The sequence below is a fragment of the Pseudomonas sp. Q2-TVG4-2 genome (genome assembly GCF_013620795.1).
In the GTDB taxonomy this organism is placed as follows: Bacteria; Pseudomonadota; Gammaproteobacteria; order Pseudomonadales; family Pseudomonadaceae; genus Stutzerimonas.
The window spans coordinates 402,213-487,849 of record NZ_LGLW01000006.1; the positions used below are offsets into that span (position 1 = coordinate 402,213).

An 85,637-nucleotide genomic window follows, 5' to 3' on the forward strand; every position below is an offset into this window, starting at 1 on the left:
CGGCCGGTCGGTCCGTTTTCTCGTACCCGACGCCGTACTGGCTTATATCAACGCGCACGGACTCTACCGGGCGTCGAACTGAGGTTGTTTCAAGTTATGCAAAATGATTCTTTGGTCCAGCTGGCCGTTAGCGCCCTGGAAGATCTGAAAGGCGCCGACATCACCACCATCGATGTCCGCGGCAAGACCAGCGTCACCGATTTCATGGTGATCGCCAGCGGCACCTCCAGCCGCCACGTGAAGTCACTGGCCGACAACGTGCTTGAGAAGGTCAAGGAGCAGGGCGTGCGCCCGCTTGGCAGCGAAGGCCTGGACGGCGGCGAGTGGGCGTTGCTCGACCTGGGGGATGTGGTGGTGCATGTCATGCAGGTGCCGACTCGCCAGTTCTATGACCTCGAACGTCTCTGGCAAGGCGCCGAGCAGAGCCGCGCGCAGCACGCAGGCGAGCAGGAATAATCGATCCATGCGGATCAAGCTGATCGCGGTGGGCTCGAAGATGCCGCGTTGGGTCGAAGATGGTTGGCATGAATATGCCAAGCGCCTGCCGTCCGAGCTGCCGCTGGAGTTGCATGAAATATCGCTTAACACGCGCGGCAAGAATGCCGACGTGACGCGGTTGATTCGCCAGGAAGGCGAGGCCATGCTGGCGAAGGTGCAGCCCGGCGAGCGGATCGTCACCCTGGAAGTGACGGGTCGCCCGTGGAGCACCGAGCAATTGGCGACCGAACTGGAGCGCTGGCGGCTGGATGCGCGCAACGTCAACCTGATGGTTGGCGGGCCGGAGGGGTTGGCGCCCGAGGTCTGTGCGCGTAGTGAACAACGCTGGTCACTGTCGCCGCTGACCCTGCCACATCCGCTGGTGCGCATTCTCATCGGCGAGCAGATCTATCGCGCCTGGACGTTGCTGTCGGGTCACCCTTACCACAAGTAGTACAGCCAAGCCCAAGATGTCCCAGCCGATTCCCCTCAAGGACCATGAAAAGGACGCCCGTCTGGTGCGTCAGCGCGTGCTTGTGGGCGGTGCAATGGTGTTGCTGCTGATCGGCGTGTTGATTGCGCGCCTGTATTACCTGCAGGTCGTGCAGTACCAGCACCATTCCACCCTTTCTGAAAACAACCGCGTCCATGTCCAGCCGATTCCGCCCAATCGGGGGCTGATCTTTGATCGGACCGGCAAGATCATCGCGGATAACCGCCCTAGCTTCAGCCTGACGGTGACTCGTGAGCGCGCCGAAGATTGGCGCAAGACATTGGATACCGTGGTCGAGGTGCTGGAGCTATCCAACGAGGAGCGTGAGCTGTTCGAGAAGCGCGTGCTGCAGGGGCGGCGGCCGTTCGAGCCGGTGCCGATCATGTACGAACTGTCCGAGGAGCAGATTGCTCGCATCGCCGTGGATCAGTTCCGTCTGCCAGGCGTCGAGGTTGCCGCGCAGCTGGTCCGGCATTACCCGCAGGGCGAGCACTTCGCGCATTCGGTCGGCTACGTCGGCCGGATCAACGAGGCGGAAGTCAAGCAGCTCGACCCGGTCAACTACAGCGGCACCCACCACATCGGCAAGACCGGCATCGAGCGGTTCTATGAGGACGCCTTGCATGGCCAGGTCGGTTACGAGGAAGTCGAAACCAACGCTCGCGGCCGGGTGTTGCGAGTGCTCAAACGCACCGATCCGATTCCAGGCAAGGACATCACTCTGACGCTCGATCTGGAGTTGCAGGAGGCGGCCGAGGCCGCGTTGGCGGGACGCCGGGGAGCGATAGTGGCATTGCAGCCTGCTACTGGCGAGGTGCTGGCGATGGTCAGTCAGCCGAGCTTCGATCCCAATCTGTTCGTCACCGGAATCAGCTTCAAGGCATATGGTGAGCTGCGCGACTCGATCGATCAGCCGCTATTCAACCGCGTGCTGCGCGGTTTGTACCCGCCTGGGTCGACCATCAAACCGATGATGGCGGTGGCCGGCCTCGACACGGGTGTCGTAACCGAAGACAGTAAGGTATTTGATCCCGGTTTCTTCCAGCTTCCGAATGTGAAGCACAAGTACCGAAACTGGAACCGCGGTGGCGATGGGTGGGTGGACCTGGAAACGGCGATTCTACGTTCCAACGACACCTACTTTTACGATCTGGCCCACAAGATGGGCATCGACCGGATGCACGAGTACATGACCCGTTTCGGCATCGGTCAACGTGTGGCGCTGGACATGTTCGAAGAGACCGCCGGCCTGATGCCGTCGCGGGAGTGGAAGCGGGCACGTTACCGGCAGCCCTGGTATCCGGGCGAAACCGTCATTCTAGGGATCGGGCAGGGTTACATGCAGACCACGCCGCTGCAGCTGGCGCAGGCGACCGCACTGATGGCGACGCACGGCGAATGGATTCGGCCGCATCTGGCGAAGAGCATAGAAGGCGTGTCGCCAGTCGATCCCGAGCCGGTGCCGGACATCCAGCTGCGCGACCCTGACTATTGGGATGCCGCAATCGATGGCATGGAAGCGGTACTGCATAGTGCGCGCGGTACGGCCAAGAAGGTCGGTGATACGTCTCTCTATCGCATTGCCGGCAAGAGCGGCACCGCCCAGGTGGTGGCCATCAAGCAGGGCGAACGATACGACAGTGAAAAGCTCGCCGAACGGCATCGTGACCACGCTCTGTTCGTAGCCTTTGCACCCGTGCATGACCCGCAGATCGCGGTCGCGGTCATGGTGGAGAACGGAGAGTCCGGCTCCGGTGTGGCGGCCCCGGTGGCCAAACAGGTCATGGACGCCTGGTTGCTCAACGAGGCGGGCGAGCTGAAGGCCGAGTATGCGCCGCAGCTGACGGCCGAGGGACCCAAGCCATGAGCGGGACATTCGACCGCACGCTCTCGACTACCGATGTGATGCGCCGTCGGGCGACGCTGCTGCAGCGCATGCATATTGATGGGGTCTTGCTGCTGCTTCTGCTGCTATTGGCGGCCGGTAGCCTGTTCGTTCTTTATTCGGCAGGAGGCAAAAACTGGACGCTGCTGATCAAGCAGGCCACCTCCTACGGTATCGGCCTGGGTGCGATGCTCGTTATTGCGCAGCTGGAGCCTAGATTCATGGCGCGTTGGGTCCCGCTCGGCTATCTCGCGGTCGTCGCGCTGTTGCTAGCGGTGGAATTCGTCGGCTACACGGCAATGGGAGCGACCCGCTGGATCAACATTCCCGGGGTGATTCGCTTCCAGCCGTCCGAGTTCATGAAGATCATCATGCCGATGACGATCGCCTGGTATCTGTCTGCACGGGCCCTGCCGCCCAATATCAAGCACACGGCAATCAGCCTGGGGCTGATCGTGGTGCCCTTCGTATTGATCCTTAAACAACCGGATCTGGGTACTTCGCTGCTGGTGTTGGTTTCCGGTGCGTTCGTGTTGTTCATCGCCGGGCTGCGCTGGCGCTGGATCCTGACCGCTATCGCGGCCCTGGTGCCCATTGCTGTGGCCATGTGGTATTTCGTCCTGCACAACTATCAGAAACAGCGCGTGCTGACCTTCCTCGACCCGGAAAGCGACCCGCTAGGGACCGGCTGGAACATCATTCAATCAAAGGCGGCGATCGGCTCGGGCGGTGTATTCGGCAAGGGGTGGCTGCTAGGCACCCAGTCGCACCTGGATTTTTTGCCGGAAAGCCATACGGACTTTATCATTGCGGTCCTGGCCGAAGAGTTCGGCCTGGTCGGCGTCTGCCTGCTGCTGCTGGTCTATCTGCTGTTGATCGCGCGGGGGCTGGTGATTACGGTTCAGGCGCAGACCTTGTTCGGCAAACTGCTTGCCGGCGCGCTTACGATGACGTTCTTCGTATATGTGTTCATCAATATCGGTATGGTCAGCGGGCTGCTGCCGGTCGTAGGGGTGCCGCTGCCCTTTATCAGTTTTGGTGGCACTTCATTGGTGACCCTGCTATCAGGGTTCGGGGTTTTAATGTCGATCCACACCCATCGCAAGTGGATCGCACAGGTTTGACTAGAGTGAATCTTTTGAATCCATTACGGCGTGGCTGGTTGATGCGAGCGCTCTGCGGGGCGGGTCTTTTCGGTGCGTTCGGCATTGCTCCGGCGGCTTTGGCGGCGGATTACCAGGGCGAAAAGGTCGCCGAGTTCGTTCGCGAAATGACCCAGGACTATGGGTTCGCCAGCGAGCAGCTGGTTGAAATGCTGGCGCAGGCGGAGCGCAAACAGGCGATTCTCGACGCCATTTCGCGGCCGGCTGAACGCGTCAAGCCATGGAAGGAATACCGTCCGATCTTCATCACCGATTCGCGCGTGGCCCAGGGGGTCGATTTCTGGCGGGAAAACCAGGCCGCGCTTGCACGCGCCGAGCAGGAGTATGGCGTGCCGGCCGAGGTGATCGTTGCGATCATCGGCGTCGAAACCTTTTATGGTCGTAACACCGGGAGCTATCGCGTCATTGATGCGTTGTCAACGTTGGGCTTTGACTATCCGCCGCGCCAGCCGTTCTTCCGCCAGCAGCTCAAGGAGTTCCTGTTACTGGCCCGCGAAGAGCAGGTCGATCCGCTGACACTGACCGGTTCCTATGCCGGTGCAATGGGCCTGCCGCAGTTCATGCCGAGCAGCTTTCGCGCCTATGCCGTGGATTTCGATGCCGATGGTCGTATCGATATCTGGAAGAACCCGGTCGATGCCATCGGCAGCGCCGCCAATTATTTCAAGCAGCACGGCTGGACGGCTGATGAGCCAGTCGTAGCGCGGGCGACGGTCAAGGGTGAACGGCACAGCGATGGTCTGACCGAGGGCCTCGAGCCGGTCAAGAATGCCGCCGAGCTGCGCCAACTGGGCTGGCAATGGCAGAGTGATAAGAACATGGCGGACGACACCGCCGTGACTGCCTTCCGTCTGGACGGCGCCGACGGTGACGAATACTGGGTAGGCTTGCCGAACTTCTATGTCATTACACGCTACAACCGGAGCGTCATGTATGCCATGGCGGTGCATCAGCTTGCCGAGCAACTAGCCCAGGCGCGGGGGACCCCATGACGGTTCGTTTGCTGGCGACGACAGTCGCCGTTGTCCTTGTGACCGCTTGTTCTTCATCACCGACGCCACCGTCGCCAGCGCCTACTCCGAGCGCGGGCATCAGTGGCCCCGATGAGTATTCCCGCCCGCACAAGGACGGCGCGCCCTGGTGGGACGTTGATGTGTCCAGTATTCCCGATGCGACCCCCACGCCACATAACGGGGCGTTCAAGGCCAATCCCTACACGGTATTAGGCAAGACGTACTATCCGATCGGTGATGGGCGCAACTATCGGGCCACCGGTACTGCGTCCTGGTACGGCACCAAATTTCATGGTCAGCCGACCGCCAACGGCGAGAAATACGATCTGTACGGCATGAGTGCGGCACACAAAACCTTGCCCCTGCCCAGTTACGTTCGGGTGACCAACATCGATAACGGCAAGACGGTAGTGCTGCGGGTCAACGACCGCGGCCCGTTCTATTCGGATCGGATCATCGATCTGTCTTTCGCGGCGGCGAAAAAGCTGGGTTACGCAGAAACCGGGACGGCGCGGGTGAAGGTCGAAGGTATCGACCCCGAGCAATGGTGGGCCGAGCGTGGTCAACCCGCACCGATGCTGCTGGCCCAGCCAAAGAAGGCTGCCAGTAAACCTGCCGGTAACTCGCTAGCGCAGCCGGTCGAGCAATACACGCCGCCGCCAGCGCAGCACGCAGGCGCAACCGTGCCGGTCCAAGTCGGCGATAGCGGCAAGGCGGCCACTGCCAAGCCTGGGGTATTCCTGCAAGTCGGTGCGTTCGCCAATCCAGACGCTGCCCAGCTGTTGCGAGACAAGCTCAGCAGCATGACCGCCGCGCCGGTATTCGTCAGTTCGGTGGTTCATCAGGATCAGATCCTGCATCGGGTGCGCCTCGGGCCGATCGACTCGCTGGATGAAGCCACGCAGCTCGAGCAGAGTGTCCGCCTCGCCAATCTGGGAAATCCACGGCGAGTACGGGGCGATTAAGGCCATGCCCGGGCCATCTATGGAAAACGACGCTGATCCAACAACTGTTTTTGCCAACACCACTTTCTGAGAGAGCAATGACTATCACCACCTTCGTGCACCGCCTGTTCCTCGTCACCGTGCTGGCCGTAGCGCCAGCCGCCTGGGCCGAGCCGATCATTCCGTCGCCACCGCAGCTGGCGGCGAAATCCTATGTTCTGATGGACGCGGCCAGCGGCAAGGTGCTGGTCGAGAATGCGGGCGATGAACGCCTGCCGCCGGCCAGTCTGACCAAGCTGATGACTGCTTACATCGCCACCCTGGAAATCCAGAAGGGCCAGATATCCGAAAGCGACATGGTCACCGTCAGCGAAAAGGCCTGGCGTACCGGCGGTTCGCGGATGTTCATCCAGGTCAACACGCAGGTTTCGGTCGACGATCTGCTGCATGGCATCATCATCCAGTCCGGCAATGACGCCAGCGTGGCCATGGCCGAGCATATTGCCGGCAGCGAAGAAGCTTTCGCTGACTTGATGAACAGTACGGCCCAGCGGTTGGGCATGACCAACACGCATTTCATGAACTCCACCGGCCTCCCGCATCCGGAGCATTATTCCTCCGCAGCCGACATGGCCAAGCTGGCTCGCGCCATCATCTATGAAGATCCGGCGCATTACGGCATTTACGCGCAGAAGGAATTCTTCTGGAACAACATCAAGCAGCCCAACCGCAACCTGCTGCTGTGGCGTGACAAGACCGTCGATGGGCTGAAAACAGGGCATACCGAAGAAGCTGGCTACTGCCTGGTGGCCTCGGCAGTGCGCGACGGCATGCGCCTGATCAGCGTAGTGTTCGGCACTGACAGCGAGCAGGCGCGCGCCGCCGAAACGCAGAAATTGCTGACCTACGGCTTCCGCTTCTTCGAGACCAAGACCTTCTACCAGAAGGGTGTCGAGCTAGCACAGTCGCGGGTCTGGAAAGGCCAGCAGGACAAAGTCAGCGCAGGGCTGGCGAACGACCTGACTCTGACCCTCCCACGCGGGCAACTGGACAAGCTGCAGGCCGGCCTGACCTTCAATCCCGAGCTGACGGCGCCCATCCAGCAAGGCGATGTGATCGGTAAGGTGGAAGTCACTCTCGACGGGCAAGTGCTGCAGAGCACAGACCTGATCGCCCTGCACGCCGTGGAAGAGGGTGGGTTGTTCCGCCGTTTCTGGGATAGCATTCAGCTGTTCTTCTTCAATCTCTTCAACTGATATCTCTTGAGCGCGCCCTGATTATTCGCCGGGCGCGCTTGCGGATCACGAGTCCGTCGCCATGACTGAAAGCAAAAGCGAAACACAGCCACCAAAAATCGAATTCCCTTGCGAACGCTATCCGATCAAGGTGATCGGTGATGCTGGCGAGGGCTTCAGCGAGGCGGTGGTAGAGGTGATCCGGCGACATGCGCCGAATTTTGACGAAACCACACTGGTGACTCGGGACAGTCGCAACGGGCGCTTCCTCTCCGTGCAGGTGCTAATTACTGCTACGAGTGTCGAGCAGCTGCAGGCGATCCATGTCGATCTGCGCGCTACCGGGCGCGTGCACATGGTGCTCTGATGAGTCATCGGTCAGCGGCCGCGGTTTTTGCATCCAATTTCCCTGCTTCGGGTATTCAACAATGAGTGCCGCTATCCTCGGCATTCGAGAGCTCGGACTGGTCGAATATCAGACGGTTTGGCAGGCCATGCAGCGCTTTACCAACGAGCGCACGCCTGAAACCGATGATGAGATTTGGTTGCTGCAGCATCCTCCGGTATTCACCCAGGGGCAGGCAGGCAAGGCCGAGCATTTGTTGTTGCCCGGCGATATTCCGGTGGTCCAGGCCGATCGGGGAGGGCAGGTGACCTACCATGGCCCTGGGCAGCTGGTGTGTTATCTGATGCTGGACGTCAGGCGGCTGGGCATCGGCGTACGCGAATTGGTCAGTCGAATCGAGCAAAGCCTGGTCGATATGCTGGCCAGCTACGATGTGCAGGCCTTGGCCAAGCCCGACGCGCCAGGCGTCTATGTCGATGGCGCAAAGATTGCTTCACTCGGGCTGCGTATCCGCAACGGGCGCTCGTTCCATGGCCTGGCGCTCAACGTGGACATGGACCTGGAACCCTTCGGGCGGATCAACCCCTGCGGCTACGCCGGTATGGCCATGACTCAGTTGGCTGATCTGATCGCTGGGCCGATAGCGTTTTCCGAGGTCAGTGCCCGCCTGTGTGAACAGCTGGTCAAGCACCTCGGCTACGCGCAGCAGCAGGCGCTGACGGGCGCAATAGACGGCTAAGCCGGGTGCTTGCTTATCCAGTGTGAGCGGGGCATGGCGGCTATAAAGACGCCTGCCCCCAGCAGGAGTCTAGGGTCAGGCGTTGTTCAACCCGATCAGTTCAGATTGAGGGTCGGAATCAGGCTGCTGTCGAAGGGCTGGCCCGGCACCGGCACCGGGGCGGCCAGGCCCAGGTTGTTCTTCTCGAACACCCGGTCGGCTCGGTAGCTGGAGCGCACCAGCGGGCCAGCGGCGACTTCCATAAAGCCCTTTTCTAGACCGATATCGCGGAAACGGTTGAATTCTTCCGGGCTGACCCAGCGCTTGACCGGTAGGTGGTTGCGGGTCGGCTGCAGGTACTGGCCGAGGGTGAGGATGTCCACGCCGATGGCGCGCAGGTCATCCATGGTCTGCAGCACTTCCTCGTCGCTTTCGCCCAACCCCAGCATCAGGCTGGTCTTGGTCAGCATCTCCGGACGATGGCGCTTGGCGTGCTCCAGCACGCGTAGGGTTTTCTCGTAGCCGGCGCGGGGGTCACGCACTTCACGGGTCAGGCGCTTGACCGTCTCGACGTTCTGCGCGAAGACTTCCAGGCCAGAGTCCGCTACGCGTTCGATGGCTTGCAGGTCGCCGTCGAAGTCCGGGGTCAGGGCCTCCACTACCACCTGCGGGGTGCGCTCCTTGATGGCGCGCACACAGGCGGCGTAGTGTGCGGCACCGCCATCGTCCAGATCGTCGCGGTCCACCGAGGTCAGCACGATATAGCGCAGCGCCATCAGCTCCACCGACTTGGCGGTGTTCTGTGGCTCCTCCTGATCCAGCCAGCCGTTGGGATTGCCGGTATCCACCGCGCAGAAGCGGCACGCGCGGGTGCATACCGAGCCCATCAGCATGATGGTGGCAGTACCGTTGGACCAGCATTCGCCCATGTTCGGGCAGTGGGATTCCTGGCATACGGTGCTCAGACGGTGCTCGCCGACATTGCGCTTGACCGCTTCGAAGCGGCTGCCGCTGGGTGCCTTGACCCGCAGCCACTTGGGCTTGGGTTCGAACACCTGGGGTTCGCTTGAGGCGCGGCGCTTCTGCCCGTCCTTGATCGCGGTGATGCCCTGAGTAGTGCGGAATTTATCGCCGCTGGCAACAGTTTTGGGCTGGGAGATATCGGACATCGGCAATCTGGGCTCCGCTAGAGGCTCCGTGGACGAGGCGGCTTGTGGCCGCCGTGAAGTTTATCACAGGCACTGACCGTTCAGTCCGTCTAGTACCGTGCGGTCCAGGCCGGCGGCCAGCCGCCGAGCGCGGGTTCAATCTTCCAATTGGCTGGCGAACTGCTCCAGGGCCAGCGCTACACTGAGCGCGGCGCACCCTACGAGGTGTTGTCGTGAACATGCTGCGCCAACGGGGCTTGGTCGATGTGTATGCCGTGCATTGTGCAGCTGGCCTACCAGCCGGCTGCTTCACGTGCATTATCAGGAGGCGGTACGGCCAATCAGGGATTGGCTACCGAGGCTGCGCGACCTGTCTGCGGATATGGGCGGCTCGGGGCCAGAGCATGGCCGGAATAGTTCGGCCATGCTCGCTAAGGCTCTGCCCGCAGGCGTCCCAGCAGTTCCTGCGTCGGATGGCCGTCGGCCGGCCAACCGAGCTGTTGCTGGAAGCTGCGGATGGCGTTGCGGGTATTGGCGCCGATGATGCCGTCTGCAGCACCTGGGTCGAAGCCCTGGTTCGACAGGCGCTCCTGCAGCTCGAGGCGCTCGGAGCGGCTCAGCGGCTGCTCGCCCTGTGGCCAGCTTGCCCGAACCTTGCCGGCGCCGTCGAAGCGTTCGGATAACAGACCGATCGCCAGCGCGTAGGAAGATGAATTGTTGTAGCGCAAAATCGCTCGGAAGTTATCCAGGACCAAAAACGCGGGACCGCGATAACCGGCAGGAAGCAGCAGGCTCGCCGATGCTTCATCCATGCCCGCCGGCAGCCCGTTCAGGCTGAGCTGGCGCCACTCAGCCAATGGCTTGCGGATGCTGCTATCGGCCATTGCGTAGTCGAACCCTTCCGGCAGGCTGACTTCGAAGCCCCATGGCTGCCCGGCTTTCCAGCCAGAGGCCTGCAGGTAATGGGCAGCGGAAGCCAGGGCATCGGCCGAACTGCTCCAAATATCCCGGCGGCCGTCGCCGTCGAAATCCACCGCATGAGTGTTATAGGTGGTCGGAATGAATTGGGTCTGACCCATGGCGCCAGCCCAGGAGCCACGCAGCTGGCCGGCGGCGACGTCGCCGTGCTCGAGAATTTCCAGCGCTGCCAGCAACTGACTCTTGGCGAAGCCCGGACGCCGGCCTTCATGTGCCAATGTGGCGAGCGAGCGAATCACGTCCTTGTCACCCATGATCTGCCCGAAGCTGCTTTCGAGGCCCCAGATCGCTACCAAGGTATTGCGGTCGACACCATAACGCGCTTCGATGCCATCCAGCGTCGCGCGGTGTTGACTCAGCAAACGCTTGCCGCCATCGACCCGCTGTTGCGAAAGGGCACCGTCCAGGTACTGCCAGACCGGGCGTGTGAACTCCGGCTGGCTGCGATCGGCAGTGATGATGCTTGGATCAGGGGTGATCCCTGCGAAGGCACGGTCGAACACCAGCGCCGAGATTCCAGCTTGAAGGGCTTCGTTGCGGAACGCCGCGCGCCACTCGGCGAAGCTTTGCTGCTCCGGCTCGGCTTCGGCCGGCTTGTCCGGTTTGACCTCGGTAATGGTTGTCGTCGGCTGACTGGGTGTGGCCTGTGTAATTGGTGTGATGGGCTCGGCGGCGCAGGCGACCACGATGCTCAGGGCTGACCCGGCAATCAGGGTACGCAGCAGCAGTACGGGAACGAAGGTGTAAAGCATGCACCACTCTCGGCAAGTCATCGGCAGGTGACATTATCACGCTTTGGATAGCTTGGCTTTTCAAGCCGCCAGAAGGACCGAAGCCTCCCAGCTGGTGGACTGGGAGGCTTCACGGCGGTAGCTGCCTTTGCCTTTTTTCGGCTGTTCCTGGCGGCTGCGAAACAGGGGTTGCGCCACCAGGGTCTTGGCCTTGTTCGGCCGCTTTCGTTGCTTGCTCATTACGTACCCTCTTGGTTGCCTCTAACAAGGCGAGGGCATCATAGAGACTGTACAAAAAATGTCCAGAGCGATAGTTCGACAGTGAGCTTCAAGTAAGCGAGTAAAAGCTGGGCGGTATCGACGCGGCACCTACGGCATCGATTCGCTTCCCGTTTCCCGTTTCCCGTTTCTCGCTTCCCGCTACAGCCGGACTCTACGCCCACTCAACTGAAGGCAGACATCCGTCAGCCCGACCCAAGGATCACCCTCGGCCTGCCCTTTGATCTGTTCATCGATGCGCTGCGCATCCATCAACAGGCGCTGCCAGCCTGCGGCATCGTGGCGCTGCAGCGCCCTGCTGACCAGCGGTTTGCGTTTGTCCCAGACTGGCGGGCGCGCCTGGCTGAAGGCGCGGTCGAGCGGCACGCCCTGACTGTATTGCTGAGCAATATTGGCCAGTTGGCGAACCTCGCGAGCCACGGCCCAGAGGATGACGGGCGCTTCGACGCCTTCGCCGCGCAGGCCGGTCAGCATCTGCAGGATGTGCTCCGGCTGACCCAGCAGCGCAGCGTCGATCAGGCCGAAGACATCATAGCGGGCGCTGTCGGCGACGGCGGCCTGCACGGTTTCGGCAGTCACCTGGCCACCTTCGGCAAGGAGTTTGAGCTTTTCGATTTCCTGAGCGGCGGCGAGCAGGTTGCCCTCGACACGTGCCGCGATCAGCTCCACGGCGTCCTGGTCAGCCGCCAGTCCGGCCTGGGACAGGCGTTGACGGATCCATTGCGGCAGCTGCTGAGCATCCACCGGCCAAATTTGCAGGAATTGCACCTGCTTGCCATCGATGAGTGCCTTGGCCCATTTGGTCTTTTGCGTATTGCCGTCGAGCTTGGGCAGGCTGACCAGCAGGACGGTGTCCTCGGCCGGACGCGCCAGGTAATCGATCAGCGCCGTGGCCCCCTTGTCGCCGGGCTTGCCGTTGGGCATGCGCAGCTCCAGCAGGCGCTTTTCGGCGAATAGCGAGAGGCTGGCCCCGGCTTGGATGAGTTGCCCCCAGTCGAAACCGGTCTCGACGTTGAGCACCTGGCGCTCGCTGAAGTCCTGCTGACGGCAGGCGTCGCGGATAGCATCACAGGCTTCCTGACAGAGCAGGTGCTCGTCGCCGCTGACGACATAAACCGGCGCGAGCGGGCCTTGCAGATGCTTGTCGAGTTGGGCAGGGGAAAGTTTCATGAGGTCCAGAGAACGGCAGCCACTGTGGTGGCTGCGCCTTCATCACTGAATGGGTAGTTCGATGGGGGATTGCAGCGGACGTTGGCTCTGCTCACGCATCTGCGCCTCGATGGCTTCGGCTTCAGCGCGCCGCCTGGCCTCGGCGGTCTGCTGCAGTTGGTCGAGCTGTGCCGGGGTGATGCCGCGGATGCGCATGCTCAGCTGCTGCAGAAGCTCGCGGCGCATTTCCTGACGCAGCTGATCGGCTTCCTGGTCGGACCCGATGAGGTTGCTGCTGTCATGTACGTAGACTTTCTGCACCTCGACGCTGTCTTCCAATAGCACGGTGTTTTGCGGGCCCCGGAATTCATAATCGAGCACACTGGTCAGTTCGTATTCGGCACTGCGCGCCGAGGTTGTATAGCTGGCGGTGCGCTGGCGGGTCTGTTCGCGGACCAGATCAAGGGCGTAGCGCGCCCCCGGGAAGACACGGACGCCGTTGTCCTTGAGCAATTCCTCGAGCTGCTTGGCGGTCTCGCCATAGCTGTTGCGCGCCTGCAGGTTGATTTCCTCGAGGGCGAAGCTGGTTTCGCCAGTGCCGCGTAGCTGAAAACCACAGGCGCTCAGCAGCAGGGCCAGGCCGGCCACCACGAGATTGCGTTTGATCATCTTGTTATCCCCTTGCCAGCCTTGGCGCGCGGCGCCGAGGCGAATCAGTTAGCGACGATATTGACCAGTTTGCCGGGCACCACGATGACCTTGCGAATCGTCAGTCCTTCGGTGAAGCGCACCACATTCTCGTTGGCGCGTGCACTGGCTTCGACTTCTTCGCGCGAGGCGCTGGCCGATACTTCAATCTGCCCTCGCAGCTTGCCGTTGACCTGTATTACCAGGGTCAGGTTGTCCTGAACCAGTGCCGTCTCATCCACGGTGGGCCAACGAGCATCAATGATCGCGCCGTCGTGGCCCAGGTTGGTCCAGACTTCGTGACAGATATGCGGAGTGATCGGTGCCAGCAGCAGGGCTACGGTTTCCAGGCCCTCTTGGAGCAGGGCGCGGTCTTGTTCGCTGATCGTTGCGGCCTTCTCCAGTACGTTCATCAGCGTCATGACCTGGGCGATGGCGGTGTTGAATTTGTGGTGCTGCCCGACGTCCTGGCTGGCCTGCTTGATGGCGAGGTGTATCGCGCGGCGTACGGCTTTCTGCTGATCATCGAGGCTGGCAAGATCCAGCTTGCCGGCCGCGCCAGCGCTGACATGGGCATGAGCCAGGCGCCAGACGCGTCTCAGGAAGCGGCTCGCACCCTCGACGCCGGAATCGGACCATTCCAGGCTCATGTCCGGCGGTGAGGCGAACATCATGAACAGGCGGCAGGTGTCAGCACCGTATGCATCGATCATCGCTTGCGGGTCGACGCCGTTATTCTTCGACTTGGACATCTTCTCGGTGCCGCCGATTTCCACCGGCAGGCCATCGCTGGCGAGCTTGGCGCCAATCACCTTGGCCTTGGCATCACGCTCGACGATGACGTCCGCTGGGTTGAACCAGTCTTTGCCACCGTTTTCCAGGGTGCGGTAGTAGGTGTCGGCGATGACCATGCCCTGGGTCAGCAGGTTCTTGAATGGTTCGTTGGAGCTGACCAGCCCTTCGTCACGCATCAGCTTGTGAAAGAAGCGGGCGTAGAGCAGGTGCAAGATGGCGTGCTCGATGCCACCAATGTACTGGTCCACCGGTAGCCAGTGATTGGCAGCCGCTGGGTCGACCATGCCCTGGTCGTAATGCGGCGAGGCGTACCGGGCGAAGTACCAGGACGACTCGACGAAGGTATCCATGGTGTCGGTTTCGCGCCGAGCGGCGGCGCCGCACTTGGGGCAGCTGCAATCGTAGAATTCAGGCATGCGTGCCAGCGGTGAGCCGGCGCCGTCCGGGACCACATCTTCGGGCAGCACCACCGGCAGCTGATCTTCCGGCACCGGCACGTCGCCACAGGCATCGCAGTGAATGATCGGGATCGGGCAACCCCAGTAGCGCTGACGGCTGATGCCCCAGTCGCGCAGGCGGAACTGGGTACGCGCCTGGCCGAGCCCCTTGTTTTGCAAGGCAACTTCCATGGCGTCGAATGCGCCGTCGAAATCCAGGCCGTCAAATTCAGCGGAGTTGATCAGTTCGCCGTGCTCGCCATAGGCATCGTTCCATGGCGCAGGTGTCCCGTCGCCGGCGCTGGTGCGCACCACCGGCTTGATCGGCAGGTCGTACTTGGTGGCGAAAGCGAAATCCCGTTCATCATGGGCAGGCACTGCCATCACAGCGCCTTCGCCGTAATTCATCAGCACGTAGTTGGCGACCCATACCGGCAGCAACTCGCCGGTCAGTGGGTGCTGGACGCGCAGGGATGTGGGCAGGCCTTTCTTCTCCTGGGTGGCGATGTCGGCTTCGGCCACGCCGCCACGTTTGCACTCGTCGATGAAGGCCTGTAGGTCGGGATCGTTCTGGGCCGCCAGGGTGGCCAGTGGATGCTCGGCCGCCACCGCAACATAGGTGGCGCCCATGAGCGTATCGGGACGGGTGGTGAACACCTTCATCACGCCTTCGCTGCCGATGCTCGCGACATCGTAGGGGAAGCTGATCTCCATGCCGCGTGACTTGCCGATCCAGTTGCGCTGCATGGTCTTGACCTGCTCGGGCCAGCCATCCAGTTCGTCCAGGCTCTCCAGCAGCTCATCCGCGTAAGCGGTGATCTTGAAGTAGTACATGGGGATTTCGCGCTTCTCGATCAGCGCGCCGGAACGCCAGCCGCGGCCATCAATGACCTGCTCGTTGGCCAGTACGGTCTGGTCGACAGGGTCCCAGTTGACGGTGCCGTTCTTGCGGTAGATCACGCCTTTTTCATACAGGCGAGTAAACAGCCACTGCTCCCAACGATAGTAGTCGGGTTTGCAGGTGGTGACTTCACGCGTCCAGTCGACCGCCAGGCCCAGGCTTTTCAGCTGAGTGCGCATGTAGTCGATGTTTTCGTAGGTCCATTTGGCCGGCGCAACCTTGTTCTTCATCGCGGCGTTCTCGGCCGGCATGCCGAACGCGTCCCAACCCATGGGCTGCAGGACATTCTTGCCTTGCATACGCTGATAGCGGGCAATCACGTCGCCGATGGTGTAGTTGCGCACGTGGCCCATGTGCAGCTTGCCGCTGGGGTAAGGGAACATCGACAGGCAATAGAAGGTGTCCTTGCCTGGCTGTTCACTCACTTCAAAGGATTTCTGCGTGTCCCAGTGGGACTGCGCGGCGGCTTCGATTTCGCGGGGCTGATACTGTTCGTACATGGCTACTGGCGTTGAATAGAGGCTGGCTGTTCGCGAAGCGGCGAAGGCTGCGGAAATGCCGGGCTGAGGCCTGGCGAAGACGGCGGCGCTACGGGCGAATGCGAACGCATGGAAGCGCCGTAGCATACATGACCCCCAGCGACCGAGGGAAACCCGATTTACCGGCGCGGCGCGGCTCCGTTGGTCGCGGGCGGCGTCGTCGTTCGAGGCTGAGCTACGCTTGTAGAGGGGGCGGGACGAACGAAGAGGTGAATCATGGCTAGAGAACGCCAGGCAGATGAGGGCAACCTGTACGGACGCGTGCTGCAGCGGCTGACGGTGGCCCTGGAAGAGGCGGAACGAACCGCAGATGGCAATGCCGCGGCTATGGGCGAGCTTGAGGTTGGCGGCTTGACCCCTGCTGAGTTCGACCTAATCCGTGCGTATCTTCAACAGGATTCGCAGTGGCTGTCCGGATGGCACGCGGCCGCCGAGGAGCAGGCGCAGCTGGTGCGTCAGGCGACGCGTCCAGCGCTGCGCAACGTACTGCGCCACCATCCGGGCAGGCGCAGCAAACAGGCACCCCTGTCACTCCAACAGGCGATGAACTGTGCGCTCTGTGGTGCCAGCGTGACTTGGCCCGAAGGCGCAGGTCCCGTCGCCTGTTCGGCCTGCGGCTCTCAGCTGCTCCGTGCAAGGCAGCGGTTGCATACCTACCCAAAGCATTGACGACGTCCCGGCTGCCGACAAGCGGCCGCTTCGGCGGGTAAAGTTGCAGCGATCATTTGCCGGAGCTGCATATGCCGATTCGCTATTTTTTCAAACAACTGCTGCTGCCCCCGGGCGGCCTGCTACTGCTATTGCTCGCCGCCTGGTGGCTCCGTCGCCGTGCGCCGCGGCTCGCCGCGCTCTGTTTCGTGCTGGGATTCGGCGGGCTGTGGCTGATGAGTCTGCCAGTTACCGTGGAATGGGCGGCGCGGGCACTGGAGCGCGAGACGGCGCTGGATCAAGCGGAATGGCCGGATCTCGCGCAGCAGGCGCAGGCGATCGTGGTACTCGGCGCCGGTCGTGAGCAGGCCGATCCAGGTTGGGGGGCGGATCAGCCCAGCCATATTGCGCTCGAGCGGCTGCGTTACGCCTCACGGCTGGCCAAGGCATCGGGGCTGCCGATTCTGGCCAGCGGCGGATTACATTATGGCGAGCCACCGAGTGAAGCCTTGCTGGCCGCCGAGGCGCTGCAGCGCGATTTCTCCACGCAGACTCGCTGGCTTGAAGAGCGCAGCCGCACCACCTGGGAAAATGCGCTGTACAGTGCCGAGATGCTCAAGGCTGCCGGAATCGAACGGGTCGTACTGGTGACTTCGGCGTCGCACATGCCAAGGTCGCGTTGGTGCTTCGAGCAGAACGGCCTAGAGGTGATCGCCGCGCCCATGGGCTTTCTCGGCGTGCCCAACGGGCGGCCTTTCGGCGGCTGGCTGCCCGAGTCGAAAGCGGTCTGGCAAAACGGACTGCTGCTCAACGAGGCGGTGGGACTGCTGGTCTATCCGCTGCTCTATGACGGCAACGCCAAATGAAGGGATGAGCCGTCATTGGCGCACGATCGTGTCGGTCAGGCCGGCCGGGGGCGGATCAAGCCCCAGCCAAGCAGGAGCACGCATACCAGAATCAATGGCCATGAGCGCCAGTGCAGGTACGGTGTCAGTCCCTGCATCGGCGTGACTTCGCCGTACAGGACCGCTTCCTCGAAGGCAGGAACCTGCTCGGTGATGCGTCCCTGTGGATCGATCAGTACGGTGACGCCGTTGTTGGTGGCACGAATCATCCAGCGTCCGGCTTCCAGCGCGCGCATCTGCGCCATCTGCAGATGTTGCAGCGGTCCAATGGAGTGGCCGAACCAGGCGTCGTTGCTGACGGTGAGCAGAATATCGCTCTGGGCGGCGAGGCTGGCGGCAAATTCCGGATAGACGACTTCGTAGCAGATGAATGGCGCGATCTGGTGACCCTTCGCCTGCAATAGCGCTTGCTCCGGCGTGCCCCGGGCAAAGTCGGACATCGGTAGATCGAAGAAGGTGATCAGGCCGCGTAACAGGTCCTGCAAGGGTACGTACTCGCCGAAAGGCACCAGTTTTTGCTTCAGGTAGGTGCCGTGTGCCTCGCCGACGGTCGTCAAGCCATTGTAGTAACGCAGCTCACCTTCGATGTTGGGCTGGCGTATCGGCACGCCGGTGATCAGCGCCGACTGACGTTCTTTGGCGAAGCGGTTCATCATCGTCAGGTAGCCTTCGGCGTGCTCCTTGAGGATCGGCACGGCGGTTTCCGGCCAGACGATGAGGTCGACGGGGCGGCTGCGGAAGGTCATGTCGCGGTAGAGCAGCAGCTGCATCTCGAGCTTCTGCGGGTCCCACTTGATGCTTTGCGCGACGTTGCCCTGCATTGCCGCGACCGTGATCGGCTCGGCCTTGGCCGTCGTCCACGGGTGTTGGCCGACGCCCAGCGCGCCGCCCCAGACCGCCGCCAGGATTGCCAGCGAGCCAGCCAGCGCGCGCTTGCGTGCGAACAGACGAGGCAGCTCGGTCAGCAGGGTTGCGGTCAGTACGATCGCGAAACTGAGCAACCAGACACCGCCAAGGGGCGCAAGCCCGGCCAATGGGCCTTCGAGCTGACTGTAGCCGGCGTAGAGCCAGGGGAATCCGGTCAACACCCAGCCGCGCAATGCATCCAGTGCGAGCCACAGCGCGGCGAACACCAATGGAGCGAGCAGCGGGGCATGTGCCGGCCTCAGCCAGCGCGACCAGAGCCAGCCGAGCAGCGCGAAGAACAATGCCAGGCCGGCAACGAAACCGAGCGTAAGCGTGCCCGCCAGAATGGGCGGCGCCGAGCCGAAGTCATGAATGCTGACGTAAACCCAGCTGACGCCCGAGGCGAACAGGCCGAACCCGTAGCACCAGCCGCGACTGGCGGCCTGCTTTGGCGCCAGTTCACGCAGGCCGAGGTAAATCAATCCGATCGACAGCAAAGCCAACGGCCAGATATCGAACGGCGCGAGCGACAGCGTAGTCAGGGCACCAGCGGCAAGCGCCAGCAGGTTGCCCGGCCAGCCGGGGCGGGTGATCCAGCGCATGGGAGTTCCTTGAAAGACCATCGCCGACACGGCGGCCGGCGGTGGGAGTACGGAGCGGACGAGTCTACCGAAGGTTTCGGTGCGCGGGCAGGAAGCCTAGCGGCTTTCTGTTTCCGTGCGGGTCAGGCGCAGCATGTGCACGCGGCGGCTGTCGGCATTCAACACTCGGAAGCGGAAACCGTCGATTTCGGTCACCTCGTTGCGCTTGGGCAGATGACCGAAGGTGCTCATGACCAGGCCGGCCACTGTGTCGAACTCTTCGTCCGGGAACTCGCTTTGGAAAAATTCGTTGAAACTGTCGATCGGGGTCAGCGCCTTGACCAGGAAGTCGCCGCTGGGCAGCGGGCGGATGTAGCTGTCTTCCTCAATGTCGTGCTCGTCTTCGATATCGCCGACGATCTGCTCCAGCACGTCTTCGATGGTAACCAGACCAGCGACGCCGCCGTATTCATCAATGACGATCGCCATGTGGCTGTGGTTCGCGCGGAACTCGCGCAGCAGGACGTTGAGGCGCTTGGATTCGGGTACGAAGGTGGCCGGTCGCAACAGATCCTTGATATCGAAAGGCTGCTGTTCGTCCTGCAGAATCAGCGGCAACAGGTCCTTGGCCAGCAGTACCCCGATCACCTCGTCGAGGCTGTCGCCGACCACCGGGTAGCGCGAGTGGGCGGCGGAAATGATCGCCGGCAGGAACTCCTTCGGCGACTGGTCGGCGCGGATGCTCATCACTTGTGAGCGTGGCACCATGATGTCGCGTACCTGCAGGTCGGCCACCTGAATGGCGCCCTCGACGATTGCCAAGGCTTCGTTGTCCAGCAGTTTGTTCTGGTGGGCGCCGCGCAGTACTTCCAGCAGCTCCTCACGGTTTTTCGGCTCGTGGGCAAAAGCCTGGGTGATTTTCCCAAACCAGGACTTCTGCCCGTTGCTCGATCGGTCTTCGCTCATGTTTTTGACTCAATGGTCCTTGCGGTGCCCGTTTGGGCTATTCGGTGGCGTAGGGGTCGGCGTGACCCAGCTCTGCCAGCAGTTGGCGCTCGAGACTCTCCATTTCTTCGGCTTCGTCGTCGTCGATATGGTCGTAGCCGAGCAGGTGCAGGCAGCCATGGATGACCAGATGTGCCCAGTGCGCCTGCGGCGCCTTGCCTTGTTCGGCCGCCTCGCGCTCGACCACCGGTACGCAGATCACCAGATCCCCGAGCAGCGGGATATCCAGCAATTCGTCCGGTACGTCGGCGGGAAAGGACAGCACATTGGTGGCGTAGTCCTTCTGCCGCCAGGTGCGGTTCAGCTCGCGGCCCTCGGCTTCGTCCACCAGGCGGATGGTCAGCTCGGAATCGGCACTGCGCTGGCGCAGCGCCAGTTCGCACCAGCGGCGCAGGTCTGTTTCGTCAGGCACCGCGTCGTTGCTGGCGCATTGCACATCGAGTTCAATCACCGTGGCTGTCCCGAGCACCCCGTTTCCCGGCTTGGGGCTGGTTGTCCTCGAAGGCCTCGTAGGCTTCGACGATGCGCTGCACCAGAGGGTGGCGCACCACATCCTTGGGCTTGAAGTGGGTGAAACTGATGCCGTTGACGTCCTTGAGCACTTCAATCACGTGCGACAGGCCACTTTTGGTGCCGCGTGGCAAATCGACCTGGGTAATGTCACCCGTTATTACCGCAGTGGAGCCGAAGCCGATGCGGGTAAGGAACATCTTCATCTGTTCCAGCGTGGTGTTCTGGCTCTCGTCGAGGATGATGAAGCTGTTGTTCAGCGTGCGCCCGCGCATATAGGCCAGCGGTGCGATCTCGATCACCTGCTTCTCGATCAGGCGTGCCACGTGTTCGAAGCCGAGCATCTCGTAGAGCGCGTCATAGAGCGGGCGCAAGTAGGGGTCGATCTTCTGCGCCAGATCGCCCGGCAGGAAGCCAAGCTTCTCCCCGGCCTCGACTGCCGGACGTACTAGCAGGATGCGACGGACCTGCTCGCGCTCCAGCGCATCGACGGCGCAGGCGACCGCCAGATAAGTCTTGCCGGTACCGGCTGGGCCGATGCCGAAGTTGATGTCGTTGTCGAGGATCGACTGCACGTAACGCTGCTGGTTGGCTCCGCGTGGACGGATATTGCCCTTGCGCGTGCGCAGCGAAATGTTTGGCGTGGTGGAAGAGTTGTTCAGCTCTTCCATCGCGGATTCCTGCAAGAACAGGTGGACCATGTCCGGCGAAAGCTCTGTGCTCTTGGTCTCGCGGTACAGGCGTCGCAGGAGATGTTCCGCGGCTGCGGTCACGTCGGCTGGGCCGACCAACTCGAACTGGTTGCCACGATTACGAATTTCCAGTTCCAGGCGCTGTTCGATCAAGCGCAGATGCTCGTCGAACTGACCGCACAGATTGGCGAAGCGGTTGGCTTCAAAGGGATCCAGGGTGAAACGATGAGGTTCTATGGGGGCGTTCAAGGGCTTTTGATTGACCTGCTCTGCATATAAGGTTTGATGAGAATAGCGCCGCGCGACGAAAAATACAGCGGCGTGACGGCCCTGGCGAACATGCGACTGACGCTCGTTCGAATGCCAGCCGCAGCGCGGGCCTGCTCAGCTCGCTGTTTGCTCCAGCAGCGTGCCACGCAACGAGTGCGGCAAGGCATCGTCGATATATACGTCGACGAATTGGCCGATCAGGCGCGGATTGCCGCAACGGAAATTGACGATGCGGTTGTGCTCGGTGCGGCCCTGAAGCATGCCCGGGTCTTTCTTGGAGTAATCGGTGACCAGAATGCGCTGCTGCGTACCCACCATCCGTCGGCTGTTCTCGAAGCCCTGCTGACTGATGCGTTGTTGCAGGACCGCCAGCCGCTGCTTTTTCACCTCGTCCGGCGTCTCGTCGACCAGATCCGCCGCCGGCGTGCCGGGCCGCGAGCTGTAGACGAAGGAATAGGAGAAGTCGAAGCCGACGTCTGCGATCAGCTTCATGGTCTGCTCGAATTCCTTCTCGGTTTCGCCGGGGAAACCGACGATAAAGTCCGAGCTGATCAGAATGTCCGGTACCGCTGCCTTTAGCTTGCGAATCCGGGATTTATATTCCAGTGCCGTATGGTTGCGCTTCATGGCCGCCAGCACGCGGTCGGAGCCCGACTGTACTGGCAGGTGCAGGTACTTCACCAACTCCGGCACTTCAGCGTGGGCCTGGATCAGCGCGTCGGAGAATTCCAGCGGATGGCTCGTGGTGTAGCGAATGCGGTCGATGCCATCGACCGCGGCCACCACGCGGATCAGTTCGGCCAGATCGGCGGTGCGTCCGTCATGGGTGGCGCCACGGTAGCCGTTGACGTTCTGGCCCAGCAGCGTGACTTCACGAACGCCGTTTTCGGCGAGATGGACCACTTCGGCGAGCACATCGTCGAACGGTCGGCTGACTTCCTCGCCGCGCGTGTAGGGCACGACGCAGAAGGTGCAGTATTTGCTGCAGCCTTCCATGACCGAGACGAAAGCCGTCGGGCCATCGACGCGCGGCTCGGGAAGGCGGTCGAATTTCTCGATTTCAGGGAAGGAAATGTCCACTTGCGGCTTTTTCGTAGTACGTGCCGCGTCAATCATTTCCGGCAGACGGTGCAGGGTCTGCGGGCCGAACACCACGTCGACGTAGGGCGCACGGTCGCGGATCGCCGCGCCTTCCTGGCTCGCCACACAGCCGCCGACACCGATCACCAGCTGCGGGTTGTCCAGCTTCAACTCACGCCAGCGACCCAGTTGCGAGAACACCTTCTCCTGGGCCTTTTCACGAATCGAGCAGGTATTGAGCAGGATCACGTCGGCCTCAGCCGGGTTGGTGGTGATCTCGAGAGGCTGCTGCTCGCCCAGCAAGTCGACCATGCGCGAGCTGTCGTACTCGTTCATCTGGCAACCATGGGTTTCGATATAGAGCTTGCGGGTCATGTTACGGGGCCGGCGTTGTGCAAAAAATGACCGGCGATTATACGGCCAGGACGTGGGCGATAAAAGCGGAAGAGCAGCGGTAAGCTTCAAACCAAGTTTCAAGTAAAAAGCCGAACCGTTTTACACCCATTTTGGTGCCAGCTCGCTTGCAGCTTGTTACTCACCCGCCGTCTGCAGGTCCATCAGATAATCGCGAAAGATCTGTCCCAGCACCTGAGTGGCGATTTCCAGCTCGTCGCGGCGCATCTGTGCTGAAACGCGATCGGCCGTGTCCAGTGCGTCTTCCTCACCATTGACCGCCGACATCTTCAGCACCACATAGGCCTGGATGTTGTTTGCCGGCACGCCTTCGCCGCGAAAGAACATCACGCCGAGTCGGTGCTGCGCCAGAGCGTGGCCCTGAAGGGATGCCTGTTCGAACCAGTGCAGGGCCTTGGCCAAGTCGCGAGGCGTGCGACGACCATCGTAATGGTATTCACCAAGCTCATAGGCGGCCTGCAGATCACCTTCATTGGCGGCCTGCTCGCACGCGCGCAGGGATTCACGCATCGCTTCCGGGGCAGTATTGAGCGCACAGCGGGAAGTTGCCGGAATCAGCAGCGAATTGCCGCCTGCGGTGGCCAGCAGGGGCGTGAGAAGCAGCAGGCAGCCAAGGGCGAGGCTGCGGCCGGTGCGAGTCATGGATCAAGGCGCCTCGAAGAGCAGGGCGGTGACTGAATGTCCGGCAGAAACGAGCCGACGTTCACATTATGGATAAGCCGATGCCTGCTTACAAAGGCTTTGATGGCGCGTGTTCGGCTTTTATGCAGGCGCGCTGCGCTCCTCGCGAAGATTCCCTGGCAAATTCAGCAACAGCCAGGCAGTTAAGGGGCAGACCAGTGCGAGCCAAAGCTGCTGATAAGCACCGAACGGGTTGGGTCCGATCGACAGCCCGGTCCAGGACAACAATGCCAGCATCAGCGCGCCGCAGGCCACGCCTGCAGCGGCCTGCCGCCGCGCGGGCCATTGCAGCAGGCCGGCGTAAGCCACCAGCAGTGCACTGAGCAGGCCCAATGCGAGCGCGTAAGGTGCACTCCAGCCGAGTTGCCGAGCGAGTTCGAAGAAGGCGCACAGTCCTATTACGACTCGGCCCCAGGTAGGGCGGCTCCAGACCCACTGGCGGCTCAGCGTCAGCGCCACCACGCCGACCAATGGTAGTCCGAGCAGCAGGGTCGCCTGCAATAACCAGCGCTCTGCTTCTAGAGTGTCGAGGCCGAATGCCTGTCTTGCCAGAGCGCAGGCCCCGGTGCCGGCCGCCAGGCTAAAGGCGAGCAAGGCACAGAACAGGGCTGGCTGGTCCGGCTCGCCATAACCGCGGCGCGCCGTCCCGATCCAGATCGCGCTGGCCAGCGCGGTGACCACTAGCAGTGCAGCTTGTAGCAAGTCGGACATCAGGCTGATTTCAACCGGGAAAAGGCGCGCTCGGCGGCATCGAGGGTCAGCTGCAGCTCCTTGTCGCCATGGGCAATGGAAGTGAAGCCGGCTTCGAATGCGCTGGGCGCAAGATATACGCCGCCCTCGAGCATCAGGTGGAAGAACCGCTTGAAGCGCTCGGCGTCGCTGCCCATGACGTCGTCGAAGGTGACGATGTCGTCCGCTTCGCTGAAATAGAGACCAAACATGCCGCCGACCTGGGTGGTGACGAAGGGAATGCCGGCGGCCGCTGCGCGCGCCTTCAAACCCTGCAGCATGCGGGTGGTGTAGGCGGTGAGTTCCTCATGGAAGCCGGGACGGCTGATGAGCCTCAGGGTGGTCAGGCCGGCAGCCATCGCCAATGGATTGCCGGACAGGGTGCCCGCCTGGTAGACCGGACCCAGCGGGGCGATGCGCTCCATGATGGCGCGCTTGCCGCCGAAGCAGCCGACCGGCATGCCCCCGCCGATGATCTTGCCGAAGGTGGTCAGGTCCGGGGCGACGCCATAGTGGGCCTGGGCACCGCCGAGGGCGACGCGAAAGCCGGTCATGACTTCATCGAAGATCAACACCACGCCATGTTTATCGCATTGCTCGCGTAGCCCCTGCAGATAACCGGGTGCCGGTGGTACGCAGTTCATATTGCCGGCGACAGGCTCGACGATGATGCAGGCGACCTCGGCGCCGACCTCGGCGAGCATTTTCTCGACGGCGGCCAGGTCGTTGAACGGCAGGGTCAGGGTGTGTTTGGCGAACGCCGCCGGCACGCCCGCAGAGCTGGGTACGCCCTGGGTCAGGGCGCCGGAGCCGGCCTTTACCAGCAGGCTGTCGGAGTGCCCGTGGTAGCAGCCTTCGAACTTTATGATGCTGTCGCGTCCGGTATAGCCACGAGCCAGGCGAATGGCACTCATGGTCGCTTCGGTGCCGGAGCTGACCATGCGCACCATCTCCATGGACGGCACCAGGCTGCAGACCAATTCGGCCATTTCGGTTTCCATGGCGGTCGGCGCGCCGTAGGACAGACCATGTTCCAACTGGCGCCGCACTGCGTCGAGGACCTCGGGATGGCTGTGGCCGAGAATCATCGGGCCCCAGGAGCCGACATAATCGACATAGCGCTTGTCATCCTCGTCGATGACGTAGGCACCTTCGGCGTGCTTGAGAAACAGCGGCGTGCCGCCAACGCTCCGGAACGCGCGAACTGGGGAGTTTACGCCGCCGGGAATGTGATTCTGCGCATTGGCGAAGAGGGTTTCGGAACGGGACATGCGGGCCTCTCGATCAAGGAATACGGGAATACAGGTTGGACGCGGGCGTCCTGCCATGACGCCGGTCAGCTACCGGCGAACAGTTCGCTGAAGGCATGCGCGCGACGTTCGACCTCGCTGGCCGACTCGGCCGCGAACAGCGCATGCACCACGGCGACCAGGCTGGCCCCACGCGCGATCAGATCCGGCGCGTTTTCCAGCGTGACGCCGCCGATCACGGTAATCGGCAGGGTGATGCGCTGCCGTGCCTGCTCGAGCAATTCCAGGGTGGCGGCCGGGGCGCCGGGCTTGGTGTTGGAATCGAAAAATCTGCCGAAGGCGACATAGCTGGCGCCCTCATGAGCGGCCTGCTCAGCCAGGTCCAGGCGAGCATGACAGGTCGCCCCGATGACGGCTGTGCGGCCCAGCAGGGCCCGCGCCACCGAAAGCGAACCGTCCTCCTGACCCAGATGCAGGCCGACGCCCAGGCGTGCAGCCAGTTCGGCGTCGTCATTGATGATCAGCTGAGCGCCGTGGCGTTCACAGAGCTCCCGCAGTGCCTCGGCTTCACGTATCCGACGCTTGTCATCGTCGGACTTGTCGCGGTACTGCAGCAGCCGAGCGCCGCCCTTCAGCGCCGCCTCGGCGTACGGCAGCAGACGCCCGTCGGCCAGCAGCTTGCTGTCAGTGATGGCGTAGAGACCGCGCAGCTTGGTGTCTTTCATCTGCAGGCTCCAGTCAGGGCAGATCCAGCGGCAGCCTACGGGGGATGTACTGTCCGCGGCCGGGGGATTCAGCATCACGAAGGGTGCGCCAGGTGTAGTCGAGGGCGGATTTGACGGCGCTGGCGAGCCCTTCGCCAAGGGCCAGACGGCCGGCGAGAGCACTGGCCAGGGTACAGCCGGAACCATGATAGCTACCCGGCAGACGCTGGCAGCTGAAATCGTGTCGGCTACCGTCGCGCGAGTAGAGACGGTTGTGGACCTCGGTCTCGTCGCCGTGTCCGCCGGTGATCAACAGATGACGAATGTAAGGCAATAGCTTCTGCGCGCACTCGTCGGCGCTGCCCTCGGGCAATTCGGCAAGAATTCGCGCTTCGGGCAGGTTCGGCGTAGCGATAGTCGCCACCGGAAACAGGCTCTCGCGCATGGCGTAGCCGACTTCGTCCTTGCCCAGTGCGCCGCCGCCGCCAGCGCGTAGCACCGGGTCGCAAATCAGGGGTACGCCGGGCAGTTTCTGCATGATTTCCAGCACTGTCTCGACCATTTCCACCGAGCCGAGCATGCCCAGCTTGACTGCAGCGATCGGCAGATCGGCGATGACCGCATTGGCCTGGGCCAGCACCCAGTCGCGATCGAGCACGCGGAAATCGCTAACATCAACGGTGTCCTGCACGGTCAGTGCGGTGACGGCCGGGGCGGCGTGACAACCCTGAGCGATCAGCGCTTCTATGTCCGCCTGCAATCCGGCGCCGCCACTCGGGTCGTGGCCGGAAAGGCAGAGAACGACAGGGCGAGAGCAAGGGCCGGTCATCGATGGGTTCCCCGTATGCGTGGCGTAATGGTTGGCCAGGGCTAGGCGCAGCCAATTTTAAGGCGTGCGAGCTTATCACCAATCGACTTGGGCGGCTTGCACGGACGAGTGGCGAGCGCGTTGATTGCAGAACGGCCTCGTGGGTTCATCCTGGCATGCTAAAGTGCCATCTATTTGCGGGCCGCGAGCGTTCAGGGAGCCGGATTCTTCTGACGCGGCCCGGCAGGTCTTAAATGCCATGCGCTACTTTTTCATCTTCATTCTCGGTCTGCTGCCGACGTTGGTTGGCGCAGTCGTGTTCGACGACAGCACTCGGCGTCTACCGCTGGGTCATCACATGGCGGTGCTGGAGGACCCCGGCCGGGGCGCCACCATCGCGGATGTGCTCGCGCTCGATGCGGCCGGGCGTTTCATCGATCATCGGGACGATGTGCTCAATGCGGGCTATTCGCGTTCGGCCTTCTGGCTGCGCGTCGACTTGCAATACCGCGCCAATCATTCCCACGAGCGTAATCGCTGGTGGTTGGAGCTGGCGTACCCGCCGCTGGATCGACTGGATATTTATCTGCCTGATGGTCAGGGTGGCTACTACATAGCCGGGCAGAGCGGCGACTCGTTGCCTTTCAGCCAACGGCAGATCAAGCAGCGCAACCACCTGTTCGAGCTGGAGCTGGCACCTGACCGGCCGCAACGGATCTACCTGCGGGTGGAGAGCGAGGGCTCGATCCAGGTGCCGCTGACGTTATGGGCGCCAGTGGGCTATCTCGAGGAGCAGTCGGCACACATCTACGTGCTGGCAATTATCTATGGCGTGCTGCTGGTGATGCTGGTCTACAACCTGTTCATCTACCTCAGCGTGCGAGATCGCAGCTACCTTTATTACATCCTTTATATCGGGTCGTTCGGCCTCTACCAGGTCTCGGTCAACGGCCTGGGCGTGCAATATCTCTGGCCTGACTCGTCATGGTGGGCCAATGCGTCCACGCCGTTTCTGATCGGTGCGGCGGCCCTCTTCGGCAGTCAGTTCGCCCGTAGTTTCCTGCATACCCGCGAGCACAGCCTCTGGATCGACCGCGCCCTCATCGCGCTGATGGCGTTCGGGGGGCTGACCATGGTGTTAGCGCTCACGAACAGCTATTCGCTGGCGCTGCGCCTGGCCACCTTGCTCGCGCTCTGTTTCATTGTGGTGATCCTCATCGCCGGAAGCGTGGCCTGGTACCGTGGGATGCGTGTGGCCCGTTATTTTTTGATCGCCTGGACGGCCTTTCTCCTCGGCGGATTAATCAACACGCTGATGGTGTTGGGCTATCTGCCGCACACTTTTATCACCATGTATGCCGGGCAGATCGGCTCCGCCCTCGAGGTTGCGTTGCTATCGCTGGCATTGGCCGACCGCATCAATGCGATGCGGGAAGAGCGCGCCATTATGTTGGAGGAAACCGGCCGGAAGCTGGAGGAGATGAACCGCGAGCTGGCCGAGAGTAATCGTCTCAAGGATCAATTCCTGGCGAATGTCACCCATGAGCTGCGCACGCCCATGCATGGCGTTTTGGGCGGCCTCGACCTGATGCGGACCCTCGAGCTGACTGGCGAACTGGAACAATACCAGCGCATCGCAACTGGCTCGGCCCGCGAGATGATGCGCTTGGTCAACGATATCCTCGCTCTGACCGAACTGCAGGCCGGCAAGCTTCAGGTGCGTAATGAGCCGTTCGGGTTGCGGGCAATGGTCGACGAGCTTTATATGCTTTACGGGGCCCGTGCTGCGGTGCGTGGGGTGGGATTCGAGCTCGACCTTGCCAGCCGGCTGCCCGATAGGTTGGTCGGCGATGCCGCCAAGCTGAAGCAGTGCCTCGGCTATCTGCTCGACAACGCCATCAAGTTCACCCTGCAGGGACGCGTGACGCTGGCATTAACCGGACATGACGAGGCTGATTCCCGGTTCATGCTGGAAGTGGACGTGACTGATACCGGGGTCGGTTTCAAAACGCCCGCCGATGACACTCTTTTTCACTATTTCCGCCAGCTGGACGGCAGCATGACCCGACAATATGGCGGTCTGGGCATCGGCCTTTCACTCTGTCGGCAGCTGGTCGAGTTGCAAGGCGGTGAAATCTCTTATCAGTCGGAACCGGGGCGGGGCAGCCGCTTCAAGGTGCGCCTGCCGCTCCAGTTGCCTTGAATCCATCCGATATTGGCCCGAGGCTGTGCCGAATCAGCGAAGCCGGAACATGCCCGGCGATTTCCCAGACGCGATGCGCAGGTTTTGGCCGAAACCTCACTTTTTCAGCGCAAGTATGCGTGCTTCACTCTCCTTGCGGGTCGTTGAGAGAGGCGACTCGCGTCGGCCCGGCGATATCCAGACGGTGAGAGGGAGCGACCCCTTCGAGATCACCGCAGCATCTTTCAGCCTGGTCGATCACCGCTTTCGCCTGCCGAGGAGACGACCGTGAGCCTGCATCAATATGCTGAAACCCACGAGGTGCTGAACCAAGTCCCGCCGCTGGACGGTGCGAACCTGTATCGCCTCGACCTGCCGTTGCAGGAGTGGGTGCGACGTTACAAGGGCGGCTGGGCCGAGTCGCGGCTGGACGCCTACGGCGCACTGGCCGGTGGTCCGCTGATGGCGGCGGGCTTTCTCGCCAATGACAACAAGCCGGTGTTCAAGAGTCACGACCGCTACGGGCACCGTATCGACTTGGTGGAGTTCCATCCGGCCTACCATGAACTGATGCGTACCGCGGTCGCGCACGGCATACCGTCGCTGCCCTGGACCAATCCTCAGCCGGGAGCTCAGGTCGCTCGTGCGGCGTTGATGTACCTGCATAATCAGGCCGAATCGGGCTCAAGCTGCCCGCTGACCATGACTTACGCCAGCGTCCCCGCCTTGCGCCTGCAGCCCGGCGTCGGCGATCTCTGGCTGCCAAAGATCCTCAGCCTCGAATACGACCCGCGCAACCTGCCGATGGAGCAGAAGAGCGGCGTCACGATCGGCATGGCGATGACCGAGAAGCAGGGCGGTACTGACGTGCGCGCCAATACCACCCGTGGGCATGAAGTGGGGGCACGCGGTCCCGGGCAGCTGTACGAGTTGGTCGGGCACAAATGGTTCTGCTCGGCGCCCATGTGCGATGCCTTTCTGACCTTGGCACAAACCGACAAGGGCTTGTCCTGCTTCCTGCTGCCACGACATCGTCCAGATGGCAGCCGCAACCAGTTCTATATCCAGCGGCTGAAGAACAAACTGGGCAACTGGTCGAACGCCTCCAGCGAAGTCGAATATCGCGGGGCTCTAGCCTGGATGATTGGCGAGGAAGGCCGCGGCGTGCCGACCATCATCGAAATGGTCTCCTCGACCCGCTTCGACTGCATGATTGGCTCCAGTTCGTTGATGCGACAGGCGCTGACCCAAGCCATGCATCACTGTGCGCATCGTCAGGTCGGTGGGCGGGCACTGTCCGAGCATCCGCTGATGCAGAACGTGCTGGCCGACCTGGCGCTGGAAAGCGAGGCCGCGCTGGCGTTGACCATGCGCATGGGTCGCGCGCAGGACAATCCTTTCGATGAGCAGGAAGAGAAATTCGCCCGGCTGGTTACCGCCATCGGCAAGTACTGGATCTGCAAGCGCGCGCCGGAAATGATTGCCGAGGCCAGTGAATGCCTGGGCGGAGCGGGCTACGTCGAAGAGACCATCATGCCGCGCTTGTATCGCGAGGCGCCGGTCAACTCGATCTGGGAGGGCTCGGGCAACGTGCAGTGCCTGGATGTGCTGCGCGCTTTGTCGAAGGAGCCCGGCGTGATCGACGTGCTGTTCGCCGAACTTGGCGATGGCCATGGCGACACCCGCCTTCAGGCGCATATCGCCCGGCTGCAGGCCGCGTTCACCGACACCGCCGATATCCAGTACCGCGCCCGCCAGCTGACCGAAGACGTCGCCGTCGCGCTGCAGGCCAAACTGCTGCTCGAAGCCGGCAACAGCGCTGTCTCCGATGCCTTTATCGCCAGCCGCCTGGATGGCCATGGGCGGGTCTTCGGTACGTTGCCGCGCGGGCTGGACATCAGCGCCTTGCTGGCGCGCAGCGCGCCCTTCGTCGAGTAGGTCGGTATGGCGTCCAGGCTGCTGGCGGCGTTCTGCCTGTCCGTTCACGCCAGCATTACACTGCGCCTGAATCCGCCTAGACACGGCGCCGCCAAGCATGGTCCGAACCGACCGTGCGAGCCGCCCCGTGCGTCAAGCGGCTGCGCCGTATCCTCTACTTGGTCGTGAGATACGAATGCCACCCCAGGACTGGCTCCCCTCTATGTATCAATGGTTGGGGCGCGGATCGATCATGGGTCGGGCGGCCGCCTCGGTTCGGTGATTCTCCGCGCGCTGGTGCTACCGCTGTCATCGAACAGCAGGCAAGATGTTTCCAATGACCGAACAAGGGAACCATCATGAAGCCAGCAGGCGAAACCTTCCGTATTGCCACCAGCGCTGAGGCGGCCGTGGATCACCTTGCCGAGTTGCATCAGCATGCCACTTCGTCATTGCACCAGGCGCTGAAGCGCTACGTGGCGTCGCGTCAGGAGCCGGATGCGACCGAGCGGGCGATGTTCCGTTACCCCGAATTGCGCCTGACCTACGAGTGTCATGGCGAGGTGCCGGCATCTACCCGTGCCTACGCCAAGGTACAGGCGCCGGGCGTCTACAGCGTCACCGTGACCCATCCGGCGGCGTTTCGCAGCTATCTGCTCGATCAGTTGCGGCCGCTGATGCATGACTTCGGCGTGAAGGTCGAGGTGCGCATCAGCGAGCGCAACATTCCCTATCCCTATGTGATCGAGCAGGGCGACGAGCTGGCCGGTACAGGCGTAACCGCGGCTGAACTGGCGCGGGTGTTCCCCAGCACCGATCTGTCCGCCGCCACCGACGACATCGCCGACGGCCTCTATGACTGGGAGCACGCCGATCCCTATCCGCTTGCCTTGTTCGACGGGGCGCGGGTGGACTTTTCCCTGCGCCGGCTGGTGCATTACACCGGCAGTGACTGGCGGCATGTGCAGCCGTGGATTCTGCTGACCAACTATCACCGGTACGTCGACCAGTTCATTCGCCATGGCCTCGACATGCTGCGCGACGACACCCGCTTCGTGCGCATGGTGCTGCCGGGCAACATCGTAATTGAGCGCGGTATGGAGGAGGGCGAAGCCCAGTCGATCATCGGCGGTGTGCTCTGGCACCGCTACCAGATGCCGGCCTATCACCTTCAGGCGGCCGATGGCGATGGCGTTACCCTGGTCAACATCGGCGTCGGCCCCTCGAACGCCAAGAACATCACCGATCACCTGGCCGTGCTGCGCCCGCACTGCTGGCTGATGATCGGCCACTGCGGCGGCCTGCGGCAGTCACAATCGATCGGTGACTACGTGCTGGCCCACGCCTACATGCGTCGTGATGGGATTCTCGACCGGGTGCTGCCGCCGCACATCCCGCTGCCGGCGCTGGCCGAAGTGCAGCAGGCACTGCAGGAAGCCGCCGCGCAGATCACCGGCGACAAGGGCGAAGCGCTGAAGAAGCGGCTGCGCACCGGCACCGTGCTGACCTACGACGACCGCAACTGGGAGTTGCGCTGGGCGCAGGAACGGCCGCTGATCAACCTATCCCGTGCAGTTGCAGTGGACATGGAAAGCGGCACCATCGCCGCCCAGGGCTATCGCTTGCGGGTGCCCTACGGCACCTTGCTTTGCGTTTCAGACAAGCCGCTGCATAGCGAGATCAAGTTGCCGGGCTCGGCCAATGCCTTCTACGAGCGCGCCGTGACTCAGCACCTGAAGATCGGCATCGCCGCGCTGGATCTGTTGCGCAACCAGCTCAACTCGCTGCACTCGCGTAAGCTGCGCAGCTTCGACGAGCCCCCGTTCAGGTAACCGAACGGTCAGGCCGGATAGCAAAAGCCCGAGTCCTGCTCGGGCTTTTGCGTTGTCCTGCTTGGGTGCGTCTTCAATGCAGCGCGCGCACCATGTAGACGGCAGGGATCTGATAGCTGGCGAGATTGCTGGTCTGTGGCTGATCCAGCTGGGTATGCGCGGCGTAACCAAGGCGGGACCAGAAGGCTTCCGAATCCTGTACCGAGACCAGCGCCGAATATCGCAGCTTCTGGGTGCGGGCCTGCTCCAGGTTTTTTTGCACCAGGGCCGGGCCGATACCGCGGCCGCTGGCACGACGGGAGACAGCAAGGTCGTGCAGGTACAGGCAATCGGCTTTGGCGTGATGCTGGAATTCGCCGTCCAGTGGGGTCACCTTGCCGACCCGCGAATGGTAGGCGAAGAGATAGGCGCAGACACCGAGGGCATCTTCCGCGACCCAGGCCAGCTGAGGGCAGGCGGCAAGGCGGGTGCGGATCACCGCTTCGTCTTCAAGGACTGCAGCGGCATAGGATTCTTCCTGAATCGACATCACGGCAGGAATATCGCGCGCCTGCATCGCTCTCAACTGGAACATCTGAACACTCGAACGGACTCGGCCGGCTCTGCGACCGCAACGGGCCGGCGATCATACGCGATCAGAAGAATAGGCGTAAGCCAGCCGACGGAAGGGCTGATGCCGCATGCCTCACGAGCGTGGCGGGCGCTCGCAGGACGGTAAAATGGCAGCGGAGATTCCGCCTGGTGGCCACTGGCGAACATCCGGGCTGGATCTGTGGCGCCGCACCGTGTTTCGTCCGCATGCGGCTGGTCGGCGTAAGGCTCGTGATGACTGACGTCAGCACCTTTTGCGGGCATAATCCTTAGTTAGCTACTTATTCCCTGAGTCCGTCATTGAACAATTCACACCACCCTCTGCTTGGCGTCCTGCTCATCCTCGTTTCGTGCCTGACGCTCGCCACGCACGATGGGCTGTCCAAGTACCTGACGCAGCTCTACCCGGTGTTCCTGGTGATCTGGGCGCGGTACATGGCGCAGACCCTCCTGATGTTGACGCTGTTCACGCCGCGCATGGGGCGCCGCGTCTTTCATACGCTGCGGCCCAGGCTGCAGCTGTGTCGCGGAATCAGCCTGGTCGGCGTCAGTATGCTGTTCATCAGTGGGCTGAGTTACATCCCGTTGGCCGAGGCTACAGCGGTGATTTTCTTGACTCCGTTGCTGGTGACCATCGCATCGGCGCTGATGGGCGAGCGGGTCAGCCGCAGTCAGTGGCTAGCGGTGGGCTGTGGCCTGCTCGGCGTGATGATCATCGTGCGTCCGGGCGGTGCGCTGTTTACCCCGGCGATTCTGTTGCCCTTCGGTGCGGCAGTCAGTTTCACGCTTTATCAGCTGATCACTCGCCGGCTCAGCAGCACTGACCATCCGGTGACCAGCAATTTCCTCACCAGCCTGGTCGGCAGTGTGGTGATGAGTGTGCTGGTGATTTTCAATTGGCAAACGCCGACCCTGCATCACGCGCTGATGATGGCGGCGCTCGGGGCGATGGCGATGAGCGGGCATCTGCTACTGACCAACGCATTCCGTTTTGCCAGTGCCGCCACGTTGGCCCCGTTCACCTATGCGCAGATCATCTTCGCCGGGGTCGTGGGCTTCTTCGCCTTCGGACATGTGCCGGATCTCGGCGCGATCGTGGGCATGGCGATCATCATCGCCAGCGGGCTCAGCATGGCCTACGTTCAGGGGCGCCAGCCGCGTCCTCGACTTGATACACCCGCGGATGTGTCGTAGGGCCCTCCGCGCAGCTTCCAACACGTGACCGAACAAGGGCGACTCGACCCTTGCGTGCGCTTTATCAGGAAAAACACATGCAACGAATTTCTCACCACACCCTGCGTAACGACTTCCGCCGGCTGCTGGCCTCGGACCGCTGTTATCACACCGCCTCGGTATTTGATCCGATGTCGGCCCGTATTGCCGCCGACCTCGAATTCGAAGTCGGCATTCTCGGCGGCTCGGTTGCGTCGCTGCAGGTATTGGCGGCGCCAGACTTCGCACTGATCACCCTCAGCGAATTCGTCGAGCAGGCAACACGCATCGGGCGCGTGTCGCGCCTGCCGATCATCGCTGACGCCGATCACGGCTACGGCAACGCGCTGAATGTCATGCGCACCGTGGTCGAGCTGGAACGCGCCGGAATCGCCGCGTTGACCATCGAAGACACCCTGCTGCCGGCAAAATTCGGCCGCAAGTCCACCGACCTGATCGGCATGTTCGAGGCGGTCGGCAAGATCCGTGCGGCGCTCGAAGCACGGATCGATCCGGAACTCTGCATCATCGCCCGTACCAACGCTGGCGTGATCGGCCTGGAAGAAGTGATCGCCCGGGTGCAGGCCTACGAGGCCGCGGGTGCCGACGCGATCTGTCTGGTCGGTCTCGAGGATTTCGAGCAACTGGAGCAAGTTGCCGAAAAGCTCAGCGTGCCCTTGATGCTGGTCACCTACGGCAATCCACGTCTGCGTGACAACGAACGACTGGCTGCGCTCGGCGTGCGGATCGTGGTCAACGGTCACGCCGCCTACTTCGCGGCGATCAAGGCGACTTACGACTGTCTGCGCGAGCAGCGCCAGATCAATGCGTCCGATCTCAACGCATCGCAGCTGTCGGTCAAGTACTCAACCGCTGACGAGTACATGGTCTGGGCAGAGGAATACATGCAGGTCAAGGAATAACCGCCACCTGCAGCGCCGCCGCCAGCGCCCCTGGAGATCCGATGAGTCCACGTCTGCTGACGTTCATGGTGGCCTTCGCCGCGTTTCTCGGACCCTTTACCCAGACGGTCTACGCGCCGATCCTGCCAGAGTTGGGGGCGGCGCTGGCGACCACGCCGTTGCTGATCAACCTCAGTATCTCGATCTTCACGTTTGTGCTGGCGTTCATGCAGATCGTCTACGGGCCGCTGGTGGATCGCAACGGTCGCAAACGCATCCTGCTGCTGGGGCTGGCGGTCTACGTCGGCGCCTCGCTGGGCTGCTTTCTGGCGCAGAGCATCGAATTGCTGCTGGTGTTCCGCGCACTGCAGGCGGTGGGAATCGCTGCCGGTGCGGTGGTGGCGGTCACGGTCATCGGTGATCGTTTCGAGGGTGCGGAGCGCGGCCGGGCGATGGGCTCATTCCAGATGATGGTGGCGCTGGGCCCGGTGGTTGGTCCGGTCGTCGGCGGCTTCATCGGCGAGCATGTGGATTTTCACTATGTGTTTCTGTTGCTGGCGGCGGTTGGCGCACTCGTCTTGCTGGCCAATGCGCTCTGGCTGCAGGAAACGCTCCCCGCCAACGTCACGCCCAACGCCTTCCATCCCACCGAATATCTGGACGTGCTGCGCAACCGCCAGGGATTGGCGATCATGCTGCTGAGCTTTGTGCAGTACTACGCCTTCTATAACTACTTGGTGTTCATGCCACGGGTGCTCGACACCTCCTACGGCCTCAGCGCCAGCGAGAAGGGGTTGGTCTTCCTGCCGCTGTCGATCGCGGTGGTGGTCGGCAGCTTCGCCGGTGGTCGGTTGTTGGCGCGCTGGCAGCCACGGCCGATGCTGCTACTGACCGCCAGCTGCAATGTCCTCAGTGTGCTGCTGTTTCTCGGCGTTGCTCAGCTGTCGCTTGCCTGGCTGGTGATGGCGGCGGCCGCGTTTGGCTTGTTCCTCGGATTGTCACTGCCGGTGCAGACCAGCCTGCTGATGGATCTGTATCCGCACAACCGCGCCACCGCCGTGGGCAGTTACAACTTCTTCCGTTTCATGGGGATGGCCACGGGACCGGTGCTAGGGTCCTGGCTGTATCAGGATTCGAATCTGACCCTGCTCTACGGCTTTGCGACAGCGGCATTTCTGCTGGCCGTGCTGCACGCACGGATGCGCTTTCGCTAGCCGCTCAGAACAGCGCGCGCTCGGCCTTGAGCATGAAGAAACCTTCGCAATGGGCGTTCTGCCCAGTGTAGACGCCGCACTCCGACCCGCTCAGGTTGGAGTCGGTATAGGACAGGTCCAGGTGGATGCCGAGTAGCGGGCGGGACAGGTTCAACGACCAATCGTCAAACACCCGCACACTGCCGCCGACGTGGTACATCGGGCTGTCCATCGAGTGGCTGGCATATTTCAGGCGTACGTCGAGGTCAAACGGCCGAAACGCCCCGAGTTCCAGCAGCAGCGTGCTGTCGGTACGCCCCGGCGAACTGCTCAACGCGCCACCCAGGCGGCTTCCAGCCAGATTGATGCCAGCGTAGTACTGATGCCGGTCCCAGTTTTCCATTTCGGGGAAGCTGTAGCGGATCACACCCAGCTCAAAACCCGGTGTGTCGGCAAAGCGCTGCTGGGCGTAGCCGACATACGTATTCAGCTCCAGCGTGCCTTGGAGAAGACCCATGCTCGGTGCCCATTGGCCCACGTACATGCCGCTGGTGTGGGCCAGGTCCAGGCCTCCGCGAAAGGTGCTTCCGGCGGTCGGGCTGACCAGGCCCTGGGCCATGCTGCGGGTAGGAGCCGTGCCGAGTTTAAGGTCGAACTGTCCGACTTCGCGCTCGACGATCTGTGGTTGACTGGCGCATCCGCCGAGGCCGAGCATCAGCGCCATTGCGAGTTTCTTGCTCATACACCGATTCACTGGTGGATTTGATACAAGCCGCCCGTTGGCGACCGCAAAAACGGCAAGTCCACAGCGCCAGAGGTGGTGTCTGCGCTCGCTTGCCTGATCAATCGCGGGAAGGGTAGACGATGCAGCCTCGATGGGGTCCCCGCTCGTCGTTTGACGCCAAGCTAACGACGGACGGGTGCCGGTTAGTTGGCGACCGGTAATACTGCTGGGTTGACGTTGCGCTGGAACGGTTGTCCGCTACGCCGATCCAATAGGTTGGTACCAAATGACCTGTCTTCAGGCAGGTGGGAGGCAATGATGGCCACGGGTTGGGCGAACGAAGGCGCCGTGCAGGAGCAGATCGACAGCACCATCGAAGATGCGGTCCAGCGAGCGCGTAGCCGATTGGGGCGAGGCGAAAGCCTGACGCACTGCGAAGAATGTGATGCGAAGATTCCTGAGGCGCGACGGCAGGCAGTCCAGGGCGTACGGCTCTGCGTGAAATGCCAGGCGGAACAGGATTTCCAGGAAGCGAAGTTCAGCGGCTACAACCGTCGCGGCAGCAAGGACAGCCAGCTGCGTTGATTGTGGCGGAACGTTTGTCGGTCATAGGCAGCAGCCGATGCACGGCCGCGCGAAACCAGAGCTTCGTTCGCCGACCTGCGTTGGTGCTGCGGGCCAATGAAGCGGAGCACGCCTAGCCTCGCGGCGACGCTCCGGCTGGCATGGTGAAGGTAAAGGTCGTGCCGGTTTCGGTTGCCGAAGTCGCCTGCATCCGGCCCCCGTGTGATATTGCGATTTCGTTGGCGATATAGAGACCCAAGCCGAGCCCGGATTGGGTGCTGGAGGGTTCGCGCCAGTACGGCTGGAACAGCTGACTCAAGCGCTCAGGTAGGATCGGCGTGCCCTGATTGTTCACGGCCAGGATGAACTCGCCGGCTTGGATGCGTGCGCTGACCGATACGCTGCCGTCCGCCGTGCCGTGGGTAAGCGCGTTGGCGAGCAGGTTGGATAGCAGTTGTGCCAGGCGATCCGAGTCGCAGCGGACGGCATCGAGCGGAGCGATGTCGGCCTCGATTAGCCGCTGTGGATGGGCGCTTTGCATCTCCGAGACGATATGGGTCAGGACGTCACGCAAGTTGCTGCAGTCGCGAAGGATCAAAGGGATCCCATTACCCAGGCGGCCGCGCGCGAAATCCAGCACATCGTCCACCAGTCGCGACGCACGGCGAGCCGCGGTGAGCATGTGGTTGGCAATGCCGGAAACCGACGGCTCCTTCAAGCGCCGCAATAGTAGTTGGGCCCCGGACATGATCGATGACAGCGGGTTGCGCAGGTCGTGGCCAAGCAAGGCAATGAACTGTTCTCGCAGTTCTGCCGTCTGCTTGGCGTCAAGCAGAGCAGCCTCGGTTGCTTCGAATTGTTCCTCGGCCTCCAGCTGACTCGCCAGCAGCTTGGCAAACGATTCCATCATCGCGGATATAGACGGCCTGGAAAACGTGGCCGGTAGCGGATCAAGCGCGCATATCGTGCCGAAGAAACTGCCATCGGCACGAAACACTGGCACCGATAAATAGCTTTCGAAGCCGTACAGCTTAGGCGTGTGATGGTCACCGTAACGATCGTCCTCACTGGCCTTTTCAATGATGATCGTTTCGTGGGAGGTTTGAATTTCGTGGCACAGCGTAGTAACCACATCCAGCTCACCACCTACATGCAGCCCGAAATCGATCTTGTCGAGAACCGCGCAAGCCGTCCAGGAATCATGGGTAACGCGGGCGACGGCGGCGAAGCGTAAACCGGTGGTTTCGCAGATGATTTGCAGAATGGCAGGTACCGCACTGATGCGGCTGATAGTTGCGATGTCGTCAGTCACCGATCGGCTCATGGTGATCATGTCTGGATATTGGCAGAGCAGTTGGCTGGCTACTTTAACACGCTGATGTGGACCGGCCGCCGCAGCCGGTCCGTTTAAAATGCCCAGCTTTAGCCGTGAGGCGTCAAGGTAGGTGCCGCGCTTGCCGGTAGCGACTGCTTGCGCATCAGCAGGTAATGCACCGCGCCACCGAACAGCGCGCCCAGCAGCCAGGCGAAGCCCGACAGGCTTTCCAAGCCGGGCATCCATACCGAGGCTACCGAAAAAACCGAGCTGAGCCCGAACGCGATGATCGCTTTGCGGTTCCAGCCGGCGTTGAAGTAGTAGGTCGAGCCGGGCTCGGCCGAGAATAACTGCTGCACGTCCAGTTGCTGACGGCGCACCAGGTAGTAATCGGCGACGATGATACCGTACAGCGGTGCCAGCACGGCGCCCAGTGTATCGACGAAGGCGGCGATGCCGACTGCGCTGATGAACGACACCCACAATGCACCAATAAAGAAGGCGATCGCGGCGGTAATGAAGCCGCCGGTACGGGCGCTGATGCGTGCTGGTGCCAGGTTGGCGATGTCGTACGCCGGCGGGATGAAGTTGGCGACTAGATTGATGCCAACGGTGGCGGCAAAGAAGGTGATCGCGGCGATCAGCGTAAGGCCGACATTATCAATGCGTGAGACAATATCGGTGGGGTTGGTCAGCGTTTCGCCGAACACCACCACCGTACCAGCGGTGATCACCAGCGCGATCAGCGAGAAGACCGCCAGGCTCACCGGTAGGCCGAGGAAGTTGCCAATGCGCATCTGCCGCTCATTCTTCACGAAGCGCGCGAAGTCGCCGTAATTGATCACCACCGCCGCGAAGTAAGCGACCATGGTGCCGACCACCGCGGCGAAGGCTGCGATCGGACCGCCAGCGTAGCTGCCGGAGCCGCTGAAAATGCTGCCCAGCGCGCCGGCTAGGCTCGGGCCGGCCTGGTAGCAGATGGCGATCATCATCGCGATCATCACCAGATAGACCAGCGGCCCGGCCCAATTCAGGAAGCGCGTCACCCAGTCGACACCGCGTACGAACAGCGCGACTTGAAAAACGCAGACAACCACATAGGCGACCCAGTCGATCGCTGTCAGCCCCAGCAGCGTGGCTTCCGAGCCCGAGCCGAATAGGGTGCGAATCAGCAGCGCCACGGCGGTCGAGGCGAAGTAGGTTTGTACGCCATACCAGAAAATCGCCACGATGCCGCGCACCACCGCCGGGAAGTTCGCGCCGCGCACGCCCATGCTGGCGCGAGCCATGACCGGGAACGGGATGCCGTACTTGACGCTTGGTTTGCCGGTCAGCTGCACCAGGCCCATGACGATGAAGCCGGCCAACACAATGCCCGCCAACACCGCCCAGCCGTTCAGGCCGTAACTGATGAACAATGTTGCGGCTAGCGTGTAGCCGAACAGGCTTTGAATATCGTTGGACCAGACGTTGAAGATCTCGAACCAGCCCCACTTGCGCTTGGCGGGGGCGAGCGGGGCGAGGTCAGCGTTATACAGACTGGGATCGATCTGCTTGATCTGAAAGTCGTTGTGATTCATCTGTAGGCGCTCTGTGCAAGACTGTTGATAGTTTTTGTATGCAGTTCTTGTTTCGCATATGGCGGAGACCGCGAATTCAGGCCTTGTTGGCGCCGTCAGGAGCCTGAGACCTAAGCACAGCCTAGAAGCTTAATTTCAGATTCGCCTACACTTTGTATACATAAATAATCGTTTTGTTATGCGATTTCACCAGGGGCTGTCTAGCACGCGGCTTGCAAAGACTTCCACTGCAGCCGTCACCGCGAAAACGGCGTCGATATCCGCTCTGATCGAGCGGCCACTGATACTTGCCGGGGCATCATGGGTTGGATCTTCTGTTCAGGGTCAGCTGCATCACGGTCAGGTCCAGCCAGCGGCCGAACTTGCAGCCGACCTGGCGCATCTGCGCGGCATGGACGAAGCCAAGCTGCTGGTGCATATGAATGGAAGCGCGGTTCTCGCTTTCAATCGCGGCAATCATTACGTGCTTGTCCAGCTGCCGGGCGCGCTCGATCAACGCCTGCATCAGGCTGCGGCCGATGCCGCTGCCGCGGTGGTCCGCGCTGACATAGACTGAATGCTCAACGGTGTGGCGAAAGCCATCGTGGGGGCGCCAAGGGCCGAACGACGCGTAGCCGGCCACGCGCTGTTCGTCGTCAATGGCTACCAGCACCGGGTAGTTCTGTTCATGGCGTTCGGCCAGCCAGGCGCGGCGGTTATCGAGGTCGACGACGTGGTCGTTCCAGATCGCCGTGCTGTTCTGCACCGCATCGTTGTAGATTTTCAGAATGCCTTCGAGGTCGGCGTCCAGGGCGTCACGTATCTGCACGTTGATATCCTTCAAAGCGGTTCGGGGTCTTCACGGTCTTGGCCGCAACATTCATTGACCTCACTATCACCGGATTGGTTGAGGCACGGCGACCAGCTTGTGTCGTCAGGCGACGGTGGCCTCGATCTGCATACCCGGAATCATCTACCGCGCACCGTCCATCGCTTGCGCAGGGTGTTGTGCCGAAGCGCATCAGCTCGGTTACCGTTTGGTCGTCGCGGGCGTTTTGGGGCAGGGCGGTCATGTGGGGCATAGATCTGTAGCGTCGACCGAATTCTCCGAGCAATTGCCATGCCTTTTGCCCCATCGCGGTGCGCCACCGTTGCTGGCAGCCCCCCGTTACGGTCCGCGAGGATATTCGAGTTGACCCAATGCCGAGGCGTGCGGTTGCACCATTTCGATGCGTCATGGCCGCAAGTCTGAAAACGTGACTCGGTTTGGTGCGTTCAGCTTATCTGCAGACCCGTCTATGGCCGAGGTCCGCGCCCGCGCCGCTGAGTCTATGACCTAGCCGTCGCGATCTGGCCATGCGCCAGCATCACTCCTTTTTATGGGCTTGTATCTGTTCCGAGCGGCTCGTTTGACGGGCCTGTCGGCGAGTGCCAATGTCAGTCGAGCGAACCCTCGTTCGGCCCAGGCCGATCGAGAGTCGCTCGGTGGTGGCACCCATAACAACAAGACCCACGGAGACGCCGCATTGAATCTATTGTTCCAGCAAGTGCTCAATGGTTTGACCCTGGGCAGCATCTACGGGCTGGTCGCCCTCGGCCTGACGCTCGTCTACGGCATCCTGCACATCCCCAACTTCGCCCACGGCGCGCTGTACATGGTCGGCGCGTTCGCATCCTATTTCTTCATGACCGACATCGGCTTGCATTACTGGATTGCGATGCTGGCGTCCGGTGTGGTGGTGGCCGTTCTGGCGGTGCTGTCCGAGCGCCTGGTGTTCCACCCGCTGCGCAATGCGCCGCCGATCCACGACAAGATCGCTGCGATCGGCATCCTGCTGTTTCTCGAGGCGGTGGTGCAGATGCTCTGGGGTTCGGACTTCCGCCGCATGGCCTCGCCCTATGGCGGCATCCTCAACTTCGACGGGCTGATCATCCCCGAGCAGCGCCTGCTGATCATCGTCGGCGCGTTCACGCTGATGCTGGCGCTGCACCTGTTCCTGCGCAAGACGATGCTGGGCTCGACCATCATCGCCATGGCCCAGAGCCGCGAAGGTGCGTTTCTCGTCGGCATCGACTCCAACCGCGTGGCGATGCTGACCTTCGCCATCTCCGGCATGCTCGCCGCCTTTGCCGCGACGCTCTACGCGCCGATCAACCTGGTGTACCCGGCGATGGGGCATCTGGTGATCATGAAGGCCTTCGTGATCATCGTGCTCGGCGGCATGGGCAGCATTCCGGGCGCCATCATCGGCGCCATGATCCTCGGCTTCGCGGAGAGCTTCGGCGGCTTCTACCTCTCGTCCGACTACAAGGACATCATCGCCTTCTCGCTGCTGGTGGTGATCCTGTCCTTCCGCCCGACCGGGCTGTTCGCCAAGGGGGCTCACTGATGCATCGTTTCGCTTCCTTACTGACCGGCCGCGGCTCCAAGCTGGTGCTGCTGGCATTGGCCCTGGCATTCCCGCTGTTCGCCAAGAGCGAATATCAGGTCTATGTAATGGCCAGTGCTTTCATCTGGGCCATTGCGGTCTACGGCCTGAACATCATCACCGGCTACTGCGGCCAGCTGAACCTGGCCCACGGTGGTTTCTTCGCCATCGGCGCCTACACGCTGGCGATTCTCACTGCCGATCATGGGTGGAATTTCTGGCCGGCGTTCGTGGCTGCGGCACTGGTTTCGGCAGCGGTGGGTGCGCTGGTCGGCATCGTCTCGCTGCGCTTGAAGGAGCACTTCTTCGCCATCTTCACGCTTTGCGTCGGCTTCATCATTTACCTGCTGATCGATAAGTGGGAGGAGCTGACCCACGGTGCCATCGGCATTCGCGGCATCGCTGCGCCGGACGGCTTCGGGCTGGTGGATTTCAGCCAGACGGTGCCGTTCTACTATCTCGCGCTGCTGTTTCTGGTCCTGGCGATCTGGTTCGCCGGCCGTCTGGCGCGCTCGCTGCTGGGCCGTACCTTCATGGCCATCCGCAACGGCGATGCGCTGGCGCAGTCGCTGGGCATCGACCTGATGCGCAACAAGCTGCTGGCCTTTGTCCTCTCCACCACCTACGCCGGTGTTGCCGGTGGGCTGTACGCCTCGATGATTCGCTTCATCGGCCCGGAAGAAGCCAATCCCAACCACACCTTCGACATGATCACCTACCTGCTGGTGGGCGGCTTCGGCACCCTGTTCGGCCCGCTGGCGGGCACTGTCGGGGTGGTCTGGATCACCCAGTCGCTGCAGTTCCTGGAGGACTACCGGATGATCATTTTTGGCCCGCTGATCGTGGTGCTGGTGATCTTCATGCCGCGCGGCGTCGTTGGCACCTTCCTCGGCTGGAAGCTGCGTAAGGACACCGAGGCGGCGCGGGCCAGGGAGCCGCGCGCTGCGACCAAGGTCACCCCAGGCAAAGAGGTGAATAACAATGCTTAAGGTCGAGAACCTGACCAAGATGTTCGGCGGGCTGGCAGCGGTACACGACGTCAGCATCGAGTTCGAGGCGCGCAAGATCAACGCCATCATCGGCCCCAACGGCGCCGGCAAAAGCACCTTCTTCAACCTGATTTCCGGCGTTCACAAGCCCAGCTCGGGGCGCATCCTGATCGATGGACACGACGTCTCGCGGATGCGCTGCGACCGCGTGGCCCGGCTCGGTGTCGGGCGTACCTTCCAGACCACGCATCTGTTCGAGCAGGCCACCGTCCTCGACAACCTGATCGTCGGGCATCGCCTGCGCACCCGCTCCGGCCTGTGGGATGTGCTGATCAACTCCAAGCGCCTTCAGCACGAAGAACGAGAATGTCGGGAGAAGGCTCGCGCCGCGCTGGATTTCGTCGGCCTGGCGCACCTGGAAAATCGGGTGGTGCTGGATATCTCCCAGGAAGAGCGCAAGCGCGTCGCCTTCGCCCTGGCGCTGGCCACCGAACCGAAGCTGGTGCTGCTTGACGAGCCGGCCGCGGGGGTCAACCCGGAAGAAACCGAAGGCCTCGCTCAACTGATCCGCAAGATGCCCGAGCACGGTCTGACCGTGTGCCTGATCGAGCACAAGATGGACATGATCATGGGGCTGGCGGACAAGATCATGGTGCTCAACTACGGCGAGAAGATCGCCGAGGGCACGCCCGCCGAGATCAAGGCGAACCCGGCCGTCATCGAAGCCTACCTGGGGAGTGACTACGATGCTGCAGCTTGATCGGGTCGATGTCTGCTACGGCAGTTTCAAGGCGCTGAACCAGATATCGATGACCGTCGGCGCCGGCGAGCTGGTGGTGCTGCTCGGCGCCAACGGCGCGGGCAAGACCACCTTGTTCAACACCATCAGCGGGCTACTCAAGCCGACGGCTGGCAGCATCATGCTGGAGGGCAAACGCATCGACGGCCTCAAGCCCTCGGGCCTGGTCGCAGCCGGCGTTGTGCACTGTCCGGAGGGGCGCAAGCTGTTCCCGCAAATGTCTGTCTCGCAGAACCTCGCGCTCGGCGCTTATCTGCACCGGCGTGATGGCGAAGGCAACAAGCGTAACCTGCAGGAGGTGCTCGATCTGTTCCCCATTCTCCATGACAAGCGCCACCAGCCGGCCGGCTCACTGAGCGGCGGCCAACAGCAGATGGTGGCGATCGGCCGGGCGCTGATGAGCCGGCCCCGGCTGCTGATGCTCGACGAGCCCTCGCTCGGGCTGGCACCCCTGGTGGTCAATCAAATGTTCGAGGTGATCTCGCGCATAAACGCGTCCGGCACCAGCGTGCTGCTGGCCGAACAGAATGCGTTTGCGGCACTGAAAATCGCCCATCGCGCCTATGTCATCGAAGGCGGCAGCCTGGTGATGGAAGGCGACCAGCAGGCCATGCTGGGTAACGAAGCCGTACGCAAGGCCTACATCGGCGCCTGAACAGTCATGACCAAGGAGACAACAATGAAAACGCTCAAAGCGCTTGGAATGGCGATTGCCACCCTGTCCGCAGCCCATGCCGGCGGCGTATATGCCGAGCAGACGCTCAACATTGGCTTCACCGGCCCGCTCAGCGGCGGTGCTGCGTTGTATGGCGAGAACACCCTGTCGGGCCTGCGCATGGCGGTGGACGACACCAACGAGGCCGGCGGCATCAAGGTCGGGGACGAGACCTACAAGGTCAATCTCATCAGCCTGGACGACAAGTATTCGCCGAGCCAGGCGGCCACCAACGCCAAGCGTCTGGTGAAGGAATCAAAAGCCGCTGCCGTGTTCGTCCCGCATACCGGAGGCGTGTTCGCCTTGCAGGATTTCAACGTCGGCGACGACTTCCTGATCATGGCCTACACCAGCGTGCCCTCGGTGACCGAGCAGGGTAACCCGCTGACCGTGCGCATCCCGCCGGAATTCACCGGCTACGTCGACTCCTTTTCCGACTACGCGCTCAAGCACTACGGCAAGAGGCTCGGCATCGCCGGCGCGACCCATGAATACGCCAAGATCTGGACCGACATGATGACCAAGGCGTGGGAGCAGAAGGGTGGGGAGATCGTCGCCAGCAATTCCATGGATTACAACAAGTCGACGGACTTCTATACCGGGGTGAGCCGAGTTATCGCCTCGAATCCGGACGTGATGTTCGTCGGCGGGGCCTCGGAGCCCACTGGCCTGGTCATGCAGCAGGCGCGTCAGATGGGCTTCCAGGGAGGCTTCATCGTGATGGACCAGGCCAAGCTGGACGAGATCGCCATGGTGACCGGTGGCCTGGATCTGCTGGAAAACTCCATCGGTGTCGTACCGCTGTCGGAGTATGACAGCGAGGTCGCGAAGGTCTTCGTGGAGCGCTACAAAGAAGCGCACGGCAAGGTGCCGGGCTCGGAAGCGGCCTACAATTACCTGGCTTTCCATGCCATGGCCAAGGCCATGGAGCTGGCCGGCAGCACCGAACCGCAGCAGGTCCGGGCTAAGATGGGTGAGGCGATCAGCTCCATGGACCCTAAGTACAACCTCTACTCAATCCAGGGCATTACCGAGGACGGCGGTTTCATCACGCCGACCACCATGGCTGTGGTGGAAAACGGCAAGATCGTCCGCAAGCAGATAGGGGAGTAATCGCTCGCTACCAGGGGCGGTCAGCGCTGTTTCTGATCGTTTCATGGTGGGCAGCGCCTTGGCTGTTGATGCGCAATTATGGGTGGGTTCGGTGGGATGTGGAGCGCTGTCGCAGCACTCATGCCACTTCGCTGGAATCCGCTGCGCCAAGGCATTGCAGCCGTTTCAGGTGCGTGCGGCGTAACGGAGCACCAAGGATCTGCGGTGCGAAACAGGGCCAGCCAACCGCTCGGTGAACGCTGGTCGCACCTATATGGTTGGCGGCGGGGCAACGTTGGTCTGGCCATAAACGGACCTGGCTGATGGCTTGCGGCCCCTGCGTTGCCGCCCTAGCATGGCCGGCCCGATCCGGAACCTTCGTCATGCCACGTACTTCTCGCCCACGCCCGCCGCGGCCGGCCGGTACAGCCGTGCAGCGGCGTGCCGCCAAGGCGCCACCTGCGGAGCCGCGCCTGCTGCTGCTCAACAAGCCCTACGACGTGCTCACCCAGTTCAACGATGCCGACGGCCGCGCGACCCTGAAGGACTATGTCCAGGTGCCGGGCGTCTATCCTGCCGGTCGCCTGGACCGGGACAGCGAGGGCTTGTTGCTGCTGACCAACGATGGGCAACTGCAGGCGCGTATCGCCGATCCCAAACACAAGCTGGCGAAGACCTACTGGGTTCAGGTGGAGGGTGAGGCGAGCGAGGAACACCTGGCACGGTTGCGCGAGGGGGTCGAACTCAACGATGGCATGACGCTGCCGGCCGATGCGAGGCTGCTGGCCGAGCCCGAGCTCTGGCCGCGCAATCCGCCGGTGCGCTTCCGCAAGAGTGTGCCTACCTGTTGGCTGGAGCTGGTCATTCGCGAGGGCCGCAATCGTCAGGTGCGACGCATGACCGCTGCGGTCGGGTTGCCAACGCTGCGGCTGGTGCGGGTACGTATTGGCGACTGGGCGCTCGACGGTCTGCAACCTGGCGAGTGGCGCGAGGAACCCGCGCGGCTACCGCGCCGGAGCTGACGCGTTCAATCAGTGCGGGATGCCTTGAGACACTTCGATGATGTAGCCGATGACCGGCTTGGCGAGGAACGCGAACAGGCAAAGACCCAGGCCCAGGAAAAGAATTGCCGTGCCAAGCCGGCCGGCTTTCGATTTCTTGGCCAGGTCCCAGATGATGAACGCCATGAAGGCCATCAGCCCGCCGACCAGGACGATCATCATCCACTTTTCGAAAACTTCCGGATCCATCGATTTCTCCGCTTGGCTAAGTCTGGATGCAGACGACAACAGCTATGACAGCGGGCGGACCTGGTATGAGCGAGCGAAGCGCTTGTTCGAATATGGCGCGCGGGGGCATAGCAAGGCGGCGCGAGTATACGCCAGGACTGGTATCGATGATGCCCACCGCGGCAATGGGTCTCAGGTGCGCAGATGTTCCAGGGGCAGCTCGGTGCTGGAGGCGACCTGGCGCAGGACGAAGCTCGACCTGACGCTGGAAACACCCTCGATGCGCGTCAGGGTGCCGAGCAGGAACGCCTGGTAGTGCTCCATGTCCGGCACTACCACTTTGAGCTGGTAATCGGCATCCATGCCGGTGACCAGGCTGCATTCGAGCACTTCCGCGCATTTGCCGATCACGCCTTCGAAATGTTCGAAACGCTCCGGCGTGTGCCGATCCATGCCGATCAGCACGTAGGCGGTGAGCGTCAGGCCAAGTTTCTTGCGGTCTAGCAGGGCGACTTGACGGGCGATATAGCCGTCATCCTCGAGTTGTTTGACCCGCCGTGAGCAGGGCGAGGGCGACAGCCCGATGCGCTCGGCAAGGTCCTGATTGGAAATGCGGGCGTCGTGCTGCAATTCATGGAGGATGCGCAGGTCGTAGCGATCGAGTTTGCTCATTTCAGATGTGTCTCTTCGTTTCGTTGCGAAGAACTATGCGCTGACGATGATCGATTGCGCAATGGGGCTGTAATCGAGCAATTTTCGCAAACATCTGCTGGCAGGCGGGGCGTAAGCTTTAGTCAACTTCAGCCCCGGCAGAACTGGCGCGGTCGCTATCCCGCCGCGCCAACCGCCGACCTTACCGAGGTCGTCGGTCCGGGCCAGCATCGCCCACAAGGCGCTGCCGAAGAATCCGCCACAAGCGGCCAGCGAATTCAGAGCAGTATTGAAAAAGACCACGTCTCGCCACGTGGTCTTTTCTTATGCGTTGTCGGTGGGGGCCTGGGGTGGGCGTGGCTTCACCACCTCCAGCGGATCGGCATGCACCAGTACTTCGGCGCGAGGGTACTTGGCGTGAATCGCCACCTCGACCTGATCGCACAAGGCATGCGCCTCGATCAGCGGCAGCTCACCGGGAAGTTCCAAGTGCATCTGCACGAACCAGCGAGTGCCGGAGACACGGGTGCGCAGGTCGTGACAACCGACCACGCCCGGTACATCGCAGGCCAACCGGTGCATGTGCTCGCTGATTTCCGGTGGTAGCTCGGTATCCATCAGCACGGCGCCGGCTTCGCGCACGATGCTCAGCGCGCTCCAGAAAATGTAGACCGCAATGGCAATGCCGAAGATTGCGTCCAAGCGCTCCCAGCCATAGCCGGCAAGGATCAGCGCTACCAGGATGCTGCAATTGAGCAGCAGGTCGGAGCGATAGTGCAGCGAGTCGGCGCGAATCGCCGTCGAACCGGTTTCGCGCACCACATGCCGCTGATAGGCCAGCAGCGCCACGGTCAGCACCAGCGACAGCAGCATGACCGCGATGCCCAGCGCCGGTGCGCCGAGTGGCTCCGGATGCAGCATGCGGTCAACGCCCTGAACGCAGACGAGGATGGCGCTGACCGAGATGAATGCGCCTTGGCCGAGCCCGGCCAGGGCTTCCGCCTTGCCATGGCCATAGCGATGATCTTCATCGGCTGGGCGCAGCGAGTAGTGCACTGCCAGCAGGTTAAGCAGCGACGCAGCGCCATCCAGCAGCGAATCGGTGAGCCCAGCCAGCAGGCTGACCGAGCCGCTGAGCCACCAGGCCAGCGCCTTGCTGAATGCAAGCGTCAGGGCGACAGCCAGCGCCAGCCGGGTGGCGCGGCGCATCAGCCGAGCATGCTCGGCGCTGACGCCCTTGCGCTCGCGGGCGTGTTGCATCAGGCGGCCGGGCGCAATCCGAAGGCGGCGAGCTGCTCGACGCTACCGCTGTGCTGAATCAGGCGCGGATCGTTCAGCGGCAGGCTGCGGCCGGTTTCCTGCTCGATGATCGCCTTGAGCCTGGCCTGATCGACCACGCCATCGGCGCCAATGGCTTCCTGAAGCTTCTCCGGTACTACGGAGTACTCGTTGTCGGGCAGGTAAATGGCGCCGGTGGCGAAGTCGATGCCGAAGGCGATCAGACCGGGGATCACATAGAACAGCAGGCCCACGGCATTGGCGACCGCGATGGCCGGGTCGATCTTGCCGTCGATCTGGCCTCGGCGGTCTGGGTAGAACAGGGTGCCGCAAGCCGTCAGTTGAGTGAACAGGGAGACGGCCAGCACGCCGCCGATGACACGGGAACGAGTACGCATAAGGACCTCCGGGAAAAGTGGCGCAACTATACAAGGGCTGCGTGATGTTTTCTCGATATCAGACAGCTTGGCCGGGCGCTCTGTTCGGCTTGGTCAGGATGCTTGCCGCCGGGATAACCCAACCGCTTTTCCCACGCTGTGGATCGTTATAATCGCGGCCTTGAAAGCGGAGTCTCCATGATCGCCCTACCCATCGACCAAGCCCTGCCGGCCCTGCGCCGGGCCCTACGCGAACGTGACGAAGCCGTGCTGGAAGCGCCGCCGGGCGCCGGCAAGACCACCCGCGTGCCGCTGGCCTTGCTGAACGAGCCTTGGCTAGCCGGGCAATCGATCGTCATGCTCGAGCCGCGGCGACTGGCGGCACGCGCCGCAGCCGAGCGCCTGGCCAGTGAGTTGGGCGAGAAAGTTGGTGAAACAGTCGGTTACCGTATCCGCCTGGACAGCAAGGTCGGGCCGAAGACCCGTATCGAGGTGGTTACCGAGGGCATTCTGGCGCGTCGCCTGCAGGACGATCCGGGCCTGGAAGGCGTTGGCCTGGTCATCTTCGACGAATTCCACGAGCGCAGCCTCGACGCCGACCTGGCGCTGGCCCTGACGCTCAATGCCCGCGACCTGCTCAGAGACGAGCCGCTGAAATTGCTGCTGATGTCCGCGACGCTTGAGGGCGCGCGGCTATCGAGCCTGCTCGGCGAGGCGCCGGTAGTGCGCAGCGAAGGGCGCATGTATCCGGTCGTCCAGCGCTGGGGACGGCCGTTTCAGGCCGGTGAGCGCATCGAGTCGCGAGTGGTACAGACCGTCATGCAGGCGCTGGATGAAGAGTCCGGTAGCGTGCTGGTCTTTCTGCCCGGGCAGGCCGAAATCCGCCGCGTGAACGAAGCGCTGAGTGAACAGTTGTCGGGGCGTAGCGACGTCTTGCTCTGCCCGCTGCACGGCGAGCTTGAGTTGACCGCCCAGCGAACGGCCATCGAACCGGCGCCTGCCGGCAAGCGTAAGGTCGTGCTCGCTACCAATATCGCCGAGACCAGCCTGACCATTGAAGGCGTGCGGGTCGTAGTCGATGCCGGTTTGGCCCGCGTGCCGCGCTTCGATCCCGGCAGCGGCATGACGCGGCTGGATACCCGACGTATCTCCCGTGCCTCGGCGACGCAGCGGGCAGGCCGTGCCGGGCGCCTCGAACCTGGCGCGTGCTACCGGCTGTGGTCGGAAGACCAACACGTCCAGTTGGCGACATACGGCGAAGCGGAAATTCTTCAGGCGGACCTGGCTGGGGTGGCGCTACAGCTGGCGCGCTGGGGTGTCGAGCCGGACGAGCTGGTCTGGCTGGATCCGCCACCTGCGGCAGCCTACGCCCAGGCGCAGGATCTCCTCGAACGCCTCGGGGCGCTCAGCCGTAACGCTCGCGACAGCTGGCAACTGACCGCTCATGGCCTTGCCATGGCTGAGCTCCCCGCGCATCCGCGCATCGCCCATATGTTGCTGCGCGGACACTCGCTGGGGATCGGCGCGCAGGCAGCTGATCTCGGGGCCTTGCTGGTCGAGCGCGACATTCAACGTGGCGCCGGCGCTGATATTTCCACGCGCCTCGCGCTGCTCGAAGGCGGCGCCGGGCATCATTCCGGCGTGCAGCGCGTACGGCAGCTGGCCCGGCAGTTTCGCAGCCTGCTGCGCAGTCCGGCCGGAGCCGCCCCGGCCGATAGGGGCGATCACCGTTGGATTGGCGCGCTGCTGGCCTTCGCTTACCCCGACCGGGTCGCTCGGCAGCGTCGCGAGGGTGGTGGCGAGTACCGTTTGGCCAATGGTCGCGCGGCACTGTTCGCAGAGCCTGACGCGCTGATGAAAGAACGCTGGTTGGTGATCGCCGAGCTGGGCAGCCGTCAGGGCCAGCGCGAGGAGCGTATCTATCGCGCGGCGGCGTTGGACCCAAGCCTGTTCGACGAGGCGCTGGCCGAGCAGATCAGCCAACGCGACGAGCTCGAATGGGACGAGCGTGAAGGTGTGCTGAGGGCTGAGCGCCAGCGGCGGGTCGGCGAGCTGGTGCTCAGCCGTGAGCCTCTACCGGGGCTGGATGACGACGCGCGCGGCCGCGCCTTGCTCGGGTTGGTCCGGCGCAAGGGGCTTGAGCTGTTGCCATGGACGTCAGATCTGCGCCAATGGCAGGCGCGTATCGCCCTGCTCCGGCAGATTGATTTAGGCATCAGTGGTGCCAGCGACTGGCCGGACGTCAGCGATGCCGCGTTGCTGGCTCGCCTGGAAGACTGGTTGCTGCCGTTTCTGGGCAAGGTGTCGCGGCTGGCGCACTTCGCCCAGCTGGATCTCAAGGGCATGCTCTCGACCTTGCTGCCCTGGCCGTTGCCGCAGCGGCTCGACGAACTGGCGCCGATCGCCATTGCCGTGCCTTCCGGTTCGCGGATACGCCTCGATTACAGCGACTCACCGCCGGTACTGGCGGTGCGCTTGCAGGAACTGTTCGGCCTGGCCGATACACCGCGGATCGCCGGTGGTCGGCAGGTAGTCAAGTTGCATCTGCTGTCACCCGCGCGCCGTCCGGTGCAGGTGACCCAGGACCTGGCCAGCTTTTGGGCGAACACCTACATCGAGGTGAAGAAGGACCTCAAGGGGCGCTATCCCAAGCATTACTGGCCGGATGATCCGTTAGTCGCCGAACCTACCGCGCGGGCCAAGCCGCGCGGGACCTGAAAGCAGCCCCAGGCCTCAAGCAGAACCGAAGCGTAAGCTGGCGCAGCTCAGCCTCGCCCATACGGCTTCGCTTGCCAGCTGTCTTTATTCGTCCGGCAGGCTCAGGTTTTCCCCGGAAGCCACCATCTCGGCATAGGCCTGATCCAGCGCATCGACCACGGTTCGGCTGTCGTCGGCATGACGCGAGACGATGAAACGAATGGCTACCCTGTGCAGCTCCACGTGGGGCAATGCCGGCATGCCGAGACGCTGAAGCGCCTGGTTAACCGGGATTTGGTAGTCGAGCAAATAGTCGGCGCGGCGATGTTTGAGCATCTCCAGTGCCGAAGTGTGGGTGCTGGTACGGTGCAGGCGAATCCCTAGTTGCGGGTCATGCAGCATCCGGTTCACCTGCGGCCAGTAGTTATAGCCGCCGATGATGATGATGCCACGCTTGCGCAGGCTGTCCGGCACCTCTGGCCGTGGGGTGTCGGGGCGGTGATAGAGGTTGAGGCTGATCTGCGCGAGGGTTTGACGACCCTCGATCGTATCGGCCTGCAGCTCCGGTTTGCCTGGCGCGCCCGGCCAGAGGTCGACGGTGCCGCTCTTCAAAGCGCCATACAGGCGTGCGCTCGGTAATCCACGAAACTGCGCCTGATAACCGGCATGCTCGAGTACGCGACGGGTGAGTTCCACCACTGGCCCCTGCGGTCGGCCTTGCGCATCGCTGTAGATGGCTGGGGGAAAGTCGTAATAGCCAACGGTCAGGGTTCGTGGCGGCTCGGCCTCGGGCGCGGCAAAGCAAGGCCCTGCCAGAGCCGCTGCAAAAAGGATCCAGAGTAAAGGCTTCAAGGTAATTCACTGCCCCTTGTGGTTTGCGCGTCGGCAAGCATGGTCGCCCGGCGTTTCGCTGTCCATAACCGTAGCGCCCGGTCGAGTAGCAGCAGCACGATGTTCCGGCGCTCGCGAAGTGGGCATGCGATCGCACGGGTCGGTGACAGGCTGACTATGCTGAAGATAGACGGCTGGCAGGCCGTGAGTGCTTGATCAAGTTCGGATGGGGTGTTCCATGTATCGCAAGGTTTTCGCCAGCAAAGTGTTCGATCGCAAGGTGGTGCTGATTACCGGCGGCTGTGCGGGGATTGGCCGCGCGCTGGCCGAGCGGATGGCCCAGGCCGGAGCGCGGGTGGTAATTTTTGATCTCGATCAGAACGCTATCGATGGCCTGGTGCAGCATCTGGTCGATCACCACAATGCCGATGCACTGGGTTTGCGCTGCGATGTCTCGGAGGCGGCGGCAGTGCAGCAAGCTGTTGCTCTGGTGTTGGAGCGCTTCGGCGGTATCGACGTGTTGATCAATAACGCCGGCATTACCCATCGCAGCCGCGTTGCCGAAACCAGCCTGGCGGTGTTCGAGCGGATCATGGCGGTCAACTTCTATGGTGCGCTGCACTGCACTCAGGCCGCGCTGCCGAGTTTGATCGCTCGGGAAGGGCAGATCATCGTGCTCAGCTCGCTGTCGCAATACGCGCCAGTGCCTGACCGTGGCGCCTACAACGCCAGCAAGCATGCGCTGCACGGGCTGTTCGAGACCCTGCGCAGCGAGCTGGCCGATACCGGGGTCAATGTGATGCTGGTCTGTCCCGGTTATACCGCGACCGATCTGCGCAAGAATGTGCTGATCGGCGACGGCTCCACCGCGGCACAGCCGGTGTTGACGGTGGGGCGGGTGTCATCACCGCAGGATGTCGCCGAGTCCATCTACCAGGGCGCGCTGAAGCGACGCCGGCTGCTGGTGCTGTCCAATCTCGACTGGCGTGCACGGCTGGTGGCGCGCTGTTTTCCACGGCTGTTCGAGCATCTGCTATTGCCGCGGCTGGCCGGCGCTCGGGTTTCGCCGGGCGCCGGTTAGGCCGCTGGGGTGTCGACGTAACGTTGCTACATCAAACCCATATCCCAGAAGGCGGCCTCGATCTTGTGACCGTCGAGGTCGCGCACGAAACAGCCGTAATAGGGCTCGCCATATTCTTCGCGAGGCCCCGGTGCGCCCTCATCCGTTGCGCCAGCGGCCAACGCGGCGCGGTGGAAGGCATCGACCGAAGCCTTGTCCGCGGCGAAGAAGCCGATATGCGTGCCGTTGCCGATGGTGGCTGTCTGGGCGTTGATCGGTATTTGCAGCCAGAACTCGGGGTATTCGCGGCCCCAGGCGATTGCCCCCGGGTGGGCCATGATGCGCTTGCAGCCCAGAGTGGCGAGGGTCTGGTCGTAAAAGGTGGCGGCGTCATCGAAGCGGTTGCTGCCGAGGGATACGTGGGACAGGATGCTGGGGTTCTGGCCAGCCATGGTGGAGCCCTCCGAAAAGGAATGGGTTACCAAGCCTAGCCCGTCGGATCGTTGCCCGCCGCCTGACCCTCAGCTTTCTTCGTTGCGGCCGATGACCGGCTCGCTGCAAATCATGAAGCAGCGAAATAGCACCACGGTCGCCAGCAGTTGCACCAGTCCAACGGCGCTGTCGACGAGCACCGCCAGCAGCCCAGGGGGCGTCTCGCCGGCCCAGAATTGCGCGGCGAGCCAGGCTTCCAGCACCCATAGCGGCAACAGAACCGCGAGGATGCAGCCGAACACCAGCAGAAAATGGCCACGGGTCTGCAGGAAGCTTTCCTTCAGAGCAGCCAACGGGGTCAGGCCGCGCAGCACCAACAGGTATTCGGCAAATGCGATCTTGACCATCACCCAGAGCCCCGGCAGCACGAACAGCGAGGCGCCGAGCATGATCAGCACGGTGCCTAGCCCGGCCAGCACAGCCATTGATGGCCATAGCGGCAAGGCGCGCATCAGCACCTCGCGCAGCGGCGGCGCATGGCCGCGGCTACGGGCGTCGAGAAACAGGATTAGCGCGCCGATATAGAGCGGATAGAAAATCAAGCCGACCAGCAGCTCCTGGGCGGGCACTGCGTCCCGGCCGAACAGATGGTCGACGGCCAAACGGGCGCAGCTCTCGAGCGCGATCAGTGGCAGGCAGAGACGCGCGATGGACGCCAGGTTGCGGGAGTAGAAGAACCAGGCGTCACGGAGGATGGACAGAACATTCATCGCGGCAGAGCAACTCTCGGAAGAACAGGCGCGCACTTTAGCCCAAGCAACCGGCCGGCGACATGTGCGGTATTGCCGTCCATACTGGTCAGCCCTTTCACCGCTCGGGTCGCTGCGTGAAGAAGATCGCCCTGTTTGCTGATGTGCAGAACCTCTACTACACGGTGCGCCAGGCTCACGGCTGCCATTTCAACTATGCCGCGCTGTGGGCCGAGGTCAGCGCGCGCGGCGAGATCGTCGAGGCCTATGCCTATGCCATCGATCGGGGTGACGCCAAGCAGCAGCAATTCCAGCAGATCCTGCGCAACCTCGGCTTCACCGTGAAGCTCAAGCCCTATATCCAGCGCAGCGACGGGTCGGCCAAGGGCGACTGGGATGTGGGAATCACCATCGACGTACTGGACGCCGCGGGGCGTGTCGATGAAGTGGTGCTGGCCTCAGGCGACGGTGATTTCGATTTGTTGCTTGAGCGCGTGCGCGCTGGTGGCGCCGAGGCGACGGCTTATGGCGCGCCGGGCCTGACGGCAAACTCTTTGATTCGCGCCGCGACCCGCTATGTGCCGATCGAGGGCAAGCTGCTGTTGCGCTAGGAAGTGGAGCGCCATGAGCTGAAGCTCGAAGCGAACGCCGAACGTGCCCGCACACTGGTGGGCTTCAAGGTGTAGGTCGGGCCGCGCCTTGCCGACCCGACGAGCAAGGTCGCGGTGGATGTAGAAAGCGGCATCCACCCTGCGCTTGGCTTCCAGCTTCCAGCTGCCTTTCCGAGTAAACTGCCCACCTCGTTTTCGTACTCCCGGTTTTCGCCATGACCTTCGCCTCCCTGGGCCTGATCGATCCGCTGCTGCGCACCCTCGAATCCCTCGACTACACCAAGCCCACGCCTGTCCAGACCAAGGCGATTCCTGCCGTGCTCAAGGGGCGCGATCTGATGGCCGCGGCGCAGACCGGCACCGGCAAGACCGCCGGTTTCGCCCTGCCATTGTTGCAACGGTTACTCCACGAAGGGCCGCAGGTGGCGAGCAACTCGATTCGCGCCTTGGTGCTGGTGCCGACCCGCGAGTTGGCCGAACAGGTCCACGAGAGCTTCAGCACCTACGGGCAGAATCTGCCGTTGCGCACCTATGCGGTCTATGGCGGGGTCAGCCTCAACCCGCAGATGATGGCGCTGCGCAAGGGCATCGACGTGCTGGTGGCGACACCGGGGCGCTTGCTCGACCTGTATCGGCAGAACGCGGTGAAGTTCGGCCAGGTGCAGGCGCTGGTGCTGGACGAGGCCGACCGCATGTTGGATCTTGGTTTCTCGCAGGAGCTCGACGAGCTGTTCAGCGCGCTGCCGAAGAAGCGCCAGACACTGCTGTTCTCGGCGACCTTCTCCGATGCCATCCGGCAGATGGCTGGCGAGCTGTTGCGCGATCCGCTGTCGATCGAAGTCAGCCCGCGCAATGCTGCCGCCAAGACCGTCAAGCAGTGGCTCGTGCCTGTGGACAAGAAGCGCAAGGCCGAGCTGTTCCTGCATCTGCTGGCGGACCGGCGCTGGGGCCAGGTGCTGGTATTCGTCAAGACCCGCAAGGGCGTCGATCAGTTGGTGGATGAGCTGCAGGCCGAGGGCATCGCCAGCGATGCGATTCACGGCGACAAGCCGCAGGCCTCGCGACTGCGCGCGCTCGAGCGCTTCAAGGCCGGCGAAGTGCAGGTACTCGTGGCCACCGACGTGGCTGCACGCGGACTGGACATCCATGACCTGCCGCAGGTGGTCAATTTCGACCTGCCCATCGTCGCCGAGGATTATGTGCATCGTATCGGCCGCACCGGCCGTGCCGGCGCGACGGGTGAAGCAGTGTCGCTGGTGGCTGCCGACGAAGTCGATCAGCTCGCGGCCATCGAGACGTTGATTCAGCAGGTGCTGCCGCGCCACGACGAGCCAGGTTTCGTCCCTGATCATCGAGTGCCGACTACTCAGCCCGGTGGACAAATCATCAAGAAGCCGAAGAAACCAAAAAAGCCCAAGACCGCCGCTGGCAAAGGCCGTGTTCATCTGGGCAATTGGTTCGATGAGAGCGAAAAACCCAACGCCAAGCCGATTCGCAAGGTTCCGAGCCTGGGCGGGGCGAAGCCGGCGAAGAAGCGCTGACGGAAGGTGATTTTCCTGCGGCGTGCCGCTGGACCAACAGCGATGTTTGCCGTTGCATGCATCAGATAAATCACCGCGACCTTCCCGCCTGGGCTGTTGTGATGGCGAGCTTTCGTGAGTAATCGTCGTTGCGGTGGCTTCCTTTACCGGCGGGTTTCGGTAGGCTCCGCTGAACAATCGGAAATGGCGGTAAGAGAGGTGTCTTTTGGCAAATGCCGATGCAGAGCTTAACGAGCTCAGCCGTCATGACGTATGGGCTGGGTTCAAGCAGCTGACGCCCATTTCACTGTTCGTTGTCGTGTTTGGTCTGGCCTTTGGGCTGGCTGCGACGCAGGCGGGGCTGGATAACTATTCCGCCATCATCATGAGCACCCTGGTTTTTGCCGGTGCCTCACAGTTTGCCTCACTGGAGCTTTGGGGCGCGCATGTTCCCGTCGTTCCGCTGGTGGTGACCGTGTTTGCCGTCAATGCTCGGCATCTGTTGATGGGCGCGACCCTATACCCCTGGCTACGCCATCTGCCGCCGGCGAAACGCTATGCCGTCATGTTCGTCGTCTCGGATGCCAACTGGGCAATGTCCATGCAGGCGTTCAGCCTCGGCAAGCCTGGTCTGGGAATTCTGTTTGGCGGCGGCCTTGCGCTCTGGACGTTCTGGGTGCTGGGCACCTGGCTTGGTCTCTATTTCGGCAGTGCTATCCATGACCCGGTCAGTTGGGGGCTGGACATGGTCATGGGGTGTTTCCTTCTGGCGATGGTCGTCGGCGGGAAGAAAAACCTGCGCATGACTGTTATCTGGATAGTCGCAGGGTGTGCATCGATGTTGGCGTACTGGTACCTGCCCGCCAATAGCCATGTGGTTGCTGGCGCGCTGGCAGGTGGGATATTAGGCGCGCTGTGGATGGAGAAGAAAAAGTGACTATCGAGACGGCCGGATCCGGCGTGCTGATCATCATTCTGATCATGGCCGTAGTGACCCTGGTGACTCGCTGGGGCGGCGTGTTTGCAATGTCATTCGTGCCCATCAGCCCCAGGACGGAGCAGTTCATCAGCGCCATGTCCGGTTCGGTGCTGGTGGCGCTGCTGACACCCATGGCGGTCAACGGAGACAACGGTGCCCGGCTGGCTTTCTTGGTCACGGCGGTAACGATGCTGCTGGTCAAGAAACCGTTGCCGGCGATCGCCGCCGGGGTGATTGCCGTGGCGTTGTTCCGGCAGCTCTGAGCCCGGCTCGATAGACACGGCCTTATGGCGGAAGTCTGTGTCCTGCGCTGGCGGGCGGTCAGTTCCGTAGCCAGCGAAGCATGCCGACAGCCGCCACCCGTCCGCTGGCGAAGCAGCCAGTGAGCAGGTATCCCCCGGTCGGTGCTTCCCAGTCGAGCATTTCACCGGCACAGAACACGCCGGGCGACTGGCGCAGCATCAGGCCGTCGTCCAGCGCCTCGAATGTCACGCCGCCAGCGCTGCTGATCGCCTCCTCCAGCGGCCGCGGGCGCAGCAGGGTGATGGGCAGCGCCTTGATTGCCGCGGCGAGCGCTTCAGGGGTCTGAAACGTCTCGGCGCTGCTCAGCTCGCGGAGCAGACCGGCCTTTACGCCGTCGAGGCCCAGCTGGCGCTTGAGGTGCTTGGCCATGGATTGCGAGCCACGGGGTCTGCTCAGCGCTCGGATGACGTTTTCCAGCGAGTGATCGGGCAGCAGGTCCAGTTCCACGGTGGCCTTGCTGCTCTGCTCGATAGCCTGGCGGATCTCGGCGGACAGCGCGTAGACCAGGCTGCCTTCGATACCGCTGGCGGTGATCACGAACTCGCCTTTGCGCGGCGTATTGCCTGGCAACGTGAGGCTCACTGTCTTCAATGGCGCGCCGGCGAATTTGTCCTGCAGGAACTGGCTCCAGCCCGCCACCTCGAATCCGCAATTGGCCGGGCGCAGCGCCGCGACGCCGATCCCGCGATCCTGCAACAGGCGTACCCAGGCGCCATCGGAACCCAGTCGCGCCCAGCTGCCACCACCCAGGGCCAGAAGGACGGCATCGGCATGGACGTTGACCTCAGCGTCCGGCCCTTGCAGCCGGAGACTGCCATCGGCGTTCCAGCCCAGCCAGCGATGGCGCGTATGAATCTGTACCCCGGCGTCGCGCAGGCGGCGAAGCCAGGCGCGCAGCAGCGGAGCGGCCTTCATGTCCGACGGGAATACACGACCGGAGCTGCCGACGAAGGTGTCGATTCCCAACCCGTGAATCCATTGGCGCAGCGCCTCGGGGTCGAAAGCCTCAAGCAGGCGCCGTAGCTCGGATGCACGCTCGCGATAACGAGCCACGAAGGGCTCGAAGGCCTCGGAATGGGTAATGTTCATTCCGCCGACGCCGGCCAGCAGGAATTTACGGCCGACCGACGGCATGGCGTCATACAGGTCGACTGCGACGCCGGCCTGGCTCAGCACTTCTGCGGCCATCAGCCCGGCGGGGCCGCCGCCGATGATGGCGACGCGAGATTCAGCAAGAGACATGGTTGCAGCCGGCGATTGCGGGGCACGCATTGTAGCGGCTGGGCCCGACGCGGGTCATTTCTGCGGAACCGGCATCGGTCGCGGTTGTTCCAGCAGTCCAGTTCCGTGCCGCCGTGTCTGCCTCAACCCAATCCGTGGCGCCGCCATGCCTCGGCCGCACTGAAATGCAACTGCGCATGACGGCGAGCGAGCAGTGCGCGGTCTTTGTCGTAGCCGCCACCGATTACACCGACCACCGGAATGTCCCGGCCCAGGCAATGTTCGATCACTGCGCGGTCACGCATCGCCAGTCCTTCGTCGCTCAGGTTGAGCAGGCCCAGTGTATCGTCGCGATGGACGTCTACGCCGGCGTCGTAGATCACGAGGTCCGGCTGGTACAACGGCAGCAGATAATTGAGGGTGTCATCGACCACCTTGAGGTATTCGGCATCTCCGAGGCCCGGGGACAAGCCTATGTCCCAATCGCTGCGGGCCTTGCGGGCTGGAAAATTATTATCGCAATGCAGGGAGACCGTAACGGCGTCGGCCGTATGCTCGAGGATCCGCGCAGTGCCGTCGCCCTGATGTACATCGCAATCAAAGATCAGCACGCGACCGACGCGACCGCTCTCCAGCAGCGAGAGGGCGATCACCGCCAGATCGTTGAAAATGCAGAAGCCTGAGGCGTGGTCGTGATGGGCATGGTGGGTGCCGCCGGCCAGATGGCAGGCTAGCCCATGCTGCAGCGCCAGCTCGGCGGCCAGCAGCGAGCCACCGACCGCGCGCACGGTGCGCTGCGCCAACGGTGGGCTCCAGGGCAGGCCCAGGCGGCGCAATTCCTCGCGGCTCATGTCGCCGCTGCAATAGCGATCGACATAAGCGCGGTCATGCGCAAGTGCGAGCAGCTCGGTCGGGCAAAGCGCTGGACGCAATAGCGCCTCGTTTGTGGTCAAACCGCTGGCGACCAGGTGATCGCGCAGCAGCCGGAATTTCTCCATCGGGAAGCGATGCCCCGGTGGCAGCGGCGGGCTGTAGTCGTCATGGTATATCAGCGGTAGCAACATCGATCGGCGCCCGAGTGGTCAGCCGAAAGTATGCCGACTCGGCAGTGAACCTCTCAAGGACATGGCATGAAAGACGCGATAGCGCGTATCGAACTGGACACCCCACGTCTACGGCTGCGTACCTGGCAGGACGAAGACCTCGACCCCCTGGCCGAGATGTGCGCGGACCCGCGGGTGATGCGCTATTTCCCGGCGTTGCTGTCGCGCGATGACTGCGCCGCAGCGATGGCGCGTTATCGGATTCACTTCGCACGCGACGGCTTTGGTTTCTGGGCGTTGGAGCGTAAGGATGATGGACGCTTCATCGGCATCGCCGGGCTGGCCTGGAGCCGCCTGCACCAGCCGTTCTGCCCCACCGTCGAAATCGGCTGGCGACTCGCCCGCGACCAGTGGCGCCAGGGCTTGGCCCGCGAGGCGGCAGAAGCCGGCCTGGCCTGCGCTTTCGAGCGCTTGCAGCTGCCGGAAGTGGTGGCCTACACCGCCGCGATCAACGAACCGTCCAGGGCGCTGATGGGTGCGCTGGGCATGCGGCATGAAGCGCGAGATGACTTCGACCATCCGGACGTGCCCGATGGCCATCCGCTGGGTGCTCACGTGCTGTACCGAATAACGCGGGATAACTGGGTCGATACCCGACGATAAGCACAATTACTGGAGTGAGTCCGGTGGAATACGTAACATTGCGCGCCTGCCCCGTGCCGTATACCTAAAGGAACAACACCATGACCGACACCCTAGACACGCTGGTCAACCTGCTATCGCTGGAACGAATCGAGGAAAACCTGTTTCGCGGTGCCAGCCAGGACTTAGGGTTTCCGCAGCTGTTCGGCGGCCAGGTGGTCGGTCAGGCGTTGTCCGCGGCCAGCCAGACCGTGGTCGCTGAGCGTCATGTGCACTCCATGCATGGCTATTTCCTGCGCCCTGGCGATTCCCATCAGCCGGTGGTCTATGACGTCGATCGGGTGCGTGATGGCGGTAGCTTCAGCACTCGTCGCGTCAGTGCGATTCAGAAAGGCCAGACCATTTTCACCTGCAGTGCCTCGTTTCAGGCGGATGAGACCGGCTTCGAGCATCAGTTGCCGATGCCCGAGGTGGTTGGGCCGGAAAACCTTCTCAGCGAGTGGGAGCTGATGCACAAGCTGACGCCACTGGTCCCCGAACGAGTGGCGGAGAAGCTGCGTCGGCCCAAGCCCATCGAGATTCGTCCGGTGACGCTGCAGGACCCGGTCAATCCCCAGCCCATCGAACCGATCCGGCATATCTGGTTCCGCGCGGATGGCTCGCTGCCGGACAACCCTGCGCTGCATAAGTACCTGGTCGCCTACGCGTCGGATTTCAGCTTCATCGGCACCGCGCTGCAGCCCCACGGCGTCAGCTCCTGGAGCAAATTCATTCAGCTGGCAAGCCTCGACCATGCCATCTGGTTCCACCGCGAAGTGCGTGCGGACGAATGGCTGTTGTACTCCATGGACAGCCCGTGGGCGGGCAATGCTCGCGGTTTCGCCCGCGGCAGCATTTTCAATCGCGCCGGAGAGCTGGTCGCGTCGGTGGCACAGGAGGGACTGATTCGCGTGCGCGAGGATTGGAAATGAGCCTGTCCGATTCGCGGCATTGGGTGTTCGATATGGACGGCACCCTGACGCTCGCTGTGCACGATTTTCCGGCCATCAAGCGGGCGCTGGAAATTCCCGAGGATGACGACATCCTGCACCATCTCGCCGCGCTACCGGCCGACGAGGCGGCGGGCAAGCGTGCCTGGCTGCTGGAGCACGAGCGCGAACTGGCTTACGTCGCCAGCCCGGCGCCGGGCGCGCGTGAGCTACTGCACGCATTGCGTGATCGCGGTTGTCGGCTGGGCGTGCTGACGCGCAACGCGCACGAACTGGCGCTGGTGACCCTGCAGGCAGTCGGCATGGGCGACTGTTTCGCCAGCGAAGACATCCTCGGCCGCGACGAGGCGCCGCCCAAGCCTGATCCCGGGGGGCTGTTGCATCTGGCGGACAGGTGGGGCGTTGCGCCGCACGAACTGGTGATGGTGGGTGACTACCGCTTCGACCTGGAATGCGCCAGGGCGGCGGGCGCGCGAGGTGTACTGGTCAATCTGCCAGAGAACCTCTGGCCGGAGTTGACCGAGTTGCATGCCCGCGATTGCGCGGAATTGTTGCGGGCGTTGGGCTGAGCAAGCCGACAGATAACCCATTCACCTGACTGTTGCTCTTGTAGGAGCGAGAGGCGCCGATCCCTTGCTGGAGATCTGGCCTCGGCAACTCGATCGCCAGCAAGTTGGCTCCTACAAAATATGCGGGCTTGCGGCCGTCACTGATGTTTTGCAGGAGCCGGGGGAACGCCTCGTCCTTGCTGGCGAAGCGTTGTGCTACGGATCGACGCTGCGTGCGAGGCCCGAATCGCGAGCAAGCTCGCGGCTACATAAGCGATAAGCGCAACCCATCCTTCGCCTTGTCAATAGAGCGCCTGGTACAGCTTGCGGCGATAGGTAGTGACCAGCGGATGGTCGTTGCCCAGCAAATCGAACACCTGCAACAAGGTCTTGTGCGGCAGGCCGTCGGCGTAACTGCGGTTGCGCATGAACAGCTTGAGCAGAGCGTCCAGGGCCGCTTCGTGCTGCTGGCGTGCCAGTTGTTGAATCGCCAGTTGGTAGGCCGCTTCATCGTCCTCGGCATTCTGTGCCAGACGGCTCTTGAGATCGGCGACTTCGGGCAGGCCATCGGCCTGACGCAGGAAAGTCAGTTGCGCGCGGGCGCCGGCCAAGGCCTGTTTGTGCTCGTCACCCTTGACCGCGCCGAGCACCGTTTCGGCCTCGCCCAGTTCACCGCGTTCGGCCAGGCAGCGTGCATAAAGGATCAGCGCGGCGGCGTTTTCGTTGTCTTCGGCCAGCAGCAGCTTGAGCTGATTCTCCGCTTCGCCGATGCGACCCTCGGCGAACAATTCCTGTGCACCTTCCAGCAGATCGGCCTCGGGGGCCGCAGGCGCCTGTACGTGCGGTTCCAGCATGGCGCGAACAGCCGACTCCGGCTGCGCACCGGCGAAGCCATCGACCGGCTGGCCATCCTTGAACAGCACCACGGTGGGCAGGCTGCGCACGCCGAAGCGGGCCACGACATCCTGCTCGATATCGCAGTTGACCTTGGCCAGCAGCAGCTCGCCCTGGTACTCCTCGGTGATCTTCGCCAGCAGCGGCATCAGCGCCTTGCACGGCGCGCACCACTCGGCCCAGAAATCCACCAGCACCGGCTTGTGAAAGGAGTTTTCCAGCACCAGCTGCTCGAAGTTGGCGCTGCTGACATCGAAGATGTAGGAAGTCTGGCTCATCGGAAGTCTCGGAATGGGCACATGCGAAGTGAGGCGTGCATGTTAAGTGGGGACGCGCCGGAGCGGAAGCAAGTGGCACGAATCGATTTCAACCGTTGGGGGCCGTCAGCCGCCACCGCTCCTGCTCACGGTAGCGCACGCCGTTGGGGGTGTTTTCGGACACGAAGAGCCCGAAGTGCTCGACCCGCCAGTCGAAGCTGGGCGGCTTGGCGTTCGATTGAACCTGCGCGTCGCGCGACAGCGTCACGTGTGGCAGGAACGGTCGCGAGTCGAGCGCGAAGCCATGGGCGGACAGGCCTGCATGCAGCTGCTCGACCAGTTGGCTCAGCGGCGGCGGGACCTGGCTCGGAATCAGGCAGGCGAAGCCATGGCCGATCGTCTGCAACTGATCCAGCCGCAGCATGAAGGCGTCGGCGCGCAGGTGACCGCCGAGGCGCTTCAGGCCGTCCATTTGCGCCGCCGGCTGGCTGCCGAGAAAGGCCAGGGTGAGATGCAGGTTGGCCTGCGCCACAGGGCGACCGCCAAGGTTCTGTTGGTCACGCCAGCTACCGATGGCTTCTGCCAGTTCCGGCGGGCAGGGCAGGGCGAAGAACAGACGCAGGGGATTGTCGGTGGTCATGGCTTGCTCCTTCGGCATCGGTGTTGCCGCGACCTGCAGTAGACCCTAGCCGGCTGCCCGTGATTCAGCCGCTGCCTGTCGAGTGGCGTGGTAGAGGCTGACCCGGCGAAATTCAGCCGGCTCGGCGAGGTCCGGCCAGGTACAGGCGTCGAAAAGTGCCAAGCGGCTGTAGAGCGGATGCTGGAAATCTCGCACCCGCGAGTCGGCAACCAGCGCCTGGCGACCCCGGCTCAGAAACTGATCCAGCAGCGGCAAGTTCGCCCGGTCATAAAGCACATCGGCGACGATGATCAGGTCGTAGCGATCGGCCTCGTCGAAGAAATCCGTCGAATAGCGCAGCTGTACGCCGTTGAGCGCCGCGTTGGCACGGCAGGCCGCCAGCGCCAGCGGGTCGAGGTCACAGGCCACGACTTCCAGCGCGCCGGCTTTGGCCGCGGCGATGGCCGCAACGCCTGAGCCCGCACCGAAATCCAGCACCCGTTTGCCGCGTACCCACTCAGGGTGCGCGGCCAGCCAGCGGGCCAGCACCAGGCCGCTGGCCCAACAGAAACACCAGTAGGGCGGCTCTTCCAGGATCCGCCGAGTTTCCTCGGGGCTGAACGCACGGCCCATGTTCGCCGCATCGATCAGCCACAGCCGGATGTCGGTATCGGGCAGGGTTTCAGCGATCAGGCACGCATCGCCGAGCAGGTCGGTCAGTGCGACCTGCAATGCTTCGGGCGGTATCAAGGTGCCGGCACCAGGCGTAGCGGGCCCAGTGACTGACTGGCAGGACTGCTGACCTGCACGGCTGGCAGGCGCATGATCAGTTGCCCCGAGCGGGTCACGCGGCCGCGCAGTTCGACCTGCTGGCCCTGGGGAAACTTCTCGGCGTTGAACTTGAGGATGAACGGCAGTTCGTTGCCACGGCCTTGCAGACGGACGTTGCTCAGCAGCCGGTCGGGCTGGTCGCGCCGATTGACTTCCAGCAGTGCCAGCTCGACTTCACTGCCGGCTGGGGCACCGATCAGGCTGCCGTGCAACTCATGCAGCACGCTGGTCGCCTGAGGCGGTTCCTCGAACGTGACAGGCGCGGATGGGCGCTGGGACTGTTGGCTTGAACAGCCAACCAGCACCAGCAACAAGAGGGGCAGAACAAGGGGGCGTAACGGCACGGACGACTCCGGAATCTGGCGGTAATGCGCGCCTGTATAGCAACAATCCGCTCGATTTGTCTTGCCGACCGGATGCGCTAACATGGCTCTCCCGACGTCTGACAGCTCTAACCCATGCATTGTCCCTTTTGTGGTGCACATGACACCAAAGTCATCGATTCGCGCCTTGTAGCCGAGGGCGATCAGGTGCGCCGTCGCCGCGAGTGCCTCGCCTGCGGCGAACGTTTCACCACCTTCGAAACCGCCGAGCTGGTCATGCCGCGCTTGATCAAGCAGGACGGCAGCCGGCAGCCGTTCGACGAAGAAAAGCTGCGTGCCGGCATGCAACGCGCGCTGGAGAAACGCCCGGTCAGTGTCGAGCGTCTGGAAGAGGCGATCGCGCATATCAAACATCGTCTGCGCGCCACCGGCGAGCGGGAAATCAAGTCGCGGGTGCTGGGCGAACTGGTGATGGTCGAGCTGCAGAAGCTCGATGAAGTCGCCTACATTCGTTTTGCCTCGGTCTATCGCCGCTTCCAGGACCTCAACGAGTTCCGTGAGGAAATCGATCGCCTTTCCCGCGAGCCCGTGAAAAACGAATGACCGCCTCCGACCACGCCTGGATGGCCCGCGCGCTGCAGTTGGCGCGCAAGGGACTGTATTCGACGCATCCCAACCCCCGGGTTGGCTGTGTGATCGTCGCCGATGGCGAGCTGATCGGTGAGGGCTGGCACGTACGGGCTGGTGAGCCGCACGCGGAGGTTCATGCGCTGCGTCAGGCCGGTGAGCGCGCCCGCGGCGCAACGGCCTACGTCACGCTCGAGCCGTGCAGCCATCATGGACGTACGCCGCCCTGCGCCGAAGCATTGGTCAGCGCCGGCGTCGGACGCGTGGTGGCCGCCATGCAAGACCCCAATCCACAAGTGGCCGGCCGTGGGCTGGCTCGCCTGCAGAGCGTAGGCATCAAGGTCGCCAGCGGTGTGCTGGAAAACGAAGCGCGGGCATTGAATGCTGGTTTCATCAAACGCATGGAAACCGGCCTGCCGCTGTTACGCGCGAAACTGGCGATGAGCCTCGACGGCCGCACCGCTATGGCCAGTGGAGAAAGTCAGTGGATCACCGGCCCGGCCGCTCGCACCGAGGTGCAGCGTCTGCGCGCGCAATCCAGTGTGGTGTTGACCGGCGCCGATACGGTTCTGATGGATCAGGCGCGCCTGACGGTGCGCGCCGCCGAGCTGGGGCTGGATGGCGAACTCACCGCATTGGCCATGCAGCGCCCGCCGCTGCGGGTGCTGATCGATGGCCGGTTGCGGGTGCCATTGAAGGCCGCCTTTTTCCAGGCCGGCACCGCGTTGGTAGCGACATCCACAGCCGGCCGCGCCGAGCCGTACTGCGTTGCCGGTCATGAGGTATTGGAGCTGGACAGCGGCGACGGCCGTGTCGACCTGCGCGGCCTGCTGCGTGAGCTTGCCAGTCGCGGCGCTAACGAAGTGCTGCTCGAAGCCGGCCCGCGTCTAGCCGGTGCCTTCGCCGCCCTGGGACTGATCGACGAGTACCAGATCTTCGTCGCCGCCAAATTCCTCGGTTCCTCGGCCCGCCCGCTGCTTGATCTGTCGTTGACGCACATGAGCGATGCCCCTGGGTTGAAGATCGAGAGCATCCGCGCGGTCGGCGACGACTGGCGCATCATTGCCCACCCGGCCAAGTGATGCCCGCAGGCACGGCCCGCTAGGGGCGTGCCCACTCAATTCGCCGGTTTGAAGCCATTGTGATCCAGCTTGGCGCGGCGCTTGTTGGTACCCAGCACCAGCCGCGCGAGCAGGCTGTCATGGTGAGGGTTGCCGAAGTGGAACAGCGTGGTGGCGCGAAGCATGGCGGGATCGCACTCGTCATTGGCGTGCAGGCTGCGGTAGCCCGAGAACAGGTAGAGATTGCCTGGGACCAACTTCAGGCGGATCGGCGTGAGCCAGCCACGCCGCACCGCAAAGGCGACCAGTTTTTGGCTGAGGGTGTTATGCAGCAGTGCTTTCTCGATCACGTTGCGAAGGGCATTGAAGCGGACCGGGCGGATATTCGGAAAGATGATCAGGTCCCCGCAGTGCTCGCCTTCGGTGGGAATGAACAAGGGGAGCAGGGCGGTGATCGCGGTAGCATCGAAATGGTAGAAATGCGATTGCCGGAGGCCTCTCCGGCCCTGCAGGCAGCGGATCACTGGAAAGATCTGCTCCGTCGCGGAAGGCTCCCTGCCGGTCTGGAGCCGATAGAGGTCCGCCAGTATCTCCTTGAACGGCGCAGAAAGCGCCAGGATCGCCATGACGCTGCCGCTCAATGCTTCAATGCCGTGGATCGCGAAATACTCACCGTCATGGCTCGCCGCCTGTTGCTCGATGAAAACGCGGCCTTGTTCGAGCAGTTCAGGTGAAAGGTAGTTTTCCAGCACCGTGAAGCCATTGGAGTCGATCTCGGCCGCCCATTGCGCAGCCGTCCGCTCCGTAGTAGCAACCCCTGACATATCCATCTCTCTCGGCACATGAATAAATGGTCCGGAGCGTGTTCCTGATCGCGGCCTGATCTGCACGGGGGATCGTCAAAATACGAGCTGATCCTGGCTCGGCGTATCGGTGCGATGAATGCCGGAGCGACGTTCCATCCTGATCGTCTTGTTCTGCCATCGCCTCTGAACGCATGGTCCTTCTGTTCAGGCGCTGCGATGGGTATGGACAAACAAGCGCAACGCTAGTTTCGCGTTGCGCTTGTAAAGTTGCAGGGCAGGCCGGGTGACGACGAAGCGCCTGGTCGCCATTTTTGTGTGGGAGGCGCACCCGCGGCGAGCGTGTCGCTCGGTGTCCAAAGCGCTTCGCCCCGGAGCGGGGTCCCCACGAAGCAGCTCGTGCGCTGTGTCGCTTTTTTGTCGCGACGCGGCCAAAGGTCGTTTGCCGGCTGCAGAACTGGCCCATCTGTGGTAAAAACTGCGCCGGGCCATAATCGGCTCACGTTCTCAGGGCGGGGCGAAATTCCCCACCGGCGGTAATGGCGCAGTTGTTAGGGCTGAAAGCGTAGCGAGCGCAGGGCAGGGCAGGCGTGACTCGACGAAGCGGAATTTACTGGGGTAAATGAGCATTCGAAGGGTTACAAACGCAGCGTGACCTGGGCGCAGTAAGCTTTCAGTTTGCGTCTAGCCCGCGAGCGCTTGCTCAGGCAAGGTCAGCAGACCCGGTGTGATTCCGGGGCCGACGGTATAGTCCGGATGAGAGAGAGCGGGATGCCTCGACGGGCGCCGTTCGTGCGCGCGTCTACTCCCTATCGATCTGCAGCGCCCTGTTTTATCCAAAACAGGAGTTCGTCATATGCACCGTTTCCACAGCCTTCCATGGGAGGCCGCATGTTCACCGGAATAATCGAATCCATCGGAACCATTGGCGCGATGACGCCCAAGGGTGGCGACGTTCGGGTGCTGGTCGAGACCGGCAAGCTTGACCTGGCCGATGTGAAGCTCGGCGACAGCATCGCGGTCAACGGCGTCTGCCTGACTGCGGTCGAATTGCCTGGCAACGGCTTCTGGGCCGATGTCAGCCGCGAAACACTGGCGCGCACGGCCTTCGTTGACCTCAAGACCGGTAGCCGGGTGAATCTGGAGAAGGCGCTGATGCCAACCAGCCGCCTCGGTGGCCACCTGGTTAGCGGTCACGTCGATGGCGTCGGCGAAGTGGTGGCGCGCGAGGAAAATGCCCGCGCCGTGCAGTTCCGCATCCGCGCGCCGCGCGAGCTGGCCAAGTACATCGCGCTCAAGGGTTCGATCAACGTTGACGGTACCAGTCTCACCGTCAATGCGGTGAACGGCGCCGAATTCGAACTCACCATCGTCCCGCATACTCTGGCCGAAACCATCATGGTCGACTACCGCCCCGGGCGGCAGGTGAATCTGGAGGTGGATCTGCTGGCCCGTTACTTGGAACGCCTGCTGATGGGCGACAAGGCGGCCGAGCCAAATGCCTCCGGTCTGACGGAAAGTTTCCTGGCCGAACACGGTTACCTCAACCCGGCTCGTTAAGAACAGAAGGAACGGCCAAATGGCTCTGAACACCGCTGAAGAACTGATCGAAGACATCCGCGCCGGCAAGATGGTCATCCTCATGGATGACGAAGACCGCGAGAACGAGGGCGACATCATCATCGCCTCCGAATGCGTGACCGCCGAACACATCAACTTCATGGCCCGTTTCGCACGCGGCCTGATTTGCATGCCAATGACGCGTGAGCGCTGCGAAACCCTGCAGCTGCCGCTGATGGCGCCGCGCAACGGCTCCGGTTTCGGCACCAAGTTCACCGTCTCCATTGAAGCCGCCGAAGGCGTCACCACCGGCATCTCCGCTGCTGATCGCGCCCGCACCGTGCAGGCGGCCGTGGCGAAAGACGCGGTGGCCGAGGATATCGTCAGCCCCGGTCATATTTTCCCGCTGATGGCCCAGCCTGGTGGAGTACTGGCGCGTGCCGGTCACACCGAGGCGGCTTGCGATCTGGCCCGTATGGCCGGGCTCGAACCATCCGGCGTGATCTGCGAAATCATGAACGACGACGGCACCATGGCGCGTCGTCCAGAGCTGGAGCTGTTCGCCGAGCAGCATGGCCTCAAGATCGGCACCATCGCCGACCTGATCCATTACCGAATGATCCACGAGCGTACCGTCGAGCGAGTATCCGAGCAGCCGCTGGAAACCGAGTTGGGACAATTCAAGCTGGTCACCTACCGCGACGGTGTGGAAGACACCGTGCACATGGCGCTGACCCGCGGTGAGATATCGCCGGAAAACCCGACGCTGGTGCGTGTGCACAATATGGAGCCGTTGCGCGATCTGCTGCTGGTGACCGTGCCGGGACGCTGGAGCCTGCGCGCCGCGATGAGTGAAGTGGCCAAGGCTGGCAGTGGCGTGGTGCTGCTGCTGGGCAATCCGCTGACCGGTCCGCAACTGCTGGCTCAGCTCAACCGCCAGCAGCTGCCGACGCCGGCGACCTACAGCACGGTTGGGGCAGGTTCGCAGATTCTTCGGGACCTTGGCGTGCGCAAGATGCGACTGATGAGTTCGCCGATGAAGTTCAACGCGATATCCGGCTTTGATCTGGAAGTTGTAGAATACCTGCCCGCCGAATAAGTGATGCCAGGGCGCCGCGACGAAACGCGGCGCCTTCGTTCTTTAAAGAGATGAGAAACCACCTATGACACTGAAGACCATCGAAGGTACCTTCATCGCCCCGCAGGGCAAGTTCGCCCTGGTCGTTGGCCGCTTCAACAGCTTCGTTGTCGAGAGCCTGGTGAGCGGCGCTGTCGATGCGCTGGTACGCCACGGCATACGTGAAGACGCCATCACCATCATCCGTGCACCGGGTGCCTTCGAAATTCCGCTGGTAGCGCAGAAAGTCGCTCAGCAGGGTGAATACGACGCCATTATCGCCCTCGGCGCGGTCATTCGCGGCGGCACCCCGCACTTCGAATACGTTGCAGGCGAATGCACCAAGGGCCTTTCGCAGGTCTCCATGGAGTTCGGCGTGCCGGTCGCTTTCGGCGTGCTGACCGTCGATTCCATCGAGCAGGCCATCGAGCGCTCCGGCACCAAGGCCGGTAACAAGGGCGCCGAAGCTGCACTCTCCGCTCTGGAAATGGTTAGCCTGCTGGCGCAGCTGGAGGCCAAGTGAGCCTGAATCGCGACGACAGCCAGGACGCTCCCCAGCCCAAGGCCAAGGGCAAGATCGCCACACGCCGTGTGGCGCGCAGCCTGGCCATGCAGGCGCTGTATCAGTGGCATATGGCTGGCCAGAGCCTCAACGAGATCGAGGCGCAGTTTCGGGTCGACAACGATTTCTCCGGCGTCGACGGCAACTACTTCCATGAACTGCTGACCGGTGTGGCGCGTGCCAAGACCGAAGTCGACGGCGCCATCGTGCCGCACCTTGATCGCCCGCTGGACGAGCTGGACCCTGTCGAGCTGGCTGTCCTGCGCCTGTCCACCTACGAGTTGATGCATCGCATCGACGTACCCTACCGGGTGGTGATCAACGAGGGCATCGAGCTGGCCAAGGTGTTCGGCGCTACCGACGGACACAAGTTCGTCAACGGTGTGCTGGACAAGCTGGCGCCCAGTCTTCGCAGTGCCGAGGTCAGCGCTCACAAGCGCTGAGCCTGCACGGCCTGATGGGTGAGTTCGAGCTGATCCGCCAGTACTTCGCCGCCGCCGCTTGCGCCAGGGCGGGCGGTGATGTGGCGTTGGGCATCGGAGATGACTGCGCCTTGCTGGCTTTGCCAGCGGGCGAGCATTTGGCGGTTTCCAGCGACACGCTAGTCGCCGGCGTGCACTTCCCCGATCCCTGCGATCCCTACCTGCTTGGCCAGCGTGCGCTGGCGGTTTCTGCCAGCGATCTGGCCGGCATGGGCGCGACGCCCATCGGTTTTACCCTCGCCCTGACCCTTCCTGCGGCCGATCCCGGTTGGCTATCCGAGTTCGCTCGTGGCCTCGACGCGATGGCGGCGGGCTGTGCCATGCGCCTGATTGGCGGCGATACCACGCGTGGCCCGCTGAGCATGACCCTGACGGTGTTCGGGCGGGTACCAGCCGGCCAGGCGCTACTGCGCAGCGGCGCGCAGCCGGGCGATCTGCTTTGTGTCGGTGGGGCTCTTGGCGATGCAGCTGGCGCGCTGCCGATCGTGCTGGGTGAGCGCGAGCAGGGCACCGCCGAAGCGGCGGCGCTGCTCAGGCGCTACTGGTTGCCGCAACCACAGCTGGCGCTGGGGCAGGCATTGCGCGGCAAGGCGAGCGCGGCACTGGATATTTCCGACGGTCTGCTGGCTGACTGCGGACATATCGCCGCCGCGTCCGGCGTTTTGTTGTGCATCGAACAGCAGAAGCTACCCTTGTCGGACGCCCTGGTACGGTTCGCTGGACATGATCAAGCACTGCAGCATGGCCTGACGGGCGGTGATGATTACGTGCTGGCATTTACCTTGCCCGCCGAACAGCTGCCGGCCCTGCAGGCCGATGGCTGGTCGCTTCATGTGATCGGGCATGTTGCAGCCGGAGCGGGCGTGCAGCTGCTGAATACCGATGGCCAGGCGATCACTCTCGCCAGTCAGGGTTACAACCATTTCAGTGGCTGAGCGACTCGGATAGCTCCGCCAGAACAGAGAGGACAGCCGTTTGACTGATTCGCTGCAGCCCACCGCCGAACCGATTCCACTCTCGGTGTGGAGCAACCCCTGGCACAACCTGGCGTTCGGCTTGGGCTCTGGAACGCTGCCGAAGGCGCCCGGCACCTGGGGTTCGCTGGCGGCCCTGGCGTTCGTGCCGCTGTGGCAGGCCTTGCCGGGCTGGGGCTACGGGCTGGTGATCATCGCCAGCATGCTGTTCGGCATCTGGCTGTGCGGTAAGGTCGCCCAGGATCTGGGGGTGCATGACCATGAAGGTATCGTCTGGGATGAGTTCGCCGGCATCTGGATCACCTTCTGGCTGGTTCCCGCAGGCTGGTACTGGTTGCTGCTCGGCTTCGTCGTATTTCGCCTGTTGGATATCCTCAAGCCTTGGCCGATCAGTTGGGTCGATCGGCAGATTCACGGCGGGCTGGGCATCATGCTCGACGACATTCTCGCCGGCTTGGCCGCTTGCGGCCTGATGCACCTTGCGGTGTTGTGGTTGGGCTAGAGCTGTTAGCTGGTAACCTCAAGTTCGCCGATTTGAGCCTATCTGTGAAGCTGCGGCGAGGTTTCGGGCAGGCTTAAGCTATGGATAAACGAATTACCGTAAAGGCCGCCCGGCTCAAGCTGTGCGTCTGGTCGCTGTAAGGGTGGTCAGGCTCATGGAAGAATGCCGACCTACCCGTCTCAAGGAAGCCCCGCTGATGCGCGCCATTGTCTTGATGCTCGCCGCCAATCTCTTGCTTTTTTCATACGGCAGCACGGCGGCGCCACGGGTGCAGGTAGTTGGCTTGTTTCCTGGTGCTGCCGTGTTGACTGTCGATGGCCAACGCAAGCTGGTTCGGGTTGGTCAGGTGGGGCCGGGCGGCGTGGAAGTGCTGAGCGCCGACTCGAAAGGTGCGGTGCTGCGCGTCGAGGGTATCGAGCGTCAGTACGGATTAAGCCGCGAACTCAGCGCCGGTTTCGCCGAGCCCGAACGCCGGCAATTGAGCATCGCTCAGGGGCAGGGCGGCCATTATTGGGTGGCCGGCTCGATCAATGGCCAGCCGGTGCAGTTTCTCGTCGATACCGGCGCCACCTCTGTGGCGGTCAGCGAGATCCAGGCGCGACGCCTGGGCATCGACTATCGGGTCGATGGCCGGCAGATGGTGGTCAATACAGCCAGCGGCACCGCGAAGGCCTGGCGAGTGCAGCTCAACAGCGTCAAAGTCGGCACGATTGATGTGCTGGGTGTCGAGGCAGTAGTCGTGGAGGGCGCGGCTCCGTCTGAGGCACTGCTCGGCATGAGCTTTCTCGGTCGGGTCAGCTGGCGCGAGGATCAAGGTGTGTTGAAGCTCGAGTCGAAGATCTAAGAAAGGCGCAGCTTGTAGCTGAAAGGCTGAAGTTCCACGTGCCATAAATCACACAGCGGCGGTTATGCTTGTCAGGCACTGGGCGCCCCCATACTGATTCGCTTCCAGCTTCCAGCTTCCAGCTTCCAGCTTGCGGTTGCTGTTACAATGTCCGCTTTTCTGCCTTCTGGAGTTTCTCCGGTGTCTGTCGTGTTCGTCGCCGCTTCCAAATTGCCGACGCCGTTCGGTGTGTTCACCATGCATGGGTTTCTCGATCAGGACACCGGCAAAGAGCATGTCGTACTGACGCTGGGCGATGTTGCCGATGGCAAGCCTGTGTTGGGGCGCCTGCACTCTGAATGTCTGACGGGCGATGCCCTGTTCAGTTTGCGCTGCGATTGCGGCTTTCAATTGGAAGCCGCACTGCGTGCGATTTCGGAAGAGGGGCGCGGCGCGCTGCTCTATCTCCGCCAGGAGGGCCGTGGCATCGGCCTGCTGAACAAGATCCGTGCCTACGAGTTGCAGGATGGCGGTGCCGATACCGTCGAGGCCAACGAGCGCCTTGGCTTCGCGCCTGATATGCGCGATTACGCGATCTGCCTGCCCATGCTCGAACACCTGGGCATCGCCGAGATCAAGCTGATGACCAACAACCCGCGCAAGGTCAAGGCGCTGCAGGGCTTCGGCATCCGCGTCGCCCAGCGCATGCCGCTTGAGATTGCCCACAATCCGCATAACCGCAAGTATCTCGCCACCAAGGCCGGCAAGCTCGGCCATATGCTCGGCGAGATCCATCAGGGCGAAGCCGAGCAGTCGTGAACCGTACGGCCACTCGCCGCCAGCTTTCTCGCGATGGCTGGCTGTTTCTGCTACTGATCATCGTCCCCGTGCTCATCAGTCGCCAGCTTCCCGAGCTGGCTGGCCGCTTCGGCGAGTCGCTCGCCTTGCCGCTGTTCATCATCGGTCTGGCCACGCTGTTTCTCAATTTGCCCCGCTTCACTGCCTACAAGCACGCCTTGATCGCCACCGAAAAGGGCTTGGATACCGACGACGAATCGTCGGCCTGGATGGCGCTGCGTGCCGTCCGGTTACGGGCACTGTGGATCGCAGCGCTGCCGGCTTGGCTGGCGGCGATCGGCGCGCCGCTCGGGCTTGAGCCCGTCGCACAGGTGCTACTGGTCTGTGGCAGCCTGGCGTTGCTAGTGCTCTATCGCATTCCGCGTCAGCTGCAATGATGCGAGTACTGTCGTTGGTCGTGGCGTTGCTGCTTTCGCCGCTGCTTGCCGCATCCGAGCGGGTCGTCAGCCTGGCGCCCTCGCTCAGTGAAATCATGCTGGAGCTGGACGCCGCCGATCTGCTGGTGGGCGTGCTCGACGGCGGCGAGCGGCCGGATGCGCTGGCCGGTTTGCCATCCGTCGGACGCCTCGGCCAGCTGGAAATGGAAACCTTGCTGGCACTGCAGCCAACGCTGGTATTGCTCCGGCCGGACAGCATCAGCCGCGCACAACGTGACCAGCTGACACAGTTCGGCATACCGGTGCTGGTTGCGCAACCGGTGTCGCTGGAGCAGCTGGCAGAGCAGTTCGCACTGATTGGCGAGCGGGTTGGGCGGGGTGAGCAGGGGCGGGCGCTCGCGCGACGTTTCGAACAGGGGCTGGATCAGTTGCGGCGGCGTTACCACCGCGAGCAACCGCTGGCGGTGTTCTATCAGGTCTGGAACCGTCCGCTGTACACCCTCGGCGGCCGACAAATCATTAGCGATGCCATCGAAGTCTGTGGCGGTCGCAACGTGTTCGCGGATCTCCAGCTGCCAGCGCCTCAGGTCAGCATCGAGTCAGTGCTGTCGCGCAATCCCGAGGTGATTTTGGCGGGTAGCGGCGCTCAGCTGTCCGAATGGAAGACCTGGCCGCAGCTGGCTGCGGTGCGCAAGGGGCACCTCTGGGAAGTACCCGACAAGGGGCTGGAGCGGCCGAGCTTCCAGATGCTCGACGCCATCGGGAAGCTCTGCGCGGTGATGGCGCGGTCGGCGCCCTGAGCGAGCGCCGCCGTTGAGGTGCGCTACAGCGTTGGCGTCCAGATGACCGCGAGCAGGCCGGTACGACCCTGTTCGCGGTAACCATAAACACTGTCCATGTCGGCGAAGGTGCGTTGGTACAGCGCCTGGTGATAGTCCTTGTCCAGTACGTTCTCCAGCTTGGCTTCCCAACGCAGTTCGGGTGTGGCCTGCCAGCTGGTGCGCAGATCCAGTACCGCGTAGCCCGGGATTGTGCTGCGCTCGGACTGGAAGTTCGCGTTGACGGGGCCATCATCAAAGCGTTGGCTGAACGCCTGCCAGGTCGCACCGAGGCCAATCGTGCCGAACTGGCGGTCCAGGTCCAAGCTCAATGTGCGCTTGGCGCGACGTGGCAGCACCCGGCCGCTGTTCCGGTCGCGTGGATCGATGATGCTGAGGCCGAGATTGGCTTGCCAGCCCAGCAGCTCATGGGCCGCGCTGGCCTCGAAACCGTTGATTCGAGCATGGTTTATGTTTTCAACCTGACGGCCGCCCCAGGCGATCATATCTTCAATATCGGTGCGGTAGAACGAGGCTTCTAATTGCGTACCGTTGAAATCGGCGCGCCACTGCAGCTCGTAGGTCTTCGAGGTTTCCGGTTTCAGGTCCGGGTTGGGCCCCCAGGCCGGTGGTGCGTAAAGGTCGGTGAAGGTCGGTGCGCGAAAGCCTTCGCCATAGCTCAGTATCCATCGCTGCGACTGGCCGACCGGTAAGCTAAAGGCAGCGTTCCAGCTGTTGTGGCTGCCGAACTGCTGGTTGTCATCGTGGCGCAGGCCCAGCTCGGTGCCGAAGCCGTCGCCCTGATAGCTGTGCTGGGCGAAGAAGGCCAGATTGTCGCGGCTGTCTTCCTGATAGGCCGTGGTGGCATCCAGGCGGTCCTCGTACCAGTCAGTCCCGAGCGCTAGCTGCTGTTGTTCGGTGAGCGAGAAGCGGTTGACCCAGGCGGCCGAGTGGCGGGTGGTTTCCAGCAGGCTGTCGTTGAAGGCGGAGCCCACCGCGCGGTTGCGGTCGACGCTGCGACCCAGCTCCAGGCGGCTGTTCCAGATATCACTCAGTTGCCCGTCCAGATAACTGCTGTAGCTGCTGACGCGGAACTCATCCTGGGGTACGCCGGGGGCGAATGCGTAGGCGTCGTCGTATTCGTTCTCGCCGCGCTGGTCGTTGAGGCTCAGGCCCGCTTTCCAGTTGGCGTCGAAGCGATGGTCCAGTTTCAAATGCATGGCCTTGGTGCGCTGTCCGTCGTCGTCGCGGTCAGCGCCCCGATTGTCGCGGGTGATATCGAATCCGTCGCGTTCGTCGAGGCTGGCGCCGAGGTGCACGCGGGTCTGCTGGGTACCGCCAGACAGGTTCAGGCTGCGCTGGAACGTCTGGTCGCTGCCCGCGGCCAGGCGTACTTGTGGGTTCAGGCCAGGCTCACCGCTGCGCGTGAAAATCTGGATGACGCCACCGATGGCATCGGCACCGTAAAGCGACGAGCGAGGACCGCGGATGACTTCGACGCGTTCGATATTGTCGATGGCCAAATAGTCGAGGCGGGCGAAGCCACTGGTCGAAGAGGCAACTCGCTGGCCGTCGACCAGGACCAGCGTTTGCGCTGTGCTGGTGCCGCGCACGGATAGCTGAGGTAGCCCGCCGGCGCTCGAAAAGCTGACACCGGGTACTCGGCGAAGCAGTTCGGGCACGCTACGCGCCTGTAGCCGCTCGATATCAGCTCGGGAGAATACCGTATTAGCAGCGGTGGCCTGCATGCGCGGTTCGGCCTGCCGGGCCGAGGTAACGAGCATGCTTGGCAGCTCATGGCTGGTATCGGCAGCAAGGGCCTGTGCGCCGGGCAACAGCGCCACAGCCAGCGCGAGACGGGACATTTTCATCAAGAACAATCCTCAAAAGAACGGAGCTTTTGAGGAGGGCAGGAACAAGCGTGCAGAAAACAATGCGCAGCGCTTGACGGTGCTGCCCTCCGCAACACCAGTCGAATCCGCTAGGCCGGTCTCCGGGCTTTCGACACGCACCCCGCTCGCCTTCCCATGCAGGGCACAGTGGCGGTTGAGCAGGCGGTGATCCAAGGGATCACGGTCGATTACCGTTGCGGGGGCAGCGCCGGCCTTGCTCATCGAGCGCACCGGCTTCCCGTTTAATGCGGACCTTGCGGTCGTGCACACCTGGGCGGATCAGAAATCGCGGGAACCTTAAGGGCTGCTCGGGAGAAAAACAAGCAAAGCGCGTGGTGCCGGGAGAAAGTTTGCGCGAGGGGATACGTGGCCAGGCGTAGCGGAAAGGGGCGCCGGCGCACTAACAGGCGTCCATGTGCCGTCGTGATGCGATGGATTTGGTAATGCCGAGCAGGCGGCGAGGCGGTGCTGGGTACGGGCGTACCCAGCGCAACAGGGTGTCAGAGCTGAGCCAGCCGGGTGCGGATCGCCGCTTCGATACCGGCGGCATCGAGCCCGCACTCCTTGAGCATCTCGCTGGGCTTGGCGTGCTCGACGTAGTAATCCGGCAGTCCCAGATGAAGGATCGGCTTCTGCAGATTTTCAGCGGCGAGGAATTCGCCGACGGCACTACCGGCCCCGCCCATGATGCTGTTTTCCTCGATGGTCACCAGCAGTTCGTGGTCGTCGGCTATCTGCCGCACCAGCGCCTCGTCCAGCGGTTTGACGAAGCGCATGTCGACCACGGTGGCGTCGAGTGCTTCGCCGACCTGCAGCGCTTCGACCAACTGCACGCCAAAGACCAGCAGAGCGACCGGTCGGCCGCTGCCGTTGCTGCCCTGGCGACGCACCACGCCCTTGCCGATCTCAAGCGGATCGAGGCCGGGCTCGATCGTCGCGTTCGGCCCGGTGCCGCGCGGATAACGCACCGCCGCCGGACCGTCGAAGTGATAGCCGGTGGTGAGCATGCGGCGCATCTCATTCTCATCGCTGGGAGTCATCACCAGCATGCCGGGGATGCAGCGCAGATAGGAAAGATCGAAGCTACCGGCATGGGTCGGACCGTCTTCGCCGACCAGGCCGGCGCGGTCGATGGCGAACAGCACGTCGAGGTTCTGCACCGCGACGTCATGGATCAACTGATCGTAGGCGCGCTGGAGGAAGGTCGAATAGATCGCTACTACCGGCTTGGCACCTTCGCAGGCCATGCCGGCCGCCAGGGTCACGGCATGCTGCTCGGCGATGGCTACGTCGAAATAACGATCCGGATAACGCTCACTGAAGTCGATCAGGTCGGAGCCTTCCTTCATGGCCGGGGTGATGCCGGTCAGGCGCGGGTCGGCGGCGGCCATGTCGCACAACCATTGGCCAAAGACGTTCGAGTATTTCGGACCGCTGGGCTTCTTCGGGGTGACCGGACCGCCTACGGGTTCAAGTTTGCTGATGGCATGCCAGGTAATCGGATCGACTTCCGCCGGAGCGAATCCTTTGCCTTTCTTGGTCACCACATGCAGGAATTGCGGCCCGGGCAGATCGCGCATGTTGCGCAGGGTGGCGATCAACGTCGGAAGATCATGGCCGTCGATGGGCCCGATGTAGTTCCAGCCAAGCTCTTCGAACAGGGTGCCGGGAACCAGCATGCCCTTGGCATATTCCTCGGTACGGCGGGCGATTTCCCAGGCACCCGGCAGGCGTGACAGGACCTTCTTGCTGCCTTCGCGCATGCTCGAATAGGTGCGGCTGGAGAGGATTTTGGCCAGGTAGTTGGACAGGCCGCCGACGTTGCGCGAGATCGACATGTCATTGTCGTTGAGCACGACGAGCATGTCGGCGCCGACTTCAGGCGCATGATTCAGGGCCTCGAAGGCCATGCCGGCGGTGAGCGCGCCGTCGCCGATCACGGCGATGGACTTGCGCTTCTTGCCCTGCAGGCGGGCGGCGATGGCCATGCCCAGTGCGGCGCTGATGGAGGTGCTGGAGTGGCCGACGCCGAAGGTGTCGTAGTCGCTTTCACTGCGGCGTGGAAACGCGGCGAGGCCGTCCTTCTGGCGTAGGCTGCCCATCTGCTCGCGGCGTCCGGTGAGGATCTTGTGCGGATAGGCCTGATGGCCGACGTCCCACACCAGGCGGTCCTTTGGGGTGTCGTAGACGTAGTGCAGGGCGATGGTCAGCTCGATCACGCCGAGTCCGGCGCCGAAGTGCCCTCCGGTCCGGCCGACGCTGTACAGCAGGTCTTGCCGCAGCTCGTTGGCGAGTTCTTCAAGTTCCGCTTCGCCCAGCCGGCGCAGCTGCTCGGGAGTGGCCGCGCGATCTAGGACGGGCGTCGCAGGGCGGACCCGAGGAATCTCATGGAACGTCTTGGGCATCGGGCGAATCGTTTTGGCTGAAAAAAGAGCCGCAGTTTACCCGATGGTTACAGCGAGAAGAATGACCCAGGCATCAACGGTCGTCGCCGCTGTTGTCAGCGGCACGGCTACGCGTTGCCCGGGTTCAGCTGCGGCGTTCGACGATGAAGCGGGCCAGTTGGCGCAAAGGCTCGGCAGCGGCACCGAAGGGTGCGACGGCTTCGAGCGCCGTATCCCGTAGCTCGTGCGCGTAGGCCTTGGCTGCGTCCATGCCCAGAAGCGCCGGGTAGGTGGGTTTGTCGCGGGCGATATCGGCGCCCTGGTGCTTGCCCAGCGTGACGGTATCGCTCTCCACGTCGAGGATGTCGTCCTGCACTTGAAACGCCAGGCCGATGGCCTGCGCGTAGCGCTGCAAGGCGGCAAGCGTGCCGGCATCGGAGTGACCGCTGGCCAGGGCGCCGAGGCGCACGCTGGCTTCGATCAGCGCGCCGGTTTTGTGCCGGTGCATCAGCTCCAGCGCATTACGATCCAGTTTGCGGCCGACCGATCCGAGATCAATCGCCTGCCCGCCGACCATCCCGGCCGGACCCGCCGCGCAGGCGAGGCTGGTGACCATTTCCAGGCGCAGCGCCGGGTCCTGCGGGTTGTGCGCCTCGGTCGCCAGCACTTCGAAGGCCAGGGTTTGCAAGCCGTCGCCGGCTAGGATCGCGCAGGCTTCGTCGAACGCCTTGTGAGTGGTCGGCTGGCCGCGGCGCAAGTCGTCGTCGTCCATGGCCGGCAGGTCGTCATGCACCAGCGAATAGGCATGGATCAGCTCGACGGCGCAGGCGGCGCCATCGGCTTGGGCGCTATCGCCCTTGAGCGCCTCGCAGGCGGCGTAAACCAGCAGTGGGCGCACGCGCTTGCCGCCGTTCATGACGCTGTAGCGCATGGCCTGGTAAAGGCGCTCGAGCTGTGGCCGTGGCGAGGTGAAGAGCGCATCGAGGCAACGGTCGACACGTTGCTGGCAGCGCTGTTGGTAGTCGCCGATCATGCTTCGGGATCCACCTCGAAAGGCGCTTCCTGCAGCTTGCCGTCACGCTCGAGCAGGATCTGTACTTTCTGCTCGGCCTGGCTGAGTGCGGCTTGGCAGTCGCGGGTCAGACCGATGCCCTGCTCGAAGCAGGTCAGCGAATCCTCCAGCGACAGCTCGCCGCTTTCCAGGCGCTCGACCAGCTGTTGCAACTCGGCGAGGGATTGTTCGAAATCGAGGGCGACTTTCTTGCGGGCCATGGCGGAACCTGTTCTCTGCGGCTGCTCTGAAACGGGCGCGACACTAGCAGAGCTGGGCCGCATAAGCCATAAGCCGCCCGGGCTAGGCGGCGCTCAGCGCCAGTATATGGCCTGGAAATAGTAGAGCGTCATGGTGCTGCCCACCACGATGACGAAGGTGCGCAGCCAGGTGGCTGGCAGCTTCTTGCTCAGTGCCCCCCCAGCATAACCACCAAGCGTGGTGCCAATCAGCAGAATCGCCAGTTCGTACAGGCTCACGCGTCCGGCAATGATGAAGGTGGCGGTGGCGACGCTGTAGATGACGGCTGAGATCAGGTTCTTCAGCGCGTTGGCACGGACCAGTTGGTGGCCTTCGATGGAAAAGGCCGCCAGCTGCAGAATGCCCATGCCCGCGCCGAAATAACCACCGTATATAGATACCAGGGCATGCGCCGCGAGCGATGCAGGCGCATGCGGCGGTACTGCACTTTCGTCCTTGCGGCGGGCCGCCAGCCAGCGGCTCAGCCAGGGGCTGGCGGCGAACAGGGCGGTAGCGACGAGCAGCAGCCAGGGAATCAGCAAGCTGAACACGTCATCGCCGCTGGCGAGCAGCAACAGGCCACCGAGCAGACCACCGACCAATCCTGCCAGCAGCAGCGGAACGAGATACCGGCCCAGTGGGCGTAGCGCCGAGCGTGCCGCCCAGGCGCCGGCGAGGCTGGCGGGCCAGAGCGCCACGGCATTGGTCGCGTTGGCCGTGACCGGTGGCAAGCCAGTGGCCAGCAGCGCCGGAAACGAGAAGAAGGTGCCGCCTCCGGCCAGGGCATTCATGCCACCGGCAGCGAAACCGGCAGCGATGAGTAGCAGCATGTCGAACAAGGGCATCGGTGGGGCTCGCGGCAAAAGGATGCAGATTATCCCTGCCGCTGCGCTTCGCCAAGCACGAGGAGATCTGCGATAGCTCCGATGCCATGTAGGCGTCGTACATAGCTGGCTGTATTACGCTCGCCTGCAATCCGACTGCTGGTCCGCTACCGGTCGGAAGGCCGCCGGGCTTCGTCCAGTCGCGTGCTGGTCAGCTCGTTAAGGATGCCGCAGCCTTGCATCGGACGATTGCCGGTGCAGCAGCTGCGCAGCGCCTGTAGTTGCTGCTCAAGCGCGTGGAGGCTTTCCAGGCGCGCGCGGACGCGTTCGAGCTGCTCGTCAATCAGCAGGTTGATGTCGCCGCAGTTGGCGTCCGGGTGGTTCGAGAATTCCAGCAGCCGGCGGATATCGGCCAATCCGATATCCAGCGCACGGCAATGCCGGATAAATACCAGCTGTGCCAGCTGCTTGGTCGAATAGGACCGGTAGCCATTGGCGCCACGCTCCGGGGCGGGCATCAAGCCGACTTTTTCATAGTAGCGAATGGTTTCGACGTCCACGCCTGCCGTCGTGCTCAGCTCGCCGATGCGCATCATCGCTCCTTCTTCTCGTGGTGATCGTTGGCCAAAACTTGGTCGGCTTGACCCTGGAGCTGCTCCAGGGTGTGCAATGGCTCCGAATATAGTTCAGGAGACACTCCATGTCCTCGAGATGTTGTGATTCGGGCTGTTCAACCCCCGCGGTCAGCCCAGGCTTTCGCAAGGCGTTATGGGTCGCCCTGGCGATCAATTTGGTCATGTTCCTTGTGGAAATCGTCAGCGGGTTGCGGTCCGGTTCAGTCTCGCTGCTGGCCGACGCCATCGACTTCGCTGGCGATGCCGCCAACTACGCCATCACCCTCACGGTGCTGTCCATGGGCCTGGTCTGGCGTTCGCGCGCGGCGCTGGTGAAGGGCCTTTCGATGCTCGCCTTCGGCGTGTTCGTGCTTGCGCGGGCCGGCTGGGCTATCCACACCGGCGTGGTGCCGGAGCCGCTGACCATGGGCGTCATCGGCGCGCTGGCGCTGGTCGCTAATGTCATCGTGGCGCTGATGCTCTATGCGTTTCGCGAGGGTGACTCGAATATGCGTTCGGTCTGGCTCTGCAGCCGCAACGATGCCCTGGGCAATATCGCGGTCATGGTCGCCGCGGCGGGGGTTTTCGGCACCGGTTCCGGCTGGCCGGACTTTATCGTGGCGCTGATCATGGCGGGGCTGGCATTGTTCGCCGGTTACTCGGTGGTGCGTCAGGCGCGGCAGGAACTGCACGTAGCTCGTTTGTGACGCCGCTGGCGCTGATCAACTGGCTATGGCCGCCACCAGTGCGATGACCAGTACGCCGATCACCGCCAGGCCACCGGCGGCTAGCTTGCCTACCGTCTCGGCGCTCAGACCCAGCGCTTTATCTTTCGCCTGCGCGCCGAAGCGCCCTTCGAGACGGTGCA

Annotated in this window: 89 protein-coding genes and 2 riboswitches (1 of these 91 only partly in view); of the genes, 47 read left to right on the forward strand and 42 right to left on the reverse strand. The window is 62.9% G+C overall.

Annotated elements, in window-relative coordinates; all coding sequences use genetic code 11:
* The 10 genes from nadD to lipB form a co-directional block, all read left to right on the forward strand.
* Positions 1-82, forward strand: partial view of a nicotinate-nucleotide adenylyltransferase gene (nadD, locus tag H3028_RS15135; RefSeq protein ID WP_181298011.1) — the 3' portion only. Its footprint begins 578 nt before the window's first position; the window shows 82 of its 660 coding nt (coding positions 579-660); its start codon lies off the left edge, out of view; its stop codon occupies positions 80-82.
* 14 nt (positions 83-96) lie between these two features.
* A complete protein-coding gene (rsfS, locus tag H3028_RS15140) occupies positions 97-456 on the forward strand; it encodes a ribosome silencing factor (protein WP_021209688.1) in 360 nt (119 codons plus the stop codon).
* A gap of 7 nt (positions 457-463) precedes the next feature.
* Complete coding sequence (gene rlmH, locus H3028_RS15145) at positions 464-931, forward strand: 23S rRNA (pseudouridine(1915)-N(3))-methyltransferase RlmH (protein WP_181298013.1); 468 nt, start codon at positions 464-466, stop codon at positions 929-931.
* Between the two features lie 16 nt (positions 932-947).
* Positions 948-2,837: a penicillin-binding protein 2 gene (gene mrdA, locus H3028_RS15150; protein ID WP_181298015.1), complete on the forward strand. Its 1,890-nt coding sequence runs from the start codon at positions 948-950 to the stop codon at positions 2,835-2,837.
* A 38-nt stretch (positions 2,838-2,875) separates the two neighbouring features.
* Positions 2,876-3,979 (forward strand): rod shape-determining protein RodA, encoded by a 1,104-nt coding sequence (rodA, locus tag H3028_RS15155; protein WP_181298159.1) that lies wholly within the window; start codon positions 2,876-2,878, stop codon positions 3,977-3,979.
* Positions 3,980-4,020: 41 nt separating this feature from the next.
* Positions 4,021-5,010: a lytic murein transglycosylase B gene (gene mltB / locus H3028_RS15160; RefSeq protein ID WP_181298160.1), complete on the forward strand. Its 990-nt coding sequence runs from the start codon at positions 4,021-4,023 to the stop codon at positions 5,008-5,010.
* Positions 5,007-5,996, forward strand: coding sequence for a septal ring lytic transglycosylase RlpA family protein (locus H3028_RS15165; protein ID WP_181298017.1), 990 nt, complete (start codon positions 5,007-5,009; stop codon positions 5,994-5,996). The genes mltB and H3028_RS15165 overlap by 4 nt, the downstream gene beginning before the upstream one ends.
* A gap of 77 nt (positions 5,997-6,073) precedes the next feature.
* Positions 6,074-7,231: a D-alanyl-D-alanine carboxypeptidase family protein gene (locus H3028_RS15170; protein ID WP_181298019.1), complete on the forward strand. Its 1,158-nt coding sequence runs from the start codon at positions 6,074-6,076 to the stop codon at positions 7,229-7,231.
* Between the two features lie 61 nt (positions 7,232-7,292).
* Positions 7,293-7,577 (forward strand): DUF493 domain-containing protein, encoded by a 285-nt coding sequence (locus tag H3028_RS15175; protein ID WP_181298020.1) that lies wholly within the window; start codon positions 7,293-7,295, stop codon positions 7,575-7,577.
* A gap of 61 nt (positions 7,578-7,638) precedes the next feature.
* Positions 7,639-8,295: a lipoyl(octanoyl) transferase LipB gene (gene lipB, locus H3028_RS15180; RefSeq protein WP_181298022.1), complete on the forward strand. Its 657-nt coding sequence runs from the start codon at positions 7,639-7,641 to the stop codon at positions 8,293-8,295.
* 95 nt (positions 8,296-8,390) lie between these two features.
* On the opposite strand, the gene lipA is transcribed toward lipB, so the two are convergent.
* The 6 genes from lipA to leuS all read right to left on the reverse strand — a co-directional run bounded on the left by lipA (position 8,391) and on the right by leuS (position 15,879).
* Positions 8,391-9,443, reverse strand: a complete 1,053-nt coding sequence (gene lipA, locus H3028_RS15185) for a lipoyl synthase (protein WP_181298024.1) — start codon at positions 9,441-9,443, stop codon at positions 8,391-8,393.
* A gap of 410 nt (positions 9,444-9,853) precedes the next feature.
* Positions 9,854-11,152 carry a lytic murein transglycosylase gene (locus H3028_RS15190; RefSeq protein WP_181298026.1) on the reverse strand — a complete coding sequence of 433 codons (1,299 nt, stop codon included), beginning with the start codon at positions 11,150-11,152 and terminating at the stop codon, positions 9,854-9,856.
* Between the two features lie 60 nt (positions 11,153-11,212).
* Positions 11,213-11,371, reverse strand: a complete 159-nt coding sequence (gene arfA, locus H3028_RS15195; protein WP_181298028.1) for an alternative ribosome rescue factor ArfA — start codon at positions 11,369-11,371, stop codon at positions 11,213-11,215.
* A gap of 180 nt (positions 11,372-11,551) precedes the next feature.
* Positions 11,552-12,580, reverse strand: coding sequence for a DNA polymerase III subunit delta (gene holA, locus H3028_RS15200; RefSeq protein WP_181298029.1), 1,029 nt, complete (start codon positions 12,578-12,580; stop codon positions 11,552-11,554).
* 42 nt (positions 12,581-12,622) lie between these two features.
* Positions 12,623-13,228 carry an LPS assembly lipoprotein LptE gene (gene lptE, locus H3028_RS15205; protein ID WP_181298031.1) on the reverse strand — a complete coding sequence of 202 codons (606 nt, stop codon included), beginning with the start codon at positions 13,226-13,228 and terminating at the stop codon, positions 12,623-12,625.
* Positions 13,229-13,272: 44 nt separating this feature from the next.
* Complete coding sequence (gene leuS / locus H3028_RS15210) at positions 13,273-15,879, reverse strand: leucine--tRNA ligase (protein WP_181298033.1); 2,607 nt, start codon at positions 15,877-15,879, stop codon at positions 13,273-13,275.
* A gap of 255 nt (positions 15,880-16,134) precedes the next feature.
* Here leuS and H3028_RS15215 point away from each other — a divergent pair, with 255 nt between their 5' ends.
* Both H3028_RS15215 and H3028_RS15220 read left to right on the forward strand, forming a co-directional pair.
* Positions 16,135-16,587 carry a hypothetical protein gene (locus H3028_RS15215; RefSeq protein WP_181298035.1) on the forward strand — a complete coding sequence of 151 codons (453 nt, stop codon included), beginning with the start codon at positions 16,135-16,137 and terminating at the stop codon, positions 16,585-16,587.
* A 71-nt stretch (positions 16,588-16,658) separates the two neighbouring features.
* A complete protein-coding gene (locus tag H3028_RS15220; protein WP_181298037.1) occupies positions 16,659-17,432 on the forward strand; it encodes a YdcF family protein in 774 nt (257 codons plus the stop codon).
* A gap of 35 nt (positions 17,433-17,467) precedes the next feature.
* On the opposite strand, the gene lnt is transcribed toward H3028_RS15220, so the two are convergent.
* From lnt to H3028_RS15270, 10 genes are all read right to left on the reverse strand, one after another.
* Positions 17,468-18,979, reverse strand: coding sequence for an apolipoprotein N-acyltransferase (lnt, locus tag H3028_RS15225; protein WP_181298039.1), 1,512 nt, complete (start codon positions 18,977-18,979; stop codon positions 17,468-17,470).
* Positions 18,980-19,075: 96 nt separating this feature from the next.
* The gene (locus tag H3028_RS15230; protein ID WP_181298041.1) at positions 19,076-19,924 is read right to left on the reverse strand and encodes an HlyC/CorC family transporter; all 849 of its coding nucleotides are present in this window, start codon (positions 19,922-19,924) and stop codon (positions 19,076-19,078) included.
* Between the two features lie 37 nt (positions 19,925-19,961).
* A complete protein-coding gene (gene ybeY, locus H3028_RS15235; protein ID WP_309109550.1) occupies positions 19,962-20,414 on the reverse strand; it encodes an rRNA maturation RNase YbeY in 453 nt (150 codons plus the stop codon).
* Positions 20,407-21,414, reverse strand: a complete 1,008-nt coding sequence (locus tag H3028_RS15240) for a PhoH family protein (protein ID WP_181298045.1) — start codon at positions 21,412-21,414, stop codon at positions 20,407-20,409. The genes ybeY and H3028_RS15240 overlap by 8 nt, the downstream gene beginning before the upstream one ends.
* 135 nt (positions 21,415-21,549) lie before the next feature.
* Positions 21,550-22,890, reverse strand: coding sequence for a tRNA (N6-isopentenyl adenosine(37)-C2)-methylthiotransferase MiaB (gene miaB / locus H3028_RS15245; RefSeq protein ID WP_181298047.1), 1,341 nt, complete (start codon positions 22,888-22,890; stop codon positions 21,550-21,552).
* Between the two features lie 156 nt (positions 22,891-23,046).
* Positions 23,047-23,571: a tetratricopeptide repeat protein gene (locus H3028_RS15250; protein ID WP_181298049.1), complete on the reverse strand. Its 525-nt coding sequence runs from the start codon at positions 23,569-23,571 to the stop codon at positions 23,047-23,049.
* Between the two features lie 120 nt (positions 23,572-23,691).
* On the reverse strand, positions 23,692-24,321 hold the full coding sequence (locus tag H3028_RS15255; RefSeq protein WP_181298050.1) for a hypothetical protein: 630 nt from the start codon (positions 24,319-24,321) through the stop codon (positions 23,692-23,694).
* Positions 24,321-25,610 carry a glutamate-1-semialdehyde 2,1-aminomutase gene (gene hemL, locus H3028_RS15260; RefSeq protein ID WP_181298052.1) on the reverse strand — a complete coding sequence of 430 codons (1,290 nt, stop codon included), beginning with the start codon at positions 25,608-25,610 and terminating at the stop codon, positions 24,321-24,323. Before hemL ends, H3028_RS15255 begins: the two co-directional genes overlap by 1 nt.
* A 65-nt stretch (positions 25,611-25,675) precedes the next feature.
* Positions 25,676-26,314, reverse strand: a complete 639-nt coding sequence (gene thiE / locus H3028_RS15265) for a thiamine phosphate synthase (protein ID WP_181298054.1) — start codon at positions 26,312-26,314, stop codon at positions 25,676-25,678.
* Between the two features lie 13 nt (positions 26,315-26,327).
* Entirely contained in the window at positions 26,328-27,122 is a 795-nt protein-coding gene (locus H3028_RS15270; RefSeq protein ID WP_181298056.1) for a hydroxymethylpyrimidine/phosphomethylpyrimidine kinase, read from the reverse strand.
* A 238-nt stretch (positions 27,123-27,360) separates the two neighbouring features.
* Between H3028_RS15270 and H3028_RS15275 the strand changes: the two genes are divergently transcribed.
* The 3 genes from H3028_RS15275 (at position 27,361) to amn (ending at position 33,032) form a co-directional block, all read left to right on the forward strand.
* A complete protein-coding gene (locus H3028_RS15275; RefSeq protein WP_181298057.1) occupies positions 27,361-29,304 on the forward strand; it encodes a hybrid sensor histidine kinase/response regulator in 1,944 nt (647 codons plus the stop codon).
* Positions 29,305-29,571: 267 nt separating this feature from the next.
* The gene (locus tag H3028_RS15280) at positions 29,572-31,221 is read left to right on the forward strand and encodes an acyl-CoA dehydrogenase family protein (RefSeq protein ID WP_181298058.1); all 1,650 of its coding nucleotides are present in this window, start codon (positions 29,572-29,574) and stop codon (positions 31,219-31,221) included.
* A gap of 338 nt (positions 31,222-31,559) precedes the next feature.
* Positions 31,560-33,032 carry an AMP nucleosidase gene (gene amn, locus H3028_RS15285; RefSeq protein WP_181298060.1) on the forward strand — a complete coding sequence of 491 codons (1,473 nt, stop codon included), beginning with the start codon at positions 31,560-31,562 and terminating at the stop codon, positions 33,030-33,032.
* 73 nt (positions 33,033-33,105) lie between these two features.
* Here the strand turns inward: amn and H3028_RS15290 are convergent, their stop codons facing one another.
* Entirely contained in the window at positions 33,106-33,588 is a 483-nt protein-coding gene (locus H3028_RS15290; RefSeq protein ID WP_181298161.1) for a GNAT family N-acetyltransferase, read from the reverse strand.
* Positions 33,589-33,923: 335 nt separating this feature from the next.
* Here H3028_RS15290 and H3028_RS15295 point away from each other — a divergent pair, with 335 nt between their 5' ends.
* From H3028_RS15295 to H3028_RS15305, 3 genes are all read left to right on the forward strand, one after another.
* Positions 33,924-34,817: a DMT family transporter gene (locus tag H3028_RS15295; RefSeq protein ID WP_181298062.1), complete on the forward strand. Its 894-nt coding sequence runs from the start codon at positions 33,924-33,926 to the stop codon at positions 34,815-34,817.
* 77 nt (positions 34,818-34,894) lie between these two features.
* Entirely contained in the window at positions 34,895-35,758 is an 864-nt protein-coding gene (locus tag H3028_RS15300) for an oxaloacetate decarboxylase (protein WP_181298064.1), read from the forward strand.
* A gap of 41 nt (positions 35,759-35,799) precedes the next feature.
* Positions 35,800-36,951 (forward strand): MFS transporter, encoded by a 1,152-nt coding sequence (locus H3028_RS15305; RefSeq protein WP_181298066.1) that lies wholly within the window; start codon positions 35,800-35,802, stop codon positions 36,949-36,951.
* A 4-nt stretch (positions 36,952-36,955) separates the two neighbouring features.
* Here the strand turns inward: H3028_RS15305 and H3028_RS15310 are convergent, their stop codons facing one another.
* Positions 36,956-37,672, reverse strand: a complete 717-nt coding sequence (locus H3028_RS15310; RefSeq protein ID WP_181298068.1) for a TorF family putative porin — start codon at positions 37,670-37,672, stop codon at positions 36,956-36,958.
* A gap of 300 nt (positions 37,673-37,972) precedes the next feature.
* Between H3028_RS15310 and H3028_RS15315 the strand changes: the two genes are divergently transcribed.
* The gene (locus tag H3028_RS15315; protein ID WP_181298162.1) at positions 37,973-38,239 is read left to right on the forward strand and encodes a DksA/TraR family C4-type zinc finger protein; all 267 of its coding nucleotides are present in this window, start codon (positions 37,973-37,975) and stop codon (positions 38,237-38,239) included.
* A 112-nt stretch (positions 38,240-38,351) separates the two neighbouring features.
* On the opposite strand, the gene H3028_RS15320 is transcribed toward H3028_RS15315, so the two are convergent.
* The 3 genes from H3028_RS15320 to H3028_RS15330 all read right to left on the reverse strand — a co-directional run bounded on the left by H3028_RS15320 (position 38,352) and on the right by H3028_RS15330 (position 41,921).
* Positions 38,352-39,542, reverse strand: a complete 1,191-nt coding sequence (locus tag H3028_RS15320) for a GAF domain-containing sensor histidine kinase (RefSeq protein ID WP_181298070.1) — start codon at positions 39,540-39,542, stop codon at positions 38,352-38,354.
* A gap of 98 nt (positions 39,543-39,640) precedes the next feature.
* The gene (locus H3028_RS15325) at positions 39,641-41,113 is read right to left on the reverse strand and encodes an NCS1 family nucleobase:cation symporter-1 (protein ID WP_181298072.1); all 1,473 of its coding nucleotides are present in this window, start codon (positions 41,111-41,113) and stop codon (positions 39,641-39,643) included.
* A 298-nt stretch (positions 41,114-41,411) separates the two neighbouring features.
* Positions 41,412-41,921, reverse strand: coding sequence for an N-acetyltransferase family protein (locus tag H3028_RS15330; RefSeq protein WP_309109551.1), 510 nt, complete (start codon positions 41,919-41,921; stop codon positions 41,412-41,414).
* A gap of 730 nt (positions 41,922-42,651) precedes the next feature.
* Here H3028_RS15330 and H3028_RS15335 point away from each other — a divergent pair.
* The 6 genes from H3028_RS15335 (at position 42,652) to H3028_RS15360 (ending at position 48,138) form a co-directional block, all read left to right on the forward strand.
* Positions 42,652-43,482 carry a branched-chain amino acid ABC transporter permease gene (locus H3028_RS15335; protein ID WP_258237803.1) on the forward strand — a complete coding sequence of 277 codons (831 nt, stop codon included), beginning with the start codon at positions 42,652-42,654 and terminating at the stop codon, positions 43,480-43,482.
* On the forward strand, positions 43,482-44,510 hold the full coding sequence (locus H3028_RS15340) for a branched-chain amino acid ABC transporter permease (RefSeq protein ID WP_181298076.1): 1,029 nt from the start codon (positions 43,482-43,484) through the stop codon (positions 44,508-44,510). The genes H3028_RS15335 and H3028_RS15340 overlap by 1 nt, the downstream gene beginning before the upstream one ends.
* Entirely contained in the window at positions 44,503-45,270 is a 768-nt protein-coding gene (locus H3028_RS15345; protein ID WP_181298078.1) for an ABC transporter ATP-binding protein, read from the forward strand. The genes H3028_RS15340 and H3028_RS15345 overlap by 8 nt, the downstream gene beginning before the upstream one ends.
* Entirely contained in the window at positions 45,248-45,964 is a 717-nt protein-coding gene (locus H3028_RS15350; protein ID WP_375154419.1) for an ABC transporter ATP-binding protein, read from the forward strand. The genes H3028_RS15345 and H3028_RS15350 overlap by 23 nt, the downstream gene beginning before the upstream one ends.
* A 24-nt stretch (positions 45,965-45,988) precedes the next feature.
* Positions 45,989-47,137: an ABC transporter substrate-binding protein gene (locus H3028_RS15355; RefSeq protein ID WP_181298082.1), complete on the forward strand. Its 1,149-nt coding sequence runs from the start codon at positions 45,989-45,991 to the stop codon at positions 47,135-47,137.
* Positions 47,138-47,499: 362 nt separating this feature from the next.
* The gene (locus tag H3028_RS15360) at positions 47,500-48,138 is read left to right on the forward strand and encodes a pseudouridine synthase (RefSeq protein WP_258237804.1); all 639 of its coding nucleotides are present in this window, start codon (positions 47,500-47,502) and stop codon (positions 48,136-48,138) included.
* A 9-nt stretch (positions 48,139-48,147) separates the two neighbouring features.
* On the opposite strand, the gene H3028_RS15365 is transcribed toward H3028_RS15360, so the two are convergent.
* The 5 genes from H3028_RS15365 to H3028_RS15385 form a co-directional block, all read right to left on the reverse strand.
* Positions 48,148-48,366 carry a DUF2788 domain-containing protein gene (locus H3028_RS15365; RefSeq protein WP_168424284.1) on the reverse strand — a complete coding sequence of 73 codons (219 nt, stop codon included), beginning with the start codon at positions 48,364-48,366 and terminating at the stop codon, positions 48,148-48,150.
* A gap of 171 nt (positions 48,367-48,537) precedes the next feature.
* Positions 48,538-49,017, reverse strand: a complete 480-nt coding sequence (locus tag H3028_RS15370) for an Lrp/AsnC family transcriptional regulator (RefSeq protein WP_181298084.1) — start codon at positions 49,015-49,017, stop codon at positions 48,538-48,540.
* Positions 49,018-49,050: 33 nt separating this feature from the next.
* Positions 49,051-49,299, reverse strand: a complete 249-nt coding sequence (locus H3028_RS15375; protein ID WP_181298086.1) for a hypothetical protein — start codon at positions 49,297-49,299, stop codon at positions 49,051-49,053.
* A 21-nt stretch (positions 49,300-49,320) separates the two neighbouring features.
* Positions 49,321-50,256 (reverse strand): cation diffusion facilitator family transporter, encoded by a 936-nt coding sequence (locus H3028_RS15380; RefSeq protein WP_181298088.1) that lies wholly within the window; start codon positions 50,254-50,256, stop codon positions 49,321-49,323.
* Entirely contained in the window at positions 50,256-50,672 is a 417-nt protein-coding gene (locus H3028_RS15385) for a polyribonucleotide nucleotidyltransferase (RefSeq protein ID WP_181298090.1), read from the reverse strand. The genes H3028_RS15380 and H3028_RS15385 overlap by 1 nt, the downstream gene beginning before the upstream one ends.
* 177 nt (positions 50,673-50,849) lie before the next feature.
* Between H3028_RS15385 and hrpB the strand changes: the two genes are divergently transcribed.
* Positions 50,850-53,369, forward strand: a complete 2,520-nt coding sequence (gene hrpB / locus H3028_RS15390; protein WP_181298092.1) for an ATP-dependent helicase HrpB — start codon at positions 50,850-50,852, stop codon at positions 53,367-53,369.
* An 84-nt stretch (positions 53,370-53,453) separates the two neighbouring features.
* On the opposite strand, the gene H3028_RS15395 is transcribed toward hrpB, so the two are convergent.
* Complete coding sequence (locus tag H3028_RS15395; RefSeq protein ID WP_168424279.1) at positions 53,454-54,200, reverse strand: transporter substrate-binding domain-containing protein; 747 nt, start codon at positions 54,198-54,200, stop codon at positions 53,454-53,456.
* A gap of 217 nt (positions 54,201-54,417) precedes the next feature.
* Here H3028_RS15395 and H3028_RS15400 point away from each other — a divergent pair, with 217 nt between their 5' ends.
* Complete coding sequence (locus H3028_RS15400) at positions 54,418-55,260, forward strand: SDR family oxidoreductase (protein WP_181298094.1); 843 nt, start codon at positions 54,418-54,420, stop codon at positions 55,258-55,260.
* A 26-nt stretch (positions 55,261-55,286) separates the two neighbouring features.
* Here the strand turns inward: H3028_RS15400 and H3028_RS15405 are convergent, their stop codons facing one another.
* Positions 55,287-55,691 (reverse strand): VOC family protein, encoded by a 405-nt coding sequence (locus H3028_RS15405; RefSeq protein ID WP_181298096.1) that lies wholly within the window; start codon positions 55,689-55,691, stop codon positions 55,287-55,289.
* 69 nt (positions 55,692-55,760) lie between these two features.
* Complete coding sequence (locus H3028_RS15410; RefSeq protein ID WP_181298098.1) at positions 55,761-56,441, reverse strand: YciC family protein; 681 nt, start codon at positions 56,439-56,441, stop codon at positions 55,761-55,763.
* A gap of 62 nt (positions 56,442-56,503) precedes the next feature.
* Between H3028_RS15410 and H3028_RS15415 the strand changes: the two genes are divergently transcribed.
* The 4 genes from H3028_RS15415 (at position 56,504) to H3028_RS15430 (ending at position 59,793) form a co-directional block, all read left to right on the forward strand.
* Positions 56,504-57,031, forward strand: a complete 528-nt coding sequence (locus H3028_RS15415) for an NYN domain-containing protein (protein WP_181298100.1) — start codon at positions 56,504-56,506, stop codon at positions 57,029-57,031.
* A gap of 215 nt (positions 57,032-57,246) precedes the next feature.
* Positions 57,247-58,572: a DEAD/DEAH box helicase gene (locus tag H3028_RS15420; protein WP_181298102.1), complete on the forward strand. Its 1,326-nt coding sequence runs from the start codon at positions 57,247-57,249 to the stop codon at positions 58,570-58,572.
* A 205-nt stretch (positions 58,573-58,777) separates the two neighbouring features.
* Positions 58,778-59,488 (forward strand): AzlC family ABC transporter permease, encoded by a 711-nt coding sequence (locus H3028_RS15425; RefSeq protein ID WP_181298104.1) that lies wholly within the window; start codon positions 58,778-58,780, stop codon positions 59,486-59,488.
* Positions 59,485-59,793, forward strand: coding sequence for an AzlD domain-containing protein (locus tag H3028_RS15430; RefSeq protein ID WP_168424272.1), 309 nt, complete (start codon positions 59,485-59,487; stop codon positions 59,791-59,793). Before H3028_RS15425 ends, H3028_RS15430 begins: the two co-directional genes overlap by 4 nt.
* 58 nt (positions 59,794-59,851) lie before the next feature.
* Here H3028_RS15430 and H3028_RS15435 read toward each other — a convergent pair whose 3' ends face one another.
* Both H3028_RS15435 and H3028_RS15440 read right to left on the reverse strand, forming a co-directional pair.
* Positions 59,852-61,105 (reverse strand): TIGR03862 family flavoprotein, encoded by a 1,254-nt coding sequence (locus H3028_RS15435; protein ID WP_181298106.1) that lies wholly within the window; start codon positions 61,103-61,105, stop codon positions 59,852-59,854.
* A gap of 92 nt (positions 61,106-61,197) precedes the next feature.
* Positions 61,198-62,118: a histone deacetylase gene (locus tag H3028_RS15440; protein ID WP_181298108.1), complete on the reverse strand. Its 921-nt coding sequence runs from the start codon at positions 62,116-62,118 to the stop codon at positions 61,198-61,200.
* 66 nt (positions 62,119-62,184) lie between these two features.
* Between H3028_RS15440 and H3028_RS15445 the strand changes: the two genes are divergently transcribed.
* From H3028_RS15445 to H3028_RS15455, 3 genes are all read left to right on the forward strand, one after another.
* Complete coding sequence (locus tag H3028_RS15445; RefSeq protein ID WP_181298110.1) at positions 62,185-62,760, forward strand: GNAT family N-acetyltransferase; 576 nt, start codon at positions 62,185-62,187, stop codon at positions 62,758-62,760.
* Positions 62,761-62,840: 80 nt separating this feature from the next.
* Positions 62,841-63,710 (forward strand): acyl-CoA thioesterase II, encoded by an 870-nt coding sequence (tesB, locus tag H3028_RS15450; protein ID WP_181298112.1) that lies wholly within the window; start codon positions 62,841-62,843, stop codon positions 63,708-63,710.
* The gene (locus H3028_RS15455) at positions 63,707-64,297 is read left to right on the forward strand and encodes an HAD family hydrolase (RefSeq protein ID WP_181298113.1); all 591 of its coding nucleotides are present in this window, start codon (positions 63,707-63,709) and stop codon (positions 64,295-64,297) included. Before tesB ends, H3028_RS15455 begins: the two co-directional genes overlap by 4 nt.
* Before the next feature lie 281 nt (positions 64,298-64,578).
* On the opposite strand, the gene trxA is transcribed toward H3028_RS15455, so the two are convergent.
* From trxA to H3028_RS15475, 4 genes are all read right to left on the reverse strand, one after another.
* Positions 64,579-65,448 (reverse strand): thioredoxin, encoded by an 870-nt coding sequence (gene trxA, locus H3028_RS15460; protein WP_181298116.1) that lies wholly within the window; start codon positions 65,446-65,448, stop codon positions 64,579-64,581.
* Between the two features lie 88 nt (positions 65,449-65,536).
* Positions 65,537-66,067 (reverse strand): RNA 2',3'-cyclic phosphodiesterase, encoded by a 531-nt coding sequence (thpR, locus tag H3028_RS15465; protein WP_181298117.1) that lies wholly within the window; start codon positions 66,065-66,067, stop codon positions 65,537-65,539.
* 45 nt (positions 66,068-66,112) lie between these two features.
* Positions 66,113-66,796 carry a methyltransferase gene (locus H3028_RS15470; protein WP_181298119.1) on the reverse strand — a complete coding sequence of 228 codons (684 nt, stop codon included), beginning with the start codon at positions 66,794-66,796 and terminating at the stop codon, positions 66,113-66,115.
* On the reverse strand, positions 66,793-67,221 hold the full coding sequence (locus H3028_RS15475) for a YbaY family lipoprotein (RefSeq protein ID WP_181298120.1): 429 nt from the start codon (positions 67,219-67,221) through the stop codon (positions 66,793-66,795). The genes H3028_RS15470 and H3028_RS15475 overlap by 4 nt, the downstream gene beginning before the upstream one ends.
* A gap of 114 nt (positions 67,222-67,335) precedes the next feature.
* On the opposite strand from H3028_RS15475, the gene nrdR reads away from it, so the two are divergent.
* Both nrdR and ribD read left to right on the forward strand, forming a co-directional pair.
* On the forward strand, positions 67,336-67,803 hold the full coding sequence (gene nrdR, locus H3028_RS15480) for a transcriptional regulator NrdR (protein WP_168424263.1): 468 nt from the start codon (positions 67,336-67,338) through the stop codon (positions 67,801-67,803).
* Positions 67,800-68,909, forward strand: a complete 1,110-nt coding sequence (gene ribD / locus H3028_RS15485) for a bifunctional diaminohydroxyphosphoribosylaminopyrimidine deaminase/5-amino-6-(5-phosphoribosylamino)uracil reductase RibD (RefSeq protein WP_181298122.1) — start codon at positions 67,800-67,802, stop codon at positions 68,907-68,909. Before nrdR ends, ribD begins: the two co-directional genes overlap by 4 nt.
* A 35-nt stretch (positions 68,910-68,944) precedes the next feature.
* On the opposite strand, the gene H3028_RS15490 is transcribed toward ribD, so the two are convergent.
* Positions 68,945-69,712, reverse strand: a complete 768-nt coding sequence (locus tag H3028_RS15490) for a hypothetical protein (RefSeq protein ID WP_181298124.1) — start codon at positions 69,710-69,712, stop codon at positions 68,945-68,947.
* A gap of 478 nt (positions 69,713-70,190) precedes the next feature.
* A riboswitch (FMN riboswitch) is annotated at positions 70,191-70,463 on the forward strand.
* A gap of 119 nt (positions 70,464-70,582) precedes the next feature.
* Here H3028_RS15490 and H3028_RS15495 point away from each other — a divergent pair.
* The 10 genes from H3028_RS15495 (at position 70,583) to H3028_RS15540 (ending at position 77,746) form a co-directional block, all read left to right on the forward strand.
* Positions 70,583-71,251, forward strand: coding sequence for a riboflavin synthase (locus H3028_RS15495; protein ID WP_181298125.1), 669 nt, complete (start codon positions 70,583-70,585; stop codon positions 71,249-71,251).
* Between the two features lie 19 nt (positions 71,252-71,270).
* A complete protein-coding gene (gene ribBA / locus H3028_RS15500) occupies positions 71,271-72,350 on the forward strand; it encodes a bifunctional 3,4-dihydroxy-2-butanone-4-phosphate synthase/GTP cyclohydrolase II (protein ID WP_168424259.1) in 1,080 nt (359 codons plus the stop codon).
* A gap of 64 nt (positions 72,351-72,414) precedes the next feature.
* Positions 72,415-72,891, forward strand: a complete 477-nt coding sequence (ribE, locus tag H3028_RS15505) for a 6,7-dimethyl-8-ribityllumazine synthase (RefSeq protein WP_021206703.1) — start codon at positions 72,415-72,417, stop codon at positions 72,889-72,891.
* On the forward strand, positions 72,888-73,373 hold the full coding sequence (nusB, locus tag H3028_RS15510) for a transcription antitermination factor NusB (RefSeq protein WP_181298127.1): 486 nt from the start codon (positions 72,888-72,890) through the stop codon (positions 73,371-73,373). Before ribE ends, nusB begins: the two co-directional genes overlap by 4 nt.
* Before the next feature lie 11 nt (positions 73,374-73,384).
* The gene (gene thiL / locus H3028_RS15515) at positions 73,385-74,347 is read left to right on the forward strand and encodes a thiamine-phosphate kinase (protein ID WP_181298165.1); all 963 of its coding nucleotides are present in this window, start codon (positions 73,385-73,387) and stop codon (positions 74,345-74,347) included.
* 40 nt (positions 74,348-74,387) lie between these two features.
* Positions 74,388-74,888 carry a phosphatidylglycerophosphatase A gene (locus H3028_RS15520; RefSeq protein WP_168424257.1) on the forward strand — a complete coding sequence of 167 codons (501 nt, stop codon included), beginning with the start codon at positions 74,388-74,390 and terminating at the stop codon, positions 74,886-74,888.
* A gap of 196 nt (positions 74,889-75,084) precedes the next feature.
* Positions 75,085-75,732 carry a TIGR02281 family clan AA aspartic protease gene (locus tag H3028_RS15525; protein ID WP_181298128.1) on the forward strand — a complete coding sequence of 216 codons (648 nt, stop codon included), beginning with the start codon at positions 75,085-75,087 and terminating at the stop codon, positions 75,730-75,732.
* 180 nt (positions 75,733-75,912) lie between these two features.
* On the forward strand, positions 75,913-76,530 hold the full coding sequence (gene ribA, locus H3028_RS15530; RefSeq protein WP_181298131.1) for a GTP cyclohydrolase II: 618 nt from the start codon (positions 75,913-75,915) through the stop codon (positions 76,528-76,530).
* Positions 76,527-76,946, forward strand: a complete 420-nt coding sequence (locus H3028_RS15535; RefSeq protein WP_181298132.1) for a hypothetical protein — start codon at positions 76,527-76,529, stop codon at positions 76,944-76,946. The genes ribA and H3028_RS15535 overlap by 4 nt, the downstream gene beginning before the upstream one ends.
* The gene (locus tag H3028_RS15540; RefSeq protein ID WP_181298166.1) at positions 76,946-77,746 is read left to right on the forward strand and encodes a cobalamin-binding protein; all 801 of its coding nucleotides are present in this window, start codon (positions 76,946-76,948) and stop codon (positions 77,744-77,746) included. Before H3028_RS15535 ends, H3028_RS15540 begins: the two co-directional genes overlap by 1 nt.
* Positions 77,747-77,769: 23 nt before the next feature.
* Here the strand turns inward: H3028_RS15540 and H3028_RS15545 are convergent, their stop codons facing one another.
* The 6 genes from H3028_RS15545 to cadR all read right to left on the reverse strand — a co-directional run bounded on the left by H3028_RS15545 (position 77,770) and on the right by cadR (position 84,751).
* A complete protein-coding gene (locus tag H3028_RS15545; protein ID WP_181298134.1) occupies positions 77,770-79,635 on the reverse strand; it encodes a TonB-dependent receptor domain-containing protein in 1,866 nt (621 codons plus the stop codon).
* A 95-nt stretch (positions 79,636-79,730) separates the two neighbouring features.
* A riboswitch (cobalamin riboswitch) is annotated at positions 79,731-79,945 on the reverse strand.
* A gap of 211 nt (positions 79,946-80,156) precedes the next feature.
* Positions 80,157-82,061, reverse strand: coding sequence for a 1-deoxy-D-xylulose-5-phosphate synthase (gene dxs / locus H3028_RS15550; RefSeq protein WP_181298135.1), 1,905 nt, complete (start codon positions 82,059-82,061; stop codon positions 80,157-80,159).
* 124 nt (positions 82,062-82,185) lie between these two features.
* Positions 82,186-83,073: a (2E,6E)-farnesyl diphosphate synthase gene (gene ispA, locus H3028_RS15555; RefSeq protein WP_181298137.1), complete on the reverse strand. Its 888-nt coding sequence runs from the start codon at positions 83,071-83,073 to the stop codon at positions 82,186-82,188.
* A complete protein-coding gene (locus tag H3028_RS15560; RefSeq protein ID WP_102837024.1) occupies positions 83,070-83,312 on the reverse strand; it encodes an exodeoxyribonuclease VII small subunit in 243 nt (80 codons plus the stop codon). Before H3028_RS15560 ends, ispA begins: the two co-directional genes overlap by 4 nt.
* A 93-nt stretch (positions 83,313-83,405) precedes the next feature.
* Positions 83,406-84,176, reverse strand: coding sequence for a sulfite exporter TauE/SafE family protein (locus tag H3028_RS15565; protein WP_181298139.1), 771 nt, complete (start codon positions 84,174-84,176; stop codon positions 83,406-83,408).
* Between the two features lie 146 nt (positions 84,177-84,322).
* On the reverse strand, positions 84,323-84,751 hold the full coding sequence (cadR, locus tag H3028_RS15570) for a Cd(II)/Pb(II)-responsive transcriptional regulator (RefSeq protein WP_258237806.1): 429 nt from the start codon (positions 84,749-84,751) through the stop codon (positions 84,323-84,325).
* A 104-nt stretch (positions 84,752-84,855) separates the two neighbouring features.
* On the opposite strand from cadR, the gene H3028_RS15575 reads away from it, so the two are divergent.
* Positions 84,856-85,476: a cation transporter gene (locus H3028_RS15575; RefSeq protein WP_181298140.1), complete on the forward strand. Its 621-nt coding sequence runs from the start codon at positions 84,856-84,858 to the stop codon at positions 85,474-85,476.
* Positions 85,477-85,637 lie beyond the last annotated feature (161 nt).

What these genes read in the sequence shown, in the direction of transcription:
- rsfS (WP_021209688.1), top strand. Translation starts at nt 97, where the DNA reads ATGCAAAATGATTCTTTGGTCCAGCTGGCCGTTAGCGCCCTGGAAGAT.
- rlmH (WP_181298013.1), top strand. Translation starts at nt 464, where the DNA reads ATGCGGATCAAGCTGATCGCGGTGGGCTCGAAGATGCCGCGTTGGGTC.
- mrdA (WP_181298015.1), top strand. Translation starts at nt 948, where the DNA reads ATGTCCCAGCCGATTCCCCTCAAGGACCATGAAAAGGACGCCCGTCTG.
- rodA (WP_181298159.1), top strand. Translation starts at nt 2,876, where the DNA reads ATGCGCCGTCGGGCGACGCTGCTGCAGCGCATGCATATTGATGGGGTC.
- mltB (WP_181298160.1), top strand. Translation starts at nt 4,021, where the DNA reads ATGCGAGCGCTCTGCGGGGCGGGTCTTTTCGGTGCGTTCGGCATTGCT.
- H3028_RS15165 (WP_181298017.1), top strand. Translation starts at nt 5,007, where the DNA reads ATGACGGTTCGTTTGCTGGCGACGACAGTCGCCGTTGTCCTTGTGACC.
- H3028_RS15170 (WP_181298019.1), top strand. Translation starts at nt 6,074, where the DNA reads ATGACTATCACCACCTTCGTGCACCGCCTGTTCCTCGTCACCGTGCTG.
- H3028_RS15175 (WP_181298020.1), top strand. Translation starts at nt 7,293, where the DNA reads ATGACTGAAAGCAAAAGCGAAACACAGCCACCAAAAATCGAATTCCCT.
- lipB (WP_181298022.1), top strand. Translation starts at nt 7,639, where the DNA reads ATGAGTGCCGCTATCCTCGGCATTCGAGAGCTCGGACTGGTCGAATAT.
- lipA (WP_181298024.1), bottom strand. Translation starts at nt 9,443, where the DNA reads ATGTCCGATATCTCCCAGCCCAAAACTGTTGCCAGCGGCGATAAATTC.
- H3028_RS15190 (WP_181298026.1), bottom strand. Translation starts at nt 11,152, where the DNA reads ATGCTTTACACCTTCGTTCCCGTACTGCTGCTGCGTACCCTGATTGCC.
- arfA (WP_181298028.1), bottom strand. Translation starts at nt 11,371, where the DNA reads ATGAGCAAGCAACGAAAGCGGCCGAACAAGGCCAAGACCCTGGTGGCG.
- holA (WP_181298029.1), bottom strand. Translation starts at nt 12,580, where the DNA reads ATGAAACTTTCCCCTGCCCAACTCGACAAGCATCTGCAAGGCCCGCTC.
- lptE (WP_181298031.1), bottom strand. Translation starts at nt 13,228, where the DNA reads ATGATCAAACGCAATCTCGTGGTGGCCGGCCTGGCCCTGCTGCTGAGC.
- leuS (WP_181298033.1), bottom strand. Translation starts at nt 15,879, where the DNA reads ATGTACGAACAGTATCAGCCCCGCGAAATCGAAGCCGCCGCGCAGTCC.
- H3028_RS15215 (WP_181298035.1), top strand. Translation starts at nt 16,135, where the DNA reads ATGGCTAGAGAACGCCAGGCAGATGAGGGCAACCTGTACGGACGCGTG.
- H3028_RS15220 (WP_181298037.1), top strand. Translation starts at nt 16,659, where the DNA reads ATGCCGATTCGCTATTTTTTCAAACAACTGCTGCTGCCCCCGGGCGGC.
- lnt (WP_181298039.1), bottom strand. Translation starts at nt 18,979, where the DNA reads ATGCGCTGGATCACCCGCCCCGGCTGGCCGGGCAACCTGCTGGCGCTT.
- H3028_RS15230 (WP_181298041.1), bottom strand. Translation starts at nt 19,924, where the DNA reads ATGAGCGAAGACCGATCGAGCAACGGGCAGAAGTCCTGGTTTGGGAAA.
- miaB (WP_181298047.1), bottom strand. Translation starts at nt 22,890, where the DNA reads ATGACCCGCAAGCTCTATATCGAAACCCATGGTTGCCAGATGAACGAG.
- H3028_RS15250 (WP_181298049.1), bottom strand. Translation starts at nt 23,571, where the DNA reads ATGACTCGCACCGGCCGCAGCCTCGCCCTTGGCTGCCTGCTGCTTCTC.
- H3028_RS15255 (WP_181298050.1), bottom strand. Translation starts at nt 24,321, where the DNA reads ATGTCCGACTTGCTACAAGCTGCACTGCTAGTGGTCACCGCGCTGGCC.
- hemL (WP_181298052.1), bottom strand. Translation starts at nt 25,610, where the DNA reads ATGTCCCGTTCCGAAACCCTCTTCGCCAATGCGCAGAATCACATTCCC.
- thiE (WP_181298054.1), bottom strand. Translation starts at nt 26,314, where the DNA reads ATGAAAGACACCAAGCTGCGCGGTCTCTACGCCATCACTGACAGCAAG.
- H3028_RS15270 (WP_181298056.1), bottom strand. Translation starts at nt 27,122, where the DNA reads ATGACCGGCCCTTGCTCTCGCCCTGTCGTTCTCTGCCTTTCCGGCCAC.
- H3028_RS15275 (WP_181298057.1), top strand. Translation starts at nt 27,361, where the DNA reads ATGCGCTACTTTTTCATCTTCATTCTCGGTCTGCTGCCGACGTTGGTT.
- amn (WP_181298060.1), top strand. Translation starts at nt 31,560, where the DNA reads ATGAAGCCAGCAGGCGAAACCTTCCGTATTGCCACCAGCGCTGAGGCG.
- H3028_RS15290 (WP_181298161.1), bottom strand. Translation starts at nt 33,588, where the DNA reads ATGCAGGCGCGCGATATTCCTGCCGTGATGTCGATTCAGGAAGAATCC.
- H3028_RS15300 (WP_181298064.1), top strand. Translation starts at nt 34,895, where the DNA reads ATGCAACGAATTTCTCACCACACCCTGCGTAACGACTTCCGCCGGCTG.
- H3028_RS15305 (WP_181298066.1), top strand. Translation starts at nt 35,800, where the DNA reads ATGAGTCCACGTCTGCTGACGTTCATGGTGGCCTTCGCCGCGTTTCTC.
- H3028_RS15310 (WP_181298068.1), bottom strand. Translation starts at nt 37,672, where the DNA reads ATGAGCAAGAAACTCGCAATGGCGCTGATGCTCGGCCTCGGCGGATGC.
- H3028_RS15315 (WP_181298162.1), top strand. Translation starts at nt 37,973, where the DNA reads ATGGCCACGGGTTGGGCGAACGAAGGCGCCGTGCAGGAGCAGATCGAC.
- H3028_RS15320 (WP_181298070.1), bottom strand. Translation starts at nt 39,542, where the DNA reads ATGAGCCGATCGGTGACTGACGACATCGCAACTATCAGCCGCATCAGT.
- H3028_RS15325 (WP_181298072.1), bottom strand. Translation starts at nt 41,113, where the DNA reads ATGAATCACAACGACTTTCAGATCAAGCAGATCGATCCCAGTCTGTAT.
- H3028_RS15340 (WP_181298076.1), top strand. Translation starts at nt 43,482, where the DNA reads ATGCATCGTTTCGCTTCCTTACTGACCGGCCGCGGCTCCAAGCTGGTG.
- H3028_RS15345 (WP_181298078.1), top strand. Translation starts at nt 44,503, where the DNA reads ATGCTTAAGGTCGAGAACCTGACCAAGATGTTCGGCGGGCTGGCAGCG.
- H3028_RS15355 (WP_181298082.1), top strand. Translation starts at nt 45,989, where the DNA reads ATGAAAACGCTCAAAGCGCTTGGAATGGCGATTGCCACCCTGTCCGCA.
- H3028_RS15360 (WP_258237804.1), top strand. Translation starts at nt 47,500, where the DNA reads ATGCCACGTACTTCTCGCCCACGCCCGCCGCGGCCGGCCGGTACAGCC.
- H3028_RS15365 (WP_168424284.1), bottom strand. Translation starts at nt 48,366, where the DNA reads ATGGATCCGGAAGTTTTCGAAAAGTGGATGATGATCGTCCTGGTCGGC.
- H3028_RS15370 (WP_181298084.1), bottom strand. Translation starts at nt 49,017, where the DNA reads ATGAGCAAACTCGATCGCTACGACCTGCGCATCCTCCATGAATTGCAG.
- H3028_RS15380 (WP_181298088.1), bottom strand. Translation starts at nt 50,256, where the DNA reads ATGCAACACGCCCGCGAGCGCAAGGGCGTCAGCGCCGAGCATGCTCGG.
- H3028_RS15385 (WP_181298090.1), bottom strand. Translation starts at nt 50,672, where the DNA reads ATGCGTACTCGTTCCCGTGTCATCGGCGGCGTGCTGGCCGTCTCCCTG.
- hrpB (WP_181298092.1), top strand. Translation starts at nt 50,850, where the DNA reads ATGATCGCCCTACCCATCGACCAAGCCCTGCCGGCCCTGCGCCGGGCC.
- H3028_RS15400 (WP_181298094.1), top strand. Translation starts at nt 54,418, where the DNA reads ATGTATCGCAAGGTTTTCGCCAGCAAAGTGTTCGATCGCAAGGTGGTG.
- H3028_RS15405 (WP_181298096.1), bottom strand. Translation starts at nt 55,691, where the DNA reads ATGGCTGGCCAGAACCCCAGCATCCTGTCCCACGTATCCCTCGGCAGC.
- H3028_RS15410 (WP_181298098.1), bottom strand. Translation starts at nt 56,441, where the DNA reads ATGAATGTTCTGTCCATCCTCCGTGACGCCTGGTTCTTCTACTCCCGC.
- H3028_RS15415 (WP_181298100.1), top strand. Translation starts at nt 56,504, where the DNA reads ATGTGCGGTATTGCCGTCCATACTGGTCAGCCCTTTCACCGCTCGGGT.
- H3028_RS15420 (WP_181298102.1), top strand. Translation starts at nt 57,247, where the DNA reads ATGACCTTCGCCTCCCTGGGCCTGATCGATCCGCTGCTGCGCACCCTC.
- H3028_RS15435 (WP_181298106.1), bottom strand. Translation starts at nt 61,105, where the DNA reads ATGCGTGCCCCGCAATCGCCGGCTGCAACCATGTCTCTTGCTGAATCT.
- H3028_RS15440 (WP_181298108.1), bottom strand. Translation starts at nt 62,118, where the DNA reads ATGTTGCTACCGCTGATATACCATGACGACTACAGCCCGCCGCTGCCA.
- H3028_RS15445 (WP_181298110.1), top strand. Translation starts at nt 62,185, where the DNA reads ATGAAAGACGCGATAGCGCGTATCGAACTGGACACCCCACGTCTACGG.
- tesB (WP_181298112.1), top strand. Translation starts at nt 62,841, where the DNA reads ATGACCGACACCCTAGACACGCTGGTCAACCTGCTATCGCTGGAACGA.
- H3028_RS15455 (WP_181298113.1), top strand. Translation starts at nt 63,707, where the DNA reads ATGAGCCTGTCCGATTCGCGGCATTGGGTGTTCGATATGGACGGCACC.
- trxA (WP_181298116.1), bottom strand. Translation starts at nt 65,448, where the DNA reads ATGAGCCAGACTTCCTACATCTTCGATGTCAGCAGCGCCAACTTCGAG.
- thpR (WP_181298117.1), bottom strand. Translation starts at nt 66,067, where the DNA reads ATGACCACCGACAATCCCCTGCGTCTGTTCTTCGCCCTGCCCTGCCCG.
- nrdR (WP_168424263.1), top strand. Translation starts at nt 67,336, where the DNA reads ATGCATTGTCCCTTTTGTGGTGCACATGACACCAAAGTCATCGATTCG.
- ribD (WP_181298122.1), top strand. Translation starts at nt 67,800, where the DNA reads ATGACCGCCTCCGACCACGCCTGGATGGCCCGCGCGCTGCAGTTGGCG.
- H3028_RS15490 (WP_181298124.1), bottom strand. Translation starts at nt 69,712, where the DNA reads ATGTCAGGGGTTGCTACTACGGAGCGGACGGCTGCGCAATGGGCGGCC.
- H3028_RS15495 (WP_181298125.1), top strand. Translation starts at nt 70,583, where the DNA reads ATGTTCACCGGAATAATCGAATCCATCGGAACCATTGGCGCGATGACG.
- ribBA (WP_168424259.1), top strand. Translation starts at nt 71,271, where the DNA reads ATGGCTCTGAACACCGCTGAAGAACTGATCGAAGACATCCGCGCCGGC.
- ribE (WP_021206703.1), top strand. Translation starts at nt 72,415, where the DNA reads ATGACACTGAAGACCATCGAAGGTACCTTCATCGCCCCGCAGGGCAAG.
- H3028_RS15525 (WP_181298128.1), top strand. Translation starts at nt 75,085, where the DNA reads ATGCGCGCCATTGTCTTGATGCTCGCCGCCAATCTCTTGCTTTTTTCA.
- H3028_RS15540 (WP_181298166.1), top strand. Translation starts at nt 76,946, where the DNA reads ATGCGAGTACTGTCGTTGGTCGTGGCGTTGCTGCTTTCGCCGCTGCTT.
- H3028_RS15545 (WP_181298134.1), bottom strand. Translation starts at nt 79,635, where the DNA reads ATGAAAATGTCCCGTCTCGCGCTGGCTGTGGCGCTGTTGCCCGGCGCA.
- dxs (WP_181298135.1), bottom strand. Translation starts at nt 82,061, where the DNA reads ATGCCCAAGACGTTCCATGAGATTCCTCGGGTCCGCCCTGCGACGCCC.
- ispA (WP_181298137.1), bottom strand. Translation starts at nt 83,073, where the DNA reads ATGATCGGCGACTACCAACAGCGCTGCCAGCAACGTGTCGACCGTTGC.
- H3028_RS15560 (WP_102837024.1), bottom strand. Translation starts at nt 83,312, where the DNA reads ATGGCCCGCAAGAAAGTCGCCCTCGATTTCGAACAATCCCTCGCCGAG.
- H3028_RS15565 (WP_181298139.1), bottom strand. Translation starts at nt 84,176, where the DNA reads ATGCCCTTGTTCGACATGCTGCTACTCATCGCTGCCGGTTTCGCTGCC.
- cadR (WP_258237806.1), bottom strand. Translation starts at nt 84,751, where the DNA reads ATGATGCGCATCGGCGAGCTGAGCACGACGGCAGGCGTGGACGTCGAA.
- H3028_RS15575 (WP_181298140.1), top strand. Translation starts at nt 84,856, where the DNA reads ATGTCCTCGAGATGTTGTGATTCGGGCTGTTCAACCCCCGCGGTCAGC.